This is a genomic window from Frankia sp. Mgl5 (assembly GCF_023242985.1).
GTDB lineage: Bacteria > Actinomycetota > Actinomycetes > Frankiales > Frankiaceae > Parafrankia > Parafrankia soli.
Genome location: NZ_JALKFY010000007.1, coordinates 1 through 112,275, shown reverse-complemented (window position 1 = coordinate 112,275; position 112,275 = coordinate 1). Strand labels below are relative to the sequence as shown.

114 protein-coding genes and 8 pseudogenes (1 of these 122 only partly in view) are annotated in these 112,275 nt (G+C 70.8%); 60 read left to right on the top strand and 62 right to left on the bottom strand.

Annotation, left to right across the window (positions count from 1 at the left end):
* Window positions 1-2,537, bottom strand: partial view of a BTAD domain-containing putative transcriptional regulator gene (locus MXD62_RS05580; protein WP_248828388.1) — the 5' end (the start) only. 2,593 nt of this gene lie to the left of the window's left edge; the window shows 2,537 of its 5,130 coding nt (coding positions 1-2,537); it begins with the start codon at window positions 2,535-2,537; its stop codon lies beyond the left edge, outside the window.
* Window positions 2,538-2,974: 437 nt separating this feature from the next.
* Between MXD62_RS05580 and MXD62_RS05575 the strand changes: the two genes are divergently transcribed.
* Both MXD62_RS05575 and MXD62_RS05570 read left to right on the top strand, forming a co-directional pair.
* A complete protein-coding gene (locus MXD62_RS05575) occupies window positions 2,975-4,060 on the top strand; it encodes a hypothetical protein (protein ID WP_248828353.1) in 1,086 nt (361 codons plus the stop codon).
* Window positions 4,061-4,142: 82 nt separating this feature from the next.
* Window positions 4,143-4,883: a hypothetical protein gene (locus tag MXD62_RS05570; protein ID WP_248828352.1), complete on the top strand. Its 741-nt coding sequence runs from the start codon at window positions 4,143-4,145 to the stop codon at window positions 4,881-4,883.
* Window positions 4,884-5,072: 189 nt separating this feature from the next.
* On the opposite strand, the gene MXD62_RS39095 is transcribed toward MXD62_RS05570, so the two are convergent.
* The 8 genes and pseudogenes from MXD62_RS39095 to MXD62_RS05530 form a co-directional block, all read right to left on the bottom strand.
* Window positions 5,073-5,366, bottom strand: a complete 294-nt coding sequence (locus MXD62_RS39095; RefSeq protein ID WP_112106437.1) for a ribbon-helix-helix protein, CopG family — start codon at window positions 5,364-5,366, stop codon at window positions 5,073-5,075.
* Window positions 5,359-5,511 carry a hypothetical protein gene (locus tag MXD62_RS05560; protein WP_241831083.1) on the bottom strand — a complete coding sequence of 51 codons (153 nt, stop codon included), beginning with the start codon at window positions 5,509-5,511 and terminating at the stop codon, window positions 5,359-5,361. Before MXD62_RS05560 ends, MXD62_RS39095 begins: the two co-directional genes overlap by 8 nt.
* 308 nt (window positions 5,512-5,819) lie before the next feature.
* Entirely contained in the window at window positions 5,820-6,395 is a 576-nt protein-coding gene (locus MXD62_RS05555) for an HhH-GPD-type base excision DNA repair protein (protein WP_248828351.1), read from the bottom strand.
* A 96-nt stretch (window positions 6,396-6,491) separates the two neighbouring features.
* Window positions 6,492-6,662 carry a hypothetical protein gene (locus MXD62_RS05550; protein ID WP_248828350.1) on the bottom strand — a complete coding sequence of 57 codons (171 nt, stop codon included), beginning with the start codon at window positions 6,660-6,662 and terminating at the stop codon, window positions 6,492-6,494.
* Window positions 6,649-7,176 (bottom strand): hypothetical protein, encoded by a 528-nt coding sequence (locus tag MXD62_RS05545; RefSeq protein WP_248828349.1) that lies wholly within the window; start codon window positions 7,174-7,176, stop codon window positions 6,649-6,651. Before MXD62_RS05545 ends, MXD62_RS05550 begins: the two co-directional genes overlap by 14 nt.
* A gap of 133 nt (window positions 7,177-7,309) precedes the next feature.
* Window positions 7,310-7,510, bottom strand: a pseudogene (locus MXD62_RS05540) (dihydrofolate reductase family protein); the annotation flags it as partial.
* Between the two features lie 93 nt (window positions 7,511-7,603).
* Window positions 7,604-7,767: pseudogene (locus MXD62_RS40070) on the bottom strand (NAD(P)H-dependent oxidoreductase); the annotation flags it as partial.
* Window positions 7,768-7,837: 70 nt separating this feature from the next.
* Complete coding sequence (locus MXD62_RS05530) at window positions 7,838-8,179, bottom strand: MerR family transcriptional regulator (protein WP_248828348.1); 342 nt, start codon at window positions 8,177-8,179, stop codon at window positions 7,838-7,840.
* Between the two features lie 63 nt (window positions 8,180-8,242).
* Here MXD62_RS05530 and MXD62_RS05525 point away from each other — a divergent pair, with 63 nt between their 5' ends.
* Complete coding sequence (locus MXD62_RS05525) at window positions 8,243-9,100, top strand: LLM class F420-dependent oxidoreductase (RefSeq protein ID WP_248828347.1); 858 nt, start codon at window positions 8,243-8,245, stop codon at window positions 9,098-9,100.
* A 326-nt stretch (window positions 9,101-9,426) separates the two neighbouring features.
* Here MXD62_RS05525 and MXD62_RS05520 read toward each other — a convergent pair whose 3' ends face one another.
* Both MXD62_RS05520 and MXD62_RS05515 read right to left on the bottom strand, forming a co-directional pair.
* Window positions 9,427-10,053, bottom strand: a complete 627-nt coding sequence (locus tag MXD62_RS05520; RefSeq protein ID WP_368862317.1) for an FAD-dependent oxidoreductase — start codon at window positions 10,051-10,053, stop codon at window positions 9,427-9,429.
* A gap of 8 nt (window positions 10,054-10,061) precedes the next feature.
* Window positions 10,062-10,544, bottom strand: coding sequence for an FAD-dependent monooxygenase (locus MXD62_RS05515; protein WP_248828346.1), 483 nt, complete (start codon window positions 10,542-10,544; stop codon window positions 10,062-10,064).
* 129 nt (window positions 10,545-10,673) lie between these two features.
* Between MXD62_RS05515 and MXD62_RS05510 the strand changes: the two genes are divergently transcribed.
* Window positions 10,674-11,297, top strand: a complete 624-nt coding sequence (locus tag MXD62_RS05510; protein ID WP_248828345.1) for a TetR/AcrR family transcriptional regulator — start codon at window positions 10,674-10,676, stop codon at window positions 11,295-11,297.
* A 129-nt stretch (window positions 11,298-11,426) separates the two neighbouring features.
* On the opposite strand, the gene MXD62_RS05505 is transcribed toward MXD62_RS05510, so the two are convergent.
* The 3 genes from MXD62_RS05505 to MXD62_RS05495 form a co-directional block, all read right to left on the bottom strand.
* On the bottom strand, window positions 11,427-12,695 hold the full coding sequence (locus MXD62_RS05505) for an ATP-binding protein (protein ID WP_248828344.1): 1,269 nt from the start codon (window positions 12,693-12,695) through the stop codon (window positions 11,427-11,429).
* A gap of 143 nt (window positions 12,696-12,838) precedes the next feature.
* Window positions 12,839-12,976, bottom strand: a complete 138-nt coding sequence (locus tag MXD62_RS05500; protein ID WP_248828343.1) for a hypothetical protein — start codon at window positions 12,974-12,976, stop codon at window positions 12,839-12,841.
* 223 nt (window positions 12,977-13,199) lie between these two features.
* On the bottom strand, window positions 13,200-13,979 hold the full coding sequence (locus MXD62_RS05495; protein ID WP_248828342.1) for an NAD(P)H-dependent oxidoreductase: 780 nt from the start codon (window positions 13,977-13,979) through the stop codon (window positions 13,200-13,202).
* A gap of 138 nt (window positions 13,980-14,117) precedes the next feature.
* Between MXD62_RS05495 and MXD62_RS05490 the strand changes: the two genes are divergently transcribed.
* The gene (locus tag MXD62_RS05490; protein WP_248828341.1) at window positions 14,118-14,966 is read left to right on the top strand and encodes a helix-turn-helix transcriptional regulator; all 849 of its coding nucleotides are present in this window, start codon (window positions 14,118-14,120) and stop codon (window positions 14,964-14,966) included.
* A 369-nt stretch (window positions 14,967-15,335) separates the two neighbouring features.
* On the opposite strand, the gene MXD62_RS05485 is transcribed toward MXD62_RS05490, so the two are convergent.
* A complete protein-coding gene (locus MXD62_RS05485) occupies window positions 15,336-15,959 on the bottom strand; it encodes a TetR/AcrR family transcriptional regulator (protein WP_248828340.1) in 624 nt (207 codons plus the stop codon).
* Between the two features lie 12 nt (window positions 15,960-15,971).
* Between MXD62_RS05485 and MXD62_RS05480 the strand changes: the two genes are divergently transcribed.
* Entirely contained in the window at window positions 15,972-17,117 is a 1,146-nt protein-coding gene (locus MXD62_RS05480; protein WP_248828339.1) for an oxidoreductase, read from the top strand.
* 251 nt (window positions 17,118-17,368) lie between these two features.
* Here the strand turns inward: MXD62_RS05480 and MXD62_RS39640 are convergent.
* The 4 genes and pseudogenes from MXD62_RS39640 to MXD62_RS05460 form a co-directional block, all read right to left on the bottom strand.
* Window positions 17,369-17,464 (bottom strand): annotated as a pseudogene (locus MXD62_RS39640) (Fe-S cluster assembly protein HesB); the annotation flags it as partial.
* Window positions 17,465-17,682: 218 nt separating this feature from the next.
* Complete coding sequence (locus MXD62_RS05470; protein ID WP_308301197.1) at window positions 17,683-18,327, bottom strand: NAD(P)-binding domain-containing protein; 645 nt, start codon at window positions 18,325-18,327, stop codon at window positions 17,683-17,685.
* 36 nt (window positions 18,328-18,363) lie between these two features.
* Entirely contained in the window at window positions 18,364-18,708 is a 345-nt protein-coding gene (locus tag MXD62_RS05465; RefSeq protein WP_248828337.1) for a helix-turn-helix domain-containing protein, read from the bottom strand.
* Between the two features lie 27 nt (window positions 18,709-18,735).
* Window positions 18,736-18,897: a hypothetical protein gene (locus MXD62_RS05460; RefSeq protein WP_248828336.1), complete on the bottom strand. Its 162-nt coding sequence runs from the start codon at window positions 18,895-18,897 to the stop codon at window positions 18,736-18,738.
* Between the two features lie 303 nt (window positions 18,898-19,200).
* Between MXD62_RS05460 and MXD62_RS05455 the strand changes: the two genes are divergently transcribed.
* The 5 genes from MXD62_RS05455 (at window position 19,201) to MXD62_RS05435 (ending at window position 23,168) form a co-directional block, all read left to right on the top strand.
* Window positions 19,201-20,877, top strand: coding sequence for a plasmid pRiA4b ORF-3 family protein (locus tag MXD62_RS05455; protein ID WP_248828335.1), 1,677 nt, complete (start codon window positions 19,201-19,203; stop codon window positions 20,875-20,877).
* A 102-nt stretch (window positions 20,878-20,979) separates the two neighbouring features.
* Window positions 20,980-21,303: a PadR family transcriptional regulator gene (locus tag MXD62_RS05450; protein ID WP_248828334.1), complete on the top strand. Its 324-nt coding sequence runs from the start codon at window positions 20,980-20,982 to the stop codon at window positions 21,301-21,303.
* Entirely contained in the window at window positions 21,300-21,659 is a 360-nt protein-coding gene (locus MXD62_RS05445) for a hypothetical protein (protein ID WP_248828333.1), read from the top strand. Before MXD62_RS05450 ends, MXD62_RS05445 begins: the two co-directional genes overlap by 4 nt.
* 20 nt (window positions 21,660-21,679) lie before the next feature.
* Window positions 21,680-22,015, top strand: a complete 336-nt coding sequence (locus MXD62_RS05440; protein ID WP_248828332.1) for a hypothetical protein — start codon at window positions 21,680-21,682, stop codon at window positions 22,013-22,015.
* 418 nt (window positions 22,016-22,433) lie between these two features.
* Window positions 22,434-23,168 carry an SDR family NAD(P)-dependent oxidoreductase gene (locus MXD62_RS05435; protein WP_368862316.1) on the top strand — a complete coding sequence of 245 codons (735 nt, stop codon included), beginning with the start codon at window positions 22,434-22,436 and terminating at the stop codon, window positions 23,166-23,168.
* Window positions 23,169-23,263: 95 nt separating this feature from the next.
* Here the strand turns inward: MXD62_RS05435 and MXD62_RS05430 are convergent, their stop codons facing one another.
* Window positions 23,264-23,443 (bottom strand): ester cyclase, encoded by a 180-nt coding sequence (locus tag MXD62_RS05430; RefSeq protein ID WP_248828330.1) that lies wholly within the window; start codon window positions 23,441-23,443, stop codon window positions 23,264-23,266.
* The gene (locus MXD62_RS05425) at window positions 23,398-23,682 is read right to left on the bottom strand and encodes a hypothetical protein (protein ID WP_248828329.1); all 285 of its coding nucleotides are present in this window, start codon (window positions 23,680-23,682) and stop codon (window positions 23,398-23,400) included. Before MXD62_RS05425 ends, MXD62_RS05430 begins: the two co-directional genes overlap by 46 nt.
* 50 nt (window positions 23,683-23,732) lie before the next feature.
* Here MXD62_RS05425 and MXD62_RS40065 point away from each other — a divergent pair.
* A pseudogene (locus MXD62_RS40065) lies at window positions 23,733-24,068 on the top strand (TetR/AcrR family transcriptional regulator); the annotation flags it as partial.
* A 161-nt stretch (window positions 24,069-24,229) separates the two neighbouring features.
* On the opposite strand, the gene MXD62_RS05410 reads toward MXD62_RS40065, so the two are convergent.
* Entirely contained in the window at window positions 24,230-24,370 is a 141-nt protein-coding gene (locus tag MXD62_RS05410; RefSeq protein WP_248828327.1) for a hypothetical protein, read from the bottom strand.
* A gap of 200 nt (window positions 24,371-24,570) precedes the next feature.
* Between MXD62_RS05410 and MXD62_RS05405 the strand changes: the two genes are divergently transcribed.
* The 5 genes from MXD62_RS05405 to MXD62_RS05385 all read left to right on the top strand — a co-directional run bounded on the left by MXD62_RS05405 (window position 24,571) and on the right by MXD62_RS05385 (window position 29,540).
* Window positions 24,571-25,320: an ABC transporter ATP-binding protein gene (locus MXD62_RS05405; protein WP_368862314.1), complete on the top strand. Its 750-nt coding sequence runs from the start codon at window positions 24,571-24,573 to the stop codon at window positions 25,318-25,320.
* On the top strand, window positions 25,317-26,039 hold the full coding sequence (locus MXD62_RS05400; RefSeq protein ID WP_248828325.1) for an ABC transporter permease: 723 nt from the start codon (window positions 25,317-25,319) through the stop codon (window positions 26,037-26,039). The genes MXD62_RS05405 and MXD62_RS05400 overlap by 4 nt, the downstream gene beginning before the upstream one ends.
* Complete coding sequence (locus MXD62_RS05395) at window positions 26,036-27,250, top strand: histidine kinase (RefSeq protein ID WP_248828324.1); 1,215 nt, start codon at window positions 26,036-26,038, stop codon at window positions 27,248-27,250. Before MXD62_RS05400 ends, MXD62_RS05395 begins: the two co-directional genes overlap by 4 nt.
* Window positions 27,251-27,296: 46 nt before the next feature.
* Window positions 27,297-27,965 carry a response regulator transcription factor gene (locus tag MXD62_RS05390; RefSeq protein WP_248828323.1) on the top strand — a complete coding sequence of 223 codons (669 nt, stop codon included), beginning with the start codon at window positions 27,297-27,299 and terminating at the stop codon, window positions 27,963-27,965.
* Window positions 27,966-28,511: 546 nt separating this feature from the next.
* Window positions 28,512-29,540: a hypothetical protein gene (locus MXD62_RS05385; RefSeq protein ID WP_248828322.1), complete on the top strand. Its 1,029-nt coding sequence runs from the start codon at window positions 28,512-28,514 to the stop codon at window positions 29,538-29,540.
* A 258-nt stretch (window positions 29,541-29,798) separates the two neighbouring features.
* Here the strand turns inward: MXD62_RS05385 and MXD62_RS40060 are convergent.
* A pseudogene (locus MXD62_RS40060) lies at window positions 29,799-30,442 on the bottom strand (dihydrofolate reductase family protein).
* Window positions 30,443-30,646: 204 nt separating this feature from the next.
* Here MXD62_RS40060 and MXD62_RS05370 point away from each other — a divergent pair.
* Together MXD62_RS05370 and MXD62_RS05365 are read left to right on the top strand one after the other, a co-directional pair.
* The gene (locus MXD62_RS05370) at window positions 30,647-31,015 is read left to right on the top strand and encodes a YciI family protein (RefSeq protein WP_368862315.1); all 369 of its coding nucleotides are present in this window, start codon (window positions 30,647-30,649) and stop codon (window positions 31,013-31,015) included.
* Window positions 31,012-32,241, top strand: coding sequence for a sigma-70 family RNA polymerase sigma factor (locus MXD62_RS05365; protein ID WP_248828318.1), 1,230 nt, complete (start codon window positions 31,012-31,014; stop codon window positions 32,239-32,241). Before MXD62_RS05370 ends, MXD62_RS05365 begins: the two co-directional genes overlap by 4 nt.
* Window positions 32,242-32,510: 269 nt before the next feature.
* Here MXD62_RS05365 and MXD62_RS05360 read toward each other — a convergent pair whose 3' ends face one another.
* The 3 genes and pseudogenes from MXD62_RS05360 to MXD62_RS05350 form a co-directional block, all read right to left on the bottom strand.
* Window positions 32,511-33,323, bottom strand: a complete 813-nt coding sequence (locus MXD62_RS05360; protein ID WP_248828386.1) for a DUF3592 domain-containing protein — start codon at window positions 33,321-33,323, stop codon at window positions 32,511-32,513.
* Between the two features lie 113 nt (window positions 33,324-33,436).
* On the bottom strand, window positions 33,437-33,865 hold the full coding sequence (locus MXD62_RS05355) for a hypothetical protein (protein ID WP_248828395.1): 429 nt from the start codon (window positions 33,863-33,865) through the stop codon (window positions 33,437-33,439).
* A gap of 127 nt (window positions 33,866-33,992) precedes the next feature.
* Window positions 33,993-34,199 (bottom strand): annotated as a pseudogene (locus MXD62_RS05350) (SDR family NAD(P)-dependent oxidoreductase); the annotation flags it as partial.
* A gap of 261 nt (window positions 34,200-34,460) precedes the next feature.
* Between MXD62_RS05350 and MXD62_RS05345 the strand changes: the two are divergent.
* The 3 genes from MXD62_RS05345 to MXD62_RS05335 all read left to right on the top strand — a co-directional run bounded on the left by MXD62_RS05345 (window position 34,461) and on the right by MXD62_RS05335 (window position 35,510).
* On the top strand, window positions 34,461-34,799 hold the full coding sequence (locus MXD62_RS05345) for a metalloregulator ArsR/SmtB family transcription factor (RefSeq protein ID WP_248828317.1): 339 nt from the start codon (window positions 34,461-34,463) through the stop codon (window positions 34,797-34,799).
* The gene (locus MXD62_RS05340; protein ID WP_248828316.1) at window positions 34,796-35,272 is read left to right on the top strand and encodes an SRPBCC domain-containing protein; all 477 of its coding nucleotides are present in this window, start codon (window positions 34,796-34,798) and stop codon (window positions 35,270-35,272) included. Before MXD62_RS05345 ends, MXD62_RS05340 begins: the two co-directional genes overlap by 4 nt.
* A 67-nt stretch (window positions 35,273-35,339) precedes the next feature.
* Window positions 35,340-35,510, top strand: a complete 171-nt coding sequence (locus MXD62_RS05335) for a hypothetical protein (RefSeq protein ID WP_248828315.1) — start codon at window positions 35,340-35,342, stop codon at window positions 35,508-35,510.
* 157 nt (window positions 35,511-35,667) lie between these two features.
* Here the strand turns inward: MXD62_RS05335 and MXD62_RS05330 are convergent, their stop codons facing one another.
* The gene (locus MXD62_RS05330) at window positions 35,668-36,291 is read right to left on the bottom strand and encodes a CGNR zinc finger domain-containing protein (RefSeq protein WP_248828314.1); all 624 of its coding nucleotides are present in this window, start codon (window positions 36,289-36,291) and stop codon (window positions 35,668-35,670) included.
* Between the two features lie 151 nt (window positions 36,292-36,442).
* Here MXD62_RS05330 and MXD62_RS05325 point away from each other — a divergent pair, with 151 nt between their 5' ends.
* From MXD62_RS05325 to MXD62_RS05310, 4 genes are all read left to right on the top strand, one after another.
* Window positions 36,443-37,636, top strand: a complete 1,194-nt coding sequence (locus MXD62_RS05325) for an epoxide hydrolase family protein (protein ID WP_248828313.1) — start codon at window positions 36,443-36,445, stop codon at window positions 37,634-37,636.
* Window positions 37,637-37,755: 119 nt separating this feature from the next.
* Window positions 37,756-38,016, top strand: a complete 261-nt coding sequence (locus MXD62_RS05320; RefSeq protein ID WP_248828312.1) for a toxin-antitoxin system HicB family antitoxin — start codon at window positions 37,756-37,758, stop codon at window positions 38,014-38,016.
* Window positions 38,013-38,324 (top strand): MazF family transcriptional regulator, encoded by a 312-nt coding sequence (locus MXD62_RS05315; protein WP_112106466.1) that lies wholly within the window; start codon window positions 38,013-38,015, stop codon window positions 38,322-38,324. The genes MXD62_RS05320 and MXD62_RS05315 overlap by 4 nt, the downstream gene beginning before the upstream one ends.
* A gap of 129 nt (window positions 38,325-38,453) precedes the next feature.
* Complete coding sequence (locus MXD62_RS05310) at window positions 38,454-39,344, top strand: MerR family transcriptional regulator (RefSeq protein WP_248828311.1); 891 nt, start codon at window positions 38,454-38,456, stop codon at window positions 39,342-39,344.
* 213 nt (window positions 39,345-39,557) lie between these two features.
* Here MXD62_RS05310 and MXD62_RS05305 read toward each other — a convergent pair whose 3' ends face one another.
* A complete protein-coding gene (locus MXD62_RS05305) occupies window positions 39,558-40,325 on the bottom strand; it encodes an SDR family oxidoreductase (RefSeq protein WP_248828310.1) in 768 nt (255 codons plus the stop codon).
* A gap of 87 nt (window positions 40,326-40,412) precedes the next feature.
* Here MXD62_RS05305 and MXD62_RS05300 point away from each other — a divergent pair, with 87 nt between their 5' ends.
* On the top strand, window positions 40,413-41,036 hold the full coding sequence (locus MXD62_RS05300) for a TetR/AcrR family transcriptional regulator (protein WP_248828309.1): 624 nt from the start codon (window positions 40,413-40,415) through the stop codon (window positions 41,034-41,036).
* 22 nt (window positions 41,037-41,058) lie between these two features.
* On the opposite strand, the gene MXD62_RS05295 is transcribed toward MXD62_RS05300, so the two are convergent.
* Window positions 41,059-41,790, bottom strand: a complete 732-nt coding sequence (locus MXD62_RS05295) for a dienelactone hydrolase family protein (RefSeq protein ID WP_248828308.1) — start codon at window positions 41,788-41,790, stop codon at window positions 41,059-41,061.
* 110 nt (window positions 41,791-41,900) lie between these two features.
* Between MXD62_RS05295 and MXD62_RS05290 the strand changes: the two genes are divergently transcribed.
* Window positions 41,901-42,734: a helix-turn-helix transcriptional regulator gene (locus MXD62_RS05290; RefSeq protein ID WP_248828307.1), complete on the top strand. Its 834-nt coding sequence runs from the start codon at window positions 41,901-41,903 to the stop codon at window positions 42,732-42,734.
* Window positions 42,735-42,817: 83 nt separating this feature from the next.
* Here the strand turns inward: MXD62_RS05290 and MXD62_RS05285 are convergent, their stop codons facing one another.
* Together MXD62_RS05285 and MXD62_RS05280 are read right to left on the bottom strand one after the other, a co-directional pair.
* Window positions 42,818-43,459, bottom strand: coding sequence for a response regulator transcription factor (locus tag MXD62_RS05285; RefSeq protein ID WP_248828385.1), 642 nt, complete (start codon window positions 43,457-43,459; stop codon window positions 42,818-42,820).
* Between the two features lie 23 nt (window positions 43,460-43,482).
* On the bottom strand, window positions 43,483-45,537 hold the full coding sequence (locus tag MXD62_RS05280; protein ID WP_248828306.1) for a histidine kinase: 2,055 nt from the start codon (window positions 45,535-45,537) through the stop codon (window positions 43,483-43,485).
* 288 nt (window positions 45,538-45,825) lie between these two features.
* Between MXD62_RS05280 and MXD62_RS05275 the strand changes: the two genes are divergently transcribed.
* Window positions 45,826-46,530: a hypothetical protein gene (locus MXD62_RS05275; RefSeq protein WP_248828305.1), complete on the top strand. Its 705-nt coding sequence runs from the start codon at window positions 45,826-45,828 to the stop codon at window positions 46,528-46,530.
* Between the two features lie 224 nt (window positions 46,531-46,754).
* Here the strand turns inward: MXD62_RS05275 and MXD62_RS05270 are convergent, their stop codons facing one another.
* Window positions 46,755-47,777 (bottom strand): saccharopine dehydrogenase NADP-binding domain-containing protein, encoded by a 1,023-nt coding sequence (locus MXD62_RS05270; protein WP_248828304.1) that lies wholly within the window; start codon window positions 47,775-47,777, stop codon window positions 46,755-46,757.
* Between the two features lie 130 nt (window positions 47,778-47,907).
* On the opposite strand from MXD62_RS05270, the gene MXD62_RS05265 reads away from it, so the two are divergent.
* Window positions 47,908-48,822 (top strand): AraC family transcriptional regulator, encoded by a 915-nt coding sequence (locus MXD62_RS05265; protein ID WP_248828303.1) that lies wholly within the window; start codon window positions 47,908-47,910, stop codon window positions 48,820-48,822.
* A 318-nt stretch (window positions 48,823-49,140) separates the two neighbouring features.
* Complete coding sequence (locus tag MXD62_RS05260) at window positions 49,141-50,541, top strand: phenylacetate--CoA ligase family protein (RefSeq protein WP_248828302.1); 1,401 nt, start codon at window positions 49,141-49,143, stop codon at window positions 50,539-50,541.
* A gap of 198 nt (window positions 50,542-50,739) precedes the next feature.
* On the opposite strand, the gene MXD62_RS05255 is transcribed toward MXD62_RS05260, so the two are convergent.
* Window positions 50,740-51,459 carry an SDR family NAD(P)-dependent oxidoreductase gene (locus tag MXD62_RS05255; RefSeq protein WP_248828301.1) on the bottom strand — a complete coding sequence of 240 codons (720 nt, stop codon included), beginning with the start codon at window positions 51,457-51,459 and terminating at the stop codon, window positions 50,740-50,742.
* A gap of 138 nt (window positions 51,460-51,597) precedes the next feature.
* Between MXD62_RS05255 and MXD62_RS05250 the strand changes: the two genes are divergently transcribed.
* Window positions 51,598-52,533, top strand: a complete 936-nt coding sequence (locus MXD62_RS05250; RefSeq protein WP_248828300.1) for an AraC family transcriptional regulator — start codon at window positions 51,598-51,600, stop codon at window positions 52,531-52,533.
* A 247-nt stretch (window positions 52,534-52,780) separates the two neighbouring features.
* Here the strand turns inward: MXD62_RS05250 and MXD62_RS40055 are convergent.
* Window positions 52,781-52,885, bottom strand: a pseudogene (locus MXD62_RS40055) (DJ-1/PfpI family protein); the annotation flags it as partial.
* 408 nt (window positions 52,886-53,293) lie between these two features.
* Here MXD62_RS40055 and MXD62_RS05245 point away from each other — a divergent pair.
* The gene (locus MXD62_RS05245) at window positions 53,294-54,223 is read left to right on the top strand and encodes a nuclease-related domain-containing protein (RefSeq protein ID WP_248828299.1); all 930 of its coding nucleotides are present in this window, start codon (window positions 53,294-53,296) and stop codon (window positions 54,221-54,223) included.
* Window positions 54,224-54,242: 19 nt separating this feature from the next.
* Here MXD62_RS05245 and MXD62_RS05240 read toward each other — a convergent pair whose 3' ends face one another.
* Entirely contained in the window at window positions 54,243-55,175 is a 933-nt protein-coding gene (locus MXD62_RS05240; protein WP_248828298.1) for a LysR family transcriptional regulator, read from the bottom strand.
* Window positions 55,176-55,232: 57 nt separating this feature from the next.
* Between MXD62_RS05240 and MXD62_RS05235 the strand changes: the two genes are divergently transcribed.
* Entirely contained in the window at window positions 55,233-56,078 is an 846-nt protein-coding gene (locus MXD62_RS05235; RefSeq protein WP_248828297.1) for a siderophore-interacting protein, read from the top strand.
* A gap of 9 nt (window positions 56,079-56,087) precedes the next feature.
* Here the strand turns inward: MXD62_RS05235 and MXD62_RS05230 are convergent, their stop codons facing one another.
* Both MXD62_RS05230 and MXD62_RS05225 read right to left on the bottom strand, forming a co-directional pair.
* Entirely contained in the window at window positions 56,088-56,528 is a 441-nt protein-coding gene (locus MXD62_RS05230) for a cupin domain-containing protein (protein WP_248828296.1), read from the bottom strand.
* A gap of 125 nt (window positions 56,529-56,653) precedes the next feature.
* Window positions 56,654-57,304 (bottom strand): TetR/AcrR family transcriptional regulator, encoded by a 651-nt coding sequence (locus MXD62_RS05225; protein WP_248828295.1) that lies wholly within the window; start codon window positions 57,302-57,304, stop codon window positions 56,654-56,656.
* Between the two features lie 93 nt (window positions 57,305-57,397).
* Between MXD62_RS05225 and MXD62_RS05220 the strand changes: the two genes are divergently transcribed.
* From MXD62_RS05220 to MXD62_RS05210, 3 genes are all read left to right on the top strand, one after another.
* Window positions 57,398-58,291 (top strand): NmrA/HSCARG family protein, encoded by an 894-nt coding sequence (locus MXD62_RS05220; protein WP_248828294.1) that lies wholly within the window; start codon window positions 57,398-57,400, stop codon window positions 58,289-58,291.
* A 182-nt stretch (window positions 58,292-58,473) separates the two neighbouring features.
* On the top strand, window positions 58,474-59,367 hold the full coding sequence (locus MXD62_RS05215) for a hypothetical protein (protein WP_248828293.1): 894 nt from the start codon (window positions 58,474-58,476) through the stop codon (window positions 59,365-59,367).
* 85 nt (window positions 59,368-59,452) lie between these two features.
* Entirely contained in the window at window positions 59,453-59,734 is a 282-nt protein-coding gene (locus tag MXD62_RS05210; protein ID WP_308301196.1) for a sigma-70 family RNA polymerase sigma factor, read from the top strand.
* 119 nt (window positions 59,735-59,853) lie between these two features.
* On the opposite strand, the gene MXD62_RS05205 is transcribed toward MXD62_RS05210, so the two are convergent.
* Window positions 59,854-60,180: an antibiotic biosynthesis monooxygenase gene (locus MXD62_RS05205; protein WP_248828292.1), complete on the bottom strand. Its 327-nt coding sequence runs from the start codon at window positions 60,178-60,180 to the stop codon at window positions 59,854-59,856.
* Between the two features lie 53 nt (window positions 60,181-60,233).
* Entirely contained in the window at window positions 60,234-61,322 is a 1,089-nt protein-coding gene (locus tag MXD62_RS05200) for an epoxide hydrolase family protein (RefSeq protein ID WP_248828291.1), read from the bottom strand.
* 76 nt (window positions 61,323-61,398) lie between these two features.
* On the opposite strand from MXD62_RS05200, the gene MXD62_RS05195 reads away from it, so the two are divergent.
* From MXD62_RS05195 to MXD62_RS40050, 3 genes and pseudogenes are all read left to right on the top strand, one after another.
* Window positions 61,399-61,872: a MarR family winged helix-turn-helix transcriptional regulator gene (locus tag MXD62_RS05195; RefSeq protein ID WP_368862313.1), complete on the top strand. Its 474-nt coding sequence runs from the start codon at window positions 61,399-61,401 to the stop codon at window positions 61,870-61,872.
* A 39-nt stretch (window positions 61,873-61,911) separates the two neighbouring features.
* The gene (locus MXD62_RS05190; RefSeq protein WP_248828289.1) at window positions 61,912-62,349 is read left to right on the top strand and encodes a PPOX class F420-dependent oxidoreductase; all 438 of its coding nucleotides are present in this window, start codon (window positions 61,912-61,914) and stop codon (window positions 62,347-62,349) included.
* A 76-nt stretch (window positions 62,350-62,425) separates the two neighbouring features.
* Window positions 62,426-62,758: pseudogene (locus MXD62_RS40050) on the top strand (dihydrofolate reductase); the annotation flags it as partial.
* On the opposite strand, the gene MXD62_RS05185 reads toward MXD62_RS40050, so the two are convergent.
* Window positions 62,755-63,552, bottom strand: coding sequence for a class I SAM-dependent methyltransferase (locus MXD62_RS05185; protein WP_248828288.1), 798 nt, complete (start codon window positions 63,550-63,552; stop codon window positions 62,755-62,757). The pseudogene MXD62_RS40050 and the gene MXD62_RS05185 sit on opposite strands and share 4 nt — an antisense overlap.
* 143 nt (window positions 63,553-63,695) lie before the next feature.
* Between MXD62_RS05185 and MXD62_RS05180 the strand changes: the two genes are divergently transcribed.
* The gene (locus MXD62_RS05180) at window positions 63,696-64,553 is read left to right on the top strand and encodes a phytanoyl-CoA dioxygenase family protein (RefSeq protein ID WP_248828287.1); all 858 of its coding nucleotides are present in this window, start codon (window positions 63,696-63,698) and stop codon (window positions 64,551-64,553) included.
* A gap of 69 nt (window positions 64,554-64,622) precedes the next feature.
* Here MXD62_RS05180 and MXD62_RS05175 read toward each other — a convergent pair whose 3' ends face one another.
* A complete protein-coding gene (locus MXD62_RS05175) occupies window positions 64,623-65,069 on the bottom strand; it encodes a hypothetical protein (protein ID WP_248828286.1) in 447 nt (148 codons plus the stop codon).
* The gene (locus tag MXD62_RS05170; RefSeq protein ID WP_248828285.1) at window positions 65,066-65,275 is read right to left on the bottom strand and encodes a hypothetical protein; all 210 of its coding nucleotides are present in this window, start codon (window positions 65,273-65,275) and stop codon (window positions 65,066-65,068) included. The genes MXD62_RS05175 and MXD62_RS05170 overlap by 4 nt, the downstream gene beginning before the upstream one ends.
* A 673-nt stretch (window positions 65,276-65,948) precedes the next feature.
* On the opposite strand from MXD62_RS05170, the gene MXD62_RS05165 reads away from it, so the two are divergent.
* The 3 genes from MXD62_RS05165 to MXD62_RS05155 all read left to right on the top strand — a co-directional run bounded on the left by MXD62_RS05165 (window position 65,949) and on the right by MXD62_RS05155 (window position 67,668).
* Window positions 65,949-66,812 (top strand): helix-turn-helix transcriptional regulator, encoded by an 864-nt coding sequence (locus tag MXD62_RS05165; RefSeq protein ID WP_112106487.1) that lies wholly within the window; start codon window positions 65,949-65,951, stop codon window positions 66,810-66,812.
* On the top strand, window positions 66,809-67,048 hold the full coding sequence (locus MXD62_RS05160) for a DUF397 domain-containing protein (RefSeq protein WP_248828284.1): 240 nt from the start codon (window positions 66,809-66,811) through the stop codon (window positions 67,046-67,048). Before MXD62_RS05165 ends, MXD62_RS05160 begins: the two co-directional genes overlap by 4 nt.
* A gap of 461 nt (window positions 67,049-67,509) precedes the next feature.
* Window positions 67,510-67,668, top strand: a complete 159-nt coding sequence (locus MXD62_RS05155; protein WP_018500571.1) for a hypothetical protein — start codon at window positions 67,510-67,512, stop codon at window positions 67,666-67,668.
* 33 nt (window positions 67,669-67,701) lie between these two features.
* Here MXD62_RS05155 and MXD62_RS05150 read toward each other — a convergent pair whose 3' ends face one another.
* The gene (locus tag MXD62_RS05150) at window positions 67,702-68,619 is read right to left on the bottom strand and encodes a hypothetical protein (protein WP_248828283.1); all 918 of its coding nucleotides are present in this window, start codon (window positions 68,617-68,619) and stop codon (window positions 67,702-67,704) included.
* Window positions 68,616-69,680, bottom strand: a complete 1,065-nt coding sequence (locus tag MXD62_RS05145; RefSeq protein ID WP_248828282.1) for an SPFH domain-containing protein — start codon at window positions 69,678-69,680, stop codon at window positions 68,616-68,618. Before MXD62_RS05145 ends, MXD62_RS05150 begins: the two co-directional genes overlap by 4 nt.
* A gap of 99 nt (window positions 69,681-69,779) precedes the next feature.
* Here MXD62_RS05145 and MXD62_RS05140 point away from each other — a divergent pair, with 99 nt between their 5' ends.
* Window positions 69,780-70,733, top strand: coding sequence for an NUDIX hydrolase (locus MXD62_RS05140; RefSeq protein WP_248828281.1), 954 nt, complete (start codon window positions 69,780-69,782; stop codon window positions 70,731-70,733).
* Window positions 70,734-71,045: 312 nt separating this feature from the next.
* Here the strand turns inward: MXD62_RS05140 and MXD62_RS05135 are convergent, their stop codons facing one another.
* The 6 genes from MXD62_RS05135 to MXD62_RS05110 all read right to left on the bottom strand — a co-directional run bounded on the left by MXD62_RS05135 (window position 71,046) and on the right by MXD62_RS05110 (window position 77,677).
* Window positions 71,046-71,315 (bottom strand): hypothetical protein, encoded by a 270-nt coding sequence (locus MXD62_RS05135; RefSeq protein WP_020572301.1) that lies wholly within the window; start codon window positions 71,313-71,315, stop codon window positions 71,046-71,048.
* 108 nt (window positions 71,316-71,423) lie between these two features.
* Window positions 71,424-72,536 carry an EamA/RhaT family transporter gene (locus tag MXD62_RS05130; protein WP_248828280.1) on the bottom strand — a complete coding sequence of 371 codons (1,113 nt, stop codon included), beginning with the start codon at window positions 72,534-72,536 and terminating at the stop codon, window positions 71,424-71,426.
* Between the two features lie 172 nt (window positions 72,537-72,708).
* Window positions 72,709-73,866: a glycosyl hydrolase gene (locus MXD62_RS05125; RefSeq protein ID WP_248828383.1), complete on the bottom strand. Its 1,158-nt coding sequence runs from the start codon at window positions 73,864-73,866 to the stop codon at window positions 72,709-72,711.
* Window positions 73,867-73,877: 11 nt separating this feature from the next.
* Window positions 73,878-74,933, bottom strand: coding sequence for an NAD-dependent epimerase/dehydratase family protein (locus MXD62_RS05120; RefSeq protein ID WP_248828279.1), 1,056 nt, complete (start codon window positions 74,931-74,933; stop codon window positions 73,878-73,880).
* On the bottom strand, window positions 74,930-76,066 hold the full coding sequence (locus MXD62_RS05115; protein WP_248828278.1) for a DegT/DnrJ/EryC1/StrS aminotransferase family protein: 1,137 nt from the start codon (window positions 76,064-76,066) through the stop codon (window positions 74,930-74,932). Before MXD62_RS05115 ends, MXD62_RS05120 begins: the two co-directional genes overlap by 4 nt.
* 879 nt (window positions 76,067-76,945) lie before the next feature.
* On the bottom strand, window positions 76,946-77,677 hold the full coding sequence (locus MXD62_RS05110; RefSeq protein ID WP_248828277.1) for a metallophosphoesterase: 732 nt from the start codon (window positions 77,675-77,677) through the stop codon (window positions 76,946-76,948).
* A gap of 206 nt (window positions 77,678-77,883) precedes the next feature.
* On the opposite strand from MXD62_RS05110, the gene MXD62_RS05105 reads away from it, so the two are divergent.
* From MXD62_RS05105 to MXD62_RS05060, 10 genes are all read left to right on the top strand, one after another.
* Window positions 77,884-78,747 (top strand): amidohydrolase family protein, encoded by an 864-nt coding sequence (locus tag MXD62_RS05105; protein ID WP_248828276.1) that lies wholly within the window; start codon window positions 77,884-77,886, stop codon window positions 78,745-78,747.
* An 80-nt stretch (window positions 78,748-78,827) separates the two neighbouring features.
* The gene (locus MXD62_RS05100) at window positions 78,828-79,337 is read left to right on the top strand and encodes an MSMEG_0572/Sll0783 family nitrogen starvation response protein (protein WP_248828275.1); all 510 of its coding nucleotides are present in this window, start codon (window positions 78,828-78,830) and stop codon (window positions 79,335-79,337) included.
* Window positions 79,338-79,774: 437 nt separating this feature from the next.
* A complete protein-coding gene (locus MXD62_RS05095; RefSeq protein ID WP_248828274.1) occupies window positions 79,775-80,980 on the top strand; it encodes an MSMEG_0568 family radical SAM protein in 1,206 nt (401 codons plus the stop codon).
* A 5-nt stretch (window positions 80,981-80,985) separates the two neighbouring features.
* Complete coding sequence (locus MXD62_RS05090; protein ID WP_071059817.1) at window positions 80,986-82,446, top strand: MSMEG_0567/sll0787 family protein; 1,461 nt, start codon at window positions 80,986-80,988, stop codon at window positions 82,444-82,446.
* Window positions 82,443-83,444 carry a carbon-nitrogen hydrolase family protein gene (locus MXD62_RS05085; RefSeq protein ID WP_248828273.1) on the top strand — a complete coding sequence of 334 codons (1,002 nt, stop codon included), beginning with the start codon at window positions 82,443-82,445 and terminating at the stop codon, window positions 83,442-83,444. The genes MXD62_RS05090 and MXD62_RS05085 overlap by 4 nt, the downstream gene beginning before the upstream one ends.
* Entirely contained in the window at window positions 83,444-85,000 is a 1,557-nt protein-coding gene (locus MXD62_RS05080; RefSeq protein WP_248828272.1) for an NAD(P)-binding protein, read from the top strand. The genes MXD62_RS05085 and MXD62_RS05080 overlap by 1 nt, the downstream gene beginning before the upstream one ends.
* A gap of 38 nt (window positions 85,001-85,038) precedes the next feature.
* On the top strand, window positions 85,039-86,292 hold the full coding sequence (locus MXD62_RS05075; RefSeq protein ID WP_248828271.1) for an MSMEG_0565 family glycosyltransferase: 1,254 nt from the start codon (window positions 85,039-85,041) through the stop codon (window positions 86,290-86,292).
* 216 nt (window positions 86,293-86,508) lie between these two features.
* Window positions 86,509-87,393 carry an alpha/beta fold hydrolase gene (locus MXD62_RS05070; RefSeq protein ID WP_248828270.1) on the top strand — a complete coding sequence of 295 codons (885 nt, stop codon included), beginning with the start codon at window positions 86,509-86,511 and terminating at the stop codon, window positions 87,391-87,393.
* Between the two features lie 138 nt (window positions 87,394-87,531).
* A complete protein-coding gene (locus MXD62_RS05065) occupies window positions 87,532-88,113 on the top strand; it encodes a phage holin family protein (RefSeq protein ID WP_248828269.1) in 582 nt (193 codons plus the stop codon).
* A gap of 164 nt (window positions 88,114-88,277) precedes the next feature.
* Window positions 88,278-88,796, top strand: a complete 519-nt coding sequence (locus MXD62_RS05060) for a DUF3618 domain-containing protein (RefSeq protein WP_248828268.1) — start codon at window positions 88,278-88,280, stop codon at window positions 88,794-88,796.
* Here the strand turns inward: MXD62_RS05060 and MXD62_RS05055 are convergent, their stop codons facing one another.
* On the bottom strand, window positions 88,797-90,140 hold the full coding sequence (locus tag MXD62_RS05055; RefSeq protein ID WP_248828267.1) for a DUF4407 domain-containing protein: 1,344 nt from the start codon (window positions 90,138-90,140) through the stop codon (window positions 88,797-88,799).
* Between the two features lie 317 nt (window positions 90,141-90,457).
* On the opposite strand from MXD62_RS05055, the gene MXD62_RS05050 reads away from it, so the two are divergent.
* Window positions 90,458-90,907, top strand: coding sequence for an SRPBCC family protein (locus MXD62_RS05050; protein ID WP_020464077.1), 450 nt, complete (start codon window positions 90,458-90,460; stop codon window positions 90,905-90,907).
* 54 nt (window positions 90,908-90,961) lie between these two features.
* Here the strand turns inward: MXD62_RS05050 and MXD62_RS05045 are convergent, their stop codons facing one another.
* Entirely contained in the window at window positions 90,962-91,999 is a 1,038-nt protein-coding gene (locus tag MXD62_RS05045) for a sensor histidine kinase (protein WP_248828266.1), read from the bottom strand.
* Window positions 92,000-92,435: 436 nt separating this feature from the next.
* Between MXD62_RS05045 and MXD62_RS05040 the strand changes: the two genes are divergently transcribed.
* Window positions 92,436-95,135 carry a Tex family protein gene (locus MXD62_RS05040; protein ID WP_248828265.1) on the top strand — a complete coding sequence of 900 codons (2,700 nt, stop codon included), beginning with the start codon at window positions 92,436-92,438 and terminating at the stop codon, window positions 95,133-95,135.
* A 177-nt stretch (window positions 95,136-95,312) separates the two neighbouring features.
* Here MXD62_RS05040 and MXD62_RS05035 read toward each other — a convergent pair whose 3' ends face one another.
* The 7 genes from MXD62_RS05035 to MXD62_RS05005 form a co-directional block, all read right to left on the bottom strand.
* A complete protein-coding gene (locus tag MXD62_RS05035; protein ID WP_248828264.1) occupies window positions 95,313-96,203 on the bottom strand; it encodes a polysaccharide lyase in 891 nt (296 codons plus the stop codon).
* Window positions 96,204-96,421: 218 nt separating this feature from the next.
* On the bottom strand, window positions 96,422-98,584 hold the full coding sequence (locus MXD62_RS05030) for an acyltransferase family protein (protein ID WP_248828263.1): 2,163 nt from the start codon (window positions 98,582-98,584) through the stop codon (window positions 96,422-96,424).
* Window position 98,585: 1 nt separating this feature from the next.
* The gene (locus MXD62_RS05025) at window positions 98,586-100,037 is read right to left on the bottom strand and encodes a NosD domain-containing protein (protein ID WP_248828262.1); all 1,452 of its coding nucleotides are present in this window, start codon (window positions 100,035-100,037) and stop codon (window positions 98,586-98,588) included.
* 110 nt (window positions 100,038-100,147) lie between these two features.
* Window positions 100,148-101,488: a glycosyltransferase family 2 protein gene (locus tag MXD62_RS05020; protein ID WP_248828261.1), complete on the bottom strand. Its 1,341-nt coding sequence runs from the start codon at window positions 101,486-101,488 to the stop codon at window positions 100,148-100,150.
* Window positions 101,485-102,570, bottom strand: coding sequence for a UDP-glucose/GDP-mannose dehydrogenase family protein (locus MXD62_RS05015; RefSeq protein WP_248828260.1), 1,086 nt, complete (start codon window positions 102,568-102,570; stop codon window positions 101,485-101,487). Before MXD62_RS05015 ends, MXD62_RS05020 begins: the two co-directional genes overlap by 4 nt.
* A gap of 764 nt (window positions 102,571-103,334) precedes the next feature.
* Window positions 103,335-104,618: a DUF5925 domain-containing protein gene (locus MXD62_RS05010; protein ID WP_248828259.1), complete on the bottom strand. Its 1,284-nt coding sequence runs from the start codon at window positions 104,616-104,618 to the stop codon at window positions 103,335-103,337.
* 280 nt (window positions 104,619-104,898) lie between these two features.
* A complete protein-coding gene (locus MXD62_RS05005) occupies window positions 104,899-105,375 on the bottom strand; it encodes a hypothetical protein (protein WP_248828258.1) in 477 nt (158 codons plus the stop codon).
* Window positions 105,376-105,557: 182 nt separating this feature from the next.
* Between MXD62_RS05005 and MXD62_RS05000 the strand changes: the two genes are divergently transcribed.
* Window positions 105,558-106,655: a BadF/BadG/BcrA/BcrD ATPase family protein gene (locus tag MXD62_RS05000; protein ID WP_248828257.1), complete on the top strand. Its 1,098-nt coding sequence runs from the start codon at window positions 105,558-105,560 to the stop codon at window positions 106,653-106,655.
* Between the two features lie 137 nt (window positions 106,656-106,792).
* Here MXD62_RS05000 and MXD62_RS04995 read toward each other — a convergent pair whose 3' ends face one another.
* From MXD62_RS04995 to MXD62_RS04985, 3 genes are all read right to left on the bottom strand, one after another.
* Window positions 106,793-107,233 (bottom strand): hypothetical protein, encoded by a 441-nt coding sequence (locus MXD62_RS04995; protein WP_248828256.1) that lies wholly within the window; start codon window positions 107,231-107,233, stop codon window positions 106,793-106,795.
* Complete coding sequence (locus MXD62_RS04990) at window positions 107,230-108,111, bottom strand: mechanosensitive ion channel family protein (protein ID WP_248828255.1); 882 nt, start codon at window positions 108,109-108,111, stop codon at window positions 107,230-107,232. The genes MXD62_RS04995 and MXD62_RS04990 overlap by 4 nt, the downstream gene beginning before the upstream one ends.
* 488 nt (window positions 108,112-108,599) lie before the next feature.
* Entirely contained in the window at window positions 108,600-109,223 is a 624-nt protein-coding gene (locus MXD62_RS04985) for a TetR/AcrR family transcriptional regulator (RefSeq protein WP_248828254.1), read from the bottom strand.
* 88 nt (window positions 109,224-109,311) lie between these two features.
* On the opposite strand from MXD62_RS04985, the gene MXD62_RS04980 reads away from it, so the two are divergent.
* Both MXD62_RS04980 and MXD62_RS04975 read left to right on the top strand, forming a co-directional pair.
* Window positions 109,312-109,791, top strand: a complete 480-nt coding sequence (locus tag MXD62_RS04980; protein WP_248828253.1) for an SRPBCC family protein — start codon at window positions 109,312-109,314, stop codon at window positions 109,789-109,791.
* A 1,220-nt stretch (window positions 109,792-111,011) separates the two neighbouring features.
* A partial coding sequence (locus tag MXD62_RS04975) for a hypothetical protein (RefSeq protein WP_248828252.1) occupies window positions 111,012-112,275 on the top strand: 1,264 nt, incomplete at its 3' end.

Sequence of the window (112,275 nt, the reverse complement as noted above, 5' to 3'; positions counted from 1 at the left end):
CGTGGCGCGCGACGCCGCAGATCGTCGCCGTCCTCGCCCAGCGTCGCGAGGCGCAGAAACAGCTGCCGCACGATCGCCTGACCAGCGGCGTCGAGGCTCTCGTACATACCGTCGGCAAGCCTGGTCAGCGTTCCGGCCACACCGCCGGCCTCACGGTAGGTGGCTACGCGCAACGTCCGGCCGTCGCGCCCTTCCCAAGTCGCCAGCAGCGCCGTCGACAACAGCGGCAACACGCCGGGCTCCTGACGGGCGTCGGCCAGTACCGCCGCCGTGAGCCCCTCCTCGAGTTCCAGCCCGGCGACCAGCGCGGGTTCCTCGATCGCGCGCCGCAACTCGTCGACGGCCATCGGACCGACGAGCACGCTGTTGTCAGCGACCAGGCGGGCGAGCGTCGGGTGGGCGGCGAACCGGCCGTAGTAGTCGGCCCGCACGGTGAGAACGACGCGCAGCCGGCCGTCGCCCCGTTCCAGCGTGTCGACCAGCTGGTCGATCAAACGGGTCTGGCTGTCCTGCGACCGTGTGGTGAACACTTCCTCGAACTGATCCAGAATGAGCAGCTCGTTGCCACCGGCGCCGGCGCCGGCGCCATCGAGGTCGATGTCGACGTCCAGCGAGGTCGCCTCGACGGTGCCGGCCCGCAGCAGCCGGATCCGCCATCGGTCGCTTCCCGGCAGTACGCCGGAGCGGATCGCCGGCACCAGTCCCGCGCGCACGACCGACGATTTCCCGCTTCCCGACGCACCCACCACCGCCAGCAGCGGTGCCGCGACGCAGCGGGTCACGAGCTGCGCGATCAGCCGCTCCCGGCCGAAGAAATAGGCAGCGTCCTGCTCGTCAAAACGCGCCAGCCCCTTGTACGGGCAGACGACCGTCCCCGGCGCGCCGACCGGAGCGGCGGAGTCGGCCGCATCACCCGAGCCGGCGCCGCCAGCTGAGCTGCCCGACGCGCTCGGGCCACCCGAGGCTCCTGCGCCGCCGACGGATCCGGCTGGACCGGCGACGCCACGACGACGCCTGACCCGCTGCAGGTCGAGCACGTCAGACACCATCGCGCGTTCCGACTCGGCCAGGTCGTATCGATCGGTCGCGACCCGCGTCGCCCGCTGACCGACCCGTTCGCCGGCTCGGACGGCCGCCCAGTCGGCCGCATCCTCGTGCACCCGGGCCGGGACGCCGCCGGAGGATTCGATCACAGCCGCGGTCGCGGCCGGCACCTCGCCTGCACCGACGTAGCCAGCCACTATCTCGGTGACCTGAGCCGGCCCGAGCGGGCCGAGTTGCAGGACCGACTGCGCGCCGACGTCGAACCCGCCGGGCCGTACCTCCGGCGGGCCGTCGCCGGGTCGGGCGGTGACGACAACGAGCACCGGCAGGCGCGCGATCGCGGAGGCCTGCACCGCAGCCCAGCCCGGGCTGGTGTCCGGCTGGTCGACGTCGACGTCGACGACCATGAGCACGGGGCGCTCCTGCGCGATCCCCGTCAGAGTCCCGGTGTCGATCGGTCCGAGGACGACCGCGGCACCCCGGCCCGCGACCCGGCGGGCGAACTCGGCGACGAGGCGGCGGACACCCATTCCTGGCTCGCCGCGGACGACGACCACCTCACCGCGGTCGTCGAGGACGCAGTCCCAGACGCGCTCGAGCCAGCGCATCTCCACGTCCCGACCGATCAATGCACGGCGATCGACATCCAGCGCCGCCGGAAGGCGCTGCGGTTGCACGATGTCCGGGAGCAGGCTGGGCTGCTCCTCGAGAATGGCCGCGTTCAACGCTCGAAGCTGCCGGCCCGGCTCCACGCCGATCTCCGCCACCAGCCGGGCCCGCGCCGACCGGTAGGCCTCCAGCGCGTCGGCCTGGCGGCCCGATTCGTACAGCGCGATCATCAGCTGGCTACGGAATCGCTCCCGCAACGGATGGGCGGCAACCAACCGCTGCAACTCACCGAATACTGCCGCCGACCGGCCGAGCGCGAACTCGGCGTCGATCTGATCCGCTACCGCGGCCAGCCGCAGTTCGACAAGCCGGTCCCTTTCGGCCGCCGCGAACTCGAGGTCGAGCAGATCCTCGTACGCGTCCCCCCGCCACAATCCCAGCGCCCGCCGGAACCGAGCGCGGGCAAGTTCAGGAGCACCGGCCGCAAAAGCCCGCCGCGCCTGTTCCGCGAGTTGTTCAAACAATGCCGCGTCAAGGGCAGTCGAGTCGGCCCGCAGGCTGTACCCGGTAGGCACCGTCACCAGCACTGTCCAACCCGCTGGCGGGCGTTCCGGCTCCAGGAGACGACGCAACCGGGAAATATGGCTCTGCAGCGTCTTTTCGGCCGTCGGCGGCGGCACCGCCCCCCAAATTCCGTCCACCAGCCGCGAGACCGAAACAGCCCGATTACGTTCCGCCAGCAACAGGCCCAGCAGCGCACGTTCTCGCGACCCCCGCAGCGCCAGTGGGCGACCGTCGCTACGCACCTCCAATGGCCCGAGCACGCCGAACCACAGACCGGGGAAAGCGACACTGCCGGCGTCTGGGGCGGGTTGGCGCGGCACGACCGTCAACCCGCCCGACCAATCCGACCCATCTGAAGCATCCGACCCGCCTGAAGCATCCGACGGATCCCGAACGCCAGAACCGTCCAGCGCGCCCGGCTCCGTAGCCCGCCCGGTCCGCCCGGTCCGCCCTGCCGGCGCGTCGGCATCCTCCCGGGCCATCCGCAGCTGTCTCCTCCCCGCCGACGCGCTCCTTCACCCCGCGACAGGCGACGCGGTCAGCCGCGCTCCGTGGCGTGCATCGACATCCTCTCAGCCACACCCGGTCGTCCGCCGACCAACCACCCGAGAACCCAGGCAACAGCCGGCCAGACAAGTCGCCGGTGCGCTGAATCACGGCGCGCACCGAATCAAGCTGACGTCCCGGCCTGCCGGACCCTGCAACTGGGCCGCCACCGCCGTACAACCCGCCTGCAACCGGCGTCCGGAGGCTTCTGGTGGACGGCGAGATCACGTCGCCGGCTCGCCGCACTGCCCGGATATCCGACGGTCACCAGCAGTGGGCGGCACCCGTTCACCAGACCACAGGAGGCTTCTCAATGCCCGACCTCAGACGGCTCGCGTCGCTGCTCGCGGCGACGGCCGTTGTCGTTGTCGGCTTCGCCCCCGCCAGCACGGCGGGCGGCCCGAGTGAGTTCAACGACTGCACGACCGTGGCACCGTGCTTGCTCCTCACCTTTGACACTGGTGGTGACGACCTGAGGGGCGGCGGAAGCGACCTCAACATCTCGATCGACACTCGGGCCCACAGCCTTCGCTCCATCAGCAATGTCAACCTCAGCTCGAACTGGTCGAACAACAGTCGTCACACAGTCGGCGTCGATCTGGTGAAACACTTCGGCGCCGGTATTCTGGCCGAGGACATCACCACCGTCAGCCTGGGCGTGGCGACGCGGGCGGGCAACCCGTTCCAGAGCCCCGACAACTGGAATCTCGACTCGGTGACAGTCCAGTACCAAATACCTAACGGCGCGCCGCGGACCCTCCGCCAGGCATATCCGGCCGCACCTTTCCGCTTCACCGGAGCCAACAGCTCACGGGACGTCCGGATCGACGGCCTACTGGACAGCGGCTTCGAGTGGCAGGGCTCTCGTATCGGAGCACCCTGGACCACCGAAGGTCCCGATGCAAAGGGCGTGGACGTCAATCTTGGGCTGGCCAGGAACCCCGGGTTCGACAATCACAACAACGCCTGGATTCGCACGTCCAGCCAAAACTGGAACGCGGTCCTCCAGACCATCCCAGTGACTCCGAACCAGAACTACGTCCTGCGGGGATGGATCCGCACCTCCGGTCACGGCGTGGGCGCCGACGTGAACACCGCTTTTTTCGGAGTGCGGATGTCGGGCCTGTGGCCGCCGGCCGAGCAGCACTTCGGGCCTAGCCCGGCCGGCCAGTACCAGGAGATCATCCAACCCTTCAACCCAGAGAACCGCACGTCGGTCACGGTCTTCTGCGGATTCTGGGGGCTGGGACGGGACGGCTGGATCCAGATCGACCAGCTTTCGGTACTGCCCGTTTGAATCGTGACCGGCACGGCACGTGTCCGGGAATCAGGTCGTACGTCACGGCCACGCGCCACTCCCGGGACATCGGAGGTAATCAATGGAGAGCAGCACCGACCCGGCGCCGTTGATCGTGTTGGCAGTCGTCGCAGCCGTGGTCGTGATCGCTGTCGTCGTCGCGCTGAACCGCGCGGTGGAACGGCGTTACTCCCGCACGGTGGCCGAATGGGCGGCCGCGCGCGGTTGGCGGTTCCGTGAAGGCGGCGGCGGGGCGTGGGCCAGCCGACTTCCCAAGGGGGTACGCAGCGGCGTACGACTCGAAGTGGAGGGCACCGTCACCGGCGTCGCCCACACGTATCCGGTGACTGTCGCCCACTACTGGTGGCAGACCCAACACCAGCAAGCCGTCCAACACGCCCGTCAGGTCATGGTCGGCAAGCAGTACCAGACGAAGTGGGAGACACGTTGGGAAACCAAGACCGTCACCCACGACCTCACCGTCCACGTGGTCCGACTGCCTCGACCCGTCCCCCAGATCGCCGTGGAACCCAGAGGCCTGGGATCACGGGCCGCCCGTTCGGTCGGCTTGTCCAGCGGTCGCGAGACCGGCGACGACCAGTTCGACCGCAGGTTCAAGGTCGAGACGGCGGCCGGTCCCGCCGGGAGTTTCCAGCTCCCAGCCGCCCTCCTGCGGGCACACTGCGACGACGCGGTCCCGCTGTGGAGCGCACACGGACACGAACTGCTCAGCACCCAAGACCACAAGCTGCGCCCCGCGACCATCGACGACTTCACCAGCCGGCTGGTGCGGGTCGCGGACTCTCTCGCAGCCGGCCGCTGAAGCGGCGAAACGGTAGGTCAGACGGCAGATACCTTAGCAGCGGCCTTCATCTGCTTCGTGCCACGATGTAGCCCTCCGACCTGCACCTATCCGGTCGACAGACCGGTTGACCTGCGGTTCTCGCTTCCAGTAGTTGCCACTGGTGTGGGCCGTTTTCCGCCCTCCTGCGGACTGTTTGCAGATTGCAGGTCACGCTGATTCGCGGAGGACCCTGCGCACAATCTCTTCGACCTGCTCCACGCTCACGACAGGAGCCTCGGGGCTCTGCACCGCCCGGGCGAGGATGCGCCGGACCAGAGCCGAGGTCGGCAGGTGCTCGGCGGCTGCACGGGCCTTGAGAGCCTCCGCCAACGACGCGGGAACCCGCACGGACACGACGGCCTGCTCGGCTTCCACGGCCTCCGCTTCGGCAGCCTCGGCCTCCTCGGCCGCGTACTCGGCTCGGATCGCGTCACGCCGGGCACGCCTGGACGAATCAGTCACCGCCGCTCTCCCCTTCCAGGTAGTCCCGAAGATCGCTTCCGCGGGTCTTCCACGCGGTGATCCCAGCCTCGTCGATCGGATCAACGATCACGGTCAGCACGAACCCGGCACTGCGCGAGTACCCGATCAGGCGAGCCGCACCCATCCTGCTCCTCGGGTCCGGGTCGTGAACGATCCTCCGCGGATCCTTCACCGCTTCCAAGGTCCACTCAGGTTCGATGTCGGTCGCGCCGGGATAACGATCAGACCGATGTCGGATGTACTCCGCGTCCCCCTGGTCCCACCAAAGGCCGTCCACCACAACTTACAGTGTCACACATCTACTCACACGGGCGAACGAGCACCAGACAACGACTACAGCGAGTCAACACAGCGCCCGACGCAGACGCGCGACCCTGGCATCCAGTGGACGTCGTGCGGGCAGGATGAGGAGTTCGCTCACAAACCTGCAGGTCAGGCCATTACAGCCTTCGCCGCAGCCTTCATCTGCTTCTTGTACTCACGGACCTTGTCCCGGCTCTGCTGGTCGACGATGTCGGCCACCGAGAGGTAGCTCCCGACCTCACCGAACGGAGCGGTGGCCTCCTGCCAGCCCGGCGCCTCGACGCCAAGCTGCTTGCCGAGCAGCGCCACGAAGATCTTCGCTTTCTGGATCCCAAAACCGGGCAGCGCAGCGACCCGCTTCAGCAGATCCTTGCCATCCGCGGCAGCCGTCCACACCCGCGCGGCGTCGCCGTCGTAGCTGTCGATGACGATCCGGCAGAGCTTCTGGGTCCGCTGCGCCATCGCCGCCGGGAAACGGTGCAACGCCGGCTGGATGGAGAAGACCGCCGCCAGCTCGTCCGGATCCATCCCCGCGAGGTCCGCCGCGTCCAACGAACGACCAAGCCGCCGCGTCAGTTCAAACGGCGCAGCGAACGCCCGCTCCAACGGGATCTGCTGGTCCAGCACCATCCCGATCAGCAGCGCCAACGGGTCGTTCGTCAGCAGCTCGTCCGCTTCGTCGATCTGGCTCAGATGCAGTCCCACGACATCACCGTAACCGTGTCGGGGTCCGGACGGTCGATGGGCGCACGGGACACCATGGTCGACCCCGCGCCAGCGCCGATGTCCTGATTCGCTTGGTCAGGGTACGGACGGCCCTGGGGAAACGGCCATCTCCTCGAGCACGATGTCCAGCGGCGTGGCCTCGACACCCAGCGCCGCACGGGTGACCGCGGTGTCGAGCAGCATCGGCCGATCGAACAGGTAGAACATCTCCACGATCTCCGCCACCACCGAGTCAGCCCGTCCCAACCGCTCCAGCTCCGCCACGGTCAGCGGTGACAACGCGGGCCTCGGCACGCCCGCCGCCACGGCCAGGCAGCCGGACCGACAGCTCCGAGGTCGACGGCACATGCCAGGCCCGGCGCCAGGACCACTCATGCAGGGCCGCGGCCACCAGCACCCGCGCCACATCACCCACATAGCTCCAGGAATGCGGGACATCGAGATCCACCGGATAGGCGACCGGCGTACCGGCCAACACTTCCGGCGCCACGAACAGCGAGACCGCGTCGAAACCCAGGAAGTCGCTGGCGCGTACCTCGGTCACCCGAACCCGTCCCGCCTCGTACGCCGCCCGCGCATCCTCCCACATCCGCACCCGCACCCGGCCCTTCACCGAGCTGGGCGCCATCGGACGATCCTCGGTCACCGGACCACCGACGAGCCCATAGCCATACATGTTGCCAAGCAGGACGTAGTCGGCGCCCACCCGCTCCGCGGCGGCCAGCACCGCGGCCGCCGCGGCGGGAACTCCGCCGGCCACCGGTCGTACGACGGCATCGCACCACCCCGATCAGCAGCGCCAACGCATCGTTCGTCAGCAGTTCCTCCGCCTCGGCGAGCTGACTCACGTGCGTGCTCGTCCTGCTGTCACTCAGCGATGGCCCGAAACACGGCTATGCGATCACCATGGACGTGCCGGAGCAGAACGGGATTCGGCTCGGCCGGCGCATGAAACGCTTCTCGAGTCCCTCCAGGCCTTCCCACATCCGCGTCCCTCGGCCGAGGACGGTCGGAACGACGGCGACATGCAGGTGGTCTATCAGGTCCGCGGCCAGAAACTTGCGGATCATGGTCGGCCCACCCTGCACACCGACAGGTCGCCGCGGATCTCCGGGATCGAGATCGCCTTCGAGGACGGCGAGGTAATCTTCGGCTCGATGTCGAGGGGTGGACGCCCACGCCCGGGTGCCGTACAGCACGAACGGCGGCAGTATCTCTCGATGCCCGGGTAGTAGAGGATGCCGTGCCGATCGAGAACAGTAGATCGTCGATGGGGCCGTTGATCCCGCGCGGTGTAGTGCGATTCCGGGCCGCCGGCGGTCACAGACAGCAGCGCCTTCCTGCGGGCCAACGCGAGCGGGCCTCGGTGGCCGTCTACGAGCGGACGGGTGACGACCCCGGCGCGGTGGAGAGCACCGACCTCAGGCCGCAAGCATGCGGGAGAGCAGGGCGCGGGCACGATCAAGCTGATCGGTCTGTCGATCCAGGCGAGCGAGTTCGCCACGAAGTCTTGCGACCAGCTCCGCACATGGAACGACCCTCGGCGTCGCATCCAGGGTGCAGGGCAGCACTTCTCGGATCGTCGCCACCGACAGTCCCGCCGCCAGCAGCACGCGGATTCTCGCCACCGTCTCCACCGCCGAGTCCGGGAACTGACGGTAGCCGTTCGCGCCCCGCTCGGCGACGAGCAGGCCGTGCCGCTCGTAGTGCCGCAGCGACCGCACGCTCGCATCCGTAGCTCCTGCCAGCTCACCGATCAGCACCTGGCACCACCTCCGGTCCGCGCGCTTGACCCTTACACCAGTGTCAGACTTTACGCTTCCCGCATGGATTTCGGGATCTTCACTGCGGTCACGGACGACCAGCTCAGGCCGGCGTTGCTCGCAAATGCGATCGAGGAACGGGGATTCGAGTCGCTGTTCGTCCCCGAACACACCCACATTCCGGTACACCGGGAGACCCAGCATTCCGATGAGGACGGTATTCCACGCGAGTACTACCGCAATCTCGATCCGTTCGTCAGTCTGACGGCCGCGGCGACCGTGACGACCCGGCTGCGGCTGGGTACCGCGATCGCGCTGGTGGTACAGCGTGACCCGATCACGTTGGCGAAGGAGACCGCCAGCGTCGACCTCATCAGTGACGGTCGCTTCGAGTTGGGAGCCGGCGCTGGCTGGCTGCGCGAGGAGATACGCAATCACGGCACCGATCCGACGACCCGGGTGGCACTTCTGCGAGAGCGGCTCGGCGCGGTCAAGGTGCTGTGGACCCAGGAGCGAGCGGAGTTTCATGGGCGGTTCGTCGATTTCAATCCGGTGTTCCAGTGGCCGAAGCCGGTGCAGCGACCACATCCACCGGTGTGGATCGGCGGCTGGGGCCCCACCACATTCGACCGGATGGTGGCCGACGGTGACGGCTGGCTTGCCCCGGCTGTCCCGATCGATGAGCTGGCCGTGGGCGTCAAACGCCTGGCAGAGGTCGCGGCGGAAGCGGGGAAAGCCACCCCACCGGTCATCGCGACCCTGCAGTATCCCGACGAGGCCGCAATCGAAAGCGCGGTCGCCCTCGGAGTGCATCGGATTCTGTTCAGCCTGCTCACCGTCACTGACGCGACCACGACCCTGCACGACCTCGACCGCCTGGCCGCCTTGGTTCAGCGCGTAGCTCCCGGAAAACGCCGGTAATGGTCGGCGATCTGGCCGCTGGCGGTCCGCCAGGCATCGCTGGCCACGCTGTACGCCCTGGCCACAGCGGGTCGACGAACGCCCCACGCTGGTCGTCGACCTGCGCGCGTCCAAGACGGCACCTGCTGAGCCAGCAGACCCTGACTGGATCACGCTAACGGCGCCGCCGCGAGGTCAGATCCGTTCGCGACGTTCCGCGCGGTCATCAACAGGCTCGCGCACCCGGAGACCGCCGGCGGCGACCCGGCCGATGGGCTGACCGTGGTTGCCCGTCGCTGCACCAGGCGGGACTACGGCTGATACGGGGTTCGCGGTCCGGCGCGTTATCAGTCCGCGGATGCCGGCTCGGCGGGCCGAGCCGTGAAGAAGCGGATGATGTCTTCCGCTGCGATTGGAGACAGCATCATCGCCTGGACTCGCGCGGACATCTCGGCGATCGGACGGGTCCTGGTGAACATTTCGTGTTCGTACGCCCGGATCGCCGAGTGCGGGCCGGCGGGGTTGGCGACCAGTTCGCGGGCGAGTTCCGCGGCGTCAAGCATGGCCTGGTTGGCGCCCTCGCCGACCGGCGGCATGAGGTGCGCGGCGTCGCCGATCAGGGTGACGCCCGGCTGGCTGGCCCAGCGTGTACCGATCGGCATGGCCTCGATCCGGCGCGGCGTCGCCGCGCTGTCGCCGGCTTCGATGAGTGCGGTAAGGCTTGGATCCCAGCCGTCGAACATGTCCAGCAAAGCACGCCTACTACCGATGTGGCGGTCCTCCGCGCGCAAGGACGCCGCGACTCGCAGACTGCCGTCGCCGCTGCGTTGCGCCGCCAGGATCTGGCTTACGCCGACGCACCACAGGTTCCCGGGACCGACCAGCTCGGCGAGGTCCGGGTGGCGCCGGTCGACGTCGCTGATGGTCAGCTCCGCCAAGGTGGCGACGTAGGTCAGTTTCGCGTCGGTCAGCAGCGACCGAACTATTGACCGTGCGCCGTCCGCGCCGATGAGGATCTCGCAGTCTGTTCGGCGGCCGCCCTGAAATTCCAGCCAGAAGCCCCCGTCAGGTCCCGGTGTCGCCGCGACGAGATGGTGCCCCCATGCGACCGCGTCGTTGGGGAGTGAATCGAGCAGAAGTTCACGCAGTGCGCTCCGGTCGATCTCGGGTCGTCCGGCGAACGAGCCGGGCTGCGGCTTGTGGTGCAGGAGGGTCCGGCCGGCCGGGTCGAGGATGCGAAGTTCCTCGCCTCGGGTCGCGCTTCAGATCGGAATTGGCCGGTGAGGCCCGCTTCCGCCAGGGCGTGTTGCCCGGACTCCGGGTGCAGGTCGAGCGAGCCGCCCTGTGATCGGGCCGATCGGCTGGCCTCGCGCTCGTACACCACCGCATCGATGCCGTGTCGGTGCAGGATCCGGGCCAGGGTCAGCCCGCCGAGACCGCCACCAGCGATCGCTATGCGTGTCATCAAGGTCCTTAACGTACGATGTATCGTGTGAGTACACCGTACCTTAACGAGGTGGAACCCGTGTGGGAGCGGCCCGAACCGCGAGCGCGGGCGGCGCCGGTGCCGTTGAACCGCGAGAAGATCGCCGCTATGGCGATCCGGGTGGCTGATGAGTACGGCCTCGATGGACTGTCGATTCGCAAGATCGCCAAAGAGCTCGGCGTCGGTCCGATGCGGCTCTACGATTACGTGGTCAACAGATCCGAGCTGCTCGATCTGATGGTCGACGCTGTCTATGCCCGGATCGCCGAGGCCGGCCGGCAGTCCGATTGGCGTGCCACGGTCCTGGCCATCGCCCACATGACCCGGGTCGCCGCCCTTGAACATGAGTGGTTTTCCGACCTACTCGGTGGTAGGCCACACTTGGGTCCGAACGCGCTCGCCGTGGGTGAATCGACCGCGGCGGCGCTCAGCCAGGCCCCGGGCGTGCGCGATGTCGCCGACCTGCAGCGGGCCGCGGGAACCCTTAGCGCCTTCATCATCGGCGCGCTGCGCAGAGAGGTCACCGAGCGGCGCACCGCCCGTTCCACCGGCACCGACGAGGCCGCCTGGCAGGCCAGCCTCGGCCCCTACCTGACCCGTCAGCTGGAAACCGGCAAGTACCCCACCATCGCCCGGCTCGTCATCGACGGCGCCCACCTCGACGCCGAGGAGAATTTCGATCGCAACCTGACCACCATCCTGGACGGCATCACCAGCCGTCCCTCCAGGTGACCTCTGCTCGCAAGCCGTGGCTGGCTGAGCACCGGAACACCTGGTGCCGCTCCCGCCTGCTGGGCGTGGCAGAACAGCTCGTGGAGGAGAGCCTGCGGATGGAATCCGTCGTGACGTTCCAGCCGACGGTCACGGACCGAACAGCGCCAGCGGGACTACGACGACATCATCACGTCGACGGTAGGCGTGCTCCCCCGCGTAGATGACGAGGGCGTCGATCAGATCTGTCCCGATTCGGTCGCGTAGCCAGGTCAGGTGCCTGACGTCGGAATCCTCAACCCGGTCGGCCAACTTGACCTCGACCGCCAGCACGCGGCCGTCCGAGCGCTCGACTATCAGATCGACCTCATGGTCGTTGTTCTGGGTACGCAGGTGACCTACCCGGGCCTCGGCGGCCTCAGCGTAGGTATGGATGCTGAGCGCGGCGAGATGCTCGAACAGGGCCCCGAGTGTCGTCCCCGCCGACAGGACGGTATTGCCCTGCTCGGCCCGCAGCAGCGCGGAGCCGTCGAGTCCGAGCAGCCGCGCGGCCAGCGCGGGGTCCGCCAGGTGGTGCTTGGCGGACCGGCCGAGCCGGTCGAGATGGTTCCGGCTGGGAATCCACGGCGGGACCGCGTCGAGCAACCACAGTGACGACAGAGCGTCACGATAGGCAAGAGTGGTCTCCTTGGCTGGCTTGTTACCCAGGCCGGGAGTCGCCGCATCCAGAATTTTCGAGTAGGCCGTCGTCGTCGACGTGGCGGCAGCGTAGGCCGCGAGCCAGGCGCGCAGCACCGTCGGGCGCCGGATCGGGTAACCCTGCTCGGGAAACTCACGTTGAACGACATTGTCCAGGTACGCATCGAGTTCGGCTCGACGCACCCGCGGCGGCAGGCTGCGGATAGCGGGAAAGCCCGATGCCGTGATCTCCTCGACGTAGTCCGTCAACCGCACGGCGGTCGCACCCCCGACGTCGCCGTTTCCTTCGAGGAGCGCAGCGAGGCTCACAGTCGGCTCGTCGACGTCCCGCTCGGCCATGCTCAGCGGGCGCATCCGCAGCGGCACGATACGCCCTGCGCCCGAGTGGACCACTGCCCCTCGGGGTGCGGAGCTGCCCGCGATGATGAAGTGACCGGCCGGCGAGCCGGCGTCGACCGCGCGCCGCACGTGGTCCCACACCTCGGGAAGGCGCTGCCACTCGTCGACCAGGACCGGCCCCGGCAGCCGGGTCAGGACGGTCGGATCGGCGGCCACGATCTCACGCTGGCCGGGAAGGCTGAGATCGATGATCGACTCTGCGCGCCGCATCGCGGTCGCGGTCTTGCCCACCGCCTTCGGCCCGTGGATCGACAGAGCGCGAAGATGCGGCTGAAGTGCGTCCAGTGTGTCGTCGAGGACACGACGCCGATAGTCGACCACATCTCTACTCTACCAACGGCAGATACTCTAGTCTTCCGATAGCAGGCTTGCAGGTCTGCCGATCCGACCTCGCAGGCAGCCCCGCGGCGGAGGGCAGCGGGGGTACAAACGCGGTGCCGCGGACCAAAACCTGGCGCTACGTGTCAGATGGGTGCGGACCGTCCCGTCCCACTCCATCTTTCCGAGACTGGCTGGTCGAGGACCATGCCGATCAGCAGCGCCAACGGGTCGTTTGTCGGCAGCTCGTCCGCCTCGACGATCTGGCTCAGGTGAAGTCCCACGACATCACCGTAGCCGGCTCGCCTTCAGCCGCGAAGCAGCAGGCCACGCGGCAGAACAGGGCCCCACGGGGCAGATAGCCTCGCCACCAGCTGCCCGAAGTCAACCGGCAACGCGGGCCGATGCCGGCTCGGGTCTGTCTCGACAGTGCTCGGAGCACCCCCAGCCACGGCTCGCCGAGAAGCTCCACTTCCTTCACTCCGGCGTTTTGTCCATCGCTGACGGTCAGCCGCGCACGTGCAGCCCGAAACCCGTGCGGCCCGCGGGCTCCAGTCCCTCCTTCAGGCGCAGCGAGGGGATCTCGTAGTCACCGAAGTTCTGGCGCCGGAACGCGATCGGCTCGGTCGATTCGAGGGTGAGCAGGCGCTGCTCCCATGCCTTGGCGACGTCCGGGTAGTCCTCGCCGGTCATCCGGTCGGTGCCATGCAGCACGAACGGCGGCAGCACCTCGATGCCCGGATAGTAGAGGATGCCGTGATGGATCGGGAACAACAGGTCGTCGATGGGGCCGTTGATTCCACGGGCGGCGTAATGCGACTGGGGCCCGCCGGCTGTCACCGACAGCAGAGCCTTTCTGCCCGCGAGGGTTCCTTCGCCGAAGCGCTCGCCGTATTTGGTGTCGCTGTGCTCGCCGACGCCGTAGGCGAAATGGAAGGTGAACACCCGGTCCACCCAGCCTTTGAGGATCGCGGGCATCGTGTACCACCACAACGGGAACTGGAGGATGATCGTGTCGGCCCACAGGAGTTTCTCCTGCTCGGCGAGGATATCCGGGGTGAGCGTCCCGGCGTCGTAAGCCCGGCCCGAGTCCGGGGCGACGTTCAGCGGACGTGAGGCGGCGGGGCCGAAGTCCGCGGCGTCCACGACCGCCTTCCAGTTCATCGCGTACAGATCGCTGACCCGTACCTCGTGCCCGGCGGTTTCCAGGGTGGACACCGCGAGGTCCTTCAGCGAGCCGTTGAGCGACGTCGGCTCCGGGTGGGCGTAGACGATCAGTGTGTTCACGGGGACTCCTTCGGATCGGGTGCCTCCGATCCTGGGCACAGCAGCGTCCGGCGTTCAGGGGTGCCTTTTCCGTCGGACGGGACTTCCTGGTATTGGCAGGGCCACCTTCACCGGCATGGCCGGAGCGATACTGGAGTCATGGACGATCTTGCGGGCTTCCTGCGGACCCGGCGGTCCCGGGTCGACCCGGCGGCCGTCGGCATCCCCACCGACAGGCACCGCCGGGTCGAAGGGCTGCGCCGCGAAGAAGTCGCCCACCTGTCCGGCGTCAGCGTCGACTACTACGTACGCCTGGAGCAGGGCCGCGCGACCCAGCCCTCCGAGCAGGTCCTCGACGCGCTCGCTCGCGTCCTCGGCCTTGACGAGACCGAACGCGAGCACCTCTGCCGGCTCGCCCAGCAGCGTCGCCGCCCCTCGAAGCCGCCGGGCGGGCGGGTCCGACCGGAGCTGGTGCGCGTCTGCGACCTGGTCGTCGACGCACCCGCGCTGATAGTGGACCACCGTCTGGACGTGCTCGCCGGGAACCGCCTCGCCGGGCTCCTCTACGGCCGCCCGCTGCCGGGCCTCAATACCGCCCGGCACATCTTTCTGGAGGAGACCGAGCGCGGCCTCTACGCGGACTGGGAGACCTGCACCCTCGACGTGGTCGGCCACCTGCGCCTGGCCGCCGGCAAATACCCCGAGGACCCCCGCCTGGCCTCGCTTATCGGCGAGTTGGCGATGGCCAGCGAACGCTTCCGCCGCCTCTGGGCCCGCGCCGATGTACGCGCCCGCGCACATGGACGCAAGGCGTACCGACACCCGCTGGTCGGACTTCTGGAACTACACCAGGAGAACTTCGCACTACCCGACGAATCAGGCATGGAGCTGCTAGTGCTGTCCGCGGCCCCCGACAGCCCCGCCGAGGACGGGCTGCGCCTGCTCGCGGGCCTGGGCGCGGATAGCGGTGACACGCAGCCCACAGTGAACGCTCAGGTCCGCGAGTAACAACGACGCGCGGGACGATAAGGGCACGGGGCCTACGCTACGCAGTTAGACAGGCGCAAACCGGCCCGTCCCACTCGCTCTTCCCGAAATCCGCTGGTCCAAGACCATACCGATCAGTAGTGCCAACGGGTCGTTGGTCAGCAGCTCGTCCGCCTCAGCGACCTGGCTCAGGTGTAGTCCCACTGCACCACGGTAGCGGGGCCTCGCGACATCGGGGTCGCGCCGGGGCCCAGGACCAGGCTGATCTCCGACGGTCTGGTCGCCAGAACAACAGCGGCCTACAACGACCCGAACGCCGCGTACCGTCTCACGAGCACGCCGGCCTGAGTCCCAGGGCACTTCATGGTCGCGAGCGACGCCATGCCGCGACTACCGAGCTGGTCCATTGTGGTGCCGGACCAGAACGCCGGCGCGGGCGGCGGTGAGTACGACCGCTACCGACTGGTCGGCGGCGGCCTCACCGACTGGCTCGTCGGTGACGAGGAGACGGAAGTAGATCGGTGCGGCCAAGGCGCGGAAGAGCTCGAGCGCGTCGGTGCCCTCGGGTAGCTCGCCCCGCTCGACGGCTCGGGTTACCACGGGTTCGGCACGCTGGTACCGATCCTGGAAGACGCGCCGCCGCGCCTCGGCGACCTCCTGCAGGCGTCCGGCATCGGAGTACATGGCGGTCAGCAGGGCAGTGCCCACCGGCCCTGTCATGCTATCGACGAGCGCCCTGGCCAGCACGAGCAGGTCGGTCTCGACGGAGCCGGTGTCCGGAGCGGGGATGTCGCGAGCGAAGTGCTCGGCGAGTGCGTCGACGACCAGGCTCTCGCGGTCCTTCCACCGCCGGTAGACGGTCGTCTTGTGCACGCCCGCCCGCCGGGCGACGCCGTCGACCGTCAGCGCGGCGTATCCCTTCTCCGCCAGCTCCGCAAGTGTCGCCGCGTGTACCGCACGCTGGACCTTCGGTCCGCGCCCGACCGTGCCTCGTTCGACAGGCGACTGCCCCATTGCAACTCCCAGTTGCTTTGGCGGGCTCGAAGTGACAACCTGACGCTATCGCAACAAAAAGTCGCGATAGAGCGTGATCGTCAAGTTGTTGCACTTTCGATCATCTGGAGACCAGACATGGGCCGTAACCTCGGCGCCTCCGCTCCCGCGTCCAGCCGCGCCGACGCTTGGACATCCGACTCCATCCCCGACCAGTCCGGGCGAATCGTCATCGTGACAGGCGCCAACAGCGGCATCGGTTTTGTAACGGCCCGCGAGCTCGCCCGTCGTGGCGCCCAGGTCACCCTGGCCTGCCGCAACCGGGAGCGCGGGGATGCCGCACTCCAACGGCTGCGGGACGAGGTGCCCGACGCGACGGTCGAGCTGCGGCAGCTCGACCTCGGCGCGCTGGCGTCCATCAGTGACTTCGCTCAGGGCTGGGACCGCGACCGCCTCGACCTGCTGGTGAACAACGCGGGTGTCGCGATGGTGCCATTCGCCCGGACAGTCGATGGTTTCGAGTCGCAGTTCGGGATCAACCACCTCGACACCTTCGCCCTCACCTGCCAGTTGATGCCCTATCTCCTCGCCGCTCCCGATCCGCGAGTAGTCACCGTCAGCAGCGAGGGCCAGCGTTTCGCCCGGTTCGACCTCCGCAATCTCAACGCCGAGCGGAACTATCGCACCGCCTTCGCCTACGTACAGTCCAAGCGAGCCAATCTGTACTTCGCTACGGAACTGCAACGCCGGGCCGAGGCCGTGGGGTCGAAACTGCGCAGCATGGCGGTCGCGCCAGGACTGACCCGTACCAATGTGCTCACCGGCGGAGCCAACAGCGACCGAGGACGGACCTACCTCGCCACGATCCGGGCGCTTCAGCGGCTGGCGTTCCGACCAACTCCGGAAGGCGCTAAGACATCGCTGTTCGCCGCGACCGTTCCTGACCTTCCCGGCGGTAGCTACGTCGTACCCGACGGGTTTCTGCAACTGCGCGGCGAGCCGACTGTGTACCACCGAGACCGCGTGTCTCGGGACGAGGCCAGCGCGGGCCGGCTGTGGATACTCTCAGAAAATCTTACCGGCATCCGCTTTCAGTTCGATTTCGGCGGCGTTCATGGAGGCGTTCCGTTCACCCGGCCGGCAGTCGGTAACCCGGCGAACGGCGCGGCCGACAGCTGACAGCCGAGCCGGTAAGGCATGGACAGGCCGCGCTGATGATCAGAAAAGGGTCGTAGGCGGGGCATCGCCGTCTGCCGAGGGTTGGCCCCGGAGTTCGTCGAGCGTAAGCGGCCGAACCTTCGGGCTGGTGGCAAGAAGGGCGAACAGCCGGGCGGTGACAAGGGCGTCCAAGCGGCGCGGGATGTCCTCGCCAGCGGCGTTGGTGGTCCGGCAAGGTCTTCCAACGGCGTCGCCCCGCTCCACCTTTACGACAGGTGCTGGTCCAGCACCATGCCTATGAGTAGCGCCAAAGGGTCACTCGTCAGCAGCTCGTCCGCTTCGTCGATCTGGCTCAGATGCAGTCCCACGCCCTCACCGTAGCGAGGCCGGCCGGGCGGGTCAGCCGCGCCTGCTCGTATCGCGTCGAACAGGCCACGTCGATGGTGAGCGTCCGGTCGAAATCGGCTGGGTCGGGACTCAGGGCGACCCACACGATCAGGGGCCACCCCGGGCTGGCGCCCGGCCGCGCGGGGTGGGACGAGCGAGAGCTGGGTCATGGCTCCCGTCGCCGGCCGATCGTGGCCTCCTAGACAGAGGGGATTGCGTCGACCAGGTTGAACACCGTGCTCGTGTCCCGGCCGCCGAACAACAACGAGATCACAATCGCGGCCATCGCCTCCAGATGATGAGCGTGGCGAAGGTCGCCGACTGACACGGGTTCGCCTCCGACGTGGTCGATGAGCTGACGAGCAACCGCCGCCGCGGCGGGGTGGTCCGTGCAGTACGGCACGGACAGACGACGACCGTCGAAGAGCAGCGGGGCCATCTCCCACACTCGTGCGTGGCACAAGTTGAACGCTTTTACCACCTGCCCGCCGGTCGCATCCTGGATCTCCCTCGCCATGGCTCGGCCCGGGTCGGTGACCAGGGTGAAGTGATCAACCTCGACCGGGTTGTTGCAGTCGATGACCGGCTTGCCATACAGGCCGTCGCCGATCGCCGCCAACGTTGCGGGCATGCCCTGATAGAGGACCGCGATCAACGCCACGTCGGCGAACTCGGCCGTCTCCCGAAATCCGCCGGCGCGGCCGCCCCACTTCTCCGCCAGCGCGCGCGCCTTCTCCGTCGTTCGGCCCGCGACCATGAGCTCGTGACCGGCGGCGGCCCACCGGGTTCCGAGCGCGTCGGCCATCACACCGGCACCGAGAATTCCGATTCGCATAGCGGCGATGCTAGGCAGCCGTGGGGAACTATCCGGTGCCCCACGTCAGGTGGACGAGTCGCCGGCGAGTTCCTCCGCGTGCTCCTCGGCCCACCGGGCGAGCACGGAGACTGGTGCCAGGAGGCTCCGGCCCAAGTCGGTCAGCCGATACTCGACGCCCTTGGGCACCGTAGCCAGGTTTCGCCGCTCGACGATGCCTCGCCGCTCAAGCTTTCGGAGAGTCTGGGTCAGCATCTTCTTGCTGATCCCACCAATCCGATCACGAAGGTCGCTGTAGCGTCGCGGGCCGTCTCCGAGGGCATACACCACCACGACAGACCAGGTGCCGGCGATGACCTCCAGGGTCGAGCGGGCCGGGCAGTCGGCTACGAAGACGTCGTAGTCAGCCATCGAACACTCGCCACGGCGCCGTGGCCGTCAGGCCGAGCACACGACGCGGCTGCCGCGCCGGCCACCCTCGCGGGGATCACTCCATGGTTCCGACATCCGCTGGTCCAGCACCATCCCGATCAGCAGAGCCAACGGGTCGTTCGTCAGCAACTCGTCGGCCTCAGCGATCTGGCTCAGGTGCAGTCCCACACCATCACAGTAGCCGGCGTCGCCGGGAGGCTCGGGTGACGGCCAGCCGAGATGTCCGGCGGCGGTCCCGCGGGGCCGCCGGCGGCACGTCGGCGTGCGACCGCGATCCGAGGCTTTACAACTGTTGTTCCGGAATCAGGCCGTTTTCAACAGCCGGTCCAGGTGGAAGTCGAACCAACGGTCTATCGCGGCATCGGGTCGGCAGGCGCCTGAGCGAGCCGAGCTGCCAGGCCGATCAGACACGTGCGCGGGCGGGCCACGCCGGGTGCATGATGACGTCGCACCTGCTGCAGACTTGAATGCATGAGCCCCGCGAGCCGTGGTCGCAAGAACGGGAAGAAGCCCTCCGCGAAGGAGCCAGCGCCGGCGAGGCGCACCTCGCGGCCCGCGCTGTCCGCTGTGCCGGACATTGGTGATCAGTCTCCGCGGCCTCCTGACGACAGCGAGCTGGACCCGCGCGCACTCACCGCCGACATGCTTGAGATCGGCGGGGTACTCCGCGAGAACGACGACCCGCTGATGGCGGAGGTGGCCGGTGCGACGTTCGCCGTGCTTGACGACCTCACCGACGGCTCCATCGGGGTGGCGTTCCTTCAGGAGATCGTGCCGCGGCTGGAGGCAGCGGCGACCGAGGGCGCCCTTGCGGTGCTGCTGGCAGTAGGTTCCGTCGCGTCGGGGCCGGTCGGTGTCGCCGCAGATACCGCCGCCGGCCGGCTCGCCGCGGCCGGGGTCTCCCGGCCGCGGTGGGCGGACGAGTTGACTGCGCCACTGGTGGCCGGCGACTTCCAGCGCCGGTATGACGACGAAGGTGACACCGTCCTTCTGAGCTGCACCGTCGAACGGGCTGGCCGGCCGCACGCGTTCTTGGTAATTGTCGACCCATCGGCCTGTGGTGAGGCCGCAGACCTCCTCGTCCTCCCAGCCGAGGACCTTCCCAAGGTTCTGGAGGAGATCACCGCCGCGGCTCGCAGGGACAAGGTCGGACTACGAACCGAGACGCTGGACGCCGAGGAGTTTCGCTGGCAGGTCGAGAACGCCCTGAGCGCGCGTGCGGTGCACGACGACGAGCTCTCGTTCGAGGACGACGAGGAAGCCGCCCCCTTTCTCCGGTTCGGCGAGGAGGTCGAGATCCCCTTCCATGAGGAGGAGGACGGCGAGGATGGGCCGCCGTACGAGGCCCTGGTGCTCGTGCTGCGGTCGCGCCTCGCGACGCTCCCGACCCCCCGAAAGCCCCCCGCTCCGCATGCGGATGACGACGAGGACGAGGGGATCGACGCGCTCGGTGACTTGGCCGACCTCGTCAGGATGCTGGACGAGCGGGGGGTGAACCCGGCCGAGCTTGCCGCAGGCATGCTGGCGAACCTGACTGGGCGGCCCGGTCTGCCGCCGACGCTCCCGAAGAAGCCGAAGCGGGCCAAGGGGCAGCGCGCCCCGGTCTACCAGGTCAAGGTAGGGCTGCGCGACGCGAAGCCACCGATCTGGCGACGGTTGGAGGTGCCAGCCGACACCAGCCTGGCGCGCCTGCACACGATCCTTCAGACAGCGTTCGGCTGGGACGACAGCCATCTGCACGTCTTCGAAACGCCCTACGGCAGGTTCGGCAGGCCGGACGCGGGCCTTGGCCAACGCGCCGAGGCGGCGGTGTCGCTGGAGCAGGTGCTTCCCGACGTCAAAGCAAAGATCAGCTATACCTACGATTTCGGCGACGACTGGGAGCACCAGATCGTCCTCGAGAAGATCCTCGATCCCGACCCGTCCGTCCGGTATCCGCGCTGCACCGGCGGGCGTCGCGCGGCCCCGCCGGACGACTGCGGCGGTATCTGGGGCTACGAGGCGCTCCTGGAGACCCTGGGCAACCCCAGTCATCCCGAGCACGAAGAGCGGCTGGAATGGCTGGGCCTCGACAACCCCGCCGACCTCGACCCCGCCAGGTTCGACGCCGAGGAAGTGACAGCCGCGCTGTCCCGGCTCCTCCGCTGATGGTGGCGCGACGTCGATCCGACAGCCGCCGAGCGGAGCCTGACGAATGACGAACGCCGACGGCCTTGCCGCTCCCAACTACTACGCCATACGATGCATCGCATGGCGAGGTTCGGACGGGACGAGGGCCTGGCCCGCTTCGGCGAGCCGGGAGTACTCGTCCTGCTGTCACTGAGCGACGGCGCCAAACACGGTTACGCGATCACCGCCGATGTGCTGGAACAGACCGGGGTCCGGCTCGGCCCCGGCACCCTCTACGGCTCGCTGACCAAACTGGTGGAACGCGGCCTGATCGCCGCGCTGCCCAGCGATGATCGTCGCCGACCCTATGAGATCACGGCGGCGGGAAGAGCGGCGTTGGCCACGCAGTTGGCGACCTGGTCCCGGGTCGTCCAGACCGGGCAGTCACGGCTGGCCCAGGCATGAGGCGTCTCCTTCTCGCCCTGTGCCCCAGGCAGTGGCGGGCACGCTACGGCGACGAGTTCGCCGCGCTCCTCCACGACACTCCACTGACCCTGGCCGCCGTCATCGACGTCCTGCGCCTCGCCCTGGGGCTCCGTCTCCGGGCCAGGCTGTGGCTCACCCAGATCGCCGGAGCGGTACTCGCCACGGCCGCCATGGAAGCCGCTGCCGTACGGGCGGAACTGACCGACAACATCCTGTGGGCTCCGACCACCCCGTTGCGGGCGCTGGCCCTGGTCGCAGTCCTGACACCGACCGCGTTGGTGGTCGGCTCCGCGGCCATGCGCCGTGCCCGGCTCCGCGGAGACGAGCCGGTGTGACGGGACTGGCCGTAGCCGCTGTGGTCGCAGCGGTCCTGATCACGGTGGGCCTGATCACGGCACGGCGACCCGCGCCACCGCCAGCCGCTGGCTGGGCCGCACGACTACGGCGCGCGGCGGTCTACCTTCTCCTTCTGGCGGCCGGCGCCGTTCTTGTCGCACGGGCCGGATACATCCTCGCCACCGAGCACCCCGGCGATCCGGAGACCTATCAACACGCCTGGGGCGGCCCGCACTACATCGGTTTCGTCATCGTGCACGTCGGCCCCGCCGTCCTCGTCCTGTTCCTGACCGGCCTGGCGCTGCGCCGCAGGCTGAGGGGACGCCGGCGAGCGGTCAGCCAGCAGCACGGGTGACAGGAAGCCCGGGTAGACGACCTCGGAGCAGCGTCCGTCGCGCCGCTGGTCGGTTCGCAGGGACGAGCTGCTCGCGCTCTGCCCGGACCAGTGCGCGGCGCTGATCCGCTTCCCGCAACGATTAATCGGCGTCCCTCCCCCGCGCTCCGCATCTCGCCAGCGAGTCGGAGACTGCCGGCCCGTCAGACCGGCTTCGCCGCGACGAGGATCTGACTGGCCAGGAGGCCAGGCCCGGCTGCCATTCGTTCGTGCCGATCGGGTTCGTGCCCGTCAGCTCGGCCTGCCTGGCGGGCGACCGACCGTGAGCCGCAGCACCCGGACGGACCTCCAGAACACGACGTCGAATTTCCGCCAGCATTCGCCGGAGCAGCTGCTTTATGTTCGGCAAAGACCACCGTCACAAGACTTGGAGACAATGATGTCGAGCATAGCCCTCATCACCGGAGGAAACCGTGGCCTGGGTTTTGCGGCGGCCAGGTCCCTGGCCCGGAAAGGTGTCACAGTCATCGTCGGCGCGCGCCGCGAGTCGGCCGCCCGCGAGGCCGTCTGCGCGCTGCGCGACGAGGGGTTTGCAGCCGACTGGGTAAAACTTGAGGTCGCCGATGCGGCCACTGCGAAAACCGCCGCCACCGTGGTCCGGGAGCGGTACGGCCGACTCGACGTACTGGTGAACAACGCGGGTATCTCACCCGAGGTCGTGACCGTCGGAATACACGAGTTCGGCGGTCCAGACATCTTCCGGCGTACATACGAGACAAATGTGTTCGGCCCGGTAACCGTAATCGAGGCTTTTCTTCCGCTACTACTCAGGAGCGATGCCGGCCGGATCGTCAATGTGTCCTCGACGATGGGCTCGCTCACGGATCAAAACAATCCTATTTCCCCGTACTACTCCTCGCTCCTGCCAGCCTACCGAAGCTCGAAGGCAGCATTGAACAGCATCACCGTTGAATTGGCGAAGAGCTTGAAGAATACTCCGATCAAGGTTACAACGGTATGCCCGGGATTCGCCCAGACAGATCTGACTCCAATAAACAGGCAGGCACCGCTGACTGCCGACCAGGGCGCGCAGGTCGTGGTCACCGCGGCGATGCTGCCCGCGGACGCGGAATCGGGAATGTTCATCGACGCCAACGGCCCGGTCGCATGGTAGGTCACCAAAGCGCGTCGGGCGCTGACCGCCTGCCAGGGATCGGCTGTTCGGGCCCGCTTGGACGACGAGACGACGCCGCGCTGGCCCTGCTCGTGTCATGAGCCCCGCGGGCTGGTGCGGGCGCCCCACAGCTCCGCGATCTGTCCGTCAGCGACCCGGATGATTTCGATGAGTTCCGCAGTGTTGTCGGTCAGCCTGGACCGGATCACCGCACGATCATTTTCAGCCGTCAGGTCGACGACCTTCGTGCGTAGGTCTGGCGCGGCCGCGCGCATGGCGAGCCATCGCTGTCGGATGCGCGCCCGCCTTCCTCTGCGAGCACGCGCGCCAGTGGCCCGAGTCGGCCGAACGCCCGGGCCAGGCCGAGGTGGTCGCCGTAGTCGCGGGATTCGACGATGTGCCCGTCGCGGACACGGACGACGAAGACACACGGCAGCGTGAAATCGCCCTGCTCACCCCTTCCGACGTAGCTGAACTCGACGACGACCAGCTCGGGGTCTGCCGTCCGATGCACGACGAGGTTCGCCGGCTCGAACCGTCGGACGCCGGCTGCCCCACCGGCCGATGGGAAGGAGGCAGGCCGCGCGGAGGAACGCCGTCGCCGACCGCGAGCGCATCCTGACCTCAGCCGAAGCGGTGTTCGGCGAGCACGGCGCGGCCGGCTCGACCGAGGACGTCGCGCGTCAGGCCGACGTTGGCATCGCGACCGTGTTCCGCCACTTCCCGACGAAGGCAGCCCTGGTGGAGGCGGTCTTGGTCCGCCACTTCGACCTGCTGAACGAGCGGGCATCTGTCCTGGCCGCCCGCTCGGACCCGGGCCCGGCGTTCTCGGACCTGATCCGAATCATGATCGAAGGTGCGTCGACCAAGCTGACGCTTGCGTCCCAGATGCCGGACGGGTCGAGTTCCTCAAAGCCGTCGAACAGCAGAATCCCGAGGCTTTTCAAACGCTCGCCTTCACAAATCCGGATGGACATGCGACACCTTCCGCTTGGTTCACGTCCACCGTCGCGGGCCGAACCGCCACACCCCGTGTACCGCACGGTCATGCTCCACCGTGGTCACTGGTGGAGAAGCCATTCGACGCCGCCGCTCGTTCTTTCCGAAGGCCGCTGGTCCAGCACCATCCCGATCAGCAGCGCCAGCGGGTCGTTCGTCAGCAGCTCGTCCGCCTCGGCGATCTGGCTCAGGTGCAGTCCCACGGCACCACCGTAGCCGACCACGTCTCGGTGACCGTCGCGCCGCCGGCCAAACCGTCCTCTCATCTCAGGTGGCCACCCCCTCTTCGTGATCATCCGCCCCTGGAAGGAGGGCCGGTCGCCACGGTCTACGCCCACGGTCGAGCCAAGAAGTCCATCCATGTGGGGATGACCGCGAGGTCAGCGGACTGGATTCTTCCGCTATGGAAATTTCACGAACAGCGAATTCGGTTGTGGCCGGACAGACCGGTGCGGCTATCACCGTCGAAGGGTTGGCAAAGCACTACGGCAGGTTTGCCGCCGTCGAGGACGTGTCGTTCAGCATTCGTAGCGGAGCCATCACCGGGTTCTTCGGGCCCAACGGAGCCGGCAAGACCACGGTGCTCAAAGTGATCAGCGGGCTTGCTCGGGGGAACGCCGGGCGGGTTCTGGTGAAAGGTCGTGAGGCACACGCGCGGGACGCGGGCACCCTGGGCGTCTTCATCGAGCCCTGCGGCGCTCACCCAGGCCGCTCGGCACGCGTGCACCTTCGTTCGTTGGCGACCATGGCCGGGCTGCCGGGAGCGCGGGTGTCCGAGGTGCTGGCGCTGGTGGGCCTTGAGCAGGACGCGCGTCGCAGGGTCGGGAGGTACTCGCTCGGCATGCGCCAGCGGCTTGGTCTCGCGGCGGCGCTGCTCGCCGATCCGGACATCCTGGTGCTGGACGAGCCGACCAACGGGTTGGACCCGAAGGGGATCCGATGGCTGCGGACCCTGCTGCGGGAACGGGCCGACTCGGGCCGCACCGTCGTGCTGTCCAGCCACTCGCTGACCGAGGCCGAGCGGCTGGTCGACGATGTCGTCGTCATCCACCGGGGGCGCATCGTGCATCAGGCTCCGATGGATGCGACTACCCAGCGTGGATCAACGCTCGAGGACATCTTCCTTGCCCTGACCGGAGGGGAGGACGCGTGACCCGGCTGGTCAGGGGTGAGCTGATCAAAATTGTGAGCACGCGCACGGCGCTGGCGTTCGCGGTGACCTCGGTCGCCCTGACCGCCGCCAATGCGATGATCGTCGCGCTCGCCTCGGGGACGCTCGACGAGGTGGGAGAGAAGGAGGAGGCCCTGTCCGGTATGCCGATCCTGTTGCTGCTGCTCGGGGCGGTCGGTGCCGCCGGTGAGTTCCGGCACCGCACCGCCGCGCCCGCGGCGCTCGCCTCGGGTGCCTCCCGGGAACGGCTGCTGCTCGCGCGGGCCATGGCGTACTCGATCACGGGCCTGGTCGTCGGCACGCTCATGGTCGCGGTCTCGCTGGGGGCGGGGCTGCCGCTTCTGAGCCGACAGCCCGGGCCCGACCTGAGCGCCGGCGAGATGACCGGAGTGGCGGTGGGTCTGCTGGGGTCGTCGGTACTCGCGACGATGATCGGAGTCGCCGTCGGCGCGCTGCTTCGCAACCAGATCCTCGCGGCGGTCGGCGTGCTGATCCTGACCTTCGTCATGAACCCACTGCTCGACCGCGTGCGGGACGGCTCGTCGGACTACACGCCGCTCGGCGCGGTGGCGGTGCTGACCCGCATGGTCCACGGACCGGCCCGCATCTCGCTGGCCGCGGCCGCGATCGTCCTGGGCGCCTGGACGGTGGGGCTCATGGCCGCAGCGCTGGCCGGCGAACGTCGGCGCGACCTGGCATGACCATCGAGGTGGCGGGGCTGCGGCGACTGCGTGCCCGCGCGGTGGCGGCCGCCTGCGTCCGCGACACGGGGCGGGGCTACCGGTGGGACCGGCGCGCGCTCGGATTCGATCTCCTCGTCGCGGTGGCCGCCACGATCGCCGAGCTGAGCCTTCTCCTCAACGACGACCACGCCGCGCGAGTGTCGACCGTGCTGCTGGCGGTTTCATCCGGCGGCGCGCTCATCGCGCGTCGCCAGGCCCCGTGGATGCCGCTCCTCGCGACGCTCGCGCTCGCCGGGGCTCTGGTGGCCACCGGTGACGCACCGGGCGGTGTGCCTGTCCTGGCAGCGCTCTTCACGATCGCTGAACGTGGCGACTGGCGCCGCTCGCTCGCCGCGCTCGTGCCCACTGCCGTGCTCCTGGCCCTGCTGTCGATCGTGTCCGTCCCGGTGACGGCGGGAGTGTGGGCGCTGGGCATGTATGCGCAGACCCGCCGCCGGTATGTCCGCGCCCTCGAGGAACGCGCCGATCGCCTCCGGCGTGAGCAGGAGCAACTGGCCCGGATCGCGGTGCACGAGGAACGCGCGTCGATCGCCCGTGAACTCCACGACATCGTCGCTCACTCGGTGACCGTGATGCTGCTCGGCGTGCGCGGCGCCCGCGACGTGCTGCGCACGTCGCCGGACCGGGCCGACGACACGCTGGCCCTGGTGGAGAAGAGCGGGGAGCAGAGCCTCACGGAACTCCGCCGGATGCTGACCGTGCTGCGCGCCCCGGGCACCCCCGCCGACTCCCGCCCCGCGCCCTCGCTGCGGGACCTGGAGGGGCTCGTCGCCGAGTATCGTGCCGCCGGGTTGCCCGTCGAGCTACGGGTAACGGGGGAACCGGTCTCGCTGCCCGACGGTGTGGAGTTGTCCGCCTACCGCATCATCGAGGAGGCTCTGACCAATGCGGTGAAGCATGCGCGTCCCAGCCAGGTCATGGTCGCACTCGTCTATCGTGACCGGAGCCTTGGCCTCGAGGTGACCAATGACGGGACAGCCACCGAGTCGGCGTGGGTTCCGATCCTCGGTGACATCGGGGATGCACCCGCGACCAACGAGTCGGCTCGGCACGGCCTCATCGGGATGCGGGAACGGGCCTCGGTTCTTGGTGGCGAGTTGGAGTTCGGTCACCAGCGCGACGGCTGGTTCCGAGTCGCCGCCCGTCTCCCAGCGGACGAGGGAGCATGAGCCTGGGCCACGCCGTCGCGGCGACACTCACGAGAGCGAGAATCGGATGAGTATCCGCTTGCTGATCGTGGACGACCAGGAACTGATCCGGACCGGCCTGCGGCTGATACTCGAGGCCCTGGACGACTTCGAGGTGGTCGGCGAGGCCGCGGACGGCCAGGAAGCACTCGCACGCGCCGAGGAACTGCGACCCGACGTCGTCCTGCTCGACATTCGCATGCCGCGCATGGATGGCGTCGAGACCACCGCCCGCCTGACCGGCGGCGGGCTCACCCCGCCCCCGCGCGTGCTCATCCTCACCACCTTCGACCTGGACGAGTACGTGTTCGGCGCGCTGCGCGCCGGAGCGGCCGGATTCCTGCTCAAGGACGCCTCCCGCGAGCGCCTGATCGAAGCGATCCACGTCCTGCACGCCGGCGACGTGCTGCTTTCGCCCGCCATCACCAGGCGGCTGGTCGAGACCTTCACAGCCCGTACCCGCCCGCCGACGCCACCCGGCCTGCTCGACGAACTGACGCCACGCGAGCGCGAGGTGCTGGTACTGGTCGCCCGCGGCCTGTCGAACACCGAGATAGCCGAGCGTCTCGTCGTGACTGAGGCGACGGTGAAGAGCCACGTGGGTGCCATCTTCGCCAAGCTAGGACTACGAGACCGGGTCCAGGCCGTAGTGCTCGCGTACGAGAACGGCGTCGTCGTCGCCGGCGAGCCCGCCTGACCCGTCCAAATCCGCTCGGCCTGGCTGTGCTCCGCCGTGAGCCGGGCCGCGGCGGTACGCGGTCGGAAGAGGGCACGAATGTCGGCCGACCACGCCCGCAGGGGCGCCAGCTCTACCCGTTCGGAAGGTCAGCTGCTGCCAGGTCGGTGTGGATGTATTTCAAGCTCTCGGAACCGCGTTCCCCACAGGCTGGCTCGCGTATGTATGCAGCGTCGACCTGGTCTCCCAGAAACCCGCCCTTCCCGCGATAACGAAGGCCGCTCTTCGCGAGGTGAACCGCCCGCGGCATCACCGTGGCCTGCCTCGGAGCAAGGGCCGTCGCGCCGCCCGTCAGATCACCTCGATACCTGAACGTACCCCGACGATACTTGCTGTTTCCAGTCGGTCACGGAAGAGTGGCGACCCTGCGCGGACGCCTGACCAGCGACTTCTCACCGCAGCACGCCGGCGAGACTTCATCTTGGCGCCAGCCTGCGTTCACTTGCTTGGCGCAATGAGTTGACACTCTTCTTTCCCTCTGAACCATGGAAGGAATTGGGGGGTTCGATGCGTGTGAAACGCCTCGTGACGGCGATGGTTCTTGCTGTCACCGGAGTCGCTCTGCCGGCGACAGCCGCGCTCGCGGGAGACACTCCGCCGGGCCAGGAGAAGCCGGGACATTTCTCGTTCGCTGTCATCGGCGACATTCCGTACGGCAGTGACCAGCTCGCCGCGTTTCCGGGCTGGATCGGCCAGATCAACGCAGCCAAGCCGGAAATGACGTTCCATGTCGGCGACATCAAGAACGGTTCGACCCGCTGCGACGACGGCTACTACCGTCAGATCAAGGCAGACTTCGATCTTTTCACCGGCCCACTGATCTACAGCCCCGGCGACAACGAGTGGACCGACTGTCACCGGGCGAACAACGGCGGGTACAACCCGCTGGAGCGGCTCGCCTACGACAGGTCGGTGTTCTTTCCCAACCCGGGGACCACGCTCGGCCAGAAGCCGATCACCGTCAGCAGCCAGGCCGCTGCCGGATTCCCGGAGAACGTGCAACTTCGCCAGCAGGGCGTCGACTTCGCGATGTTGCATGTGACCGGCAGCAACGACGATCTACAGCCGTGGACCGGCATCGGGCGGACGGCGGCCACTCCGGAGCAGGTGGCCGAGGAGACAGCCCGGATGGCCAACGCGATCACGGTCGTCCACAACAGCTTCACCGACGCACGTCAGCGTCACGACCGGGCTGTCGCACTGTTCATACAGGCAGACATGTTCGACCCGACGTACACCCCGGCATGGAGCGACATCTCGGCGTTCAAGCCGCTGGTTCAGGCCATCGTGGACGAGTCCAGCTCGTTCCAGGGAGAGGTCTACCTGTTCAACGGTGACAGCCACATCTACCACAGCGACCAGCCGGTGGCCGCTGGATCGCCCTGGCTCACCACCTACGGCATCACCGGGTCGGCGGACAACCTCCACCGCGTCACCGTCGACGGATCGAACAACAACGCCGACTGGCTCAAGGTCACCGTCAACCGTCCCGGCGCGGCGCACGTCCTGAGCTGGGAGCGGGTTCCGTACCTGTAGACCCGGTATCAGCAGTCCGGACATTCCTCGCTACCGCGATGCCGCCGCGAAGCTGACTCGAACGGTGGACTCGAACGGTGGAACGGTGCGGCGACCGGGCCGGGGAGCCGCTGACAGCTCCCCGGTCCGGTCGAGACCGGACAGGTCCACCGAGACCACCTGCCCCAGCAGACCGACGTGCGCAGTCCTCGATGCGGACCACGAGCGGCTTCCGGACTCACGGTGGTCGCTCCCCAGCCGGTGTCTGTTGCCGCGTGCCTATCTCCGCCAGAAGAAGTGGTGCACGACACCGCTCGGGCTTGGTACGCGTTCCAGGTGGTAGCGGTCGGTCAGCTCGTCCGGGTTGTCCCAGAGACGGAGACCACTGCCGAGTTCATGCGGGCCGACGGCGATGTGCATCTCGTCGATCAGGTCCGCGTCGAGGAACTCGCGGATGGTCGTGACGCCACCGCCGATGCGCACGTCCCGGCCGTCGGCGGCGGCCTTCGCCTGCTTCAGTGCTTCGTGCGGCGTCGCGTCGAGGAAGTGGAAGGTCGTGTCGCTCAGGGTGAACGACGGCCGAACGTGATGCGTGAGCACGAAGACCGGCGTGTGGAAGGGGGCTCGTCTCCCCACCAGCCCTGCCACTCGTGGCCCGGCCAGGGGCCGCGGATCGGACCGAACTTGTTGCGCCCCATGATCTCGGCGCCGATGTCGCGGGTGAAGTCACGTACGACGTAGTCGTCGAGCCCTCGGGTGCCGCCGGGATCGGTGCGGTGAACCCAGCTGTCCGTGGCACCGGCCCAGGCGAACAGGTCACCAGGGTCCACCTGGCCGAACGGGCGTTCGAAGCTTTGCTCCTCGCCCGCTCCGATCCCGTCCTGGCTGACGCTGAAGCAGTGGACCCGGACCCGCTGTGTCATGGCCTACCTCCTGAACGTGGGCGGCTCGCCTGTCGCGGCCGCATGCCAGGTGGTCGTCGCCGACACGCCCCGCGCGACAACGACGGCGGAGATTCCTGGCTGCCGTGGCGAAGATTCCTGGCTGCGTAGTGTCGCGGGAGCACTGTCGGCGACGACCACCTGGTGAGCCGCCGCGCGGGTGGCTGCTTCGCCAAGGAGGAGACCGTGAAGTATCTGATCATCATGCAGGTCGACCCGGCTGTGCTGGAACAGCTCACCGACGACCAGCAGCGGCAGATCCAGGAGGGACACGGCGCGTTCATCACCACCACCAAGGAGCGCGGTGAGTTCATCGCGGCTCAGGCCCTCGCCGACCCCAGCCAGTCGAAGGTCATTCGCAGCTCCGGGGGCCAGCCCGAGGTGACGGACGGCCCGTTCGTCGAGAGCAAGGAGTTCATGGGCGGCTTCTATCTCCTCGACGTCGAGGACGAGGCCCGGGCGGTGGAGCTGGCCCGGCAGATACCCGATGCCAGCATCCCCGGCCTCGCCCTCGAGCTTCGGCCGGTGATGTTCGCCGACCTCGGAGCGGGATGATCCCAGCTGAACCCCTCGGCGAGGGCCGGTGGCGCGAGCTCGCGCGACAGGCCCTCGCCCGGTTGCTGCGCAGCTATGGCAGCGCCCAGTTCGACCTGTGCGAGGACGCCGTCCAGGATGCGCTCCTGCAGGCGTACCAACAGTGGCCGGCGCGGTTTCCCGACGACCCGCTGGGCTGGCTGATCGCGACCGCCCGCCGCCGGTATGCCGACCGCGCCCGCAGTGACGCCCGGCGCCGGCACCGCGAGACCCGCGCCGCGTTGCTGCAGCCCCCGGTGGCGCCGGAGGCCGTCCAGCGGGACGACTCGCTGCTGGTGCTGCAGCTGTGCTGCCACCCCGACCTGCCACGCTCCGGACAGGTCGCACTGACCCTCCGGGCGGTCGCCGGGCTGACCACCGCCCAGATCGCCAACGTCTACCAGGTCCCCGAACGCACCATCGCCCAGCGGATCACCCGGGCCAAGCGTCGCCTCTGCGAGCTCGGCCGGCCGCTACCGCCACCCGGGCAGGCAGGCGAGTGCGTCACCGCCGTCCTCGGCGTGCTCTACGTGATGTTCGCTGAGGCGCACCACACAACCGCCGGCGCGCCTCCCCGCGACGCGGATCTCGCCGTCGAAGCGATTCACCTGACCCGGCTCCTTCGTCGCAGCGTCCCCGAGTCCACCGAGGTCACCGGGCTTCTCGCGCTGATGCTGCTCACCGAGGCCCGTCACCCGGCCCGGGTGGGGCCGGACGGGCGTCTCACCTCGCTCGACGAGCAGGACCGCGCGTTGTGGGACCGGGAGCTGATCGACGAAGGGATCAAGCTCGTCGAACAGGCCACCCCGGGCGCCGAACCCGGCCCTTACCTGCTCCAGGCCTGCATCGCGGCTCTGCACGCCGAAGCCCCCGACATCGCGACAACCGACTGGGACGAGATCCTCGCGCTCTACCGGCTCCTCGAGATCGTGACCGGTCATCGGAACCCCACGATCACCCTCAACCGGATCGTCGCCCAGGCCATGGTCGACGGCATCGACGTCGCCCTCGCCCAGATCAACGCGCTGGAAGCCGACCACCCTGGCCTTCCCCGTCTCAACGCCGTACGCGCCCACCTCCTGGAGCAGGCCGACAGACCGGACGACGCGGCCAGGGCCTACCGACGAGCCATCGCCGCCACGGTCAATCTCGCGGAGCAACACCACCTCAGGCACCGCCTACGCCGCCTGTCCGGCGCACACGCGTGACGCATGGACCCCCCAGGGACTCCGCAGGTGTCTGTGCGGCCGCGTTGGTGTTCGGGTCCGCCCTGCCCAACCTGGATTTCAGCGACGACACATGACCGGTCGAGGGCGGGGGCGTCAGCCCCGCCGCACCGTCAGCCGTTCCTGTCGCGCGGCCAGCAGCGCGTTCGTTCTTTCCGAAACCCGCTGGTCCAGCGCCATCCCGACCAACAGCGCCAACGGATCGTTCGTCAGCAGTTCGTCCGCCTCGTCGATCTGACTTAGGGGGCGACTCAGGTGGTCAGAGGCGGCGGTTGTTCCAGCAGGCTGACCCGCACCCGCCACGGTTCGCCTCGGCCACGCCGGCACCACACCTCCTCGACCGCCGTACTGAGCCGTTGACCGGCCCGCCAGCGGCCCTGATCACTTCCGGCTCCCACCGCGCGCAGATCCCAGCCCGGTAGCGCCCGGTGGATCGCCTGCTGGTCCTGACGCAGCATGAGGACCCGGCCTTCCTCATGCTCCCGCGATCCGTCGGCGGTAGCTGGTGACGGCGCGGCAGGCCACCACGGCACCGAGAGTGCCCCGAAGATCTCGGCTATCTCGGACGACGACAGGGCGTCCCATCCGGGATATTCCCGGCGACGGCGGAGGAGAATCCAGCCGGCGACGGCGGGCATCGCCAGTCCGACTGTGGTCAGGCCGATCGGAAGACCCCAGTTCCATGAACGGTCAAGCTCACGTGCCCGGGTCGGATCACGCTCGTCGTACTCCACTGTCAGGCTTTCCCCGGCTCGCAGGTCCCCCCCGTCAGTGCTGATTTTCGTGACAATCTCCCTGCCCGCGCGGGTGACGAAACGTGCCGTCGGCCGCTCGTGCGGACCGCCGGCGTCCAGTACCTCGGCAGTGGCCACGACTCCATGCTTCGAGAAAGTGACGTTCGAGTGGAAGAAGTATCCCGCGACGGCGAGAAGGACCAGGCCAGCGACCAGCGTCTTCCAGAAGACGTCGGCCCTACCCGTAAAGACGCGGTCAGGCCCCCGCCCCCGGGAGGAGATCTTCGACGGGCCGTCCGGCATGTCCTTCGCCTCTCTCCAGGTAGTCATGAAGGTCTCTTCCCCGGACAGGACGCCGACGTCGTATACGCCCTCGTAGAGACACGGACGGCGGCGGGACGGCAGCCGCCCTGCCGGTCGGGTGCTCGGCTCGGATCCGAATCTCAGGCCGTGCGGCGGTCGAACTGTGCCAGCAGGCCACGAGTGAGGTCGTGGAGGCGACGGGCATCGCCGAGATCCCACGGCCCCGGCTCCAGCGACACTCGGCGGCCTTCCAGGACGGCGGTCGCGACCGGCTTCCCGACCACCCGCAGCCGGTCGACCTGTGCGGCGGTCACCGGGTCGTACTCCCCTGCGAAACTCGTGACGACCACGCCCGGGTGATTCAGAACGTACCGGATGCCGGTGTCGGCGTAGGTGTCCACGAAGTCGACGCCGAGCAGGTCGTTGAGCCGGCCGGCATGACCCATCGCCCCGACGCCGTGACAGCCGCGTTCCAGCTGGATGTCGTCCCACCGGACCGGCCCGGTCTGCCCGGCGCCCCCGAAGTTGAGCACGACCGGGTTCTCGGCGCGGCTCAGCGCACCGGCCATGGCTGAGCAGGAACCTGCTGAGGTAGAACAGCGCGAAGTTGCTCTCGAACCCGTCCGCGGTCAGGACACGGTTCGACCGGTGGTACCGCGCGCCGAGCACCAGAACGTCGAGAACCGGGTAGTGCTGGGAGATGTGTTCGGCCAGACGGCGGTTCTCGGCCACCCCGCTCAGGTCGGCGCTGATGAACCGCGCTCGTTCGCCGGCGCCGGCGAACGCCCTGCCTTTCCGCTCGTCGCGCCCGACGGCGAGCACCTCGAACCCGCGGCGGAGGTACGCCTCGGCGAGCGCTCTGCCGATGCCGTCGGTGCCGCCGGTGATCACTGCCGTAGCCATGTGCCGGCTTCTCCTTCCGCGGAGACGCGCCGCCCGAGACGAGTGCCCACAGGCGCGATGATCGGCCCGTCAGCGGGGGTCGTCGGAGGGTCGTCGGAACCGGCTCGTCCTCAAAGTGAGGTTCCAGCGCCTCGCGGGTTCGCGAGCCACTCCTCCACGCGCTGTCCCTGGCTGGCCCACCTCGACATGCGTGGCGCCGTTCGGGGCACCTTCAATACTTTGCCCTTGCGCTAAGTGTCCCGGCGAGCAACACTTAGCCGCATGGCACAGTATTCGGCGCAGCTCGACGGCGTGTTCGTCGCCCTGGCCGACCCGACCCGGCGCGGCGTCATCCGACGCCTCGGCCGCGGTCCGACGAGCGTCGGCGATCTCGCCCGCGAGTTTCCGATGACCCTTCCCTCGTTCATGAAGCACGTACGGACCCTCGAGTCGAACGGGCTGATCCACACGGTCAAGTCGGGCCGGGTGCGCACCTGCGTGCTCAACCGCGAGCGCCTCGCGCTCGTCGACGGCTGGCTCGCCGAACAGCACCAGATCTGGGAAGCGCGCTCCGATCGCCTCGAACGCCTCCTCACCGATCCGAAGGGGAACCACCAATGAATCCCGACCTGGACCTCACTCTGGAGCGGATCATTCGTGCCCCCCGCGCCGCCGTGTGGAGTGCGTGGACCGACCCGTCCCGCTTCGAGAGGTGGTGGGTACCGGCTCCGGCTTTGTGTCGCGTCGACCACCTGGACGTCCGGCCCGGCGGCGCGTTCGTGACCCGCCTGAGCGACGACGGGGCGGAGTTCGTCCCGCACATGGACGCAAGCTTCCTCGTCGTCGACGAGCTCGAGCGGATCGTGTTCACGAACGCGATCGACAGCGCCTGGCGCCCCGCGAACCCTGCCCCGGTCGCCATGACCGCCGAGATCATCCTGAGCGATCATCCAGATGGCACGGACTACCGGATCATCGTCCGCCATGGTGATCTCGCCGCCCGAGCCCGGCACGAGGAACTCGGCTTCCTCGAAGGCTGGGGCTCGGTCACCAAGCAACTCGCCGCGGTCGCCGAAAGCCAGGACGCGGGATGAGGATCGTCCTCACCGACCACGCGGTGGTTGTTCGTCCAGGGCGGGAGTGAGGTCGAGGCCGGCGGGAGTGAGGCGGCAGGCGTCGCTGCCGTCCCCGCGCCGTCGTGAGCGGGCCGAGGCCGACTGGCTGCGCGAGTTGTGCCTGCACCTGGCCGACAGTGCACGCTACCGCGACGAGGTACTGCTCCCGCTGCGCCGGCATCCCGAACCGGTTCCATCCTCGCCACCGACATCCTGACGATCACCAATGGTCGGATCAGCTCCGTCTGGTGTTCTTCGACGAGCGGAGCGCGTTGCTCGGCCTCGGGGTGCTCGTCCCGGGAAGACACTGGATCCGGCCAGGTAGCCCGGCCCGCCAGGGCCTCGGTGTCCGTCGGCTGACGTGACCGTGGGGGTCAGCCCGGTCGAGCAGCGGAGTCGGTGTCGGTGTCGGTGGGGGCTCCGCTGACGCGCTGCCGGTAGCGGCGGGTCTTGACCCGGTTGCCGCAGACGGCGGTCGCGCACCAGCGCCCGGTCCGGGGCTTCGATCCGTCATAGAAGACAACCCGGCAGTCCGGCGCCGCGCACATCTTCACGCGCTGCCAGGTGCCGTCCGCCGTTGCCAGGACCGCGACAGCCGCGAGCCGCGCCAGCGCCCGGGCGACCTCGCTGCCTCCTGCGGGCTCGAGTTCGACGCCACCCGGGCCCACCCGGACCCGCAGCGTGAGGCGACTGGCCACGTCGCCCAGATCGACAGTCTCCGGCGACGGTCGCCCAGTCCGCTGGTTGGCCGCCGCGGCTTCGCGCAGCGTTGCGCGCAGGCGCAGTGCGTCCGCGAACTCGGCCTGACCCGCGGACGTCCCTTCCCTCGCCAGGCCGTGAGCGGTGAGCCAGCGGCTCAGTGCCTCGGGAGCCGTGAACTGCTCGTGTGGATGGTGGGCACCGAAGGTCCGCTCGTCCACGGAGTTGAGGAACGCCCCCAGCACACGCAGCGATGGCGGCGCATCGTAGTGCGCCGACCAGGCGTCCGCGGGGTCCATGTCCTCACCAGTGAACCACCCACCAGCAGGCGACACCATTAAACTGTATAACTAGTGTCACCGTGACAGGGCGGCGATCTGAGGATCGCCACGTGGAAGGGATCGGGCAGGGCAGATGCAGACTGGAGAGCGGGCCGGACGGACATCGGGCGTGGAGGCCGGACGGGTGACGCCGTTCCGGATCAACACGCCGGACGACACACTGGAGCAGATCCGCCAGCGACTCACCGCATTCGATCCAGTGGCCCTGCCGAGGCGGCCTGGCTGGCGGTGCGGCACCGACCCGACGGCGCTCGAGGAACTCACGCGGTACTGGCTCACCGACTACGACTGGCGCCGCCACGAGCGCGAGCTCAACGCCTTCGAGCAGTTCACCGCCGCCGTCGACGGTGTCGAGGTGCACCTTCTACGCGAGCCCGGTTCCGGAACCGCGCCCCCGACGGTGCTGCTGCTGCACGGATGGCCGACATCGTTCGCAACGTTCCGCGCGGTCATCAGCAGGCTCGCGCATCCGGAAACCGCCGGCGGCGATCCGGAGGACGGGCTGACCGTCGTTGTCCCGTCGCTGCCCGGCTACGGCTTCTCCCCGCCCGCCTCGGCCCCGATCGGCGTCCGGTCTGCCGGACACCTCTTTCACAGGCTGCTGACCGAGGTCCTCGGGGAGGCCAGGTACTACGTCCACGGCGGGGACCAGGGTGCGCCGATCGCCGAGTGGATGGCTTTCGACCATCCGGACCACTGCTCCGGGCTACACACCACTCTCCTCGGCGTCCGCCACGACGGAGCGCCGCTGGGAAGCGGCCTGACCGGCGTCGAGGATCCAACGGCGGACGAGATCCTGTTCGTTCAGCGGGAACACAACCTGAACACCGGCCCTCTGGGCGCCTACTTCCTCCTGCAGGCGACAGCGCCGCTCACACTGGCACCAGCCCTGGCGGACAGCCCGGCCGGCTTCGCCGCGTGGGTGCTGGAGAAGTTCCACCTGTGGAGCGATCAGAACGGCACCAGCGACGGCCCCGCGCTGACCCTGGACGACATCATTACCGAGATCATGATCTATCTCGTCTCGGACAGTGTCGCCAGTTCGCTGGTGGCCTACGCGGAGTTCCTCTCCGACCCGATCACGCTTCCGCCCGGCCGCGTCATCGAGGTGGCCTCCGCGTTCGCGGCCTTCCCCGACCCGCGGGTCGTGACTCCGCCGGCCAGCTTCGTCGCACGTTCACGCAACCTGACGTGCTTCACCGAACCGCCCCGCGGTGGGCACTTCCCGAGTCTGGAGGCTCCCGACGTCTTCGCGGCAGACCTCACCGGGTTCATCCGGGCGACGGAAAGCAGCAGCACATGATCCGCTGACCGCCCCCGCCCCGCGAGTTTCAGTGGCCGATCTCCACTCGTCGCGGCACTGCGGCCACGCGTTCCAGCCTGCCGCAGGCTCTGCTGTCAGATCTTGCTAGCATCTTGTGCATGACGCGGACGATCACGCTTCGGCTTTCGGACGAGGCCTACGAAGCGGTCAAGCGGTATGCCGAGGCCGAGGGCACTTCGATGAACGCCTGGGTCGAGGGCGTGCTCGACGCCGAGGACATGCGCCGACGCTGTGCCGCCCACGCCACCTGGGTGCGGGCGAGCCCGACAGTCGCCCGCGCGGCCCTCGCCTTCGGTGAGGCCAACCAGCAGGCACTCAGGACGGCCGGGCTGCCCAACCTGGCGGGCACCGCCGAATGAGATCGCCGCGGCGCGGCGAGATCTGGACCACCCGCACCGGGCCGACCCCCCAGGCGGTGCTGGTCATCAGCTCCACGGTCTACAACGAGATCGTCGATGAGCCGACCGTGCTGGTCGCACTGGTGGTGGAACATGCCACCGACGAGGGATTCTGCGTCAGGCTCGGCGAGGGCCAGTGGGCTGTGATGGGCCTGGTCACGTTTGTGGCCAAGGCCGCTCTGGATGAGTGCCTGCGCCGGGTCGACGTCCAGACGCTCACCAACGCCAACACCATGCTTTTCAAGATCCTGGCCACGCCCGAACGCTGACGTCTCACTCGCTCTTTCCGAAGGATGCGGAGTCCGGCGACCGCGTGTGGACGCTCGCCGTCGCCCGGGGGCCGCGGCCGGGTGGAGGCGGTTGACTCTCCAGTAGGTGGAGACCCGAGGATCGGCTCCATGATGATCGGCCAGCTCGCGGCGAGCACCGGACTGCCGGTACGGACGTTGCGGTTCTACGCCGATGCCGGGGTGTTGCCCGCGCGGGAACGCACGGCGTCGGGCTACCGGCTGTTCGGGCCCGACGCCGTGGCCCGGGCGCGGCTCATCCGCACCCTGCGCGAGCTCGGCGTCGGGCTGGACGACATCAAGCGGGTGCTCAGCGCCGAGACATCGCTGGATGAGGTGGCCGCCGAGCACGTACGCGCCCTCGACGCCCAGATCCGCGTGCTGCGGCTGCAGCGCGCGGTGCTGCGCGCCTTCATCGGATCCACCGACCCCGAGGAGCTGCGACGGATGACCGACCTGACGAAGCTGACAGCCGAGCAACGCCGCCGGATCGTCGACGACTATCTCGACGCCGTCTTCGGCGACAACCCCAGCGCTGTCGCCGACAGGCTGGCCATGGGCGCGCCCGAGCTCCCCGAGGACCCGACCCCGGAACAGGTCGCGGCCTGGGTGGAGATCGCCGAGCTGCTGCGTGACCCCGACTTCGTCGCCACCAGCCGCCGGATGGCCGAGCGCGCCCGCGCCGAAGGGCCGGAGCCGGATGTGGCGCAGTTCGAGGTCGGCAAGGCTGTCGGCGAACTCGCCGGACCCGCCGCCCGGGCCGGGGTCGACCCCGCTTCCGCTGACGCCCTGGCTGTGATCGAGCGCCTCGACGCCCTCAGCCCGGGCCCCGCGGAGGACCGCGCGCGCAGGGCCGAACGCATAGAGGCCTTCACCGACCGCCGGGTCGGCCGTTACTGGACCCTCGTCGGCATCATCAACGGCTGGGCTCCCAGCCAGGCGCCCGAGGACATCGTCGACACCTGGGAGTGGTACGCCCGGGCGCTGCGCGCCCACGCCTGACATCCCGCGTTCCCAGCTCCCGCGCCCGAGCGTCCGTCCAGGGCGGGTCCCGCCGCGGCTGCCGGGAGACGGCGGCGCGGGACACCGCGTTCGACACCGCGTTCGCCCCCCCGTCCGCGTCCTGACCAGCACGGTCAGGGCGCGGACGCCGCCCAGGACCCGTCTCCGGGGGCGGCCTGGGGCGGCCGTCCGGAGCCGGGGGCGGCGTGGGCGTCAGAGGTTCGCCCCGCCGGTGGCGTCGATGACCTGGCCGGTGATCCAGCGGGCTTCGTCGGAGGCGATGAACGCCACCACGTCGGCGATGTCGGCGGGCTGCCCGATCCGGTCGAGGGCGGAGAAGGAGCTCCACAGCGCGACCTGCTCGGGGTCGTCGCGCAGCCACCTCGCGTTGCTGTCCACGTCGACGATGCCGGGCGAGACCGCGTTGACCGTGATCCCACGCGCGCCGAGCCCCTTCGCCAGGCTGTGACTGAGCGTGTTCAGCGCGCCCTTGCTCATCGCGTACGTCAGCATCTCCGGGGCGGCGATCCGGGTGACTCCCGAGGAGATGTTGATGATCCGCCCGCCGGCACGCAGCCGCGGCAGCGCTTCCTGGATGACGAAGAAGGGCGCCCGGGCGTTGACCGCGAAGACACGGTCGAACTCCGCCACGGCGGTGCCGGCGAGGTCGCCGGAGGACGAGATGCCGGCGTTGTTGACCAGTATGTCCACCCCGGGCTCCACGTGGATCTCGGCCAGCCCGGCGTCGAAGGCCGCCCAGAGGGCGCGCGCGGCGTCCGGCGGCTCGAGGTCGGCCCGGACGGTGAAGGCCCGGCCACCCGCCCCGACGATGCGCAGGACCGTCTCCTTCGCCGCGGCCTCGTCCCTGCCGTAGTGCACGGCGACCAGGGCGCCGTCGGCCGCCAGGCGTTGCGCGATCGTCCGTCCGATACCCCGGCTGGCCCCCGTGACCAGCGCGGTCCTGCCGTCGAGACGTGCCATCGCGTTCCCTCTTCCGTCGCGGGTTAGATCTTTAACGATCATTAAAGATCTCGGGGTGAACTTTAGCGATCGCTATAGAATGCGTCAATGGCGACGGCAGACTCCCCCCGCCCCGGCAGACGCCGCACGTTCGACCGGGCGCGGGCGCTCGAGCTGGCGATGTTCGAGTTCTGGCAGCGCGGGTTCGACGCCGTCTCGATGGCGGAGCTCACCGCGCGGATGGGCATCGCCGCGCCGAGCCTGTACGCGGCCTTCGGGGACAAACGCGCCCTGTTCCGCGAGGTGGTCGACACGTACGCCGGCTCCTACGGCGCCTTCTTCGACCGGGCGCTGGCGGCGGAGGAGACGGTGGGCCGCGGGATCCACCGCGCGCTGCGGGCCGCGGCGATCGAGTACACCCGGCCCGACCGCCCGCGCGGATGTCTCATCCTGAGCGCCGCGGTGAACTGCGGCACCGCGTCGGCCGACGTCGAGGCGCTGCTGCGGGAGCGTCGGGAGGCGAACACCGCGGCGTTGCGCGAGCGGATCGCGGCCGACATCGCCGCCGGGGTGCTGCCCGCCGCGACCCGCGCCGACGCGCTCGCCCGGTACGTGGGCGCCGTACTACAGGGCATGTCGCAGCAGGCACGCGACGGCGCCGACGCGACGGACCTGCTCGCCGTCGTCGACGTGGCGCGGGCCGCGTGGCCGGCGGAGACGGCCACGCCCTGACTCCGATTATCGGGAGACCCGGCTACCGGGAGAGCAGCGCGAGGACCCTCTTCATGGCGTCGTCCCGGGCCGCCTGGTCGAAGGCCGGGGTGTCGGGCCAGAAGAAGGCGTGCTGAACCTCCGGATAGACCACGACCTCGTGCCGGACCCCGGCGGTGCGCAGTTCCGAGGAAATCTTTTCGACCTGATCCGAGTCGATCAGAAAATCTTTTTCTCCGACGACGAACAGCAACTCTCCGCTGATTCCCCGGGTCAGCTCCAGCGTGGGTTCCGGCTGACTGAGTGGAATATCGGTGCTCGGGAGCCAGCCGCCGTACAGGACGGCCGTACGGGCGATCGGCAGCGTGGCCGCGGCGAGATAGGCCAGGTGCCCACCGGCGCTGAAGCCGACCACCGCGGCCTCGCGGACCGCGTACCGATCGGTGAGCGCCGAGACGGCGGCCCGCACATCGGCGACCGCCCCGGCCCGGGTCATGTTGTGGAGCAGGGCGAAACCCTCGGTGCGCCCGGCGTCGTCACGGGAGAGGAACCGCCCCTTCTCAGCGTCCCGATGGTAGAACTCCGGCGCCGTCACCAGGTGTCCCGCGGCCGCGATCTCGTCCACGACCGAACGGATCTCTGGGGTCACGCCGAACAACTCGTGCGCCACGATCACACCGACCGGGGAGAAATCTCCGGCCGGCCGAGCGCAGTACGCGGCCATTGTGGTTCCGTCTTCCACCGGTATCTCGATCCACTGCCCGACAACGTTCATGCGGACCAGTCTTCAGCTCCGGAGGAGACGGGACCACAGCACGCTCATACTGGTACGGGCATTACCAGGCTGGTAATGATCTAACCTGGTAATGACTAGGCTGGTAGGGCATGGGACCTGATGGGGATCCGGCCGCGCTGGGCGAGCTGCTCCGTTCCCGACGTGCCCGGCTCACCCCCGCGGCCGTGGGCCTCCCGCCGGGGGCCCGGCGGCGCACTCCCGGGCTGCGCCGCGAGGAGGTCGCCCTGCTCGCGAACCTGTCGCCCACCTACTACACGTTCCTCGAGCAGGGCCGCCACGTCCGCCCGTCCTCCCAGGTTCTCGACGCGCTCGCCACAGCGCTCCTCCTGGACGCCGCGGAACGCCAGTACCTGGACGTGTTGGCCTACGGCCGCCCCGGCCACCTCGCGTCACGTCCCGCGCCCGACGGGCGGTCGGAGCCGCCGGCCGAGGTGGTGGCCGTCGAGGTGGCCGATCTGGTCCAGCGCCTCGCCCCCCATCCGACCATCGTGAAGGGGCGCCGCTGGGATGTGCTGGCCGCGAACTCGGCGGCTCGCGAGCTGTTCACCGACTGGGAGGCACGGTCGCCGGCGGACAGGAACCTGGTGCGGTGGATGTTCACCGATGATCAGGCCAGGCAGGTCTACCTCGACTGGGAGCGCGAGGCACGGGCCATGCTCGGACGCTTCCGCCTCGCGACCGCGGCGTACACGACCGAGCCGAGCGTCGCCGCGCTCATCGCCGAGCTTCTGCGCGACAGCCCGCACGTCAGGCAGTGGTGGCCGAACCACGACGTCGTGTCGATCGGCGGCAGCGGGGTGAAGAGGCTGCGCCATCCACGTCTCGGCCCGGTGGAGTTCACCCACGTCGTGCTGAGGGTCGCCGATCACCCGGAGCAGACCCTGGTCACCTACACCGTGCGGACCGACGGGCCGACGGTGTAGCCGGGAGCGGCGTCCTCATGGACGGCGGTGTCACGGCCTCCTGCCTGTTCGGTGAACTCGCGTCCGGTGAACGCGCGCCACGGTCATGACGGGCCGGATCCGAAGCCGGCGTCGCGGGCCCGCAGGACCACCTCGGTACGGGTCACCGCCCCGAGCTTGGTGAGGATCGTCGAGATCCGGTTGCGCACCGTCTTCTCGGAGAGGAGCAGCCGGGCGGCGATCTGCCCGTTGGCGAGGCCGTCCGCGACGAGGTCCAGCACCCGGACCTCGGCCTCCGTCAGCTGGGGAAACAGCCGGGGCGAGAGCCCGCCGACGGCGTGCCGCACCTTGTCGGCGATCCCCGGTCCGATGACCAGCTCACCTCGCGCGACGGCCGCCAACGCTCGCGCGACGTCCGCCTTCGACGACTCCTTCAACAGGTAGCCGCGTGCCCCCGCCTGAAGAGCCGCCTGCAGCGAAGCGGTGTCCTCGCTCATGGTCAGGACCAGGACCGCGGTCCCGGGCACCTGCTCGCCGATGCGCGCGGTGGCCTCGATGCCGCCCAGGCCCGGCATGCGCAGGTCCATGAGCACCACGTCGGGCCGGTGCAGCAGTACCGCCGCCAGCGCGGCGTTGCCGTCCGCGGTCTCGGCGACCACGGTCGCGCCCAGCTCGACCAGCAGACCGCGCAGCCCGTCCCGAAACAGCTCGTGATCATCGGCGATCACGACCCGCAGGGACGTCACACCGACCCGACTTCCCACAGTGGTCACACCGATCCGCCTTCCCGCAGCGGGAGCCGCGCCCGCACCAGCGTGCCGCCGGCCCCGGCCCCGGTCGTGGTCGTGGTCCCGCCGGTGGATCGGACGTCCAGGACCTCCAGGCGGCCGCCCACCTCGCTCGCCCGCTCCCGGATGCTGCGCAGGCCGACTCCCGGGACCGCGTCGGCAGCCAGGCCACCGCCGTCGTCGGCCACCTCGACCATCAGCCACGGTGGCTCGGCCCGGACCTGGACGACGCACCTCTCGCAGCCCGAGTGGCGGACCGCGTTCGTCGCCGCCTCCGCGACGATCCGGTACGCCGCCACCTCGGTCGCCGCCGGCAATGCGAGCTCCCCCAGCTCAGCGGGCGCGTCCAGGGTCACGACCGGCGCGAACGGTGCGACGGCCTGCGCCAGGGCGACAGCCAGCCCGCCCTCGTCGAGCGCGGGCGGGCGCAGGTCCTCGACGATGTGCCGGATCTCGCGCACGGTGCCGCGCAGCCGGTCGCGGACCAGGGCGGCGCGCTCCGCCGCGGGGTCGGCCCGTTCCGCCAGGCCCTCGACGATGCCGTCGAGCTGCATCGCCATCGCGGCGAGCTGGGGGCCGACGCCGTCGTGCAGGTCGCGGCGCAGCCTGCGGCGTTCCTCCTCGCGCGCGGCGACCAGCCGCTCCCGGCTGCGCCGCAGGTCATGCTGCGTACTCGCCGCGTCAAGCAGGTCACCGGCCCGCCGGGCGATGTCGTCGAACATCGCCCGTTCCGGCTCGGTGAACTGGTCCGCCGGGTGGCGGCGGCCCACGAGCAGGGTGCCGGCTCGCCCGCTTCCGGTCCTGGCGGGCACCGGCAGCCGCTCGAGCCAGCCGACGGACGTCCCGGACTCGATCGTCGCCAGGCGTTCGTCACTGCTTTCGACTGCTACGTAGGGCACTTTCAGAGCCTCCCGCACCCCGTCCGCGAGCTGTGAGAGCGCGTCCATCGGCCCGGTGGCCAGGTCGGGCCGGCCGCGCAGGACGGCGAGCACCGCGTACGGGTCGCGGGTCGCGCCGAACAGCAGCCGGTCGACGAGCCTTTGCAGCTGGTCACGGGCCGCCGCCGCGACCAGTGCCGCGACCGCGAGCACGCCGTAGGCGATGCGCCGCCCCGGCACCAGCGCGCCCGCGCCGGCGACGGTCGCGGCATACGCCAGCACCAGGAACGCGGTGAGCAGGCCGTACACCAGGGTCCGGCTGAGCGCCGTCCCGATGTCGAACAGCCGATGGCGGACGGCTCCGACGCCGATGGCGGCGACCAGCAGCACCATCCCGGTGCCCATGCCCAGGCCCGTGGCCTGCGCGTCCGGCCCGTGCGGGAGCGCACCCAGCAGGGTCGCGCCGACCAGGCAGGCGACCCCGAGAACCAGCCACTGCAGTCGGGCCCGCTCGACGCCGGTGGACCGGCGCAGCCGCGTCACGACCGCCATGAGCCCGAGCAGCCCTCCGCCGAAGATGACGGCCAGGGCGGTGACCATGGTGACATAGCGCAGCCAGGTCGCGGCCTCCAGACCGTAGGGGTTCCGCAACGCCGTGGACACGTCCAGCCGCGTCGGGCTGAGCATCCGGGCGATCAGATGACATCCGATGGCCACGGCGGTGGCGGCGACGGGAACGCGCCACCGCCTGGAGGGCAGTCGCCCGTCGGGGAACAGCGCGGGCACCAGCCCCCACAGCACGAAGTACGGAACGTAGCCCCAGACCGCGAACCAGGTGGCCGCGTCCTGAGCGGGCAGCCCCTGCTCGCCTGGCAGCAGGGCGAGGGCCGCGTACTGGGAGGCCAGCAGGTACGGGCCGGTCAGCGCGGTCGTCAGCAGCAGCCATCCGACCCGGTTACGCGGCTGGTAGACGAGCACCAGGGCGGCGACCAGCGGGAACGCGACGGCGAGGACCAGATCCGCGGGGTCCAGTGCGACGTGCTGGGCCGTCCGGGCCGTGACGTACTGGTGCAGCAGCAGTGCGCCGGCCGAGCAGAAGACCGACAACAGCGCCAGGCCGACCACGAGCACCGAGGCCGCGACGACTCCGGTCGTCATCGTGACCGCGGGCGCGGGCGGGGGCCGGAGCGCGGGCGCCGCCGGGTTTGGTGCCACGTCATCCCAGGTGCCGGGTACCGGCGCAGATGCCCCCATGCACCCAGGATCGAGCCAGCTTGGCGCGGTGTGGTGCGCGATGTCGGGCGCGCGTCCCATCGACGCGGTGTCGCGCGCGCGTCCGAGGAACGGGGCGGCTGTCCCTCGTTTACGGGACGCCGGGCGCCCGAGGGTGGTCCTCACAACGCCGGCGGCGATCGGGCCGCCGGTACGAGGAGGGGACGGAACACCATGACAACCACGACAGCGCCGATCACCCGCCGCTACGCGAACGGCGGCGCCGCCAGCGCGCCCGCCCGAGCGCGGTGGACGTGGCTCGGTGTCGGCGCCGGGGTGCTCGGCATCGTCGCGACGATGTTCACCAGCCCGAACGTCGGCAGTGACCGGGTCGGGCCGGAGGCGATCGCCGAGCTCTCCCGAGGGCAGCTCCAGCTCGGTGGCGCGCTCGGCTACGCGACCGTCGCGCTCCTGCTGGTGCTGGCCGCGTCCTGGCGCACGAAGGCGCTGACCACGACGCGCGGCGCCGTGGCCGCCCGGGTGGTCGCCGACGGGCTCACCGCGTCCGCCGCGGCGCTGAGCCTGGGCTACGGCTGGAAGCTGGCGCTGGCGCTGTACATGCCGGGCGGGATCAACGAGAACGGCTTCACCACGGACGGGCAGTTCGTCTACTTCATGCTCAACGACTTCGGCCCGTTCATCGGCTATCTCGGAGTCGTCGTGGCCGCCGGCGCGGTCGCCTGGCTGAGCCTGCGCGACCGCCTCGTGTCGCGGTGGCTGGGTCTGGTCAGCCTGATCCCGCCGGTCGCGGTGCTGTTCATGTCGGGTGTGCTGTCGATCGCCGGCTTCCCGGGCATCGTCGGGCCGATCTGGCTGATCGTCGCGTTCGCCGGGCTCAGCCTCGGCAAGCACGGGATCCTGGGTACCGCCAAGGCCTAGCGCGATTCCCGACAGGTACTCGGGTCCGGATCCCTGAGTCGCCACCGACTCGGAAGCGGGTACCGGGTCGCCGATCGCGGTCGCGTCACGACAACGCCGCCGGTCAGCTGGCAGGTCCAGCAAGCCGGCGGCGCGTTCGTGTTCGCGGTCAGTAGTTTGTCCGCCTCGGCGACCTGGCTCAGGTGGAGTCCCGCCCCAGCGAATGCGCCGGTCATCGCATTGACTCAGCCTTGGGTGATCTGCCAGCGCACGCCGTGCCCGGACAGGAATCCCAGGAACGACTCCGGGTCGAATGCCTGTGACGGCGCCAGAACACCGGCCTTCGCTCCATCTGCCACCAGTCTCCGCGCGGCTTCCACGGCGATCACCGCGGTCTTCCCGTACCCGTCCGTGCCCTCGACCTCGCCACGCGCGGTGCGTCCACCCGCCGTGGCCGCCTCGACGGAGATCGTCCATCTCGCCTGCCGCCGTTGCTCGTCGTCGGGTCCTTCCGGGAGTGAATCGATGACCGCGGCGTCGATCCCACTCTTGAGCCGGTCGAACGAACCGCCGAGGAGGCCCTCCATGCGCTCGACCGACACATGTCTCGGCACGGTCGCGACCGGCGGGAGGGCCGCCTTGCTCACCTCCACGACCTCTTGCTCGTCCGGGAAACGCCAGCTCAGGTGGCTTGCCTCCCCGTAGCTCGTCCAGCCGCCGTTCTCGTAGCGCAGCGCGCCGCCGAACAGCAGGTCCGGGTCGAGTGACCGCAGCGTTCCGCGGCTGAGGATGCCGCCGCGGTACCAGACGGCGACCGTCATCACGTCCGCTGCCCCGGTGGCCTCTCCCAGGAGATGGCTGATGAAATCGCCCGCGCCGCCGTCGTCGGCCATCGCCGGCACGACCGTTACCCCCGCGTGGGTGGCGGCGTCGGCGAAGGTGTCGAAAACATTCTTGATGTACTGCTGCTCTCCAGCGGTGTCGACGTAGTGTGCTTCCGCGGCGATCGCGGCGCGCACGACCGGAGAGCCGAGTCTGGCGAACGGTCCGGCTGCGTTGACAACCGCGTCCACGCCTCTGAACGCGACCTCCAGTGTGTCCTGGTCGCGGATGTCGGCGATCCGGACCTCGAATCCGGTGCGGGCCGAGGCCGCGCGCAGCCGCTCGGAGTCGCGGCCGACGAGCACCGCGTCGATGCCGCGGCGGGCGAGTTCCGCGGCCGCGAGACGGCCGGTGTATCCGCTCGCACCATTGAGTGCGATCTTCATGTGGTCTCCCGAGATGCTCGGCGCTGTTGCCGAGATCGACCGTATGGCTGGCCATCGCGGACGATCCATGTCGAGGCGTCCCGTTCTCATGCCTGATCGTTCGACCCTGGACGCGAAGTAGGCTTCGCTCATGGACGTGCTGAGCGACGCGGTCACGATGATGCGCAGCGGCCGTCCGCATTCGAACATCAGCCGGCTGCCGACGCGCTGGGGTGTGCGTTTCCCTCCGACCGAGGGCGCGGGGTTCCACATCGTGCTTGTCGGCACCTGCTGGCTGCTGCCGGAGGGCACCGAACCAGTCCGGCTCTCCACCGGCGACATCGTGCTGCTGCCTCACGAATCAGGGCATGTCCTTGCCGATGATCCCGACAGCCCGCTCACTGATTTCCGGATTGGTCCCCGCGTGCCCGAGGACGAGCCGGACACCGGTCGCATCGTCGCCGAGCTGCTCTGTGGCGCCTATGTACTCGACCGGTCCCGCCCGCACCCGCTGCTGGCGGAGCTGCCCGATGTCATTCACCTGCCCGCCCGGGTCGGGCACCACCCGCGGCTGCGAGCCGCGATAGACCTGCTGGGTGCCGAACTCGCCGCGCCGGGCATGGGCGCGACCGCGAGTGTGTCCGCGCTGTTGGACCTGCTGCTGCTCTACATGCTGCGCACCTGGTTCGACGATCAGTCGACCGGCTCGTCGACCGGCTGGCCCGCGGCGCTGACGGATCCCGCGATCAGCGCGGCGTTACACGCGATGCACGCCCAACCGGAAGCGTCGTGGACCGTGCGTGAGCTCGGCGCGCGGGCCGGACTGTCCCGAACGGTGTTCGCGCAGCGGTTCACCACACTCGTCGGCAGACCGCCGATGGCGTACCTGACCTGGTGGCGGATGACTGTGGCCGCGAGGCTGCTGCGGGAGACCGACGCCTCTCTGTCCAGCGTGGCCAGACGCTGCGGCTACTCGTCAGAGTTCGCCTTCGCCAAGACCTTCAAACGCGAGTTCGGTGTCGCGCCGGGTTTCTTCCGGCGGCAACCGGAGGACACGGGCAGCTGACGGGAGCGGGCCCGCCAGGCGTCGCCGCGGAACACCGCGACTTTCCCGGTAGCCATGCACAGCGGCGCCGCCGTCGGAGGTCGGACCGTTCAGACGGCCGCTGGCGGCATGCTCGTTCTTCCCGAACCTTGCTGGTCCAGCACCATCGCGATCAGTAGCGCCAGCAGCACCTGCCGAAGGGCGGCGTTGAGAGGATGTCGCGGTCCGGCGGAGTGGTACAAAGCGGCGATTCCGGTCGCCGAGGCGGCATACACCAGCCGGGTGGCTGCGGAGAGGCAACGGAGGGAGGGCGCTTCGCGGCTGGCGTGACCGCGGGCCGTGGCCGACACTGTGTGCGTGTCCCGGGAGGACCCCAAGGCGGCCTACCAGCGTCTGCGCGCAGCGCACCTGAGCGCTGTGCAGGCCGCGCTCGAGGACCATGTGACGCGGCTGGCGTGGCCGCGCCAGCGAATCGCGCGTTACCGCACCGAACGACTCCGGTCGTTGCTGGGGTTCGCGCGCGAGCGCTCGCCGTTCCACGCGGCCCGGATGGCCGACATCGACCCGGCCACGGCGACGGCCGGCGACCTCGCGCGGCTGCCAGCCATGGTCAAGCAGGATGTCCAGGACGAATGGGACAGGATCGTCACCACGCCTGATATCGACCGTGCGGGCGCCGAGCGGGTGCTGGCCCGGCAGGGCTGGTTCTCCTACACGCCCGCGGGACTCCAGGTATTCAGTTCGGGCGGCTCAAGCGGTGTGCGCGGCGTCTACGTATGGGGCTGGGAGCAGTTCGTCACGCTCGCCTGTCTCGCCTGGCGATGGCAGGCGCGTGACGAGCGCGCTTCCGGCTCGGCCGGCCGCCCGACGCGACTGGCCGTGGTGGAGGCCGGCGAGCCGCCACACGCCAGCACACCGTTGTTCGACGTCGCGACCGGGCCGTCGACGCAGACCTTCGTGATCCCGGCGGGGGCGCCGTTCGACCAGGTGCTGCACGCGGTGGCGGACGCGCGGCCGACCCATCTCGTGGGCTACGCCTCGGTGATCGGCCGCCTCGCCCGGGCAGCGATCGTGGGAGAGCTCGATATCCGGCCGGTTCGGGTGAGCACCAACTCCGAGCCGCTCAGCGCGCAGGACCGCCACGCGATCGACACCGCCTGGGACGTCCCCGTCCACAACCTGTGGGGCTCGACCGAGATCGGCGTCCAGGCGGTCGGCTGCGGCCACGGCGACGGCCTTCACATCTGTGAGGACGAGGTGATCCTCGAGCGGGTCGATGCGGCCGGGCGCCCGGTCGCTCCCGATGAGCCGGCGGCACGCACGCTCGCGACCGGGCTCGCGGGGCGCACGTTCCCGTTTGTTCGCTATGACCTCGGTGACGAGATCACGCTGCTGCCCGGCCGCTGCGCATGTGGCAGTTCGATGCCGCGCGTCGCCGACATCGTCGGTCGGCGTGACGACGACTTCCGCTACGGGCGGCGAATGGTCCCGGCGAGCGCGTTCCGGTACGTGCTGGGTACCGACCCGCTGATCTCGGAGTATCAGGTGCGTCAGACCACGGGCGGGGCGGACGTGCTCGTGGTCGGGTCACCCGACGCCGCCGCGGTAGCCACGGCGCTGGCCTTCTCGCTACGGCCGTATGGACTTACGAATCCCGACATCAGCGTAAGCGTCGTCGAGCGGATCCCCCGGCACGCCTCGACAGGCAAGCTCAAGCGGTTCATCGCGCTGAGTGGCTAGCCGCTTTACGCCTCGACGTCAAGATCGACATCAGGGCGGGCGAAGAACAAGGATTGGCGCCACCGCCGCGGGTCGGGGAGCCGCGGCGCGGCGCGGCTCGAACAGTCACGGCCGGTCGGGGCGCACTCTGGCCGGTTACGAAGACCGGCCCGGTACCCGGGTGACGGCCGTCGCGGTGGGACCACTGGGCGGCATCGGTCAGCCCGCGAGCACCCGTTCGAGACCCATCGGGTCACCGAGGTAGACCGAGCTCGCGCCGGCGGAGGCGTCATCGGGCCAGATGACCGTCTGTCCGGCGACGACGCCGGCGACGATCCGTTCGGCGACGACCTCGGGGGCGGCCTTCTCGGCATCGACTCCGGCAAGCATGTCGGTGTCGATGCCGCCGGGGTAGGCCCCGACGACCTCGATGTCGTTGTCGCGTAGCTCCGCCCGCAAGGACTGGGTGATCGAATGCGCAGCGGCCTTCGACGCGCAGTATCCCGCCATTCCCACCACCGGCGCCAGCGCGATCAGGGTCAGCACGTTGACGATCGCGCCGGGCGCGTTCGCCGTCAGGATCGGGATGAAGGCCCGGCTCACCCGCAGCAGGCCGATCTGGTTCGTCAACGTGTCACGCTGGAACAGATCCAGATCACCCTCGAGGGCGCTGCCGAACCCGAGCACCCCGGCATTGTTGACCAGCAAGGTGACGTCGGTCGCGACTTTGGCCGCGGCGTCCACGCTCGACTGGTCGGTGACATCCAGGGCGAGGACGCTCACCCGCGCGTCGCCGCTCACGGTCGAGGCGATGCCACGGGGGTCCCGGGCGGTGGCGTAGACCTTGCTGGCGCCAGCGTCGAGAAGCTGGTCGACCAGGCGGGCGCCGAGGCCCCGGTTCGCGCCGGTCACCAGGGCGATGCTGTCTTTGACGTTCACGGGTCGCCTTCCGGTCGAAATGTTGGGCAGGGCAACCGTATGGCGCATGAGGTCGTCAATCGATGACAGTTAGTCTCAGAATCTTGTCCGTTCATCTCACGATCCGGCATGCCGCACACCCATCGGTAGGCTGCGGCAATGGATCTGCTCGCCGACGTGCTGAGCGTCGCCGGGGTACGCGGAACCGTCGCGGCCACGGTCCACGCCGGCGATCCGTGGGGGCTGCGGCTGTTCCGGATCTCCGCGGCGGCCTTCCACGCCGTCACCGCCGGCACCGCCTGGTTACGCCTGCCCGGCCAACCCCCCGTGCGGCTCATGCCCGGCGACGTCGTCCTCCTGCCCACCGGGTCCGAACACGGACTGGCCGGAGACCCGGACGGCCCGCTGGAACCGTTCGATCACGCCGCGTCGAAAGCCGCGCTCGCCACCGACGGTCGGCTCGACGTCGGGCCCCGACCGGCGCGGACCAGGATCCTGTGCGCCTCCTACCGGCACGATCCCGCCGTCACCACCCCGCTGTTCACCGTGCTGCCCGAGGTGGTCCACGTACCCGCCGGGACACCCGGCGCCGGCCCGCTCACCGACACCGTCCGGCTGCTCTCAGGCGAACTCGCCGAACCCGGGCCAGCCACCACCACACTGCTCGACCGGCTCGTGGATGTCCTGCTCATCCACGTGTTACGGGCCTGGCTGCGAGCCGAGCCCACCGGGCCGTCGGCCTCCTGGCTGCGTGCGCTGAACGACCCCGTCGTCAGCGCGGCGCTCAGCGCTCTGCACGCCGCCCCCGGCCGCGTCTGGACGCTGAACTCTCTCGCCGACCACGTCGCTGTCTCCCGCGCCACCCTCGCGCGCCGCTTTCCCGCCCTCGTCGGGGAAACCCCAGCCGCCTACCTCACCCGATGGCGCATGGACCTGGCCGCTCGCCGGCTGCGCGACACCGACGACCCGATCGATGTCGTCGCCCGCGCCGTCGGTTACACCTCCGAGTACGCGTTCTCCCGTGCCTTCTCGCGCGACCGAGCCATCCCTCCCGGGCGCTACCGCGTCCAGAGCAGAGCCCAACATCCCGTCTGACCCCGTTCACCTCGGCTATCGCGGCGGGACCGCGCCAGAGTCCAGCAGAGGCAGCACGAGGGCCGTCCGCGTCAGCCCCGGTGGCTGATACCTGCACTGCCCGTGCCGCAATGAGGGAAACCCCACCGAGAAGGTTCCTTCAACCCCACCACGGCTACCGCGACGGCGCCGCGAAGCTGACTCGAACGGTGGAATGGTGCGGCGATCGGACCGGGAAGCTGTCAGCAGCTCCCCGGTCCGATCGAAGTCAGGCCGGCGGCCGCAGGTCGTACTGGATGCCGCGCCGAACCTGTCTGGCGCGTTCGACATCTCGCAGGCGCGCCACGAGGTGCAGGGCCATGTCGATGCCGGCCCCACCGCATCGAGTTCCTCGAAGTCATCGAACAGCAAGATCCCAATGGATCTCACACCGCCACCTCCGCCAGGTTCGCACCGACATCAGCCGGGGTCTGTGCCGGGCCGGTTGTTCAGTAAGCCGGACCGGTGCTTCGGATTTCTGGTTCCCGTGAGGTTCCGGAGGTCTCCGGAGTTCCGTTCCGATCAGTAATCGCGCCTGGTCAGCGACCTAATCTGACGATCTTACCGGCCGCGGGCCCGCCGGACTTCGCGGAATCGCTGGATGCGTGCGCCCGCCGGGGATAGTGTGACGTAGTCGCATCTACGGGAACCGGCTGGCTGAAAACGGTCGACCCGGGATTCGACAAAGGCGATTGATCGACCTTGATCCGTCATCTTCGTCGGCAGGAACGGGCACGTGGGCATGGGCGAGTTACAGGTGACGCGGTGGCGTCGGTATGGGCACGAGCGGCTCTACGTGAATCTTCCGGACGGGCAGAGCGCCGCCTGGTTCGACCTGCGGAGCCATCAGCTCAACATCCTGCTCGACGTGGATCGGGACGCGGTGCTCGACGCCCTCGCCCCCTATCTGGCGCAGCACCCGGAGCCTTCGGCGCACCCGCTGCCGTCGCCCGCCCCGCCGCCGGCATCACCGCCGGTATCGACGCCGACGCCGCTAGCGGGATGGATACCGGAAGTACCTGTGCCGATCGGTGCGGCGCCCCATCCCGCGGACGACCTCGCCGGCAACCCGCCGGGCGCGGCGATCCGCGCGAAGATCGACGAGCTGACACCGGGTTTCTGGCGCGCCCTGCTCAACCGGCTACGCCGCCGGCCGTCGCAGACCGACGGATGGCGCAAGGGACTGGTCGGAGAGGAGACCGTGGGGGCGGAACTGGAGCGGCTCCCCGGTCGGGGATGGCGGGTACTGCATTCGATACCGCTACCCCGGAACGTCGACATCGATCACCTGCTGATCGGCCCAGGTGGTGTTTTCACTTTCAACACAAAACACCACGCCGGCGCCAGGATCTGGGTGGGCGACCAGGCAGTGAAGATGGGGAGCCAAACATATCCGTACGTCCGGAAGGCGCGGGCCGAGGCCGAGCGGGCGTCGGCTGTGCTGAGTCGGGTCTGCGGATTCCCCGTGCGGGTCGAGGGGGTACTGGCGTTCGTCGAGCCGGCGAAGCTGTCCGAGGCGCCCTCTCGTCATGATGTCCATGCCATCCGAGTTCACGCCATCCGGCACGATCAGATCGTGGCCTTCGGTGATTATCCGAGGGTGTGGCAACCGGCCCACGTCGAGCGGATCTATGCCGCGGCGCGAGACCGGCGCAACTGGCTGAACGCCTGATGTGAGCCCGGGCGGCCTGTCACAGCGGATCGAGCGCGAGCGCGTGCCGGATGGTGTCGCGCACGTGGCCGCGAAGCCAGCGATGCGGCGCGTCGGCCTCATTGCGGGGATGCCACGCCTGCCCGATCGTCAGAGTGGGCAGGTCGAGGCCGATGTCGAGGGCCACCAGGCCGAGGCTGCCGAGCAGGCCACGGCCGAGTCGGGCCGGCACCAGGCCGACCAGATCACTCCCGGCGACGAGCAGCAGCGCGGCGGAGTGGGACGGAACCGAGACCGCGACCGTCCGGCGCAGACCGCGTGCGGCGAGGGCCTCGTCCAGCGGGCCGGCGAAGCGTCCCCGGCGGGACGCCGTGACGTGCCGGGCGGCGGCGAGGCGTTCCGGCGTCAGGTGGCCCCGGGTCAGTGGATGCCCGGTGCGGACGACAGCGAGGGCCTGTTCCTCGGCCAGGACCTCGATGTGAATCTCCGGCGAGGTCGAGTCGATCTCACCGATCTCCAGGTCGGCGGTCCCGTCGCGGAGGGGGTCGTCGGTCGCGGACGGCTCGGGGAGGAACCGCACCCGCACACCCGGGGCGTCCCGAGTCAGCCGGTCGAGCAGATCGACGCCGATCGCGGTGGTCAGCGCGTCGCTGGCCAGGATGGTGAACGTCCTGGCCAGGGTGGCCAGGTCGGGTTCCCGAACCGGGGCGAACACCGCGTGGGCCCGTTCCACCAGGGCATGCACCTCGGCCTGGACGGCCAGCGCCCGCGGGGTGGGCACCATCCGATGGCCGGCGCGCACGAGGACCGGGTCGCCCATCGCTCGCCGTATGCGCCCCAGCGCACGGCTGACCGCGGACTCGGTCAGCAGCAGCCGCCGCGCGGCGCCGCTGACGCTCCGCTCCTCGAGCAGGGCGTCGAGAGCCACCAGCAGGTTGAGGTCCAGCGAGGCCACCGATTGCATGCCATGCATCTTGCCATTGAGTAAGTTTCATTTGAGTACTGATCGTCTGCTGCCTACGCTCGCCTCGTGACCGACGACTCCCCGACCGACTCCCCGGCCCATCCCCGGCGGGGGCCACTCGCGCTGCTGGACCGGGTGCTGCTGCGCGTACGGGTCGACAGCGTCGACCCGCTGGCCCGGCGCACCCGCCGGATCGTGCTGGCCGGCCCCGTGCTCGCCGACCTCACCTGGACGCCCGGCCAGAACGTGACCCTGTTCCCCCAGGACCCGACCCGGCTGGGCAGTTGGCGGCAGGGGCCCCGCGACCTCAAGCGCAGCTACTCGGTCTGGGAGTACCACCCGGCCGGACGGCTGACATTGGCCGTGTACGACCACGGCGGCGACTCCCCCGGCGCCGCGTGGGCCCGCGGCGTCACACCGGGAGACGAAGCGATCATCACGAAGCCGGACGGACGCCTCGTCGCGCGGGCCGACGCGAGCTTCCACCTGTTCGTCGGTGACGACACCGCGGCGGTTCCCTTCGGTGCGATCCTGCGTGGCCTGCCCGCTTCCGCCCAGGTCCGCGGCGTGTTCGAGTGCGACGACCCGGCGGACGCACTGCCCTTGCCCCGGGCCGGGGACCTCGCCTGGAGTTACCGTCACGGCGCCCCGGCCGCCGGCTCCCCGCTGCTGCCGGCGGCGCTCGCCGACCTCGACCTGCCCGATCCACGGGAGCCTGCTACCAGCACCAGCACCAGCACCAGCACCGGATCCGGATCCGATGGCCGGACGGGCCGGCCCGTCGCCTACGTCGCCGGGGAGGCCCGGACCTGCCAGGCCGTCCGCCAGCACCTGGTGAGTGAGCGGGGCTGGGAGCGCCGCCAGGTCATCGTCCAGCCGTTCTGGGCCCCGGGCAAACGCGGCATGGACTGACCCGGCCACTCACGATCCGGCGTCCACCTCGGGCGGCGGGGCGGCTCCGGGGTCTGGCAGAGGCGGCGCGAGGACCGTCCGGTGACGCGCCATCAGTTCCCGGGTAAGCGCCTCGCCGGGCAGCGAACCCGTCCTGGCGGCGTGCTCCGCGACCTCGTCGAAATAGTCCTCGTAACCACTGGGCGTGAGGATGGCGATATAGCGCGCCGGCTCGTCGAAGGGATTCCCGAAGCCGTGTGCCAGCCGTCGACCGGCGAACACCGTCTCGCCCGCGGCGGCGGTGTGGAACCCGTTCCCGACGCGGAACCGCAGCCGCCCCTCGACGAGCACGAACGTCTCGTCGTGGCCCTCGTGAACGTGCGGGAGCGGTCCGGGCTGCCGCGGGCCCATCCGCCCCTCCAGCACGGTGAGCCGGCCGAGGGTGTCGCCAGCGGTGACCTTGACGAGCATCGACCAGTTCGGCAGGTCGATACGACGGCCCTCGTCGCGACCGCGTGCGAAGCCCCGAACCGGTTGCGGCCCGGCTGAGGGCGACTCGTCTGGCGTAGGGGCATCGGGCGTAGGGGCGGTTAATGTCACGGCGCCGTCGCCTCAGGAGACGGCTGGCGGGGGCCGTCGCCGTCGCCGTCGCGATCAGAAGCCGAGGTCGGTGCCAGCTGTGGATCCCGCGCTCCGGCCAGCCCGCGGATCATCATTGAGAGCAGTCGTTCCGCCCGGCCCGACGGGTCGGACGACTGCTCGCTCGCCCACGCGATCGCGGTGACGAACGCGAGCAGGTCGTCGATGGTGATGTCGCCGCGCACGGCCCCGGTCCGCGCCGCACGTTCGAGCAGCCCGGCGCCGGCGGCACGCATGGCCGCGCACGAGCCGTGCAACGCCGAGCTCTCATCCTCGAGGGCCGCCAGGATCGAGGCGGGCAGGCCCTGGTAGACGGCGGAGCCGGTGGCGACCTCCCCCAGCCACGTGAGCAGCGCGTCACGGGGACGCGGCGCGGCGAGCAGGCTCTCGGCCCGCGCGCGCAGCCCGTCGAAGCCCCGGCCCAGCAACGCCTCCAGCAACGCCTCACGGGTCGGGAAGTGGCGGTAGAGCGTGCCGATGCCGACACCGGCGCGGCGCGCGATGTCCCGTAGCGAGGCGTCGATGCCGTGCTCGGCGAACACGTCCCGGGCGACATCAAGGATCAGTTCGTAGTTACGGCGAGCGTCCGCGCGCGGCGACTCAGCCAACCGGCTCCTCCATCATTGACATTCGGAGCACCGCTCCGTATGTTTCGGAGCACCGCTCCGGAAGATGACTCGAACCTAACAGAAGGGCTCCGCATGCCGACGCCCGATCGGACCATCCTCGTCACCGGGGCCACCGGCCAACAGGGCGGGGCCACCGCGCGACGTCTCCTGGCCGACGGGTGGCGGGTGAGGGCGCTGGTCCGCGACCCCGCCGGGCCGGCGGCGCGGCGGCTCGCCCTCGACGGCGCCGAACTGGTGACCGGTGACCTGGACGACCGGGACGCGCTGGCCGCCGCCACCGAGGGCGTGTACGGCGTGTTCAGCGTTCAGCCGGCAAGCCACGCCCCCCATTTCGTCGAGGGGGAGGAAAGGTACGGCGTCAACGTCGCCGACGCGGCCAGGAACGCCGGGGTCCGGCATCTCGTCTACACCTCCGCGGCAGGTGTCGATCGAAACCCGGACGGCCCCGCGGCCTCGAAGGCGCGGATCGAGCGCCACATCCGGGAGCTCGGCCTTCCCGCCACCGTGCTGCGTCCCGTCATGTTCGCGGAGAACCACACCGACCCGGTCTTCGGCGTCACCGGCCAGGCCTCTCTGGTCCGGATGATCCCGGCGGGGGTGACGGTTCAGCTCATCGCCGTCACCGACATCGGAGCGTTCGCCGCCCTCGCCTTCGCGGACCCGGCCCGCTATGTGGGTGCGGCGCTGGAGCTGGCCGGCGACGAGTTGACCCGCGAACACCTGATCACCGCGATCAGCCGCGCGACCGGGCGCGACCTTCAGCTGGATCCGCTCCCCCGGGAGACTCTCGTCCAGCTCGGGGTCGACGTCGACGGCCTCGAGCGGGAGAAGTCCTTCAACGGCTGGCAGGCCGACATTCCCGCACTGCGGCGACTGCACCCGGGGCTGATGGACTTCGAGACGTGGCTGGCGAGGGAAGGCGCGGCCAGATTCGCCGCGCTGTTCGCCGAGACGGCGAGCCGCTGACACGCCTCGCGGCTGATCCGGCTGATCCGGCGCCCGGACCTCGGGCTCCGTCAGCTGGGGAACATCCGCGGCGTCGGAAGCGGGTACCGGGCCGCCGATCGTGATCATGCCACGGCAGCAGACCTCCCTCACAGCCAGCGCGCGAGCCGTCATCCGCGCGGGCTGCTCGCCCGGCCGGGCACGTGATCGCCCCCGCTCACCAGCGCCATGTCACACCGGCGGCCGTGCCGGACATCTTCTGGTCAGCCGATCGACGTCGATGCTGGAGGCTGATCAGAATTAGGTTGCCGGATGACGGCGAGCTGGATCGCCGGGTGCGGTCCGCGGACCCGGTCAGAGCCGACCTGGCGAGCCGCGACGACGTCGCCCGCCTGGTCAGTGAGCTCACGAGGGCGGTTGTACGAACCGGGTCCGCTGACGAGGCCGGGCCGGACGGCACGACTCAGTGGCTGGCCAGGTCGGGGCAGCCGCAACGCCCGGGACTGATGTCGGTGCGGGCGCCGGGAAACCGTTCCGCCAGGCGACGCTTTGCGGTCGCCGGACTGGCTGCCGCAGCACTGCTGGGAACAGCGGCGTTCACCTTCGGCGACGAGCTTGCCGCCCGCACAGGTCTGTTCGGCTCTCCGGGGATGACGGAGAACGACACGAGTGAGTGGCTGAACACCGGAGCGTCGGACTTTCGCGAGGCCATGGAGTCGTTACGGCCGGCCGACATCCCCCTGCCGGCCGGCCGGAGCTGGCAGCCCGTCATTGACCAAGAGGTTGCGAACGGCCAGCGGGAGCCGGCGCTGATGCAGGTCACCGGAGTACAGGCGACTTTCGCCTGGTACGCGATCTGTGTCTGGGACGGCGAATGGCTCGCTGCGCGCGGAACGGGTGACAGCACCCGGGCCGGGCGGGCTGTAGGAGTCATGCGCGGCATGCCGTACTGGCCGATCATCGCCGCGGTCGACGGGGGTGGCGTCAGGGACAACCTTCACGACATCGCCGAGGCCGCTGCCCGCGGCGATGAGGGCCCGGCCCGGCAGCACATCACGGCGAACTGTGGCTCCGAGTGGATCGGTACCGACCAGTGACCTCTGAGCCCGTCAGATCCGCCGCCCATAGGGCGTCGAGCGCTGAGACGCCGACAGCGGAGGAGACGACCGAGGAACGGTTCACCTGCCTCGTCAGCACGACCGGCCCGCGGCTTCTGTCATCCCGACGCACGCTGCACTGCCCGAACAAGCCGTCGAGGTCCGGACCGCGCTGGCGCAGCTCACCGCGGCCGACCAGCTAATTCTCACGCTGACCTGCTGGGACGGCCTGACTGCGGACGAGATCGCCGAGATCCTGCGGATCACGCCGTCGGCGGTCAGGCAGCGCCTGCACCGTGCCCGGGAGCGGCTACGTCAGGCGCTGGCCATCCATCGCCAGGCGACCGATCAGACGGCCTCCAGGTGACCGGTGCCGCCGCTGCGGTGATGACGACACAGCCGGACTGCCAACTCACCCCGCGGGCCGATGTCGTCCAACGCATCGCGCACCTCCGGCGCCGCGCGTGACGGAACGGTCAGTCCGGGTCAGCCCGTGGAGCCGCCGGCGATCGTGTAGCTCCACAGCTCGCTGTGCACGCCGACCGGCCTGGGTGCCTCGCCGCCCGCGCGTTCCGCCTCCGAGCGGTGCCCGTGGGCGAAGGCCGGCGAGCTGACCCACGCCTGGAACGACTCCTCGTCGCGCCAGCGGGTCACCACCAGCCACGTGGTGCGGTCGTCGGTCGGCTTGAGCAGCTCGAAGCCCTCGAAGCCGTCACGGTCATCGATGGCGCCGGCACGCGCGGCGAAACGACGGGCCAGTTCGTCGCCACTGTCGGGCTCGACAGTGATGGCATTGATCTTGATGACGGTCACGGTGCCCCGGCTTCCCCAACTGGTGGTCGCGCGATTCGCTGATGCTATCGGCCTCACCGGCTCCGGAAGAACGCGCGGATGTCGGCGGCGAGCAGCTCGGGCACCTCAAGCCCCGCGAAGTGACCGCCACGGTCGGCCTCCGTCCACCGGGCGATCGGCATCCGCCGCTCGGCATACGGCCGGATCGGGCGGGTGATGTCCTCGGGCAGGACGAGGACGCCCACCGGTTGGACAGTCCGCCACGACCGCGGGCCGCCGGTCTCCCGGTGCAGGCGCGGCGCCGTCCCGGCGGTGCCGGTCAACCAGAACAGCGTCACGTTCGTGAGCACCCGGTCGAGACTGATCGGGAAGTCCCGGGCCGCCCACATCGTCATCGGGTCGAGCAGCCAGGCGAGCAGCCCGACCGGCGAGTCGTTGAGGGCGTACGCCGGGGTCTGCGGCCGGGTGCCGTTGACCAGCCGAACCGCCGGCTGGTCGCGCAGGTAGGCCTCGGTCTGGGCGAGCCGCTCCTGGTCCCCCGGTGTCAGCCGGGTGCGGTCCGGGTCGCCCGGCAGCCGCGGTGTCGGAAGATAGTTGAGGTGTATTCCGACGACGTGGTCGGCGTCGTGCTGCGACAGGGCCCGGGACACCGACGCCCCCCAGTCACCGCCCTGCGCGCCGTAACGGTGGTATCCCAGGCCGCGCATCAGCTCCGCCCAGGCAAGTGCCACCCGATCGACGTCCCAGCCGCGCTCGCGCGTCGGGCCGGAGAAGCCCCACCCCGGAATCGACGGGACGACCAGGTGGAAGTCCGCCGAAAGCGGCCCGATCACATCGAGAAACTCCACGATGGACCCCGGCCAGCCGTGGGTCAGCACCAGTGGGAGCGCGTCGGGCCGCGGGCTGCGCACGTGGAGGAAGTGGATCCGCTGGCCGTCGATCTCGGTGACGAACTGCGGATGGCTGTTCAGCTCGGCTTCCGCCGCACGCCAGTCGTAACGGCGGCGCCAGTGGTCGGCCAGTTCCCTGACCCTGGCCAGCGGCACGCCGAACTCGTCTCCGACGCCCGGTAGTTCGTCGGGCCAGCGGGTGCGGTCGAGGCGTGCGTGCAGGTCGTCGAGGTCGGCCTGCGGCACGGCGACGCGGAAGGGTTCGATCTTCATCGTTAGTCTCCCTAACGTTAGTGACACTAACGTTAGGTCGTTGGTGTCACTAACGCAAGCCCCTAGGATGCGGTTCATGCCGGAACGCGACCGCCACGGGCCGACCGACCCGTCCGCCGTCCCCGCGCGCCTGCGGTCACTGGCCAGCCGGCTCCTCGGCCGCGGCACGGTGCACGCGGAACGGATCTCGAACGCCCGTCTCGCCGCGGCGGGGGCGACGCGGTGGCAGTACGCGACGCTGGTCACGCTCCGCGACAGCGGCCCGGCAAGTCAGGCCGCGCTCAGCGAGCGCACCGGCATCCACCGCAGTGACATGGTGGCCGTGCTGAGCGGCCTGGCCGAGACGGCGTACGTGCAACGCGCCCCCGACCCCGCCGACCGGCGCCGCAACATCGTCACGCTGACCCCGGCCGGACGGTCCTGGCTGCACACTCTGGACCAGCTCGTCGACGAGACCCAGGACGAACTGCTCGCCCCGCTCACCCCGGCCGAACGCGCGGAGCTGGTCCGCCTCCTGCAGCGCCTGGACGATCACCACTCGGCACGTTGACACCCCCCGACACCGGTACACAAGAGAGGGAATCGACCCGTGAGCACTCTGCCGCAGGAACTGAGGGACCTCATCGAGTCCGGCCCGATGGCCCACCTGACCACCATCAACGCCGACGGCAGCCCGCAGGTGACGGTCATCTGGATCGGCCTGGACGGCGACGGGATCGTCACCGGGCACATGTCGAAACAGGTGAAGCTACGCAACATCGAGCGTGACCCGCGGGTCGTGTTGTCCTTCGACGCCCCGCGGGTGCCGGGCGCCTTCCTGAACCAGTACGCCGTGGTGCGGGCACGGGCGACGGTCACGCCGAGCGATGACACCTGGGACCTGCTCAACCGCCTGGCGAAGGTCTACATCTCGCCGGACGCCGAGTTCCCGGCGCCGCGGGGCCCGGGATTCATTGTGCGCTACGCCGTGGAGCGCGTCAGTGGTGTCGGCCCGTGGGTACCGGCGGCCGGCTCGGCCACCCACTGATCAGCTATCCGAACGCCGCGCTGACGACCGTCGCGTCGTCGCGACCGCGCATTTCACGAGAGCAGGAGGTCGGCCCGTGTCTCGTGTACGGGTCCACAACTTCTCCATCTCCCTCGACGGTTATGGCACCGGCGAGGGGCAGAGCCTCGAAAGGCCGTTCGGTCACGCCGAGGGGCGGTTGCACGACTGGTTCTTCCACACCAGGTCGTTCCGCGCGATGCACGGCGAGGACGGCGGAGACACCGGGGTGGACGACGCGCTTGCCGGAGCACGGAAGCCGGGCATCGGCGCGGAGATCATGGGGCGGAACAAGTTCGTGCCGCAGCGCGGCCCCTGGAAGGACCACGAATGGACGGGGTGGTGGGGCGAGGATCCCCCGTTCCACACTCCGGTCTTCGTATTGACTTATCTTGCGCGAGCCGGCGTCCCGGGAGACTGGCTCTCGAAGATCAGGCAAGGCGTACGGATTCTGGCTGGCCGGGCCTCGGTCGGGTTCGGGAGACCGCGAAGAGCGTCCAGCGCGGGTTCGACGATCGTGGACCATTTCGACGCGGGGACGTCCCAGAAGGTCGACCATGTCCGGAGCTCGATCTGCCGGGCGGCTTCCAGCGGGGTCGAGGGACGTCCCGCGCCGGTGAGGGTGAGGTCGGCGACCAGGCGCAGGCCGGCCTGCTCGGCGAGCCGGGTGACGGTGTCGGGCGCGTCGCGACGGGACGCGCCGTCGGCAAGCGTGGCCTGCATGGCTTGGATGATCTCGGAGATGTCCGATCCGTCGTGCGCCCCGGCCCCGACGAAACCGAACCGGCCGCCCGGGCGCAGCACCCGGACGACCTCGGCCAGCACCGCGGGCTGATCGCCGACGAGGTGCAGCACGTGCACCGCGGCGCAGGCGTCCACGGTGCCTGAGCGGAGTGGGATCGCGGTGGCGTCAGCGCGCAGGATCCGGCCGGGCAGCCGTCCCGCGGCGCGGGCGAGCATCCGCTCGGAGAGATCCACTCCGGCCACGGACCAGCCGAGTTCGACGAAGGCGGCGGAGACCAGACCGGTACCGACGCCGATCTCCAGCAGCCGCGCGCGTTCCAGGGGCGTCTCGCCGAGCAGGTGCGGAGCGAGCGCGGCGGCGACGGTCCGGCCACGTTCCGCCCCGCCCCGCGTCTCGTCGTAGCGGTCCGCCATACGGTCAAAGTTCACGGATTCCGGCACAGTCCGAGGCTAATCCCGTCCCACGACACCCCGCCGTCGCAGGCAGCCGCCCAGCGCGGACGCGCCGAGGTGGGCAGCGAAAAATGCGTGGCGGGCGACTGCCGGTCGCGGGCAGAATCGTTCGCCGGAGGTGGTCGTGGCCCATGACGTCCGGATTCACGGCCGAGTCGTCCCGTCCCATGCTTACCGACGAGGAGATCGAGAGGTTCGTCGCGGACGGATTCGTGCGGGTGGCTGGGGCGTTCAGCCGCGCGGTCGCCGACGCGGGCCGGGCGATTCTCTGGGAGACGATCGACGCCGATCCCGCGGACAGCGCGACCTGGACGCACCCTGTCGTCCGCGTGGGCGGGCGCGCCGACGAGCCGTTCCGCGCCGCCGCGTCCTCGCCGCGGCTGCGTGCCGCGTTCGACCAGCTCGTGGGCCCCGGGCGCTGGCTGCCCCGGGTCGGGCTGGGCACTTTCCCGATTCGTTTCCCGCACCCCGACGACCCGGGCGACACAGGCTGGCACATGGATGGCAGCTACGCCGCGGACGACCCGGCGCAGGCCGCGGCGACAGCGCCCTGGCCGTGGCTCAATGTGGCCTCACGCGGCCGTGCCCTGCTGATGCTCTTCCTGTTCTCCGACGTCGGCCCGGCCGATGCCCCGACCAGGATCAAGGTCGGTTCGCATCTGGACGTCCCGCGGTTCCTCGAGCCGCTCGGTGGGCGCGGGACGGACGTCCTGAACCTGTGCCGGACGATGGACGCGGCCGGCCGGCTCGACGCCGCGGACCGTCCGACCGCGCTGGCCACCGGGCAGGCCGGGGATGTCTACCTCTGCCACCCGTTCCTGATCCACGCCGCGCAGGTGCACCGGGGGTCCACTCCCCGGTTCCTCGCCCAGCCGCCGCTCGAGCCCGACGGCCCGCTGCTCCTCTGCGACACGGATCTCCCCCGCTCTCCGGTGGAGCAGGCGATCCACCGCGGGCTGGGAGGCCACAACCCGGCGGCCTCCGGCTGAGCCGGCCGAGCCGGCCGAGGCGGGTTGCGGCGGCCGAGGCGGTTGCGGCCCGGCTCTGGCAGCCTGCGCTCAGGAGGCTTTGACCTGGCGGCGGAGCCTGTTCCGCGGGCGCGAGCTCACCGTTCCCGGCGGCGGCGCCGACGGAGCGACGAAGGCGGGCGGGACGGGGAGCGGCACCGGCGGCGGCGGCGCGCAGTAGCCGTACTCGACCTGGCGCCGCCAGACGGTGAGCCGGCACTGCTCGCCGCTCACCGTCCAGGTGCGGCGCTCGGCGCGGTCCTCCACCTGTACGGGGCCGGTATTCGCGGGTTCGGCTGATCTTAGGTGCGCCCAGGAATGCGCGTCCTCCCACTCCGCGAACGTGCCCACGAGCTCACCGTCGCCGTCGAACACAAGAAATCGCCGGGTCATCGTCGTCCCGCCTCTCTTCTCACCGGCCGGCCGGGTCTTCTCGGCGGTCGGGTTGTCTCGCCGGTCGGAAGGTCTCGCCAGCTGGTGGGTCTCGCCGCGCTTCACCGGACCCGGCGGATACCCGCCGGTGACAGGAAGGACAGCGGCGCGACCAGGTAGTCGACATAATGGTTCTCGACCGCGTACGCATCGGCGTCGGACGCGGAGTCGAAGGCGAGGACGATCCGGCGCGCCTGACGCGGACCGGCCGCGAAGAGGATCACGCCGAACATCGAGGAGGAGTCGGGGTCGTCGGCCTCCCCCAATCGCATCGTGGCCGGCCGGACGCGCCGGCCGCAATGACCCCTGCTGCGCGAGTAACGATTCATCGGGACTCCAGTTCCCAGTTCTGGCGGGGCGGCCGCGCGGGCGCGGCACTCGCCCCCGCGAAGGCGCTCCGGACGGATGTCGGTCACGAACCGGCCGGCTGCTGGGGCTGTCACCGGACACGGCATGGCCGAGACCGTCGCCGGCCGACGGGCGGCACGGCGCGCGGCAGCCTGACGGGCGGCACGGCGGGCAGCGGCACGGCGGGCAGCGGCCTGACGGGCAGCGGCCTGACGGGCGGCGGGCGCGGTCACCGGGCCGACCGCACGGATCGACGGAGGGACCATGCCGACGTGGCAGGCCGACCCGATGGCGCAGCCCAACCTGATGTGGGCGGCCGACCCGCCGTGGCAGGGCGGGCGGCACCGGCTCACGGCCATCCATACCGTCCCGACCAGCACCGACGCTCCCCCGGTAGGCCCCATCGTCGACAACATCTCACCCAGGGGCTCGATTTCGCCACTCAAGGTGAGCACCGCTTCTGCAGCATGGAGCTTGCACCACGCATATGCAAGCCCTTGTGTGCTGGTTTCGCTACAGATTGCGCACTATCTATGTGATCAGATTGTGGATGCGTAACGGAATGCTCCACAACGGTTCCGGTGACCGGGAGGACGGGTGACGGCGAGGAACAGCGGTCCCACGGTGCGGCGCCGGCGGCTCGGCGCCGAGCTCCGCCGCCTGCGCGAGGCCGCGGGTGTGGACGTCGAGCAGGTCCGCGAGGTGCTGCGCTGCTCGGCGTCGAAGGTGAGCAGGCTGGAGAACGGGCGGATCCCGGTGCGCACGAGGGATGTGGCGGACCTGCTTCGGCTGTACGGGGTGACTGACGCCGACCACCGCGAGGCGCTGCTCGGCCTGGCCCGCGAGTCGCGGCGGCATGGTTGGTGGCAGGCCTACCAGGACGTGGTCCCGGCCTGGTTCGAGGTCTACATCGGCCTCGAGGCCGACGCTTCCTCGATCAGCGTGTACGAGCCGCAGCTCGTTCACGGCCTGCTGCAGACCGCGGACTACGCGCGGGCGGTGATGCGCGCGAGCAACCCGGAGGCGCCCGACGACGAGATCGAGCGCCGGGTGGCGCTGCGGCTCGACCGGCAGTCGCGGCTGCGCGGCGACAGCCCGCCCCGGCTCTGGGTGATCCTCGACGAGGCGGTCCTACGCCGCCCGGTCGGCGGCGCGGCGGCGATGCGCGCCCAGCTCGAGTGGGTCGCGAAGACGTCCGAACTACCGAATGTCACCGTTCAGGTGCTTCCCTTCGCGGCCGGGGCACATGCCGGTATGGGCAGCACATTCTCCGTTCTGGGATTCGCGGACGAGACGGATCACGATGTGGTCTACATAGAAAAAGGCGCCGGAAGCCTCTACCTGGAACGTCCGTCAGAAATTCGCCGCTATAGAGTCAGGTTGGATCACCTGATGGCGTCCGCTCTTGGCCCGGCGGACTCCGTGGCGTTGATTTCCGCTGTTTCGGAGGAGCTTCGATGATGACGTCCAGGAAACCGGCGGTCACCGACCCGGCCGCGCTCCCGTGGCGCAAGAGCAGTCACAGCGGCGGGGAGGGCGGCATGTGCGTCGAGGTGGCCGACGTCGACGGCGGCGTGGCGGTCCGCGACTCCACCGACCCGCTCGGCCCGGTTCTGGCCTTCAGCGGCGCGGAGTGGGACGCGTTCCTCGCCGGGGTCCATGACGGCGAGTTCGACCGCCCGCGCGCCCGCCGCTGACCGGCGAATCCGGACAGCCGGCGAGTGTCAAGCCGCTGACCAGCCGTTCTTCGGCTCTTGCGTAACCGGCTCACGTCGCGCACTCTGTAGATGTTCGTGCGGGCCGCGTTGTTCCAACGTCACGGTCGTGTCGATCGTGCGATGCCCGCTGAGGCCGAGCGCGGGCGCACGGTGCCCGTCCCGTCACGGAGGAGCGACGTCGTGATTGCCATCGAGCGGGTACCCGCCCCGGCCTGACCCGGCACGACCTGCCGGGCGGCCACCCCGCGCCGACTCCGTGACCGGGCCGCCTGCCCATCGCACACCGCGTTTCCGACCAGCGCCGACGGTCGCGTCGAGCCCGATCCAACTGCTCCGCTCGGTCAGCTCGGCTCAGCTCAGCTCGCGCTACAGCCCAGTCCGTTCCTTTGGATTCGCCCGTAGTACTCCACCTGTTCCCCTGGTACCGGGAGGTGATCGCCGTGGCCACCGCCACGACCAACCTGCTGAACACCCCGCTGAGCGATCCGCGTGCGGAGCGGGTCCGCCGCGCCGCGCTCGCCGCGTATGTGGACGGGAAGGTCAGCTTCGCGCAGGCGAACTCCCGGGTCAGCAAGGCGATCGAGCGCTTCGGCCACTGACCGCACGTCGGACCACAGGTCAGGGACCGTGCGTCAGATGAGGTTCAGCCGCCGGTCCGCCATGCCGATCGTGAGGCGTTGGCCCCAGGTGAGAGCCACCGAGTCGGTCTCGATGCCGTCACCGAAGACGACCAGGCGCTCGGATTCGACCAGCAACTCGAGCCGGACCGCTCCGACAAGGAGCCCCTCGGTGCAGGCCGTCCCCGTGGTCGGGGACGGCCACGCCTCACGGGTGAACCAGATCAGGGCGGGTGCCTCGCCGGCCGGCAGGTCCAGGGCACTGTGCCGCTCGCGCCAGACGGACCGGCACCACCCGGTGCTGCCCGTGCCGGTGCTGACGATCAGGCCGGACGACGCCTGCCGCTCTGTCGTGACTCCGTCGTACCCGGGCGCGCGCAGGAGGTAACGGGCCGTTTGATGGCCGGGGTCCCCGATGTAGACCTCGTTCAGGGCACGCACGACCTGTCCGTCGTCGGAGCGTGCCTCGACCATGGTGAGGTGGCGCAACGGGCCGCCGGCGCCGCCCGTGCGCCGGAGCGCTTCGGCGACGGCCAGCAGGCGCCCGGTCTCGCCCGGCTGGTGCCGGACGAGCACGCCGGGGTTGCGTGAGGGATCGGCGTCGATGCCCACGACGGGCTGGTCGTCGACGTACTTGGCGACGTTGGCGACGAGGCCGTCCTGGCCGACACAGATGATCACATCCTCGGGGTCGAACAGGAAGCGGTCGAGGTCGGCGCGCTCCACCTCACCGCGCCGCCAGCTCGGCGGCACCGCGGCGGCCACCTGGCGCCGCGCCGCCGTCTGGGCGGCGTGCCGGGCCTCCACCTCGGCGATGTCCCGGCCCCGCGACCGCAGGAAGAACTCCGCCTGGCCACGGGTGCCGTGGTGCTCCAGCAGCTCGGTGTACTCGGTGCGCCGGTGGACGATCACCGCGCGCGGAGCGAGGCTCACCGCTCGCCGCCGGCCGGCACGGCGGCCGTCAGGCCGGGCCGGACGAAGCGGGCGAACGCCTCGGTGAGGACGTCCGGCGTGATGGTGAGGGCACCGATGTCCGGCAGGTGGTCGGCCAGGTCGCGCACGGCGAGGGCGACCAGCGTCGCCGTGTCCATACCGGCCAGCGCGCCGACCCGGGCGGCCTCGGCGTCGGCCTCGGCCGCGCCGACCAGGCGGACCGCGTCGGCACGGGCGGCGGCCTCCAGCCGCACCCGCTCGGCCTCGGCGCGGGCCGCGGTCTCGGCCCGCTCGGCCTGCGCGGTGGCGCTGATCCGCGCCGCCGCCGCCTGCTCGGTCATCCGGCGTTGCTCGTTGGCGCCTTCCTGGACGACGAGCTGTTCCCCGCGGCGGGCCAGCTCGATTTTGCTCTGCAGCTCGTTCTCGCCGATCCGGCGCTCCTGCTCGACCGCCAGCGCGCGGCGGCTGTAGGTGGCGCGGTCGGCCTCAGTCTGGATCTTTTCCCTGGTAGGGGTGCCCAGCGCCTTCTCCACCTCCGGCACCGGCCGGATGGCGACGACCCGGACACCGACGAGCGCGATCCCGGTCTGGGCGAGGCGGGCGTCGCCGCCGAGGCCCTGGCCGACGCGCTGGCGGACCGCCGCGACGCCGTCCACCAGGGCGTCGGTGAGCGGCATGCGGACGAGCTGGTCGGCGGCGTACTGCTGGGCGGTCTCCGTGATCATCTCGGCGAGCCGGGCGAGCGGGTCCTCGCGCCAGCTCCCCAGCTCGGGGTCGATGCCGAAGTCGAGACGGCTCGCGGCGAGCGCCGGGTCGGCGATGCGGAAGGTGACCGTCGACTGGACGGCGACGTCGGCGAAGTCCGCGGTCCGGGCGTGGAAGACCACCGGAAGCTCCCGGTCGTCCACCGGGACCTCGCTGATCACGGCGGTGCGCGGCCGGTACCAGAACACCAGGCCGACGCCCTCGTGGGCGACGGCGGTGCCCCGCTGGTGGCGGATGTACGCCGTCGGGGTGCCACGCAGGTGGCGCAGGAACAGAACACGGCTGATATCGGCCATCGCCGGACCTCCTCACACTCTTATCGTCGAACTGACGATAAGAGGAACTGTAGAGCCCTACCCCCCTTCTCGTCAACCTGACGAGATACCATCGCCGCCATGACCACGCCGCCCGCCGCCGGCTCTCGCCCCACGCCCGGCTCCCGCCCCACGCCCGGCTCCGGCACCCCGTCCGAGTCCGGCACCCTGTCCGAGTCCGGCGCCGCGCTCGGCTCCGGCGCCGCGCCTGGTCCGGCCGAGATCCTCCCGGCCGAGATCGTCCCCGTTCCGCTGGCCGTGGATCTCGTGGTGCTCACCGTGCGCGATGACACTCTCTGCGTCCTTCTGGTCCGGCGCGGGATCGAGCCGTTCGCGGGGCGGTGGGCTCTGCCCGGCGGGTTCGTCCGGCCCGACGAGGATCTCGACGCGGCCGCCGTCCGCGAGCTGCGGGAGGAGACCGGCCTGGCGCGCTCCACCGGCCATCTCGAACAGCTCGCGACCTATGCGGACCTGGACCGCGACCCGCGCGGGCGGGTGGCCACGGTCGCGTACCTGGCGCTCGCGCCCGACCTTCCGGTTCCCGTCGCCGGCACCGACGCGGCGGCCAGCCGGTGGTGGGCGGTCACCGACATCCCGCGATCCGGCTCGGACGGCGACTCGGGCGCGGACAGTACGGACGGCGGCACAGGCGAAGGCGCGGGGAGCGCGGACGGCGGCGCAGTCGGGGACGGCCGCGCGGTCGGCGGGATGACCGGGCTGGCCTTCGATCACGCCAGGATCCTGGCCGACGGGGTCGAACGTGCCCGTTCAAAGATCGAGTACAGCCCGGTGGCGACGGCGTTCTGCCCGCCCGAGTTCACCGTCGCGCAGCTTCGGCGGATCTACGAGATCGTCTGGGGAACCCGGCTGGACCCTCGCAACTTCCACCGTAAGGTCACCCGCACGGCGGGCTTCCTCGTCCCGACCGGACGGACCACAACACGGGACGGCGGCCGTCCGGCCGAGCTCTTCACCCGCGGGGACACCCGCCTGCTGCATCCGGCGATGCTGAGACCGGAACCCGGAGACCGCTGACCCGCCCAGCACCGTGTGTCGCCCGCGACCAACGCCCCGGAACGACTCAGGAGCACCGAGACGGAACAGGCGGCGCCAATGCGGTCATACCTATGGACTCGCTCACGCGATGCACACCTCAAGAAACTGTAAGTAACGCATCACGTGCCGAGCGTGAGACAGTCGTCGTGGCCGGCCGCCCGGGTTCACCCCCCGATCGCCCGGGCGCCCGGCCGTCCATCCGAGTGAGGCGCACCAGTAGCCCCAGCCACGAGCCGGCAACGGCAACGGCAACGGCGAAGCGCACCGGAAGGCCCAGGAACCGCAGCGAGCTCAGTGCAGGGCGGGCGGTTCCGCCGCGCGGGACACGTCCTGGTCGAGCGCCGCGCGACTGAGGGCCGCCGTCCAGCGGTGGAAGTCAATCAGTGATGCGCGCGGCTCCTGGCGCCACAGCGCCTGGGTCACGTAGGCGGACAGGCCGTTCGGGCCGACCCGGCGCAGCACGACCTCCAGGAGATCGCTCGGCAGATTGACCGAGACGACCCGGTACCCCGGATCCTGGTATCCCGCCGCATCGTCGAACCCCGAATCGTCCGCGTACACGCGATCCACCAATCCCGGCCGAGCGGGGCCGCACCTCGAACGCCTGCCGCGGTGCCCTCACCGACCCACGGGCCCACGGGACATTTCGCCCATGAGCCCCATCCTGACTCAGCTCTGCGCACTCCGCAATGGGTCCATGACCACGCCGAACCTGTCGGCCGACCCGTGCGCGGGCGCGCCGCCCGGGGCGGTTCCGCCGCGGTCGTAGCCGGCTCCCGTCCCGGGAACAGCCCAGTCGTCCTGGTCGGTGGCACCGTCGAGGGGACGATAGTCGTCCTCGTCGGCGGGACCGTAACCGGCTCGGGGATCGACGACCGGCTCGTCCTCGACCGACCGGTTGGCGGCCATCCGGTCGCGGCCGAGCGCGCCGATGCCGGCGGCGACCATCACCAGCGAGACGACGAAGGCGAGCAGGCGCGGGCCGTCCGGCGCGGGCTCGTCGAACAGGGTCAGTCCCAGAGTCACCGGGAGGAACGCCGAGACCCCGCTGGTGACGGGGAAGGCGATGACCGCGGCCCGGCCCTGCAGGCCGCGCTGCTCCAGCCCGAGGGCCAGCACGGAGAACAGGATGAGGACGTAGGGCGTCGGCGTGGACAGCAGGTCGATGAGCGTCGAGTCGCTGTTGCGGCGCTCGTGCACCGCGAGCCCGATCTGGCGGGTGGCCAGGGTCGCGATGGCGTAGCTGACCCCGGCGGCCAGCCCGAACCCCAGCGCGGCCCCGGCGATCTGCCGTTTCGCCGCGGCCAGGTTCGCGCCGAACGCGCACAGCAGCGAGAAGATCAGCCCGAGCACCAGGAAGGCGAGCAGGACGCCGTTGCCCGCCGGGCTGCCGACCTCCGCGTTGCGGTGGAAGGCGTAGGCGAGCAGGCCGACGCCGGCGACCATCGAGCCCACGCCGCTCCAGCCGACCCGGCTGATCCGCTCACCCAGCAATCGGCGCGCGAGCATGGTGAACACGATCATGTCGAGGGCCATCACCGGCGCGACGAGCGCGACCGGCGCCACCGACAGGGCGTAGACCTCCAGCAGGAACGAGCCGGCCTCAACCCCCAGGCCGACCAGCCACAGCGGCCGGGTGGCCAGCCGGGCCAGCAGGCCGAGCCCGAGGCCGGTGCCGGCTTCCTCCCTCCGGGCGGCCATCGCCTGCAGCAGCGGCGCGACCCCGTACAGGGCCGCCGAGACAATGGTCGTGGGCAGCCCGAGTACGAGCGCCGTGTTCATACGCGGCTCACCATCGCAGCGTCCCATCCGCCGGCACGGGCGGCCGAGCCAGGGTGCGCCGCCCCAACGGCGGCGACCCCGGCGGCATCATCTCCCACAACGCGACGGCTCCCCCAGCACATCTCATGACGTATCGACTTTCATGGCACCTGGCCCACCCGCGCGCGCGGCATCACCAGTGGACGCCCAGTCCGATCTGGGCCAGCGCCGCACCGAATGCCTGCTCCCAGGCCTGTGGGCTGACGGCGACCCGCTGCGAGGGCGGCTTGACCCGGTCCAGACAGGCCAGGGCCGACCGGGTCAGGGACAGCGAGTCCGTACTGGTCACCTCGGCGTGGCCGCGGTCGAGCTCCTTCTGCAGGTTGTCCCGCCCATGGCCGGGGACCACGTCCATCAACAGCAGGTCGCGCCCGATCACGCGAGCCTCGCTGCAGGTGTCCCCCGACGAGGTCACTACCAGGTTACTTGCGGCCATAAGTTCGGGGATCCGGTTGGTGAAGCCGAACGGGATCACCCGGTGGTCGCGCTGCGCGAGGGCGGACAGCCGGGCGGCCAGCTTCTCGTTGCGGCCGGCGACGGCGAGCACCCACACCCCGGCGGCGGCGAGCGCCTCGGCCGCCTCGACCAGCGGGCCGAGGCCCCACGACCCGGACATGAGCAGCACGCACCGGCTCTCCAGCGGGATGCCGAGATTGCCCCGGGCCTCCTCCTGGGTCGGCGGGTCGTAGAACGGGGTGCGCACCGGGGTCGGCACCACGGCGACCCGGGCCTGCGGGGCGAACCGGCGCACGTAGCGGGCCGCGGTCTGGGACGTCACCAGGAACAGGTCGGTGTTGTCCTGCACCCAGATGCGGTGCACGCAGCAGTCCGAGGAGAACACGGCCGTGGTCATCCCCGGGAACTCCGACTTCAGCCGGCTGACCGCCGCCGCGGCGGAGGCGAAGATGGAGATCACCAGGTCGGCTGGCTCGGCCCGGATGTCCTCGCGCAGCCGCGGCACGAGAAAGTGGCTGGACGTCCGCTCGATCGCCCGCGCCACCCGCCCGCCCGTACGCAGCTGCGAGAAGTGCAGCGCGTCGTACACCCCCGGGACGGCGATCAGCCCGCGGAAGGCGTTCTGCCCGAGCGTGCCGTTGCGGCCGTCCGTCATGCGCAGGCAGTCCGCGGTGCGGGTGTGGAACCCGCGGCGCTCCAGCGACGTCGCGCAGGCCTCGGCCATCACGTCGTGGCCCATTCCGAGGGAGCCGGAGAGCAGCAGCACGTTCCCGCGCCGAGACTCGGGCTCGCTCTCCGCCGTGACGTCGTCCATGATCCCCTCGATCCCGTCCATCTTCGACACGCTCATTCCGACGAGGTTGCGGAGACGCCGAGATCCCCGATCGACGGCGCAGTCACCGCGGGTGGCTGCCGGTTCGCCTGATACCACTCGATGTACTGCCGGACGCCGTCCAGGAACGGCGTCGTCGGCCGCCAGCCGAGAAGGCCGGCGGCCCGCTGCGCGGAGATCTCCCGGCCGCGGAAGTCCCCCGGCCGGGCTGGCATGTGCTCGATCTCCGTCCCGGGGAAGTGCCGCTGGACGGCCTGGGCCATCTCCAGCACGCTCACCGGCTCGTTGCCCTCCAGAGCGAGGGTGGCGTTCGCCGCGGAGTCGGCGAGCGCGAGCACGTGCGCGTCGGCCAGATCACGGACGTAGACGTAGTTGCGGAACTGCAGGCCGTCGCCGGCGACGGTCAGCGGCCGGCCGTGCACGGCATTGTGGACGAACCTGGCCAGCACCAGCTCGTCACGCATGCCGGGGCCGTAGGGGATGCCGTACCTCAGGATCGTGAACGGGAGCCCGTAGGTCTGCTGGTAGCTGTGCAGGAGCAGCTCGGCCGCGAGCTTGGTCGAGGTGTACACGTGGCCGGCCCGCGCGAGCACGATCTCGGCGTCCTCGGTGAGCGGCGCGGGCCGCGGATGGTCACCGTGCCCGGCCGGAGCGGGGACGCTGCCCGCCGCGAGCCCGGACGGCTGCTCGGTCGGTTGTGCGGGCGCGTCGGCCACGGCGCCGTAGACCCAGACGGTGCTCGCGAACACGACGCGGCGCACGCCGGTGCGCCGGGCCGCCTCGCACACCTTGCCGGTTCCCTCCACGTTGAGGCGCACCGTGCGCACCGGGTCGGCGAAGGCGAAGTCGACGTTCGACATTCCGGCGATGTGAAAGACGACGTCCACGCCGGTGAACGCGTCGACGAGCGCCTCGAGGTCGAGAACGTCGATCTCGCGATAGGCGGCACGCGGGTCGGGCCGCCCGCAGGTGTTCAGGTCAAGCGACAGCACCTCGTGGCCGGCGTCGAGGAGGCGGTCGACGACGTGACCGCCGATGAATCCGGATCCTCCCGTGACGGCTATCTTCATCGCCGGGCACCGTCCAGTTCCATTCCGTGGACGACGGCACGGAATGCCGAGATGACATGTTCGGCCTCGGCGTCGGTCATGTCGGAATGCAGTGGCAGGCAGACGTGCCGCGCGCAGATGTCCTCGGCCACCGGCAGCTGGACCCGCGCATACCGCTCGAACACCGGCTGCTGGTGCAGCGGGGCTTCATACACCTCACCCGCCATGGAGACACCGTGTCCCTCCCGGAGCTCCTTCTTCACCTGCGTCCGGTCGACGCCCCGGGAAAGAAGAACCGGGTACTTGTAGTAGTTGGTGACGCTGCCCTCGACCGCCTGCGGCCGTTCCACGCCCAGTTCGTCGATCGCCTGGTCGTAACGGGCCGCGACCCGGCGGCGGCGGGCCAGGAAGTCGTCGAGGTGACGCAGGTGGGCGCGGCCGGTCGCGGCGTGCACCTCGCTCATCCGCCAGGCGTACCCCTCGCGGATGTGAATGTTGCCGAGGAATCCTGCCTTGCCCTGGTCACGATAGAGGAGGGCTTCGTCGCGCAGCCGGTCGTCGGATGTGACGACCATTCCACCCTCACCGCACGTGATCAGCTTGGTCGGGTAGAAGGAGAACGACCCCGCCACCCCGAAGGAACCGGCGTGCCGGCCGGCGAGACTTGATCCGTGCGCGTGGGCCGCGTCCTCGACGAGCACGATGCCCCGCTCGTCGAGGAGGCCACACAGCTCGTCGATGTCCGGCGGAATCATGCCGCCGATATGCACGATGACGACGGCTTTCGTCCGCGGTGTGACGGCTGCGGCGACAGTCTCCGGGCTGAGCGCGAAGGTGTCTGCGCTCACATCGGCGAAGACCGGTGTACCGCCGGCGCGGAGAACCGCGAACGCGGTGGCAGCAAAGGTGTTCGTGGGCACGACGACGTCGAATCCGCCCACGTCGATGCCTCTTAGGATGATCTCGAGGGCGGCCGTTCCGCTGTTCACGGCGACGGCGTGGCGCGCGCCGTGCATGGCCGCGAACGCCGCCTCGAATTCCTGGGTGTGCGCACCGAGAGTCAGGGCACCGGTCGAGAGGACCTCGGCCACGACCGACGCGACCTCCGCGCGGTCTTCTGGCGAGAACACGATGCGCGCCGCGGGGACCTGCACCAGTTCAACCCCCCTAGGTCAACGAGCCTATTAGCTGTAGTCAGTCGCGCACGCAGCGCGAGCAGCTTCGAACGCTACCGGCTCGCCCCCGGACCGGCTCGCAACATCGCGAAACCTGACCATCCGAACTGGTCGAAACCAAAGGTCCGGTCCGCCCAGATCGCGTTGATTTGCACCGGACCCTGCCGTTGGCAGGCTACAGACCCCCGACAGAGCGTCAGTCGCTGCTGCCGCGCCGATGCCGCGAGAACCCCGTCGACACATCACCGCACGCCTTTTTCCTTCACCTGATCCCCACCACAACGTAACCGTGCACAGTGTTTGCGCGACGCACCGCAACCAAGGCCAGGCGATTGCTACTCATCAGGATCAGCCGGGTTCGTGTTGTCATCACCAGGATGAACGCGGATCACCAAATGGGTAGGCCCGATCGGTGTCGGACATCCGACGGCACGACAACTCCCCCGGGCGCTCACCCACCGCCCGGACATCTGCCTAACAGGCATCCGGCTGGCAGGCGCCGAGTTGCCACCCACCCGCCCGGCATACGCCCACAGACGGCCGGTAGCACGACGAGGCTGAGCGCTCACGGCCAGTGCGGGACGCGGCGGGGATGAGATCGGCTGCGCGCTCCGGGCCACACCCGGGGCAGCGCGCGCGGATGCGGAACAATGCCCGGCGACGGGTTCCATCGGCATGCCACCGACATTCGGCACGGGGGAAGAAGAAGTCCCGGCGGCCACGCGGCTCCTTGCGTACGGGGGGAACGCAGGGAGTGCGGAGCTCGCCGGGACTTCTATCCACTTTACGACCCCCAGATGTCGGACGCGACAGGACTAAAGTCCCAACCCTGGCCCGAGCCGTGGCCCGGCGGCGGGCTCACGCCTCCTCGAAGACGACCTCGCCGCGATCCGCGTCGAAGAACAGCCAGTTGGAGGGCCGCCCGATCGCCGGGCCCACGTTCACCACGACGGTGACCGGATCGGGCCCCGCGACGCGTACCGGCACCGGCACCCCGGAGACCACCGGGACGGATCGGACCGCTCCGGACCGCCCGGCGCCGGGGAACCGCGGCTCCCCGGCCCGACCGCTCTCGGCCCTGGACTCGGGTTCGCGCTCGGGCTCGGGCTCGGCGCTCCAGCGGATCTCGAAGACGGCCCGGTGGTGGGTGTGCCCCACCAGCACCAGCGGGACGGCCGGCACGTCGCGGGCGCGGGGGGAGAACGAGCCCGAGCCCGGATCGACATCCCAGCCGATCTGGTGGCCGTGCATCCCGACCGCGCAGTCCACATGGGTCATCGACACCCCGGACAGCAGCGGTGCCAGCAGCTCCGGCACCTGCTCCGGAGCGAGCAGGTCCCGGATCCGTTCCTCCTGGTTGCCCAGGATGCGCCGCAGGTCGGCGAGCTCGGCCCACAGTTTGGGGTCGGGATCGACGACCTCGTCGAGCGGCCAGAACCGCCCTGGATCGTGCCGGCGCATGGGCACCTTGGCCTCCAGGTAGTCACCCAGGCAGACCACCTCGTCGACACCGACCTCGTCGGCGGCGGCGAGGACCCGCCGCAGGGCCTTGCGTTTTCCGTGCAGGTCGGCCATGACCGCGTACCGCATGCCATCCAGCTTGCTCCGCAGGCGGGAGCCTGGACGGCGCGATCAACAGAAAGATCACATCGAGTGGACAGAGGAACGGCTCCGACTACCCGGAGGGGTCACCACAGGACCAGGCCAGGGCGGCCAAGGGACCAAAAGAGCCAGTGGCGCGACCGGGTTGTCACGTTGGCCACACACGGGAAACACCAGGGTGCTTCACTGCCACCGTGCCGCGACCGGACGTACACGATGCGCATCGACATCTCGGGGTGCTACCGGCCCACCCCTATTACGGTGGACCGCCGGTGGTCCCCGACGTCCGCGCCCGGGCGACGATCGCGCAGCTGCGCGCGGACCTGGACGCCGAGCGGACGTCCGCGGCCGTGGTGATCCCGAACTACGGCGTGCCGAAGCCATCGGTCGCCTTCGGGTTCAACGAGCTCTGTGTCGAGGCGGCCCAGGTGGACGAGCGGATCCTGGCCGGCCTGTGGGTCTCGGCGCGGCCCGAGGACACCGAGGCCACCGAGCGCGCGCTGGCACTGGCGGGCGAGCGGGGCGTGGTCGCCCTCAAGCTCAGCTTCCTGTTGGGCGGGGACGTCACCGACCCGGCCTGCCGGAGCCGGCTGGACCGGATCTTCGCCGTCGCCCGCGCGCACGACCTCGTCGTGCACGTCCACACCTCGCCCGGGGGTGCCGCCGACGTCGACCGGATGGGCACACTGGTCGACGACTACGCGGCCGAGGTCGCCGTCCATCTGGTCCATCTGGGCGGTGGCGCGAGTGGGCACATCAAGCTGATCGGCGGTCGCTTCTTCGACTGGGTCGCCGCCGGGCGCCGGGTCTACACCGACGCGAGCTGGGCGGTCGGCTTCGCTCCGCGGTGGTTCGCGGCGGAGGTGGCCCGCCGTGGCCTCGGCCACGACCGGCTGCTGTTCGCCAGCGACGAGCCGTGGAGCGACCACGAGGGCGAGCTCGCCCGGCTCACCGGTGCCATCGGCGACCCGGAGCTCGCTCGGAGGGTCCTCGCGGAGAACTTCCGCGATCTGTATCTGCGCGAACGGACACCGCGACCACACCCAGCGACTACTTAGTAACCGTCGAGCGGTCAAAATGTAAGTAGTCGATCACAACCGCCAGATTGAGACACACGGAGACCGAGACAGGAGCACGCATGGAGCTGACGGAGCTGGAGCGCCAGAGCCTTACCGAGGTTCCGCACCCCTCGCTGCCGCCTGGGAGCAACCTGTACGGCTCGACGAAGCTCTTTCCCGACTACCAGGCCGAGGACGGCGAGTCCTACCTGACGCTCGTCCACGGCATCGCGCACGAGTCGTCGGTGAGCTTCGTCGCGATCCTCCAAGCCACCCGGGCACTGCGCAAGGGCTTCGAGTCCGTCATCTACTTCTACGGGCCCGGCGCGATGAACTGCATGGCCACCCGCGGGTTCCCGCACACCGGCGACTCCGCGTTCGCCGGCGAGCACAACATCAACGCCCAGATCGAGACCTTCATCAAGGAGGGCGGCAAGGTCTACGTCTGCCGGTTCGGGCTCTCCCTGCACGGCCTGCGCGAGGAGGACCTCATCGAGGGCGTCATCCCCGCGCACCCGCTCGACATCCAGGACTGTGTCATCCATTACACCCGCAAGGGCGCGATCGTGAACTCGACGTACATGCTCTGACGCCCCGCATCCGGCTCCAGACGCTCCCGGCTCCGCACCGCGGGCTGCGGTCACCGCGGGCTCCGATCACCGCGGGCGGCCGCCATCTGCCCGCCCGGAGCCGGGACGTCCGGTGCCGGACGCACCGGCGTCCGGCCACACCGCACCCCAGCCACACCGCACCCCAGCCACAAGCATCGCGACACCTCCGCACCTCGCCAGTACCCGGCACCTCGGCGTACCGGGCCCCGCGGACACGGGCCCCGCAGGCATGGGCTCCCGCGCGCGTCCGCGCGCCGGCCGGCACCTCAGATGCCTCCGAACCTCAGATGCCTCGGAACTTCAGGTGCCTTCGAATGTCTCCACCCCGATATCTCCACCCCGATCTCCCGCCCAGGCCCACAGGCGCTGCCCCACCCGCGACCGGGCCGGGCGCGGATTCCCGACGGGAGACACAGATGAGAAACGGTCCGGCGGCCGAACGCCGGCCTGATGACGGAGCCGAGGCCCCCGTGTGGGCCGAGGCCGCGGGCTGGCTCGGCGAAGCATCTGACCGGCCCGAACGGGCGGGCGGTCCCCTGGCCCCCGTGGGCGCCCGCCCGTCGGGCGGACTCGACCTCGCGGTCCGCAGCGCCGTCGCCGTCCGCGGGGTGCGCGTCGCCACCCCGGTGCGCCGCCGCGGCGGCGCCGGTCCGAGCGACGACGGCCACGTCGTCGTCGCGGGCCGGGGACTGGCCCTGCCGATCATCCCCAGCAGCCCGTACTCCGTCGACGCCGGCCGGCTGCTGCTCGACGGTGTCGATCTCGGCATCGAGGCCAGGCCGGTGCGCCGGCCGCGCTTCTACGACCTGAGCACCGCCGACGGCGTCCCCTACTCCCAGCTCGCCCGGCTGCACGGCGCGGACGTCCTGGCCACGACGGTGCTGCAGACGTGTGTGCGGTACCGGGAGCCGGAGCGCTGCCGGTTCTGCGCGATCGAGGAGTCGCTGCGGGCCGGGGCGACCACCCGGCTCAAGACCCCCGGGCAGCTCGCTGAGGTGGCGCTGGCCGCCGTGCGGCTCGACGGGGTGCGCCAGATGGTGATGACCACCGGCAGCACCGCCGGCCCGGACCGCGGTGCCGCGCTGCTCGCCGAGTGCGTGCGGGCGGTGACGGACGCCGTCCCGGGGCTGCCCGTCCAGGTGCAGTGCGAGCCGCCGGCCGACCCCGCGTTCATCGGTGAGCTGCGCGCGGCCGGGGCGAGCACGATCGGCATTCACATCGAGTCGCTGGACGAGGCCGTCCGGCAGCGCTGGACGCCCGGCAAGGCCACCGTCTCGGTGGAGCGGTACGAGCGGGCCTGGGCCGAGGCCGTCCGGGTGTTCGGCCGCAACCGGGTGTCGACATACCTGCTGATCGGGCTCGGCGAGGATCCGGACGAGCTGGTCGCCGGCGCCCGCCGGCTCATCGCGATGGGCGTGTACCCGTTCGTGGTCCCGTTCCGCCCGATGGCGGGCACGCTCGCCGAGCGTGACGGGGCGCGGGCACCCGAGCCCGCCCTCGTCGCGGATGTGACGGCCCGCGTCGCCGCCGAGCTGCGCGCGGCCGGCATGCGCGGCGCGGACCAGGGCGCGGGCTGCGCGGCCTGCGGGGCGTGCTCGGCCCTGCCCCAGGCCGGGGGGTGATCGTGATGTCCAGTCTGTTGTCCGGGGGGCACACGCCGATCCGACACCGCACCGTGGACACACTGGCGATCTGGGGTGATCGCCGGGCGCTGGCGGGCCAGCCGCCGTACCGCGTCGAGCAGGCCGAGGACCTGGCCACCTTCACCGCCTACGCCCGTCTGCGGCGGGAGGTCTTCGTCGACGAGCAGGGCCTGTTCTCCGCGACCGTGGCCGGCGATCTGGACGAGGTCGACAGCGACCCGCGCAGCATCGTCCTGGTCGCACGGGTCGTCGGCGGGCCGGATGACGGCACGGTGATCGGCGGGGTGCGGCTGGCGCCGATCTGGCGCGGCGAGGACATCGGCGCCTGGCAGGGCGGCCGGCTCGTCGTCGCGGCGGCCGCCCGCGGGCGCTACGCGGGGGTCGGTGCCGCGCTGGTCCGGGCGGCGTGCGCGCGCGCCGAGAACGAGGGGGTGCTGCGCTTCGACGCCGCGGTGCAGCCCGACCGCGCCCGCTTCTTCGGCCGGCTCGGCTGGATGATCGCCGGGACGACCACGGTCGCCGGCCGCCCGCACGTGCTCATGCGCTGGCCCATCAACCGGCTGGCGGCGGTGGCGGCCTCGATCAAGGCCCCGCTGGCGACCCTGCTGGCCGGGATGCGCCCCGGCGGCCCCGGGTTCGTCGGTGACGACGGGGCACCGGTGCCCGGCACGGACGTCGTCGCGGCCTGCGACGCGATCGTGCCGTCGATGGTCGAACGCGACCCGTACTGGGCCGGCTGGTGCGGCGTGCTGGTCAACCTCAACGATCTGGCGGCGATGGGCGCCCGGCCGGTGGGCATGCTCGACGCGGTGGCCGGCCCGACGGCGTCCCGGGTCGCCCGGGTGATCGGCGGGCTGCGGGCGGCGGCGGAGCGCTACGGCGTGCCGATCCTGGGCGGTCACACCCAGCTCGGGGTGGCGGCCGCGCTGTCGGTGACGGCGCTGGGCCGCTCCGAACGGCCGATCCCCGCCGGCGGCGGCCTGCCGGGGCACGCGGTGACCCTGACCGCCGACCTGGGCGGTGACTGGCGCCCCGGGTACTCCGGCCGGCAGTGGGACTCGACGTCCAACCGCCGGACGGCGGAGCTGCGCGCGCTGCTGGACCTGCCGCGCCGGCACCGCCCGTGCGCGGCGAAGGACGTCAGCATGGTCGGGATCGTCGGCACGCTCGGCATGCTCGCCGAGGCGAGCGGGTGCGCCGCCGAGCTGGACGTGGCCGCGGTCCCCCGGCCGGCGGGCGCCACCGTCGGTGACTGGCTCACCTGCTTCCCCGGTTACGCGATGCTCACCGCCGACGTCGACGACCGCCCCGTTCCCGCGCCGAGCCCGGCGACGTCGCAGCGCTGCGGCCGGCTGCTCAACGGGACGGGAGTGACCCTGCGCTGGCCGGACGGTGTGCTGACCCCGGCGCTGTCCGGCCATGTGACAGGGCTGGGCCACGCGTGAGCGCGGACCGCGGGGATGGCGCGCGCGGGGGGCCGGAGCCGGCCTCCCGCGCGGTGACGATCGCCGCGGTGACCGCGCCGTTCACCCGTGACCTGGACGAATGCCTCGCGGCGATCAGCCGGCTGGTCGACGGGGCCCGGCGGCGCGGGGTGGATCTCCTCGTGCTGCCCGAGGGGGCGCTCGGCGGCTACCTGCGGGCGCTGCCCCCGCGCGGGGACGATCTGGCCCCGCGCGGGGGGCCACCCGCCCTCGATCCGGACGGTCCGGAGATCACCCGGCTGGCGGCGATCGCCGGGGATATGGTGGTCTGCGCGGGATACGCGGAGCGTGACGGGCGGTACCGGTACAACAGTGCGGTGTGTGTGCACGGTGATGGCGTCCTCGGCCGGCATCGCAAGGTCCACCAGCCGCTCGGCGAGTCCCTCGCCTACGAGGCCGGCCGTTCCTTCACCGCGTTCGACAGCCCACTCGGCCGGATGGGGATGATGATCTGTTACGACAAGGCGTTCCCCGAGTCCGGGCGTAGCCTGGCGCTCGCCGGCGCGGACATCATCGCCTGCCTGTCGGCCTGGCCGGCCTCGCGTACCCACGCGGCCGACGACCTCGCCGCGGACAGGTGGCGGCACCGCTTCGACCTCTACGACCAGGTGCGCGCGTTGGAGAACCAGGTCGTGTGGGTCTCGTCCAACCAGGCCGGCACGTTCGGCTCGCTGCGCTTCGTCGGCAACGCGAAGATCGTCCATCCGGACGGCTCCGTGCTCGCCTCGACCGGCACGGGCGCGGGGACGGCCGTCGCGACGGTCGACGTCACCGCGGCGCTGCGGGCGGCCCGCAGCGGCCTGAACCACCTGCGGGACCGCCGCGGCCCGAGCTACGAGAAGCAGTGCCTGCTCGCCGGTGAGCCCTACGACCCGCGGCGGGCCGCCCGCCCGGCGGCCCCCCGGCCCACGGCCGAGCACGGATCTCGCCCGTCCCAGCCCGCGGGACCGGCGCACTGATGCCCAACGCGATCATCATCGGCGCGGGGGCGGCCGGCCTGACCGCGGGCCTGCTGCTCGCGCGCCGCGGCTGGCGGGTCGACGTGCTCGAACGGGACGTCGACGACCGGCCCGGCGACCTGGCCGGCATCGACGACTGGCGCCGGCCGGGCGCGACGCAGACCTGGCACTCGCACGCCTTCCTGGCCCGCTGCCGGTCGCTGCTGGCCGAGCACGCCCCGGACGTCCTCGCCGCGCTGCGCGCCGCGGGCGCGCTCGAGGTCCGGCTCGCCGAGCACGCGCCGCCGACGCTGACCGGCCCCGCGCCGGCCGACGACGAGCTCGTCGTCCTCGGGTGCCGGCGGGCGGTGCTGGACTGGGTGCTGCGCGAGGTCGTCGCCACGCAGCCCGGTGTGACCGTTCGCTCGGGGACACGCGTCGTCGGCCTGCGCATCGAAACCGATCCCGCCCCGGCGGGGCCCGCGTTCTCGCGCGGGCCGGTGCGGGTCCGTGGCGTGCGGTTGGCTGACGGCTCCAGCCGTGACGCCGACCTCGTCGTCGACGCCGCGGGGCGGCTCTCGCCCGTGCGACGGTGGCTGGCCAACGCGGGCGCCGACCTGCCGGCGCCGGCCGAGGCCGACTGCGGCATCGCCTACTACTCGCGCTACTACCGGCGTAGCGGCCCAGCACCGGACATCGCGCTCAACCGCGGTCACACCACCGGCGCCTCCTTCGACCGCTACTCCTGCCTGATGTTCCCAGCCGACGGCGACAGTTTCTCGATGACCTTCGGCGTGCTCCCCGAGGACACCGGCATCCGGGTGCTTCGGCACGGCGCGGCGTTCGACGCGGCGGTGCGGTCCATCGAGATGTTCGTCCCGTGGCTGGACCCCGGGAACGTGCGGCCGGTCTCGCCGGTCACCGCGATGTCGCACCTGACCAACCGGCTGCGGCCGCTGGTCGCGGACGGGCGTCCGGGCGTGCTCGGGCTGCTGGCGATCGGTGACGCGGCGGTCATCACCAATCCCGCGCACACCCGCGGGGTCTCACTCGCCGTGCTCGGCGCCGTCCGGCTGACGGAGGTCGCGAGCGGGCTGCGTGACCCCGCCGAGCGGGCGCTCGCCCTGGACGAGTCGATGCGGGCGGAGCTCGCGCCGTGGTTCGAGGACTCGTGCGCCCAGGACGCGGCCCGGCTGCTGCGCTGGCGTCCCGAGCAGCCGATCGTGCCGCAGGCGCGGGGTGCCGAGCCCGCCGAGGGCGCGCCGCCGACCGGCTACACGCCCTGGCCGGCGGCCCCGGCCGGCGGTGCGGGCGCCGCGCGGCCGGCCGGCGTCACGAACGGCGAGGCCTACCTCGCCGCGCGCCGCGACCCGGAGATCTGGCACCGGTTCACCCGGCTGCAGAACCTGCTCGCCACCCCGTCCGACGTGCTGGGCGAGTCGGGGTTCGCCGCGCGGGTCCGCGAGATCCTGGCGACGGGCTGGCGGCCCGCGGGCGTGCCCGGGCCGAGCCACGACGACCTGGTCGGGCTGGCCACCGACGCGCTCGCCCGGGTCGGTGCCCCGGAGCCCCGGTGAGCGGGGGTGACGGTGAGCGGGGGGACGGTGAAGCCCCGGTGAGCGGGAACGCGGCGGGCGGCCCGCTCTCGGTGGCGCTGCTGACCTACTCCACCCGGCCCCGCGGCGGGGTGGTGGCCACCCTCGCACTGGCCGAGGCACTGGCGCGCGCCGGGCACCGCGTCAGCCTGTGGACGCTGGCCCGCGGCGGGGACACCGGCTTCTTCCGCCCGGTCGACCCGGCGGTCGAGGTGGTGGCGGTGCCGTTCCCGGAGGTCGCCGACGAGACGGTCGGGGAGCGCATTCTGCGCTCGATCTCCGTCCTCCGGGATGCCTTCGAGGCGTTTCCCGGCGGGTACGACATCGTGCACGCCCAGGACTGCATCGCCGCGAACGCCGTGGCCGACTGCGTCCGCACTGTCCACCACCTGGACACCTTCACCACCCCCGAGCTCGTCGCCTGCCATGAGCGGGCACTGCGCCGGCCGTACGCGCACGTGTGCGTGTCGGCGGCCGTCGCGGCCGAGCTGGCCGCCGGCTGGGGGATCACCGCGACGGTGATCCCGAACGGTGTCGACGCGGCCCGCTTCACCGCGGCTGCCGGCCCGGAGGCTCCCGCCCGCGCGGCCCGCGGGCGCTGGCGTGCCCGGCTCGGCCGGTACGTGCTCGCCGTCGGCGGGATCGAGCCGCGCAAGGGGACCGCCGACCTGGTCGAGGCGTTCGCGCTGCTGCGGGAGCGGGTGACGCCGGTCTCCCTCGTCGTCGCCGGTGGGGAGACCCTGTTCGACTACCGCGGGTACCGCGAGCAGGCGCTGGCCCGGGCCGCGCAACTCGGCGTCGAGCCCGTCATCCTCGGGCCGGTGGCCCACGAGGAGCTGCCCGCCCTGGTCGCGGCGGCGAACGTCTTCGCGTTCCCGTCCGCGAAGGAGGGGTTCGGGCTGGCCGCGCTGGAGGCGCTGGCCGCGGGTGTCCCGGTCGTCACCCGTGACCTGCCGGTGCTACGCGAGGTGCTGGCCGCGGCCGGGGACGCGGTGCGCTTCGCCTCGACGCCGACCGAGTTCGCGGCCGCGCTGGAGGCGTTCCTCGACTCCGCGGAACGGCGGCCGGCCGCGGGCGCCGAGCAGCCGCGGGCGGGAGCGGGCGCCGGACATCCGCGGGTGGCGGCCGGGCGGGCGGTCGCGCGAGGGTACAGCTGGGCGACCGCGGCCGACCGGCATGTCGCCCTTTACCGCGAACTGATCAGAACACAGGTCACCGGACGGCCGACGCGCCGAATCAGCGTCATCACAGATAAATCATCCATCTCATTGTAAGAACTTAATGACGGAAAGCGACACCCCAGACCCGGATCCGGTCCGGACGGTCCCACAGGGTGCCGAATCGACTCTGCTCCGTCCGCCGCGGCGAGTCGGAAATCCGACGAATGAGTCACCGCGCCGATGGACCCCGGCCGCACCGCGTCCACGGTGTTTCATCGAGGATGCGGCGGTCGCCGAGAACCACAACGACGAGCCGAACGGCAGACATAGATGTATGACGAAGCACCGGCCTGGTACGAGGCCGCCATCGATACTCGTCCCGAGCGGCTGGAGACCGAGGTCGACGGGACGATCATCAGCTACCGGTGCTGGGGGCGGATCGACGGTCCCGCAATCGTGCTGGTGCACGGCGGCGCGGCCCACGCGGGCTGGTGGGACCACATCGCGCCGCTGATCCCGGCCGAGTACCGGGTGGTGGCTCTGGACCTGTCGGGCCACGGTGACAGCGGGCGCCGCGAGGAGTACTCGCTGAGCACGTGGGCATCCGAGGTCGTGGCGGTGATCGACCACGCCGGGATCACGTCCCCGCCGATCATCATCGGGCACAGCATGGGCGGCTGGGTGACCATCACGACGGCCGCCGAGTACCCGGACCGCGTCGCCGGCATCGTCGTCGTCGACTCGCCGGTGAAGGAGTCGACCCCGGAGGAGCGCGCCGCCCGCGAGCGGACGGCCTTCGGCCCCCTGCGGGTGTACGCGACGGCGGCCGACGCGTTGGCACGGTTCCGCACCGTCCCCGAGCAGCCGAACAGCCTTCCCTACATCATCGACCACATCGCCCGGAACTCCATCGGCGCGATGCTCGGTGGCTGGACGTGGAAGTTCGACCCGAACGTGTTCGGCAACCGGACGCCGTCCCCCGAGGTCCTGCGCAAGGTCCACTGCCGGGTCGCGCTGTTCCGCGCCGAGAACGGGCTGGTCACCCCGGACATCGGCGAGCTGATGTACAACCTGCTCGGCCGGGTCGCGCCGGTCATCGAGATCCCGCTCGCGGGGCACCACGTGATGCTCGACCAGCCGCTGATGCTGGTCACCGGGATCCGCACCATCCTGGCCGACTGGGAGCACTCGTCCCCGCAGGAGCGCGCCGACTAGCGGGCCGGCCGGCGGCGCGGGTTGCCACTCTCCGCCACATCCACGGTTAATCCGAGGTCGGGCGGGCATCCGGGTCTACACCGATCCGAATGGACACCGCCGGAGGGCGGGGTCAGGTCCGGTCGAGGAGGAGACGGCATGACCAGCACTTTCACCCGCCAGCCCACGACGTCGGCCCCAGCACCCCCCACCGACCTCCCGGTCGCCCCGGGAGACGTCCCGGCATCTCCGGACGGCGTCCCCGCCGACCAGGCCGGCATCCCGGGCCTTCCGCCCGATGCCACGGTGCAGACCACATCGTCGCGGATCACGCCGTCGGCCCCCGCCACGGCGACGGAGCCGCGGCCGACCTCAACCGGCCGCCTCGTCTCCGACGTCGCGACGGACGTCTCCACCCTGTTCCGCCAGGAGATCGCGCTCGCCAAGGCCGAGCTGCGCGAGGAGGCCACGAAGGCCGGCAAGGGCGCGGGGATGTTCGCCGGAGCCGGCGGGGCCGGCTACTTCGCGCTGCTCTTCGTCCTGCTCGCGGTGATGTTCGGGCTGGGCGAGGTCATGGCACTGGGCTGGGCCGCGCTGATCGTCGGAGTGGTGCTCGCCGCGGTCGCCGCCGTCCTCGCCCTGCGCGGCCGCAGCACGGTCCGCAACGTGCACCCGGCGCCGACGCAGACAGTCGAGACGCTGCGCGAGGACGTCCAGTGGGCGCAGAGCCGCCGGCACTGATCCGCCGGCGCTGATCCCACCGGCACTGATCCCACCGGTACCGATCGCCGGTACCGATCCGCCGGCGCTGAGCCCACCCCAACCGCTATCACCGACCAGCGACGGAAGACGTCCCAGGCCGACGTCCAGGCCGAGCCGACGTCCAGGCCGAAAGGAAGGCGCGCGTGACCAGCACAACACCTGATGAGATCCGGGCCGATATCGAGGCGACCCGCGCCCAGCTCGGCCATGACCTCGACGAGCTCTCCGACCGCGTCAGCCCGCACAAGGTCGCCGGGCGCACCGCCGCCGGGGTGAAGGAGAAGGTCGCGGGGGCCGGCAGCGCGCTGAAGCCGAAGCTCGACGAGGCGACCCTCCGGGCGCGCGGGAGCGCCGGGCACGCGGCCGCCGTGGCGCAGGAGACGGCCCACCGCCAGCTCGACGCCCACCCGCAGGTGGCGGATGCCCTCCATCGGACCACGGCGACCGCCGGCAGCGCGGTCACCATCGGTCGGGAGAAGGCGACGCAGACGGCCACCGCGGGGCGGGCGAAGGCGGGGGCGCTCGTCACGGCCGGGCGTGACCGGGCGCGGGAGAACCCGCGCGCGGCCGGCTCGGCCGCGGGCGGAGCGGCGGTCCTGGGCGTCGTGGCCGCCCTGGTCGCCCGCCGCCGCCGGCGGCGGCGCCGCGCCGGCGACATCTGATCACGACGGTTCCGGCGGCGCCGGCACCGCCGGGCCGGTGGCCACCGGCGATCCGGTTGCGGCTGAGGCTGCCGCGGCCGAACCGGTGGTGACAGCCGGGGTGGACGGCTCCGCGTCGGAGGTCAGGACGCGCGGCACGGCGACGATGCCGTGCCGGCGCCGCAGCTCACGCAGCCGCGACTCCTGGTCTGCGCTGATCTCCTCCTCGGCGAGGCGCGCCTGCGCCGTGTCGGCCGTCCAGCGCACGGCGGTCTCGACGCCGTCACGGCGCAGCAGGTAGTCCTCCCAGCGCCCGGCGAGACGCGCCGCGACCACCGGGGCCAGGTCGCGGCGCTCGCGGGCGGTGTGCCCGACCTGCAGCGCGTCGACCTCGACGGAGGTCTCGTCCCGCCAGCGCTCGAGGCGCTCGCGCTGCCGGTAGGAGGTGCGGTCCAGACCACGCTTGAACAGCAGCGGGGCGAGGTCGATGCCGAGCAGGAGCAACATCAGCAACAGGCGCCACACCAGGACGGAGCGGTCCTCGGTGGTCAGCCGCCAGAACGCCTTCTCCCGCATCAGCAGGTCGTCGGCCGCGCCCGTCGTGGTCTGCACCGTGGCCGCGAAGTCGGAGCGCCTGGCCTTCTGCGCAGCCCGAAACTCGTCAAGATCACGTTGGGCGGCGTCGCGCAGCCGAGTGGCGTCGGTGACGGCGGCGGTGGCCGCGGCCAGCTCGGCCAGCTTGATCTGGTAGACCGGGCCGGCCCCGCCCAGGCAGGCCGGGCCACCGCCGGACTGGCCATCGCCGGACTGGCCACCGGTGAGCTGGCAGTTCACCTCCGCCGTCTTCGCCTCGACGAGATCGTCGGCGGCGTCGAGGCCTTTCTGTTTCGCCGCGAGATCAGCCGTGCGGGCGGCGAGCTCGCTCTCCTGGTTCGCGTCCCACCCGGCGAGTAGGTGCCCGGCGTCCTCCTGCTGTATCTCGGCGACCCGGCTCGCGATCGAGGACTCGAAGATCCGGAGCAGTACCGTCTCCCCGACGATTACCGCCGCGCACACCGCGATGAACACGCGGACCGCCACGGAGAATCCAGCCCGGCCGGTTTCCACACCGCCGTCCGCGCCATAGCGGTACGGGGTCTGGGTCAGCAGGACGGACCGGTCGATGAAGAAGATGAACAGCGCGTAGAAGATGCCGAACGGCAGCGCCTGGAGGGTCCCGATACCGAACCCGAGGGCCACCACCGTCGCCCCCGCACAGGTGGCAAGTGCCGCTGTCAGAAGCATCAGCGCGCCGGCCGTGACGAAACGGGCGCGCTCCGTCGGCGGGAGGAATTTCGCCTGCGCACCGGCGAAGAATGCCAGCATGTCCCCGAAAGCCCGTACCGGGCCAGGACGGCGCGGTCGTTCGCGGGAATGTTCGGAAGTCTGCGGTGAATCTGACACAGGACCCCCGTCCAACCGGTACTTCACAGATTCGCGCAGCATTTTGCCGGGCAGATCTGGCGCCGCCGGTGACACCCCCGGGCAGCGCGGCAACGTTATCTCCCGGCCGCCGTCCCCACAATTCATGGCTGAGAGCGGCGGCCCGGTGGGGCGGCCAACCGGATTTGTCGTGCCCGGGATAGTCTCGTTTTCGGCGGAGGTGCCGGCGCCGGCCGGGCCGAGTTTGGACGGAGTGAACGATGGCGCAGATCAGTGTCGAGGTGGAACGAATCGTCGGCGGCCCGCCGGAGCGGGTGCTGGCGCTGCTGGCCGACTACGCGGGGACGCGGGCCGAGTTGTGGCCGGAAATGATCACCGACTACAAGGTGGTCGAGGGCGGGGAGGGCCCCGGCACCCGGATCACCTACCGGCTGCACGCCACCCGCAAGCGCGTCCGCGACGTGGACGCGGTGGTCACCGCCCCCGCCGCGGGCAGCCTGCTGGAGGCCGACCAGCGCTCCTCCCTGCGCACCCGCTGGCAGGTGCGCGCGGCCGGCGCCGGCGGCAGCACGGTCACCGCGCTGACCACCTGGGACGGCGCGAGCGGGGTCGGCGGGTTCTTCGAGAAGACCTTCGCCCCGATCGGCATCCGCAAGCTGAGCAACGCCGTCCTGGACGGACTGGAGACCCGGCTGCGCCCGCCGGCCTGACCAGGCGATCTCCCCACGACCGGGCCCGGGGCCGCGGCCGGGCCCGGGGCCGGGCTACCCGGCCTCGGCCGCCGTGCCGTCCTCGGCGGTGCCGCGGACGGGCGCCGCGCACCGGATCGCGATATGCAGGCGGACCACGGTGCCGACCGGCGAGGAGCGGAGCTGGACGAGGTCACAGAGCTGATGGGCCAGCCACAGCCCCCGGCCGCCCTCGGAGTCCAGCTCCGGGATCCGCTGGCCGACCAGCGGGTCGAGCACCCGGCCGCGGTCGGCGACCTCGCAGATCAGGGTCGGCCCCTCCACCCAGATACGCAGCCGGCCGATCCCGCCGCCGTGGCGCACGCTGTTGGTGACGATCTCGTGGATGGCCAGCCTCAGGTCGTCGACCCGGCTGTCGGGCATACCGACCTCTCGGGCCCGGCCGACCGCCACGCGCCGCGCGGCAGACACGTCCCGCCCGGTGAAGCGCAGGCTGACGACCGCCCGGCCGGCCACCGCGGGCGCCGGCAGCCCCATCTCGAACGCCTCCGGCACCCCCGGCCCCAGCGGCGCGGACGCCGGTGCCCGGGTGCGGCCGAGCAGCGGGTCGGGCGCGGCGCGGTACGGGGCGCCGCCGCGGGCCGCGCCGTCGCCCAGCACCCGCGGATGGGTCCGCCACGCGGCGTCCACCACCGGTGCCGGTAGCGTGGCCGCGTCGTAGGCACAGCGTAGCCGCAGCCCGGACGATGCCCCGAAGGCCAGATTGGCCAGTGATTCGCAGTGGTGGCACTCGGCTATCTCCGCCGGGCTCCGCCCGGCCCAGACCAGCTCGCCGAGGCCACGTGCACGGGTTCCCCGGGCCCGGGCCTCGTCCAGAAAGGCCGACCAGGCCGGAATGACCCGGCCCGGATTTCGCCCGAATTCGGTGATGTCCAGGAAGGAGATCTTCGACACGATCGAGCCCAGCACTGACCGCAGCAGCCCGGCGTTGGCGGGCGTGACCGCGACCAGGACGGCCTCGTCACGCTGGACACCGGCCCGGACGAATTCCACCGCGCCGGCCAGGAAACCGGCCGGGCCGCGGTGGACGAGCGCCTCGTGAACGAATGCCACGGCTGGACCGACTTCCGGCCCGTGGGCGTCCCTCACGGTGTCCCCCCCGAATTCGATCAATCATGACCCGGACCGCCGCCGGGGCGCCGTCATCGCGGCTCCAGGTCCACCCGGCCCGAGCTGCGACGTCGTGAGCCCCGCACAGAACGTGACAGGCCAATCCGAAACACCATGACATGGTATGTCGACGGAAGAACACCGTATTGCGCTAAAGAGCCTGGGCACCGGCGGACGGACCGCCCGGCGGGTGTCCCCGGCAGGCACGACATCCGGGCGGGCGACCAGCGCCGCGGCGGGGCCACGCGGGCGTCCGGACCGGCACCGGGGCTCACCCCGACCGGCACCGGAGATCTGACGAGAGGGATTATCGGGAGTACCAACCCCCGGGTCCGAACCGTGGGGACGATGAGCACACAGGCAAAGGCGGTTGCGGATCGTGACGACGGTGTCCGTCTCGGAGACGGTGTCTGTCCAGGCGCGGATCGCCGCGGAGCTGGGCGTGCGCGAGGGGCAGGTGGCCTCGGCGATCGACCTGCTCGACGGCGGTGCGACAGTGCCGTTCATCGCCCGGTACCGCAAGGAGGTGACCGGCGCCCTCGACGACGCGCAGCTGCGAACCCTGGAGGAGCGGCTGCGGTACCTGCGGGAGCTGGCGGAGCGGCGGGCGGCGATCCTGGAGTCCATCCGGAGCCAGGGCAAGCTGGACGACGCCCTCGAGGCGCAGATCATGGCCGCCGACACCAAGGCCCGCCTCGAGGACATCTACCTCCCCTACAAGCCGAAGCGCCGGACGAAGGCGCAGATCGCGCGTGAGGCCGGGCTGGAGCCGCTCGCGGACGCGCTGCTGGCCGACCGCTCGCTCGACCCCCGGGCGGAGGCGGAGCGCTACGTCGACGCCGAGAAGGGCGTCGCGGACGCCACGGCCGCGCTCGAGGGTGCCCGCGCCATCCTGGTGGAGCGCTTCGCGGAGGACGCCGACCTGATCGGTGCCCTGCGCGAGCAGATGTGGTCCCGTGGTTATCTCGTCAGCCGGGTCCGCGAGGGCAAGGAGTCCGACGGCGCGAAGTTCGCCGACTACTTCGACTTCGCCGAACCGTTCACGAAGCTGCCGTCCCACCGGATCCTCGCGATGTTCCGCGGCGAGAAGGAGGAGATCCTCGACCTCACCCTGGAGCCGGACGCGCCCGCCGACCCGGCCGAGCCCCCGGTCCCCGGCCCCACCGACTACGAGCGGCGCATCGCCGAGCGTTTCGACATCGCCGACGCCGGCCAGCCGGCCGACCGCTGGCTGCTCGACGCGGTGCGCTGGGCGTGGCGGACGCGGGTCCTGGTCCATCTCGGCGTCGACCTCCGCATGCGGCTGTGGACGTCCGCCGAGGACACCGCGGTGCGCGTGTTCGCGGCGAACCTGCGTGACCTGCTGCTCGCCGCCCCCGCCGGGCAGCGGCGCACCATGGGCCTCGACCCGGGGTTCCGCACCGGCGTCAAGGTGGCGGTCGTCGACGCGACCGGGAAGGTCGTCGCCACCGACACGATCTACCCGCACGTCCCGGCCCGCCGCTGGGACGACTCGCTGGCCTCGCTGGCCCGGCTGTCCGCCGAGCACGGCGTCGAGCTGATCGCCATCGGCAACGGGACGGCCTCCCGGGAGACCGACAAGCTGGCCGACGACCTGATCCGCCGGCATCCCGAGCTGAAGCTGACCAAGGTGATGGTGTCGGAGGCCGGTGCCTCCGTGTACTCCGCCTCCGCCTACGCGTCCCAGGAACTGCCCTCGATGGACGTCTCGCTGCGCGGCGCGGTGTCCATCGCGCGCCGCCTGCAGGACCCGCTCGCCGAGCTCGTCAAGATCGACCCGAAGTCGATCGGGGTCGGCCAGTACCAGCACGACCTGGCCGAGGCCAGGATGTCGTCCTCCCTGGACGCCGTCGTCGAGGACTGTGTGAACGCGGTCGGGGTGGACGTCAACACCGCCTCGGCGCCGTTGCTCTCCCGGGTCTCCGGCATCAGCGGCGGGCTGGCCGACAACATCGTCCGCCACCGTGACAGCAACGGCCCGTTCCGGTCGCGGACGGGGCTGCTGGACGTGGCCCGGCTGGGCCCGAAGGCGTTCGAGCAGTGCGCCGGCTTCCTGCGCATCACCGGCGGCGACGACCCGCTGGACAGCTCCAGCGTGCACCCGGAGTCCTACCCGGTAGTCCGGCGGATCCTGACGGTGACCGGTGGCGACCTGCGCGCGCTGATCGGCGACACGAAGACACTGCGCTCGCTCAAGCCCACCGAGTTCGTCGACGACACGGTCGGCCTGCCGACGGTGACCGACATCCTCGCCGAGCTGGAGAAGCCCGGCCGCGACCCGCGGCCGGCGTTCAAGACCGCCGAGTTCACCGAGGGCGTCGAGACCCTCGCCGACCTGGTGCCGGGCATGATCCTCGAGGGCGTGGTGACCAACGTCGCCGCGTTCGGCGCCTTCGTCGACATCGGCGTGCACCAGGACGGCCTCGTCCACGTCTCGGCGATGTCGAAGAACTTCGTCAGCGACCCCCGTGAGGTCGCCAAGCCCGGGGACATCGTGCGGGTGAAGGTCCTCGACGTCGACATTCCGCGCAAGCGGATCTCGCTCACGCTGCGCCTCGACGACGAGCCGGGCGCGGCGGACGCCGGCGGCGGGCAGAGCGGTCAGGGTGGCCAGGGCGGTGAACGGCGCGCGGGCCGCGGCGGCCGCGGCGGGCAGAACCGCGGTGGCGCCGGTGGCGCCGGCCGGAGCCAGGAGCGTGACGGCGGGCAGCCCGCCGACCAGCAGGGCGGCCGACAGGCGGCAGCGGCCGGCGGCGGGCAGCCGGCCGGCGGCCAGCCCGGAGGCGGGCGTGGCGGTCCGGGGCAGCGGGGCGGCCCCGGCCAGCGCGGTGGTCCGGGCCAGCGCGGCGGCGGTGCGGGTCAGCGCGGCGGTGCCGGTGGCGCGGGTGGCGGTCAGCGCGGTGGCGGCGGTGGCCAGCGCGGCGCCGGTCACCGCGGCGGGCGGACCGACGGGGCCATCGCCGACGCGCTGCGCCGCGCCGGTCTGGTGACCGGCGACGAGGTCACCCTCGGCGGAAAGCAGGACGGCAGCCGGGACAGCCGCCGCGGGCGCCGATAGCCGCGGCCGGGGTTCGTTCCGAAGTGTGTTGCCTCAGCGGCGCGTGGCGTGGCTGAGGCAACACACTTCGACTGCCGTGGATCGCACCTCCACGGCCGTGCATCGAGAACTGCGCCGGGCCCGCCGGCCAGATCGGCATGAGCCGGCGGGCCCGCCAGCATGGTCAGGCGGGCCGCATCAGCACGAGCCGCCGGGGCCGGCCTGGATGAACCGGTCGGAGACCACGAAGGTGGCGAAGTCGGCGTACTGGTCGACGGGGCTGGCCCAGCTCAGGTCATCGCCGCCGAAGAAGGTGGAGAAGAAGACGCCCTCGATACGCAGTGCCGGCGTGCTGCGGTAGAAAAGGCCGTCCTGGTGGAAGACCTCACGACCGTCGACCCAGACGGTCACCGATCCGTCCGCCAGCTGCGGGCTGTTCAGGCGGACGCGTTGCTGAATGGCCGCCCACCGCCCCGGGACGAATTTCCAGCTCCCCAGGCCGAGTGTCGTACCGTAATCTTTCGAGCGTGGAAGATAGGCGTACACCTGTCCTTTTCCGCCGGCCCGCCACATGTAGCGGGTGGAGAATCCGTTCGTGCCGTCCGGAGTGTTTCCGCCGGCCACGTGGGTGCCACCGAAGAATCCTGGGAGCTTGCCGCCCCTGGCGAACTGGAAACCATCCTGGAACCGGACCCGGTAGCTCAGATAGAGGTCGTCGGCGGGACCGTCACTAAACTGGAGATAGACCTGGGCACCGCCGGAAGGGGCCCCGTCCTGCTCGACGGAGAGCTGGCTGGCCGAACCCTTCGGATAGCGGACCCGGATGTGCTTCCAGGCACAGCCCGCCTCCGGCAGCTCCACGGTGACGTCGTCCAGACCGAAGGCGCCCCGCCGGCGCATGATCAGCTCGTCGCCGAAGAAGCTCTGCAGGTGCGGGGGCAGCGGCGGTGCCGCCGGGGAGCTCAGCCCGTTCACCGCGGGCACCTCCGGCTCCGGCCGGCGCTCGTCCGGACCGGTGGTGCAGCCCACGGCGCCGCCCGCTCCCAGCAGCGCCGCCAGAAAAACGCCTCTTCGCGACAGTACGCTCACTGCTGTTCTCCCCGACCCGCATTCCGCCCACCTGGCTTATCGCCGGTAATTACGCGTGTCGGCTCGCGGCACCGATCCCCCGGCGGCGAGGACCACGAATTCCGAGTGGTCCGCGCCGACATAAAGTCTAGACCGCGTGCGGCCGGCACCCGGGTATGGCGACGGCCGGCGCGGCGATCCGTGCCGGCCGGCCGTCGGGCATCCGGGGCCGTTTCAGCTCATCCGGCCAGCCGGACCAGTTCCGACCCCAGGTACGACGCCAGGGCGGTGGAGTACGTACCGGTGATGTGGCTCTTGTCGTAATAGACGACCGTGTCGCCGATGATTGGCGGGCACTGTTCCTTCGCGCACAGCCACGGCACGGGATCGACCAGCATCGCCCCGCCGTCGCGGGCACCCTGGTTCTCGATGGCCCGCTGCGGTTCGGTCAGTTTCGCGCCGGAGACCCGCACAACACACCGGCGGATGTTCGACGGATTCCTGGCGAGGCAGTCCGGAACGTCGAATCCCGGGTAGGGCGTGTCCGAGATGAACACGACCTTGGCCCCGGTCGAGCGCAGCGTGCGCACGGCGCTCGCCATCCCGCCGGCACCCACCCGGATAGCCTCCGTCCGCGCCTCGGAACCGACGACGATCAGGTCCGGGTCGAGCGCGCCGATCCTGGCGAGGGCCTCCGCCCGCCAGGCGTTGCACTCGGTGTAGACCCGTTTCAGGGTCTCCAGCACGAAGTCCGGGTAGTCGGCCGGCGGGCAGCCGCCCTTCGTGTAGGGGATCAGCCGCCAGCCGCGTTCGCGGCTGACCTTGTTCATCGCGTTGAACCACTGGTTCGCGTGCGAGTCGCCGAACAGAACGACCGTCCGACGGCCGTTCGGGTCCCCGTAGGCGCAGTCGGTGGGAGTGCTGGCGGTGATCGCCGCGTAGCACCTGTTCGCCTTGTAGTCGAGTGGGGCCTGTTCCAGCGACGGCCGCAGCCCCGCCGGCAGCCCCGGCAGGTCCAGCGACTGCTCGATCACCCGGGACAGAGCGGTGGACGCTCCCACGGTTCCCGCCGTTCCCGCTGTTCCCCCGGCTCCGGGCGCTCCCGCCGCGACATCGGCCGGGCCGGGGATCGGCGCCACACCGCCCGTGGTGGGGATGGCCGCGACCTGGCCCACGCCGAGCGCGACCGCAACCGCGGCGCCGGCCAGGCAACCACCGAGGCCAAGGCCGACCGCCGGCCGACGGACCAGCACCGACCGGGCCCGGATCGGGTTCTCGACCGCGTAGTAGGTGAGCGCGGCCAGGACCAGCGACCCCAGCACGGCGACGACCTTCCCGCCCGTGCCGAGCGGTGCCCCGGAGGCCTCAGGCCAGAGCACCAGCACCGGCCAGTGCCACAGGTACCACGAGTAGCTGAGGCGGCCCGCCACCTGTAGCGGCCACCGGCGCAGCAGCAGCTCGGCGCCCCGGCGCGGCACGGCACACCCGCCGGCGATCACGAGCGCCGAGCCCGCGACCGGCAGCAGCGCCGCCAGCCCCGGGTACTGCGTGCCCTCGTCGAACCGCGCCGCGGCGAGCAGGATCCCCAGCAGGCCCAGCCAGCTCAGCTGGGACGACAGCGCGCGGGGCATCCGGGCGAACGCGGGCGCGCCGAGCGCGACCAGCGCCCCCGCCGCCAGCTCCCACGCCCGGGTGTGGCTCCCGAAGTAGGCCCACGGCGCCGACCGCGGGGTGAGCAGCACGCTGAGCGCCAGCGAGCCGCCGAACACCGTGACGAGCACGGCGAACACTCGCCCGGTGCGGACCGGCCCGGTGCGGCCCCGGCGCCAGCCGCCGGCGATCACCGTGGTCACGGCCACCAGCACCAGCGGCCACAGGGCGTAGAACTGCTCCTCGACGGCGAGGGACCAGAAATGCTGGAACGGCGACGGCGGCCCGTCCGCCCGCAGGTAGTCCGTCCCGGCCTGGGCAAGCCGGATGTTGATCGCCGACACGGCGGAGAACGCCGCGTCCACGCTGATCGAGTGGAGGCGCAGCGGTGACGCCCACCGCCAGGCGGCCACCATCGTCGCGACGATGACCACCGTCGCCGCCGGGACTATCCGCCGCGCCCGCCGGGCGTAGAAGCCCCGCAGCGAGATCCGCCCGTGGCCGGCCCGCTCCGTGAGCAGCTGCCTGGTGATGAGGAAGCCCGAGATCACGAAGAAGACGTCCACGCCGACGAACCCGCCGGCGACCGCGAGCCCGGAGTGGCCGAGCACGACCAGGACCACCGCGACCGCGCGCAGCCCCTCGATATCCGGTCGGAACTTCCTGGCCTTGGTGTCCCCGCCGGCCGAGGCCGGCGGGGACACCAGGGTCAACGTGTCGCCGACCGTCGGGGTGGCCTCAACCGTCGTCAAGTCAGACTCCGCCGCCCAGCACCGGACGGCCGACCGCCCTCGACCGACGTCGGCGGGCGAGTCCGGTGAAGCCGCTGAGCAGGACCAGCACGAGCGGCACCGACGCCCAGATCCCGACGAGCACCCGCGGGCGCCACTGGTCGCCGTTGTCGCGCAGCGTGTTCCCGTCCGGGCTGATGCCCTGCGTCGCGAGCTGGTTGTCGACGATCGTGTTGCTCCGTACCCGGATGTTCTCCCCGCCGCCGCGGACGTGCAGGCCCACCCGGTTGCCGGTGATCGTGTTCTGCTCGACGACGTTGTCCGGCGAGGAGGCGAGCACGATGCCGTCACCGCGGTTGCCGCTGGCGGTGTTGCCGACGATGCGGTTCCCGGTGCTCGAGGCGTCCATCATGATGCCGTTGAGCCTGTTGTCCCGGGTGATGTTGCCCGCCACGACGCCGCCGGTCACGAAGTCGGAGAAGATGATGCCGTGCCGGCCGTTGCGCTCGCTGACGTTGTTGCGCACCGAGATCCCGGTCGAGTAGCTGTGCGGGTCGACACCGTAGAGCGTGTTGTCGTGGAACCAGTTCTGCTCGATGGTCACGTCACGGGCATGGTCCGTGTACGTCCCGATGAAGCTGTGGTCGACCTCGGAGTGGGTCATGCTTCCGGTGGAGCGGTCCGACCAGGAGACGCCGTAGGAGCTGTTCCAGTCCCGTCCGAGATAGCTCAGGTGGCTGCGGGTGATGGTGAGGGTCGCCGCGTTCGTGGCGACCACGAACGGCCGCCGCTCGTCGACGCTCAGCTGTTGCAGATCGTCACTCGTCGTGCTCGGGCGGACGGCGACGCCGTCCAGCGCCAGCCGGCCGCCGTCGACGCCCAGCAACACGCCGCGCCGGACCTCGAGCACCAGCTCGGAGACCGGAGCGGTGATCGTGAGCGACGCCCCGGGCGAGACGACCAGTGCCGTCGACAGGGTGACCCGGCCGCGGCCGTCGTACCCGGCCCAGGACGGGTCGTCGACCTTCTCGACGACGTCCAGCAGGCCGGTGACCGGGCGCTGCAACGGGACGACGCGCTCCGGCCGGCCGCCGGCGAGCAGCGTGATCGCGTCGGGCCCCACCGCGATGCCACGGATCTCCGGTGACGGGCTGGTACGCGCGTCGACGGTGTTGGGCGGCAGCCCCAGGATCACGTTGCTGAGCGGGTCGTAGGACGGCGTGTAGGCGTGCCGGTGGAAGAACTCGGTGGTCGAGGTCAGCTCCCGGTAGTCACGGCCGACGGTCACGCTGAGCGTGACCGCGCTCAGCGCCGTCATCACGGCCAGCAGGAGGTGGACACCGCGGCGGCGGGACCGTTCGCGCCGGGCGCGGGCGGCCGCCGTCACCGCCGCCCGCTCGCCCGGCACGCTCCCCGGCTGCCGAACGGGCACCGCGGTCGGCAGGGTCACCGTGTTGGCGGTGCTCGCCGTCACGCCCGCCGGGCCGGGCCGGTGCGGCGTGTGGGGCGAGTGCAACCCGAGAGGTGGCTCATGAGGTGGCTGAGGAGGATGGGGAGGGTAGGGCTGGCGGGTCGGGCGGGTCGTCATCGGTTACCCTCCCCCGCGACGGACGCGGGCACGCGGCCCCCGCCGGCGACGGCCTCGTCGTCCCGGGCAGTGCCGGTGGTGCCGTCGCCGTCCCGGTCCCGGTCGCGCTCACGCTGGCCGCTGGTGGCCGCGGTCTTGGCGATGACCTCGAAGCTGCGCGGGTTCCCCATGTAGAGCGTCGCGACGAGCGCGACGATCGTGAACGTCGCCGTGACAGGCGCCAGGACCACGGCGGCGAGGCTCTGCAGGACGCGGTTCGTCCAGAATCTCGCGCTGCTCACCCCGGGCTGGCGCAGGCCGGCGTTGACCCAGCCGCTCAGCCCGAAGTTCACCAGCCAGACCGCCAGCGAGCACCAGAAGAGCGAATGCGCCCAGCCCGCCACCTCGATCGTGTCCGTGAGGATCAGGACGACCGCCGAACCCGACGCGAGAAACGTGAACAGGCTGAGGAGGTACCGCACCGCGATTCTGATCGCGGCACCGAGCGGGAGCACGTCGCGGTTCACGATGGCGTGGATGTTGCCCCACATCCACCGGCGGCGCTGCTTGAAGTAGGCCTGCCACGTCCACGGGGAGGTGAGCTGGATGTACTCGTGGAAGAAGCCCCAGCGCAGACCGGCCGCCGCCGCGTTGCAGCCGAAGGTGAGATCCTCGGAGGCGAAGATCCGCCAGTTCCAGGTGACCGTCCGCTCGGTGTGGCCGGTGATGGTGAGGCCCTCCCCGTGGACGAACAGCGGCCGCCCGAGGATTCCCTGGAAGGAGGAGCAGTAGGTCATGCAGTTGTGGAACCGCAGGTCATCGATGTGGCTCAGGATGAAGTGCGCGAACGGCCCGCTGCCGTAGTCGATGCGCGGGGCCGTCACGCCCTGGCAGATGTCGTAGTCGGCCGCGTAGGCGGTCTCGAGGTACTCCCACGTCGGAGACGTGTCGTCATCGAGAAACGTGATCTTTGTATCGGCCGTGTCGTAGCCGAGATGCTGGCGGACGATCCGGCTGAACTCCAGGGCACGCGCCTTGTACTGGGCCACGCAGGTGAAGTCGGTGGGCACCGTGATGACCCGGTCCGCCTCGGGGTAGATGTCGCCGTTCCCGGGCTCGTTGGTCACCCAGATCTCGTAGTTCATCGTCATCGGGAACGAGCGGATCTCCCGGATGATCTCGTTGACCCGGTCCTGTTCCCGGCCGACGGTGGTGATCTGGATAATGTATCTCGAGAAGAGATCCCGGTTCTGCCGGAAGGTCGTGTGGAACCACCACTCACCCGCGGCAAGAATGAATATCTCGATCATGGGCCGGAGGAAGGCCACGAGCAACAGCCAGGGCAGCAGGGTGCTCATCGGGGCGCGCCTTCCGTCGCCTCGACGCCACGGGAGTCCCGCGGCTGCCGTGGAAGCCGGTCGGGCGACCAGAGCGCGCGGGCGGAGGCCAGCCCCGGCCCCGGTTCGGTGGCGCCGCCGCCGAACCCGTCACCGAACCCGTTGCCGGACCTGTCCCCGAGCGAGTCAGCGGCTCGCCCGCCAACCAGCTCGGCGACCCGCTCGCCACTCACGGCGCCGTCGGCGGCCGCGCGGTCGACGAAGCGGCTGTTCATCTCGATGACCGACCGCAGAATCGGCATGTCCACGCCGACACCGGCGGCGAACCCGAGGAAGGCCATGGTGTCCTTCGGCAGGCAGACACCCCCGTACGGCGCGCCGCCCCTGGTCCCGTAGGCGGGGTTGAAGGACGCCTCGGCCGACCGCGAGACCGTCTCGGACACCGCCCCGAGGTCGATCTGAAGACGCTCTGCGACGACGTGCATCTCGTTCCAGAACGAGATCTTCGTGGCGTTGAAGATGTTGTGCGCACACTTGACGAACTCGGCGGTCGTCGGGTTATCGAAGATCCTCATGGTCCCCCCGAAAGGAGCGAAAAGCTCCGCGAGGCGCTCCTGGACCCGCCGGTTACGAGCCCCGATGACGGTCATCCACGGCCAGCGGAAGTCCTCGGCGGCCGACGAGGCGCGCAGGAACTCCGGATTGCTGGCCAGCAGGAACCCGCTGCCCTGACGCAGCCCGGACTCCTGCTCCAGCAGCGGGCCCACCAGCCCCTCGGTCGTGCCCGGATCGACGGTGCTGCGAACAACCACGGTGTGCACGGCGGACGTCTCGCACAGGGCGCGGCCGAGGTCGCGGGTACCGGCCACGAACGCCGTGAGGTCGTAGCGGCTGCCGGCGTTCGGTGTCGGCAGGGTGAGAAAGACGAGGGAGTCGCCCTCCGATCCCAGGTCGATCTCGGGCCGCGCGTCCAGGCCGATCTCGTTCAGGAATGCGACTCGCTCCGGTGAGACGTCGATGAACGTGACCCGGTGCCCGGCGTCGAGCAGCCCCCTCCCGGTGGCTGTTCCCACGACTCCGGATCCGACGACAAAGATTCGCATCTTCTTCAGCTCCTTGGGGCGCGCTCAGGGCATGGTCGGCCCGGGCGGCGTCGAGCGGGCGCGGACGATGACGTCCGAGAGTCCGCGCGTGGGGCGACGGAGAGCCGTCCCGGTCCGCGCGGCGTTGTCGGGGAGTCCGCGTCCCGGTCGGGATGCGCGGACTCGTGAGCCTCGGGCTTTGCGCCCGGTGATTCTCTAAACGATTAGGCGGCGTCGCCGTGGCCGGTCCCGACCGGCCCGCGCTCCGGTGTCCGCCGACCCGCGGCCGGGTGGAGTACGGACGAGGACGCACGTCGTGATGCCCGCGAACGGCGGTGGACCGCCGTTCCCCCCGGGCACGCTCGCGGACACGGACACAATGCCGCCCGCACGCTGCGTTGCCATAACTACTGTTTCCCCCAGTGGTTCGCGGCCGGACCCCGGAACCGACCCCCCAGACACGTTTACCGATCGATGATTACCCCAGAACAGAGCATCCCCAAATACCCCGTCCAAGTGCGGAAGAGTAGCCGATCGGCGCGTGGTTCGCCGCAGAAGGCCGACACCGGGCGTGTTACGCGGGACGGCCGTGAAGCGAATTCAGCCACAGAATTACGCGACAGCGGTGCGACCCGGAACGGCCGTTCATCCCTTTCCTGGCGATCCAGGAACTATCTCCGTTCGGGAACCAGTCCGTACTGTTCCTATATCGTGCTCTTCGCCCGGCGTGCACCCCTTCTCCGGAACGGCGCCGCCCGGCGGCACGGGACGGCGCCGCCGGGGTGTCAGAGGTACAGGCCGGTGTGGCCGTCGCGCTCCGGGGTGGTCGCGGGCATCCGTCCGTCACGAAGGGCGAACAGCTCGGCCAGGGTCGCGGACATCCCGACCCCGGCGTCCGCCGCCGTCCCGAGCCAGGCGAGCGCCTCCTCGCGTGGGAGCGGCCCGACCTCGACCTGGGCGAGGCAGCGGCCCGGCCGCACGATCGCGGGGTGCAGCCGCGCCAGCGGCTCGTTGGTGGTGACCGCGACCAGGACGTCCCGGCCCTGCCCGACCAGGCCGTCGGTGAGGTTGAGCAGCCTGGACAGCGCCTGGCCGGAGACGCTGCGGGCGTCGCCGCGCAGCAGCTCGTCGCAGTCCTCGATCACCAGCAGACGCCAGCGGCGCCGGGACGAGTCCTCCGTGCCGCCGCCCGCCGCCCCGCCGCCCGCCGGCACTCCGCCGGCGCCGGGGCTGCCGGGGCCGGCAGCCGCGTCCGCGGTGTCCCCGTCGGCCGCCTGGTCGGCTTCCGCGGTGGAGTCCGCCGCCGCGTCACCGAGCGCCAGGCTGGTCCCCTCGGCCGGGCCGTCGTCGTCCGTGTCGTCCGACCCGATCGCCACCTCCATGAGGTAGCCGGGGTCACCGAAGAGCGCCTCCGGGTCGAGCACGCAGTCGACCTGGCACCAGCTCCGCCACTCGTGCGCGAGCGCGCGCAGGATCGTCGTCTTGCCGGTTCCCGCCGGCCCGTGCAGGAGGATCAGCCGGCCGACCAGGCTCTCCGGGCGCATGGCCATCAGATGGTCCAGCGGCGCCAGCGTGGTCTCCGCGTAGTTACGCCGGATCGACCGCCAGGCGGTCGTCGCGGCCCGCCGGATGATCCTCGTCGGCCCGCGCTGGGTGGAGAGGTACCAGAAGCCCATGGTCACGGTGCCCTCGCCGACGGACTCCGCCGTCGCCTGGCGCACCACGCCGTCGAGCACCGTCCGGGCGAGCTCCTCGCTGACCGCCGTCACCAGGACCTCGGCGCTGCCGCCGCGCCAGCGCACCGCGCGCACCGTCCAGCCGTCACCGGTCGCCAGCCGCGAGTCACGGGCGTCCTCGACCACGGTCCGCACGACCTCGGCGTCGACCGGCAGCAGGCTCGCGCCGGGCTTGAGCCGGTCGATGCGCGCGCTGCGGGCCCAGGGCTGGTCTCCCTTGGTGAAGGGGCCGAGCGCGAGCGCGTCGACGACGTCGTAGGGGGTGTCCGAATCGTCGAGGGCGACGACGAAGGGCAACTCCGCCGGGAGCCGGCCGGAGCGCTCACCCCTCACACGATCGCCGTTGGACGAGGAACCCTGCCGCGGAATGGACACGAGACAGATACTCGGTGACGAGTGCTCCTGACACCACCTGGTTCCTCCATTCCGTCGCGGAAGGTGGTGGGAGGCGCCCAGCACACCGCGTCATGGCGGGTCTCGGAATCGAGCCCGCATGGCCTCCCGCCGCGTACCCGATGGTCCGCTCCGCGGCGGGAGGTCCCGGCCTGACCGTCAGTACCCGTGTGGGTACCACGCAGGAGCCACCGGGTGGCTACGGCCGGACACCGGGTGGCTACGGCCGGACACCGGGCCCGGGGACGTCCGGCGCCTCGGCACCAGGCTCGGGTGGCTCCGGAGGCCCGAACCTGGCCACCTCGAGCACGGCCCGCAGGAGGTCGATGAGACGGTCCCATCCGACGAGGAGGGCGGCGGTGTTCTCGCCGGTGACGGGGTCCGACGCGAGCAGGTGCAGGGTCTTCACCACGGCGTAGAGGTACGGCGGGCGCGGGCGCCAGACGGTGAGCTGCGGATAGGTCTCGTCCAGTGCCTGGTGCAGGACGCGGCGCAGCGGCGTGTCGGGGCGCCGCCGAGCCGGGTCGGTGTGATGGAGGATGGTCACCACGGCGTCGATCTCGTCCACGTCCGGCAGCCACATCCCGGCACGCAGCGCGGTCTCGGCCTCGGCGAGGGCCTCGTCCACGGCTGCCACCGGGTCGCCACCGCCGTCGGGCACGGGCGGCGGCGCCCAGTCGTCGTCGTCATCGGTCACCTCACTACCGTCTCTCAACGAAGCCACGATGGGACACGGGGTGATCGGATACACAGTGCCGCCGCGTGGTGGGAGACGCGGCGGAAGACATCGAGAGGCACGATGCGGGGGACCCCGTCCGGCCGGAAGGCCTCTACCTTCCGGTGACAACCCACGGTCGACGTCAATCGCGAGGCGCCCCAGTGCCCAACCTGCAGCCAGAGAACTCCAGGCCGTTGATCAGCCTGCCACCGTCCCTGCGGCCGCCCCCGGAGCCTCCGTCGGAGGCGGCGCCTCGTGCTGGTCTCCCCCGCCCCTTCCTGCTCGGCGTGGACGGCGGCGGTACCAAGACCACGGCCGCCGTCCTCGACCTGCGGCGGTCGACGCTGACCACGGCCACCGCGGGCCCGAGCAATCTCGACGTCGTCGGCCTCGACGGCGCCGCCGCCGCGATCATGGAGGCCGTCCGTGGCGCGCTCGGCCAGGCGGGTGCCGCGGCCGACGAGGTGGCCGCCGCGGTGCTCGCGGTGGCCAGCGCCGACACCGACGACAACCAGGAGGCCCTCCGGAGCCGGCTGACCGACCTTCGGCCGGTCGGGAGCACGCTGGTGCTCAACGACGTCGTCGCGGCCTGGGCCGCCGGCACGCTGGGCCGCCCCGGTGTCGCCGTCATCAGTGGTACGGGCAGCAACACCCTGGGGGTCGCCGCCGACGGGCGCACCTGGCGATGCGGCGGCTGGGGGCACCTGCTGGGCGACGAGGGCTCGGGGTACTGGATCGGCCTGCACGGGATGCGCGCGGCCGTCGAGTTCCGGGACGGGCGCGCCCCCTGGTCGGCGCTCGTGCCCCGCCTGCTCGCCTTCTACCATCTCGACCTGGTCGAGAGCGTCGACGATCTCGTCTACGGCAGCCTCGACAAGGCGGGGATCGCCGCGTTCGCCGTCGAGGTCGCCGCCGCCGCGGCCGCCGGTGACGCCGTCGCCCACCGGATCCTGACGGACGCCGGCCGGCTGCTGGCCGACCAGGTCCGCACAGTGATCGACCGGCTCGGGCTGACGGGCGAGTTCCCCGTCTCGCTCGTGGGCGGCACGTTCAACTCCGGGCCGCCGTTCCTGGACGCGTTCACCGCCCGCGTCACCATCGCCAGCCCGGGCGCGCGTCTCGTCCGGCCGCGGATGTCCCCGGCCGCCGGGGCCATCCTGCTGGCGGCGCGGCTGGCGGGCACCGAACAGCTGGTGGACTGGGCCGGTATCGGCGATGCCCCGGGCACCCCCACGGAGGAACTGGTCCGCCCGCGCTGACGGAACCGGAACCCCGGGCTGCCTTGGGCATGCTCAAGGCGTGCTCAGAGCGTTCCCAGAGCTTGGGTCAGTGCACACCGGTCAGGACCGCGGTCAGGCGCGGTCAGTCGCACGGTCGGGGTCCGGTCAGGGGGCGGTCAGGGGGCGGGCGTCATGGTCGGCCCCGGCGCCGGGGCCGACGGGGCACCGGACAACGACGGGACCCGCGCGAACGGAGGCGCGGAGGACGGCGAGGCGCCCGCCGACGGGTCGGTGGAGCCGAACGGGTCCACGGTGCTGGTCGGGTCCACCGTCGCGGTCGGACTGGCGGTGACGTCCGGCGAAGGCGAGGGGGACACCGTCGGCGAGGGCGGGGCCACCCGCGCCGGGGCGGTGGTCACCCTCGCCCGCGGTGTCGGCGTGGCGCTCGCCTGCGCACTGCGCAGTTCGTTCTTCGCCTGCTCGACCGCCGTGGTGTAGGAACGTGACGCCGGCAGCGACTCGGGCCGTACCAGGATGTACAGCGCGAACACGGCGACGAGCGCGAACATGAGCAGCAGCGTCGAGCGCTGCGCCGGTATCCGGTCGAGGAACCTCATGAGGACGTCGGCGGGGCCGTGTCGAGGTCGGCCGGCACGTGGATCCCGGCGCGCAGCAGCGCGACCGTGATCTTGGCCCGCAGCGCCCGACCGACCTCGAACTGCTTGCCCGGCAGGGTCCGGGCAACGACCCTGATCTTGAACTGGTCGAGGTCGATGCTCTCCACCCCCATCACGGTCGGCGCGTCCAGCAGCAGGTCGTGCAGCGCGTCGTCGGCGTACGCCTCGGCACCCACCCGGGTCAACACGTCACTTACCGTAGTAACATCAACACTTGTGGGTATCGGGACGTCCACCACGGCCCGCGCCCAGTCCCGGGACAGGTTCACCACCTGGACGATCTGCCCGTTCGGCGTGATCACCACCTCGCCGTTGGACGTCCGCACGCTGGTGATGCGCAGCGTGACCTCCTCCACCGTGCCGGTGATCGCGCTCGGCGCCCCCAGGACTACCAGGCGGACGAGGTCCCCGAAGCCGTACTGCCGCTCGGTGACCAGGAAGAACCCGGCGAGCACATCCTGGACGACGCGCTGCGCGCCGAAGCCGAGCGCCACACCGACCACGGTCGCCGGGGCGACGATGCCGGTGACCGGCACCCCGAGGCGCTGGAGCACCAACACGACCGCCACGCAGTAGACCAGGGCCAGCGACACCCAGGTCAGCACCTGGACGACCGCGTGGCGATGCTTCGTCGCCTCGGAGCGCACCACCCCGTCGCTCTGGCTCGACTGCTGGTCGATGCGCCGCTCGACGCGGTCACCCACCCAGGTCGCGAACCGGGTCAGCAGGACGGCCGCAATCACGATCATGACGATCTCGAGCCCGCGGCCACGGGCCCACTCGGAGATGTCCGTCAGCGGAGCGGCCGCCGTGATCATGCCGCCGCCATAGTCATGACGCCGGCGCGATCATGACGTCGACGTGGCTCGGCCCGCGTCGGCTTCCCGCAGGCCACACACGCGGCCGGCGGCACCGCGCCAGCAGGTCGGGTATGCCCTCACCCATCCGAACCTACCCGCGACCCTCCACCCCGACCGCCCCGCCCCACGCCCAGCCCACGAGCCGCAAAGAAATCACCACCTAAGCTCACACTCCAACCAAACAACCCTCAGGGGTTAACCGAACACCTGAAGCAACCAAACCCCGACCAGAACCCGCCCCCCGACCAGAACCCGCCTCACCCCGGCCAGCACCCGCCACGGTTGGTCGGCCGGGCCGGGCCGGCCCCGGACAGGACCTGGGACAGGCCGACTCCAGATGCGCGGTCGGCCCCGGGCTGCTGGCAGCCAACCAGCTCAATCCTGCCTCCCGGTCAGATTCGGAACCCAAGGTCAGGTTCAGCGCTCAGCCGACTGCGGCGCCCAGGTCACTCGGGCGGGTCGTCACCTGGAGGTTGGTGGTCGAACGCGGCGAGCATTCGTTCCATTGCCAGGTCGACGCCCTCGCGGTCGCCGGTGGCGAGCAGGTCCAGGAGCAGGCCGCGAGTAGTTGCGAGTGCGAGGCGGGCCTGCGTGCGTGCCTCGGCCGGCGGCAGGCCGTCACGCACCAGGAACTCGGTCATCGGGCCGAGCCAGTCCTCGACGACTCCATCCAGCAGCGGTTGGGCGTAGGCGCGGCCCTGCAGCGCCTGGCCGTAGATCTCGAAGAAGAGGCGCTCGAACGGAGCCAGTTCGGGCTGGCTCAGCCGTCGCCACATCTGGCGGCCGAGCTCGACCGCGGAGGCTGCCGGTTCGCGCTGCATCTCGGCGAACGCGGCTCGTTGCTGTTCCTCCATCGCGCGCACCACCTCGACGAGGAGGCCGTCCCGTGAGCCGAAATGGTAAATGATCATGCGATGGCTGGTGCCGAGAGCGGTCGCCAGTCGGCGCAGGCTCAGGTCACCGATCCCGTGCTCCGCCAGGTGCGCGATGACGTCTTCCAGCAGGGCTTCCCGCGCACGCCGCCCCGCGCTTGCGCGCGGACTGTCCGACAGCTGACCTTGCGACGTCATGTACCAGATGGTACATGTACCACTTGGTACAAGTCGCGGCGCCACCCGGCGCCGGTCGAGAAACCGATCACCCCACAGGAGGCACCCGATGTACTACGAGACCTCGGTGACCATCGACGCCACGTCCGACGAGGTCTGGGCGGTGATGCGGGACGTCGAACGCTGGCCCACCTGGACTCCGACGATGACCAGCGTGGACATGGCGGCACGGCCCGCGGCGGTCGGGAGCTCGGGGGCTGACGGCGAACTGCGCGACGGCAGCGTCGTGCGGATTCGGCAGCCCCGACTGCCCGCGGCCGAGTGGACCGTGACCGACCTGACCCCGGGCTCGGGCTTCTCCTGGATCTCCAGGGCCACCGGCATGACCACGGTCGCCGACCACCGCATCACGCCCGCCGCGGAGGACGGCAAGGTCACGGTGCGGCTGAGCCTGCGGCAGTCCGGGCCGCTGGCGCCGGTGGTGGCGCTTTTCATGGCGCGACTGGTCCGCCGCTACGTCGACACCGAGGCCCAGAGCCTGCGACAGCACTGCGAGCAGCGGTCCCGCGCCGGCCGGAGCGACGACTGAAACGCCGCACCTCACCTGCACGGCCACCGGAATTCAGCCGCTATCCGCGCGAGACCGCCGGCCCTGGGTGCCTCGCAGCGCGCTTCGTGGACTGGCGGGGCGGACCGAGTTACGGACCCAGCCTGCCTCGATCTGATCAGATCAGATCAGATCGAGGCCCCGTAAGCGAAATTCAACCCAGAATTTCGGCATGAGCCCGCGAAACACGGGCACGAATCGATCACATTCTGGATCATCGCCGCCGGAAATCGATTCCGCCGATTCCGCGGACGGCTCTCCTCAGGACCACCCACCGCGAGGGTAGGCCCGGGAGCCCAGGCCGGGCCGCCGGTCCGAGGCCGTAACGCGCCGAAGTAGTCAGCCGAGCATTTCTTCTCAGCTGTCTCGGGCTCCACGGTCGAGATCTCGGGTCAGCCCCCGCTACCACCGCATCCCGATGACACGCGAAATCAATCCGAAGGCGAGCCGTCGTCAGCGGACCTCAACCCCGCAGGGCGCACGCAGAGTCGCCGCATCAACCCATTGGCGCAGGTCAGGACCTTGATCGCGGCAGCGGCCCGCCCATTGGACCGCATCGGGACGCGGCCGGGGACCCGTTCGGCCATGTTCGGCACCGGGCCGTCGGCGTGAGCCGCGGAGGCGTCAGGGCGGCCGTCTTCCACCCCGACCGGCTGTCTTGGGCACCTACCCGAATTTGCCTACCCGAATGGGCCAATGAAGCCGAATACCGAGCCCGGCGGCCCACCGACAGACCACCTCCACACACCTGGACCACGCCAGGATCTGACCACGTCAGGCATCCCACCAACTACGCTCAGCCATCCGTCGCCAAGACGAACAAAAAGAGTATTTCGGACATTAAGCTGCGTAGACGAATCGCAAATGCCTGCGGCGCAGCCAACATCGAAGATCGACCATGCTGGCCGAGTCGAGGATCCCGATCATCGGCCAGCCGTCGCCGACCACAGATCCGGACTCGCGGAACAAGGTCATCCGCACAGTACGCGATTAACACGGAGGAGCACTCGAACTCTCCCTCGCCCCAGACCCTCCCGGGTTGCGGTGAACCTGGCGTTGGTAGTTTTCTGCGCAAGTCGAGACTGACCGGCAAACGCTGATCCACACCCTGCGCCGGACCGCCGTACTCCCGATAAGGGCGGTTCGACGGGCGCCGTCGGTGAGTGTCATGGCGACTCGTCACAGTCAAGGGAGAAGGATTAATGCGTATCACCAGAATGCGGGCCGTCACGGCCGGCGTTCTCGGCGCGGCCATGACGGCGGCGGCCGCACCGGCCTGGGCCGTTCCCACGCCGACTTCGACCGCGAGCCCGTCCGCCGACATCGCCGAGGGCATCCTCGGCACGCCGGATCCCACCGCTTCCACGGGAAGCGGGATAACCGTCAACCTCGATCCGAGCGCCTCGCCGAGTGCCACACCCGGGGCCACCCCGAGCGCTGGTCCGGGCCCGGCCCCGGGCACCGGCCCGGGCGTCATCATCAGCAGCCCTTCGGCGACACCGACCGGTACCGGCGACGCGACGCTGGACCAGTTCCTGTCACTGCTCCCGTTCCGGCTCCCCTTCGATCGGGAAATCAACGGCATCGATGACTTCGAGACCAATCCGCTGCGACTCAGCTACACCTGCACCGGCGCAGGTCCCGCCTGGCGGGTGAGTAACCAGTCGGACGTCCCGTTCGGCTTCGGCTGGTTTGACACCAGCCAGGGCTCCGGCATCTCCACCCTCGGCCCGCGGCAGTCTCTGGAGCTGCCGTCCCACGCCATGGCCGTGATCGCTTCGCCGTGGAACGAGACGACCGGGAACCTCCTGGTGACCGTTCCGGCCGTCGGCGTCTCCACATGCGCCGGGACTCCCGCGCCCACGGTGATTCCGGGCGGCGGCGGAGTGGGCGCGACGCCGGCAGCCGGTGTTGGCGCTGGTGCTGGCGGCGGGACCAGCGGCGGTGGCGTGCCCGGCGGCGGGACCGGCGGCGGGACCAGCGGCGGCGGGACCAGCGGCGGGACTGGCGGCGGTGGGACCGGCACGGGCGGCGGGACCGGCGGCGGCGGGACCGGCGGCGGAGCGCCCACCGGTGGAGGCGGCGCGCCCGCTGGCGGCGGCACCGGCGGCGGTACGGGCACCGGCGGTGGCGCACCCACAGGCGGCGGTACACCCGCCGGTGGTGGTGGTGGTGGCGCACCCGCAGGCGGCGGGGGTAGCGGTGGTGGCGGCGGCACACCTGCCGGCGGCGGAAGCGGCGGCGGTGGCGGCGGAGGTGGCGGCACACCTGCCGGCGGCGGAAGCGGCGGCGGTGGCGGCGGAGGTGGCGGCACACCCGCCGGCGGCGGAAGCGGCGGCGGTGGCGGCGGAGGTGGCGGCGGAGGTGGCGGCACACCCGCCGGCGGCGGAAGCGGCGGAGGTGGCGGCACACCCGCCGGCGGAGGTGGCGGCGGAGGCGGCGGCGGCACACCCGCCGCCGGCGGCG

Bases quoted from the DNA above. Each gene is read 5' to 3' on its own strand.
- MXD62_RS05570 (WP_248828352.1), top strand. From the start codon at position 4,143: ATGGAGAGCAGCACCGACCCGGCGCCGTTGATCGTGTTGGCAGTCGTC.
- MXD62_RS05560 (WP_241831083.1), bottom strand. From the start codon at position 5,511: ATGGGTGCGGCTCGCCTGATCGGGTACTCGCGCAGTGCCGGGTTCGTG.
- MXD62_RS05525 (WP_248828347.1), top strand. From the start codon at position 8,243: ATGGATTTCGGGATCTTCACTGCGGTCACGGACGACCAGCTCAGGCCG.
- MXD62_RS05515 (WP_248828346.1), bottom strand. From the start codon at position 10,544: ATGACACGCATAGCGATCGCTGGTGGCGGTCTCGGCGGGCTGACCCTG.
- MXD62_RS05510 (WP_248828345.1), top strand. From the start codon at position 10,674: ATGGCGATCCGGGTGGCTGATGAGTACGGCCTCGATGGACTGTCGATT.
- MXD62_RS05490 (WP_248828341.1), top strand. From the start codon at position 14,118: ATGGACGATCTTGCGGGCTTCCTGCGGACCCGGCGGTCCCGGGTCGAC.
- MXD62_RS05485 (WP_248828340.1), bottom strand. From the start codon at position 15,959: ATGGGGCAGTCGCCTGTCGAACGAGGCACGGTCGGGCGCGGACCGAAG.
- MXD62_RS05465 (WP_248828337.1), bottom strand. From the start codon at position 18,708: ATGGCTGACTACGACGTCTTCGTAGCCGACTGCCCGGCCCGCTCGACC.
- MXD62_RS05455 (WP_248828335.1), top strand. From the start codon at position 19,201: ATGAGCCCCGCGAGCCGTGGTCGCAAGAACGGGAAGAAGCCCTCCGCG.
- MXD62_RS05450 (WP_248828334.1), top strand. From the start codon at position 20,980: ATGGCGAGGTTCGGACGGGACGAGGGCCTGGCCCGCTTCGGCGAGCCG.
- MXD62_RS05445 (WP_248828333.1), top strand. From the start codon at position 21,300: ATGAGGCGTCTCCTTCTCGCCCTGTGCCCCAGGCAGTGGCGGGCACGC.
- MXD62_RS05435 (WP_368862316.1), top strand. From the start codon at position 22,434: ATGTCGAGCATAGCCCTCATCACCGGAGGAAACCGTGGCCTGGGTTTT.
- MXD62_RS05430 (WP_248828330.1), bottom strand. From the start codon at position 23,443: ATGCGCGCGGCCGCGCCAGACCTACGCACGAAGGTCGTCGACCTGACG.
- MXD62_RS05405 (WP_368862314.1), top strand. From the start codon at position 24,571: ATGGAAATTTCACGAACAGCGAATTCGGTTGTGGCCGGACAGACCGGT.
- MXD62_RS05395 (WP_248828324.1), top strand. From the start codon at position 26,036: ATGACCATCGAGGTGGCGGGGCTGCGGCGACTGCGTGCCCGCGCGGTG.
- MXD62_RS05390 (WP_248828323.1), top strand. From the start codon at position 27,297: ATGAGTATCCGCTTGCTGATCGTGGACGACCAGGAACTGATCCGGACC.
- MXD62_RS05385 (WP_248828322.1), top strand. From the start codon at position 28,512: ATGCGTGTGAAACGCCTCGTGACGGCGATGGTTCTTGCTGTCACCGGA.
- MXD62_RS05365 (WP_248828318.1), top strand. From the start codon at position 31,012: ATGATCCCAGCTGAACCCCTCGGCGAGGGCCGGTGGCGCGAGCTCGCG.
- MXD62_RS05360 (WP_248828386.1), bottom strand. From the start codon at position 33,323: ATGACTACCTGGAGAGAGGCGAAGGACATGCCGGACGGCCCGTCGAAG.
- MXD62_RS05355 (WP_248828395.1), bottom strand. From the start codon at position 33,865: ATGGCCGGTGCGCTGAGCCGCGCCGAGAACCCGGTCGTGCTCAACTTC.
- MXD62_RS05345 (WP_248828317.1), top strand. From the start codon at position 34,461: ATGGCACAGTATTCGGCGCAGCTCGACGGCGTGTTCGTCGCCCTGGCC.
- MXD62_RS05340 (WP_248828316.1), top strand. From the start codon at position 34,796: ATGAATCCCGACCTGGACCTCACTCTGGAGCGGATCATTCGTGCCCCC.
- MXD62_RS05330 (WP_248828314.1), bottom strand. From the start codon at position 36,291: ATGGACCCCGCGGACGCCTGGTCGGCGCACTACGATGCGCCGCCATCG.
- MXD62_RS05320 (WP_248828312.1), top strand. From the start codon at position 37,756: ATGACGCGGACGATCACGCTTCGGCTTTCGGACGAGGCCTACGAAGCG.
- MXD62_RS05315 (WP_112106466.1), top strand. From the start codon at position 38,013: ATGAGATCGCCGCGGCGCGGCGAGATCTGGACCACCCGCACCGGGCCG.
- MXD62_RS05310 (WP_248828311.1), top strand. From the start codon at position 38,454: ATGATGATCGGCCAGCTCGCGGCGAGCACCGGACTGCCGGTACGGACG.
- MXD62_RS05305 (WP_248828310.1), bottom strand. From the start codon at position 40,325: ATGGCACGTCTCGACGGCAGGACCGCGCTGGTCACGGGGGCCAGCCGG.
- MXD62_RS05300 (WP_248828309.1), top strand. From the start codon at position 40,413: ATGGCGACGGCAGACTCCCCCCGCCCCGGCAGACGCCGCACGTTCGAC.
- MXD62_RS05295 (WP_248828308.1), bottom strand. From the start codon at position 41,790: ATGAACGTTGTCGGGCAGTGGATCGAGATACCGGTGGAAGACGGAACC.
- MXD62_RS05290 (WP_248828307.1), top strand. From the start codon at position 41,901: ATGGGACCTGATGGGGATCCGGCCGCGCTGGGCGAGCTGCTCCGTTCC.
- MXD62_RS05280 (WP_248828306.1), bottom strand. From the start codon at position 45,537: ATGACGACCGGAGTCGTCGCGGCCTCGGTGCTCGTGGTCGGCCTGGCG.
- MXD62_RS05275 (WP_248828305.1), top strand. From the start codon at position 45,826: ATGACAACCACGACAGCGCCGATCACCCGCCGCTACGCGAACGGCGGC.
- MXD62_RS05270 (WP_248828304.1), bottom strand. From the start codon at position 47,777: ATGAAGATCGCACTCAATGGTGCGAGCGGATACACCGGCCGTCTCGCG.
- MXD62_RS05265 (WP_248828303.1), top strand. From the start codon at position 47,908: ATGGACGTGCTGAGCGACGCGGTCACGATGATGCGCAGCGGCCGTCCG.
- MXD62_RS05250 (WP_248828300.1), top strand. From the start codon at position 51,598: ATGGATCTGCTCGCCGACGTGCTGAGCGTCGCCGGGGTACGCGGAACC.
- MXD62_RS05245 (WP_248828299.1), top strand. From the start codon at position 53,294: ATGGGCGAGTTACAGGTGACGCGGTGGCGTCGGTATGGGCACGAGCGG.
- MXD62_RS05240 (WP_248828298.1), bottom strand. From the start codon at position 55,175: ATGCATGGCATGCAATCGGTGGCCTCGCTGGACCTCAACCTGCTGGTG.
- MXD62_RS05230 (WP_248828296.1), bottom strand. From the start codon at position 56,528: ATGCTCGTCAAGGTCACCGCTGGCGACACCCTCGGCCGGCTCACCGTG.
- MXD62_RS05220 (WP_248828294.1), top strand. From the start codon at position 57,398: ATGCCGACGCCCGATCGGACCATCCTCGTCACCGGGGCCACCGGCCAA.
- MXD62_RS05200 (WP_248828291.1), bottom strand. From the start codon at position 61,322: ATGAAGATCGAACCCTTCCGCGTCGCCGTGCCGCAGGCCGACCTCGAC.
- MXD62_RS05195 (WP_368862313.1), top strand. From the start codon at position 61,399: ATGCCGGAACGCGACCGCCACGGGCCGACCGACCCGTCCGCCGTCCCC.
- MXD62_RS05180 (WP_248828287.1), top strand. From the start codon at position 63,696: ATGACGTCCGGATTCACGGCCGAGTCGTCCCGTCCCATGCTTACCGAC.
- MXD62_RS05170 (WP_248828285.1), bottom strand. From the start codon at position 65,275: ATGCGATTGGGGGAGGCCGACGACCCCGACTCCTCCTCGATGTTCGGC.
- MXD62_RS05160 (WP_248828284.1), top strand. From the start codon at position 66,809: ATGATGACGTCCAGGAAACCGGCGGTCACCGACCCGGCCGCGCTCCCG.
- MXD62_RS05145 (WP_248828282.1), bottom strand. From the start codon at position 69,680: ATGGCCGATATCAGCCGTGTTCTGTTCCTGCGCCACCTGCGTGGCACC.
- MXD62_RS05140 (WP_248828281.1), top strand. From the start codon at position 69,780: ATGACCACGCCGCCCGCCGCCGGCTCTCGCCCCACGCCCGGCTCCCGC.
- MXD62_RS05130 (WP_248828280.1), bottom strand. From the start codon at position 72,536: ATGAACACGGCGCTCGTACTCGGGCTGCCCACGACCATTGTCTCGGCG.
- MXD62_RS05125 (WP_248828383.1), bottom strand. From the start codon at position 73,866: ATGGACGGGATCGAGGGGATCATGGACGACGTCACGGCGGAGAGCGAG.
- MXD62_RS05120 (WP_248828279.1), bottom strand. From the start codon at position 74,933: ATGAAGATAGCCGTCACGGGAGGATCCGGATTCATCGGCGGTCACGTC.
- MXD62_RS05110 (WP_248828277.1), bottom strand. From the start codon at position 77,677: ATGCGGTACGCGGTCATGGCCGACCTGCACGGAAAACGCAAGGCCCTG.
- MXD62_RS05100 (WP_248828275.1), top strand. From the start codon at position 78,828: ATGGAGCTGACGGAGCTGGAGCGCCAGAGCCTTACCGAGGTTCCGCAC.
- MXD62_RS05095 (WP_248828274.1), top strand. From the start codon at position 79,775: ATGAGAAACGGTCCGGCGGCCGAACGCCGGCCTGATGACGGAGCCGAG.
- MXD62_RS05090 (WP_071059817.1), top strand. From the start codon at position 80,986: ATGTCCAGTCTGTTGTCCGGGGGGCACACGCCGATCCGACACCGCACC.
- MXD62_RS05080 (WP_248828272.1), top strand. From the start codon at position 83,444: ATGCCCAACGCGATCATCATCGGCGCGGGGGCGGCCGGCCTGACCGCG.
- MXD62_RS05070 (WP_248828270.1), top strand. From the start codon at position 86,509: ATGTATGACGAAGCACCGGCCTGGTACGAGGCCGCCATCGATACTCGT.
- MXD62_RS05065 (WP_248828269.1), top strand. From the start codon at position 87,532: ATGACCAGCACTTTCACCCGCCAGCCCACGACGTCGGCCCCAGCACCC.
- MXD62_RS05055 (WP_248828267.1), bottom strand. From the start codon at position 90,140: ATGCTGGCATTCTTCGCCGGTGCGCAGGCGAAATTCCTCCCGCCGACG.
- MXD62_RS05050 (WP_020464077.1), top strand. From the start codon at position 90,458: ATGGCGCAGATCAGTGTCGAGGTGGAACGAATCGTCGGCGGCCCGCCG.
- MXD62_RS05020 (WP_248828261.1), bottom strand. From the start codon at position 101,488: ATGAGCACCCTGCTGCCCTGGCTGTTGCTCGTGGCCTTCCTCCGGCCC.
- MXD62_RS05015 (WP_248828260.1), bottom strand. From the start codon at position 102,570: ATGCGAATCTTTGTCGTCGGATCCGGAGTCGTGGGAACAGCCACCGGG.
- MXD62_RS04995 (WP_248828256.1), bottom strand. From the start codon at position 107,233: ATGAGGTTCCTCGACCGGATACCGGCGCAGCGCTCGACGCTGCTGCTC.
- MXD62_RS04990 (WP_248828255.1), bottom strand. From the start codon at position 108,111: ATGATCACGGCGGCCGCTCCGCTGACGGACATCTCCGAGTGGGCCCGT.
- MXD62_RS04985 (WP_248828254.1), bottom strand. From the start codon at position 109,223: ATGACGTCGCAAGGTCAGCTGTCGGACAGTCCGCGCGCAAGCGCGGGG.
- MXD62_RS04980 (WP_248828253.1), top strand. From the start codon at position 109,312: ATGTACTACGAGACCTCGGTGACCATCGACGCCACGTCCGACGAGGTC.